The 97,139-nt window shown below is 61.9% G+C and carries 78 protein-coding genes; 41 read left to right on the top strand and 37 right to left on the bottom strand.

Translation table 11 applies throughout. The features are described from left to right. Positions 1-39 precede the first annotated feature (39 nt). The 8 genes from accB to J4E00_RS27615 all read right to left on the bottom strand — a co-directional run bounded on the left by accB (position 40) and on the right by J4E00_RS27615 (position 7,080). Positions 40-504, bottom strand: a complete 465-nt coding sequence (accB, locus tag J4E00_RS27650; RefSeq protein WP_208178598.1) for an acetyl-CoA carboxylase biotin carboxyl carrier protein — start codon at positions 502-504, stop codon at positions 40-42. A 117-nt stretch (positions 505-621) separates the two neighbouring features. Then, complete coding sequence (gene efp, locus J4E00_RS27645; protein ID WP_208178594.1) at positions 622-1,185, bottom strand: elongation factor P; 564 nt, start codon at positions 1,183-1,185, stop codon at positions 622-624. A gap of 106 nt (positions 1,186-1,291) precedes the next feature. Then, positions 1,292-2,293, bottom strand: coding sequence for a beta-ketoacyl-ACP synthase III (locus J4E00_RS27640; protein WP_208178593.1), 1,002 nt, complete (start codon positions 2,291-2,293; stop codon positions 1,292-1,294). A gap of 150 nt (positions 2,294-2,443) precedes the next feature. Further along, positions 2,444-3,385: a phosphate acyltransferase PlsX gene (gene plsX, locus J4E00_RS27635; RefSeq protein WP_208178592.1), complete on the bottom strand. Its 942-nt coding sequence runs from the start codon at positions 3,383-3,385 to the stop codon at positions 2,444-2,446. Between the two features lie 115 nt (positions 3,386-3,500). After that, positions 3,501-3,731 carry a 50S ribosomal protein L32 gene (rpmF, locus tag J4E00_RS27630; protein WP_208178591.1) on the bottom strand — a complete coding sequence of 77 codons (231 nt, stop codon included), beginning with the start codon at positions 3,729-3,731 and terminating at the stop codon, positions 3,501-3,503. 68 nt (positions 3,732-3,799) lie between these two features. Further along, complete coding sequence (locus tag J4E00_RS27625) at positions 3,800-4,333, bottom strand: YceD family protein (protein WP_208178590.1); 534 nt, start codon at positions 4,331-4,333, stop codon at positions 3,800-3,802. Between the two features lie 105 nt (positions 4,334-4,438). Further along, positions 4,439-5,473 carry a 4-hydroxythreonine-4-phosphate dehydrogenase PdxA gene (pdxA, locus tag J4E00_RS27620; protein WP_208178589.1) on the bottom strand — a complete coding sequence of 345 codons (1,035 nt, stop codon included), beginning with the start codon at positions 5,471-5,473 and terminating at the stop codon, positions 4,439-4,441. A gap of 149 nt (positions 5,474-5,622) precedes the next feature. After that, a complete protein-coding gene (locus J4E00_RS27615) occupies positions 5,623-7,080 on the bottom strand; it encodes a leucyl aminopeptidase family protein (protein ID WP_208178588.1) in 1,458 nt (485 codons plus the stop codon). 144 nt (positions 7,081-7,224) lie between these two features. On the opposite strand from J4E00_RS27615, the gene rsmA reads away from it, so the two are divergent. The 5 genes from rsmA to J4E00_RS27590 all read left to right on the top strand — a co-directional run bounded on the left by rsmA (position 7,225) and on the right by J4E00_RS27590 (position 11,534). Beyond that, positions 7,225-8,058, top strand: coding sequence for a 16S rRNA (adenine(1518)-N(6)/adenine(1519)-N(6))-dimethyltransferase RsmA (gene rsmA / locus J4E00_RS27610; RefSeq protein ID WP_208178587.1), 834 nt, complete (start codon positions 7,225-7,227; stop codon positions 8,056-8,058). 15 nt (positions 8,059-8,073) lie between these two features. Further along, complete coding sequence (locus J4E00_RS27605; RefSeq protein ID WP_317196684.1) at positions 8,074-9,039, top strand: NAD(P)-dependent oxidoreductase; 966 nt, start codon at positions 8,074-8,076, stop codon at positions 9,037-9,039. Between the two features lie 101 nt (positions 9,040-9,140). After that, positions 9,141-9,617 (top strand): transcription elongation factor GreA, encoded by a 477-nt coding sequence (gene greA / locus J4E00_RS27600; protein WP_208178586.1) that lies wholly within the window; start codon positions 9,141-9,143, stop codon positions 9,615-9,617. A gap of 158 nt (positions 9,618-9,775) precedes the next feature. Further along, positions 9,776-10,612, top strand: coding sequence for a nuclease A inhibitor family protein (locus tag J4E00_RS30145; RefSeq protein ID WP_208178585.1), 837 nt, complete (start codon positions 9,776-9,778; stop codon positions 10,610-10,612). 91 nt (positions 10,613-10,703) lie between these two features. Then, entirely contained in the window at positions 10,704-11,534 is an 831-nt protein-coding gene (locus tag J4E00_RS27590; RefSeq protein ID WP_208178584.1) for an alpha/beta hydrolase, read from the top strand. A gap of 21 nt (positions 11,535-11,555) precedes the next feature. Here J4E00_RS27590 and J4E00_RS27585 read toward each other — a convergent pair whose 3' ends face one another. From J4E00_RS27585 to J4E00_RS29735, 5 genes are all read right to left on the bottom strand, one after another. Next, complete coding sequence (locus J4E00_RS27585) at positions 11,556-11,951, bottom strand: hypothetical protein (RefSeq protein ID WP_208178583.1); 396 nt, start codon at positions 11,949-11,951, stop codon at positions 11,556-11,558. Continuing rightward, entirely contained in the window at positions 11,935-12,699 is a 765-nt protein-coding gene (locus J4E00_RS27580; protein ID WP_208178582.1) for a class I SAM-dependent methyltransferase, read from the bottom strand. Before J4E00_RS27580 ends, J4E00_RS27585 begins: the two co-directional genes overlap by 17 nt. After that, on the bottom strand, positions 12,687-13,427 hold the full coding sequence (locus tag J4E00_RS27575; protein ID WP_208178581.1) for a DUF2071 domain-containing protein: 741 nt from the start codon (positions 13,425-13,427) through the stop codon (positions 12,687-12,689). The genes J4E00_RS27580 and J4E00_RS27575 overlap by 13 nt, the downstream gene beginning before the upstream one ends. Before the next feature lie 10 nt (positions 13,428-13,437). Next, positions 13,438-13,806, bottom strand: coding sequence for a DoxX-like family protein (locus J4E00_RS27570; RefSeq protein ID WP_208178580.1), 369 nt, complete (start codon positions 13,804-13,806; stop codon positions 13,438-13,440). 74 nt (positions 13,807-13,880) lie between these two features. After that, entirely contained in the window at positions 13,881-15,344 is a 1,464-nt protein-coding gene (locus J4E00_RS29735) for a DNA/RNA non-specific endonuclease (protein WP_236050265.1), read from the bottom strand. A gap of 117 nt (positions 15,345-15,461) precedes the next feature. On the opposite strand from J4E00_RS29735, the gene J4E00_RS27560 reads away from it, so the two are divergent. Beyond that, entirely contained in the window at positions 15,462-16,187 is a 726-nt protein-coding gene (locus J4E00_RS27560) for a Bax inhibitor-1 family protein (RefSeq protein ID WP_208178579.1), read from the top strand. Positions 16,188-16,287: 100 nt separating this feature from the next. Here J4E00_RS27560 and J4E00_RS27555 read toward each other — a convergent pair whose 3' ends face one another. The 6 genes from J4E00_RS27555 to J4E00_RS27530 all read right to left on the bottom strand — a co-directional run bounded on the left by J4E00_RS27555 (position 16,288) and on the right by J4E00_RS27530 (position 22,856). After that, complete coding sequence (locus J4E00_RS27555) at positions 16,288-17,316, bottom strand: aldo/keto reductase (RefSeq protein WP_208178578.1); 1,029 nt, start codon at positions 17,314-17,316, stop codon at positions 16,288-16,290. 162 nt (positions 17,317-17,478) lie between these two features. Further along, entirely contained in the window at positions 17,479-19,086 is a 1,608-nt protein-coding gene (locus J4E00_RS27550; protein ID WP_208178577.1) for a protein adenylyltransferase SelO, read from the bottom strand. Positions 19,087-19,381: 295 nt separating this feature from the next. Beyond that, positions 19,382-20,404, bottom strand: coding sequence for an aldo/keto reductase (locus tag J4E00_RS27545; protein WP_208178576.1), 1,023 nt, complete (start codon positions 20,402-20,404; stop codon positions 19,382-19,384). A 137-nt stretch (positions 20,405-20,541) separates the two neighbouring features. Then, positions 20,542-21,282 (bottom strand): SDR family oxidoreductase, encoded by a 741-nt coding sequence (locus tag J4E00_RS27540; RefSeq protein ID WP_208178575.1) that lies wholly within the window; start codon positions 21,280-21,282, stop codon positions 20,542-20,544. Between the two features lie 104 nt (positions 21,283-21,386). Further along, positions 21,387-22,316, bottom strand: coding sequence for a helix-turn-helix domain-containing protein (locus J4E00_RS27535; protein ID WP_208178574.1), 930 nt, complete (start codon positions 22,314-22,316; stop codon positions 21,387-21,389). A gap of 66 nt (positions 22,317-22,382) precedes the next feature. Beyond that, positions 22,383-22,856 (bottom strand): hypothetical protein, encoded by a 474-nt coding sequence (locus J4E00_RS27530; RefSeq protein WP_208178573.1) that lies wholly within the window; start codon positions 22,854-22,856, stop codon positions 22,383-22,385. 163 nt (positions 22,857-23,019) lie between these two features. Between J4E00_RS27530 and J4E00_RS27525 the strand changes: the two genes are divergently transcribed. Both J4E00_RS27525 and J4E00_RS27520 read left to right on the top strand, forming a co-directional pair. Further along, entirely contained in the window at positions 23,020-23,295 is a 276-nt protein-coding gene (locus J4E00_RS27525) for a hypothetical protein (RefSeq protein WP_208178572.1), read from the top strand. Positions 23,296-23,399: 104 nt separating this feature from the next. Beyond that, positions 23,400-26,177 (top strand): YCF48-related protein, encoded by a 2,778-nt coding sequence (locus tag J4E00_RS27520; RefSeq protein WP_208178571.1) that lies wholly within the window; start codon positions 23,400-23,402, stop codon positions 26,175-26,177. A 114-nt stretch (positions 26,178-26,291) separates the two neighbouring features. Here the strand turns inward: J4E00_RS27520 and J4E00_RS27515 are convergent, their stop codons facing one another. The 3 genes from J4E00_RS27515 to aspA all read right to left on the bottom strand — a co-directional run bounded on the left by J4E00_RS27515 (position 26,292) and on the right by aspA (position 29,012). Further along, positions 26,292-26,537 (bottom strand): hypothetical protein, encoded by a 246-nt coding sequence (locus J4E00_RS27515; RefSeq protein ID WP_208178570.1) that lies wholly within the window; start codon positions 26,535-26,537, stop codon positions 26,292-26,294. Positions 26,538-26,603: 66 nt separating this feature from the next. Beyond that, the gene (locus J4E00_RS27510) at positions 26,604-27,479 is read right to left on the bottom strand and encodes an alpha/beta hydrolase (RefSeq protein WP_208178569.1); all 876 of its coding nucleotides are present in this window, start codon (positions 27,477-27,479) and stop codon (positions 26,604-26,606) included. A 126-nt stretch (positions 27,480-27,605) separates the two neighbouring features. Beyond that, entirely contained in the window at positions 27,606-29,012 is a 1,407-nt protein-coding gene (aspA, locus tag J4E00_RS27505; RefSeq protein WP_208178568.1) for an aspartate ammonia-lyase, read from the bottom strand. Positions 29,013-29,263: 251 nt separating this feature from the next. On the opposite strand from aspA, the gene J4E00_RS27500 reads away from it, so the two are divergent. The 3 genes from J4E00_RS27500 to J4E00_RS27490 are packed head-to-tail and all read left to right on the top strand — an operon-like array spanning position 29,264 to position 32,239. Then, on the top strand, positions 29,264-31,021 hold the full coding sequence (locus J4E00_RS27500) for a DUF885 domain-containing protein (RefSeq protein ID WP_208178567.1): 1,758 nt from the start codon (positions 29,264-29,266) through the stop codon (positions 31,019-31,021). A gap of 57 nt (positions 31,022-31,078) precedes the next feature. Beyond that, complete coding sequence (locus tag J4E00_RS27495) at positions 31,079-31,435, top strand: thioredoxin family protein (protein WP_208178566.1); 357 nt, start codon at positions 31,079-31,081, stop codon at positions 31,433-31,435. 39 nt (positions 31,436-31,474) lie between these two features. Next, positions 31,475-32,239, top strand: coding sequence for a YdcF family protein (locus J4E00_RS27490; protein WP_208178565.1), 765 nt, complete (start codon positions 31,475-31,477; stop codon positions 32,237-32,239). A 67-nt stretch (positions 32,240-32,306) separates the two neighbouring features. Here the strand turns inward: J4E00_RS27490 and J4E00_RS27485 are convergent, their stop codons facing one another. Further along, the gene (locus J4E00_RS27485) at positions 32,307-33,701 is read right to left on the bottom strand and encodes an NAD-dependent succinate-semialdehyde dehydrogenase (RefSeq protein WP_208178564.1); all 1,395 of its coding nucleotides are present in this window, start codon (positions 33,699-33,701) and stop codon (positions 32,307-32,309) included. Between the two features lie 259 nt (positions 33,702-33,960). On the opposite strand from J4E00_RS27485, the gene J4E00_RS27480 reads away from it, so the two are divergent. The 6 genes from J4E00_RS27480 to J4E00_RS27455 all read left to right on the top strand — a co-directional run bounded on the left by J4E00_RS27480 (position 33,961) and on the right by J4E00_RS27455 (position 38,288). Further along, positions 33,961-34,521: an RNA polymerase sigma factor gene (locus J4E00_RS27480; RefSeq protein WP_317196683.1), complete on the top strand. Its 561-nt coding sequence runs from the start codon at positions 33,961-33,963 to the stop codon at positions 34,519-34,521. 7 nt (positions 34,522-34,528) lie between these two features. Next, positions 34,529-35,407, top strand: a complete 879-nt coding sequence (locus tag J4E00_RS27475; protein WP_208178563.1) for an anti-sigma factor domain-containing protein — start codon at positions 34,529-34,531, stop codon at positions 35,405-35,407. Positions 35,408-35,549: 142 nt separating this feature from the next. Beyond that, a complete protein-coding gene (locus J4E00_RS27470; protein WP_208178562.1) occupies positions 35,550-36,089 on the top strand; it encodes a heme NO-binding domain-containing protein in 540 nt (179 codons plus the stop codon). Between the two features lie 24 nt (positions 36,090-36,113). Beyond that, a complete protein-coding gene (locus tag J4E00_RS27465) occupies positions 36,114-36,650 on the top strand; it encodes a rhodanese-like domain-containing protein (RefSeq protein ID WP_208178561.1) in 537 nt (178 codons plus the stop codon). Positions 36,651-36,693: 43 nt separating this feature from the next. Then, positions 36,694-37,347 carry a TIGR04282 family arsenosugar biosynthesis glycosyltransferase gene (locus tag J4E00_RS27460; RefSeq protein ID WP_208178560.1) on the top strand — a complete coding sequence of 218 codons (654 nt, stop codon included), beginning with the start codon at positions 36,694-36,696 and terminating at the stop codon, positions 37,345-37,347. Positions 37,348-37,385: 38 nt separating this feature from the next. Continuing rightward, the gene (locus tag J4E00_RS27455; protein WP_208178559.1) at positions 37,386-38,288 is read left to right on the top strand and encodes a hypothetical protein; all 903 of its coding nucleotides are present in this window, start codon (positions 37,386-37,388) and stop codon (positions 38,286-38,288) included. Here J4E00_RS27455 and J4E00_RS27450 read toward each other — a convergent pair. The 3 genes from J4E00_RS27450 to J4E00_RS27440 form a co-directional block, all read right to left on the bottom strand. Beyond that, positions 38,281-39,639, bottom strand: a complete 1,359-nt coding sequence (locus tag J4E00_RS27450; protein ID WP_208178558.1) for a hypothetical protein — start codon at positions 39,637-39,639, stop codon at positions 38,281-38,283. The genes J4E00_RS27455 and J4E00_RS27450 overlap by 8 nt on opposite strands. Positions 39,640-39,713: 74 nt before the next feature. After that, on the bottom strand, positions 39,714-41,177 hold the full coding sequence (locus J4E00_RS27445; RefSeq protein ID WP_208178557.1) for a cellulose synthase family protein: 1,464 nt from the start codon (positions 41,175-41,177) through the stop codon (positions 39,714-39,716). A gap of 77 nt (positions 41,178-41,254) precedes the next feature. After that, positions 41,255-41,953 (bottom strand): glycosyltransferase family 2 protein, encoded by a 699-nt coding sequence (locus tag J4E00_RS27440; RefSeq protein WP_208178556.1) that lies wholly within the window; start codon positions 41,951-41,953, stop codon positions 41,255-41,257. A 136-nt stretch (positions 41,954-42,089) separates the two neighbouring features. On the opposite strand from J4E00_RS27440, the gene J4E00_RS27435 reads away from it, so the two are divergent. The 5 genes from J4E00_RS27435 (at position 42,090) to J4E00_RS27415 (ending at position 48,319) form a co-directional block, all read left to right on the top strand. Further along, positions 42,090-45,092 carry a glycosyl hydrolase 115 family protein gene (locus tag J4E00_RS27435; protein WP_208178555.1) on the top strand — a complete coding sequence of 1,001 codons (3,003 nt, stop codon included), beginning with the start codon at positions 42,090-42,092 and terminating at the stop codon, positions 45,090-45,092. A gap of 150 nt (positions 45,093-45,242) precedes the next feature. Continuing rightward, positions 45,243-45,701, top strand: coding sequence for a peroxiredoxin (locus tag J4E00_RS27430; protein ID WP_208178554.1), 459 nt, complete (start codon positions 45,243-45,245; stop codon positions 45,699-45,701). Between the two features lie 11 nt (positions 45,702-45,712). After that, positions 45,713-46,174 carry an SRPBCC family protein gene (locus tag J4E00_RS27425; RefSeq protein WP_208178553.1) on the top strand — a complete coding sequence of 154 codons (462 nt, stop codon included), beginning with the start codon at positions 45,713-45,715 and terminating at the stop codon, positions 46,172-46,174. Between the two features lie 24 nt (positions 46,175-46,198). Next, complete coding sequence (locus J4E00_RS27420; RefSeq protein ID WP_208178552.1) at positions 46,199-47,182, top strand: class I SAM-dependent methyltransferase; 984 nt, start codon at positions 46,199-46,201, stop codon at positions 47,180-47,182. A gap of 132 nt (positions 47,183-47,314) precedes the next feature. Continuing rightward, on the top strand, positions 47,315-48,319 hold the full coding sequence (locus J4E00_RS27415; protein ID WP_208178551.1) for an alpha/beta fold hydrolase: 1,005 nt from the start codon (positions 47,315-47,317) through the stop codon (positions 48,317-48,319). Positions 48,320-48,321: 2 nt separating this feature from the next. Here the strand turns inward: J4E00_RS27415 and J4E00_RS27410 are convergent, their stop codons facing one another. From J4E00_RS27410 to J4E00_RS27395, 4 genes are all read right to left on the bottom strand, one after another. Further along, on the bottom strand, positions 48,322-49,293 hold the full coding sequence (locus J4E00_RS27410) for a formylglycine-generating enzyme family protein (protein ID WP_208178550.1): 972 nt from the start codon (positions 49,291-49,293) through the stop codon (positions 48,322-48,324). Positions 49,294-49,439: 146 nt separating this feature from the next. Then, positions 49,440-50,792: a 4Fe-4S binding protein gene (locus J4E00_RS27405; protein WP_208178549.1), complete on the bottom strand. Its 1,353-nt coding sequence runs from the start codon at positions 50,790-50,792 to the stop codon at positions 49,440-49,442. A gap of 57 nt (positions 50,793-50,849) precedes the next feature. After that, positions 50,850-51,080 carry a hypothetical protein gene (locus J4E00_RS27400; protein ID WP_208178548.1) on the bottom strand — a complete coding sequence of 77 codons (231 nt, stop codon included), beginning with the start codon at positions 51,078-51,080 and terminating at the stop codon, positions 50,850-50,852. Positions 51,081-51,185: 105 nt separating this feature from the next. Further along, entirely contained in the window at positions 51,186-52,520 is a 1,335-nt protein-coding gene (locus J4E00_RS27395; RefSeq protein ID WP_208178547.1) for an NAD(P)/FAD-dependent oxidoreductase, read from the bottom strand. Between the two features lie 430 nt (positions 52,521-52,950). Between J4E00_RS27395 and J4E00_RS27390 the strand changes: the two genes are divergently transcribed. The 3 genes from J4E00_RS27390 to J4E00_RS27380 all read left to right on the top strand — a co-directional run bounded on the left by J4E00_RS27390 (position 52,951) and on the right by J4E00_RS27380 (position 55,283). Next, positions 52,951-53,742 carry a DUF547 domain-containing protein gene (locus J4E00_RS27390; protein ID WP_208178546.1) on the top strand — a complete coding sequence of 264 codons (792 nt, stop codon included), beginning with the start codon at positions 52,951-52,953 and terminating at the stop codon, positions 53,740-53,742. A 72-nt stretch (positions 53,743-53,814) separates the two neighbouring features. Continuing rightward, a complete protein-coding gene (locus J4E00_RS27385) occupies positions 53,815-54,246 on the top strand; it encodes a hypothetical protein (protein WP_208178545.1) in 432 nt (143 codons plus the stop codon). Positions 54,247-54,548: 302 nt separating this feature from the next. Then, complete coding sequence (locus tag J4E00_RS27380; RefSeq protein ID WP_208178544.1) at positions 54,549-55,283, top strand: carboxypeptidase-like regulatory domain-containing protein; 735 nt, start codon at positions 54,549-54,551, stop codon at positions 55,281-55,283. A 186-nt stretch (positions 55,284-55,469) separates the two neighbouring features. Here J4E00_RS27380 and J4E00_RS27375 read toward each other — a convergent pair whose 3' ends face one another. After that, positions 55,470-56,936 carry an APC family permease gene (locus J4E00_RS27375; RefSeq protein WP_208178543.1) on the bottom strand — a complete coding sequence of 489 codons (1,467 nt, stop codon included), beginning with the start codon at positions 56,934-56,936 and terminating at the stop codon, positions 55,470-55,472. A 136-nt stretch (positions 56,937-57,072) separates the two neighbouring features. Between J4E00_RS27375 and J4E00_RS27370 the strand changes: the two genes are divergently transcribed. Next, positions 57,073-57,717: a hypothetical protein gene (locus J4E00_RS27370; protein ID WP_208178542.1), complete on the top strand. Its 645-nt coding sequence runs from the start codon at positions 57,073-57,075 to the stop codon at positions 57,715-57,717. Here J4E00_RS27370 and J4E00_RS27365 read toward each other — a convergent pair. Both J4E00_RS27365 and J4E00_RS27360 read right to left on the bottom strand, forming a co-directional pair. Further along, on the bottom strand, positions 57,714-58,253 hold the full coding sequence (locus J4E00_RS27365; protein ID WP_208178541.1) for a hypothetical protein: 540 nt from the start codon (positions 58,251-58,253) through the stop codon (positions 57,714-57,716). The genes J4E00_RS27370 and J4E00_RS27365 overlap by 4 nt on opposite strands. Before the next feature lie 212 nt (positions 58,254-58,465). Then, positions 58,466-59,032, bottom strand: coding sequence for a hypothetical protein (locus J4E00_RS27360; protein ID WP_208178540.1), 567 nt, complete (start codon positions 59,030-59,032; stop codon positions 58,466-58,468). Positions 59,033-59,167: 135 nt separating this feature from the next. On the opposite strand from J4E00_RS27360, the gene J4E00_RS27355 reads away from it, so the two are divergent. Both J4E00_RS27355 and J4E00_RS27350 read left to right on the top strand, forming a co-directional pair. After that, the gene (locus J4E00_RS27355) at positions 59,168-61,933 is read left to right on the top strand and encodes a hypothetical protein (protein WP_208178539.1); all 2,766 of its coding nucleotides are present in this window, start codon (positions 59,168-59,170) and stop codon (positions 61,931-61,933) included. Between the two features lie 80 nt (positions 61,934-62,013). Then, on the top strand, positions 62,014-63,051 hold the full coding sequence (locus tag J4E00_RS27350) for an AAA family ATPase (RefSeq protein WP_208178538.1): 1,038 nt from the start codon (positions 62,014-62,016) through the stop codon (positions 63,049-63,051). A 36-nt stretch (positions 63,052-63,087) separates the two neighbouring features. On the opposite strand, the gene J4E00_RS27345 is transcribed toward J4E00_RS27350, so the two are convergent. Together J4E00_RS27345 and corA are read right to left on the bottom strand one after the other, a co-directional pair. Further along, the gene (locus J4E00_RS27345) at positions 63,088-63,759 is read right to left on the bottom strand and encodes a helix-turn-helix transcriptional regulator (protein ID WP_208178537.1); all 672 of its coding nucleotides are present in this window, start codon (positions 63,757-63,759) and stop codon (positions 63,088-63,090) included. A gap of 541 nt (positions 63,760-64,300) precedes the next feature. Beyond that, complete coding sequence (gene corA, locus J4E00_RS27340; protein WP_208178536.1) at positions 64,301-65,494, bottom strand: magnesium/cobalt transporter CorA; 1,194 nt, start codon at positions 65,492-65,494, stop codon at positions 64,301-64,303. A gap of 156 nt (positions 65,495-65,650) precedes the next feature. On the opposite strand from corA, the gene J4E00_RS27335 reads away from it, so the two are divergent. The 7 genes from J4E00_RS27335 to J4E00_RS27305 all read left to right on the top strand — a co-directional run bounded on the left by J4E00_RS27335 (position 65,651) and on the right by J4E00_RS27305 (position 75,796). Further along, positions 65,651-66,673, top strand: a complete 1,023-nt coding sequence (locus J4E00_RS27335; protein WP_208178535.1) for a hypothetical protein — start codon at positions 65,651-65,653, stop codon at positions 66,671-66,673. Between the two features lie 33 nt (positions 66,674-66,706). Continuing rightward, the gene (locus J4E00_RS27330) at positions 66,707-67,432 is read left to right on the top strand and encodes a hypothetical protein (protein ID WP_208178534.1); all 726 of its coding nucleotides are present in this window, start codon (positions 66,707-66,709) and stop codon (positions 67,430-67,432) included. Positions 67,433-67,475: 43 nt separating this feature from the next. Continuing rightward, positions 67,476-68,756, top strand: a complete 1,281-nt coding sequence (locus J4E00_RS27325; RefSeq protein ID WP_208178533.1) for a hypothetical protein — start codon at positions 67,476-67,478, stop codon at positions 68,754-68,756. Positions 68,757-68,779: 23 nt separating this feature from the next. After that, positions 68,780-69,727 carry a glycosyltransferase family 2 protein gene (locus J4E00_RS27320; protein ID WP_208178532.1) on the top strand — a complete coding sequence of 316 codons (948 nt, stop codon included), beginning with the start codon at positions 68,780-68,782 and terminating at the stop codon, positions 69,725-69,727. Between the two features lie 169 nt (positions 69,728-69,896). Continuing rightward, on the top strand, positions 69,897-71,603 hold the full coding sequence (locus J4E00_RS27315; protein WP_208178531.1) for a hypothetical protein: 1,707 nt from the start codon (positions 69,897-69,899) through the stop codon (positions 71,601-71,603). A gap of 128 nt (positions 71,604-71,731) precedes the next feature. Then, positions 71,732-72,712, top strand: coding sequence for an acyl-ACP desaturase (locus J4E00_RS27310; RefSeq protein ID WP_208178530.1), 981 nt, complete (start codon positions 71,732-71,734; stop codon positions 72,710-72,712). 75 nt (positions 72,713-72,787) lie between these two features. Next, positions 72,788-75,796, top strand: a complete 3,009-nt coding sequence (locus J4E00_RS27305; RefSeq protein ID WP_208178529.1) for a sensor histidine kinase — start codon at positions 72,788-72,790, stop codon at positions 75,794-75,796. A 20-nt stretch (positions 75,797-75,816) separates the two neighbouring features. On the opposite strand, the gene J4E00_RS27300 is transcribed toward J4E00_RS27305, so the two are convergent. Beyond that, positions 75,817-76,461: a response regulator transcription factor gene (locus J4E00_RS27300; protein WP_208178528.1), complete on the bottom strand. Its 645-nt coding sequence runs from the start codon at positions 76,459-76,461 to the stop codon at positions 75,817-75,819. Between the two features lie 136 nt (positions 76,462-76,597). Between J4E00_RS27300 and J4E00_RS27295 the strand changes: the two genes are divergently transcribed. The 5 genes from J4E00_RS27295 to J4E00_RS27275 all read left to right on the top strand — a co-directional run bounded on the left by J4E00_RS27295 (position 76,598) and on the right by J4E00_RS27275 (position 90,931). Then, entirely contained in the window at positions 76,598-80,521 is a 3,924-nt protein-coding gene (locus J4E00_RS27295; RefSeq protein ID WP_208178527.1) for an FG-GAP-like repeat-containing protein, read from the top strand. A gap of 411 nt (positions 80,522-80,932) precedes the next feature. Then, positions 80,933-85,942 carry a beta strand repeat-containing protein gene (locus tag J4E00_RS27290; protein WP_208178526.1) on the top strand — a complete coding sequence of 1,670 codons (5,010 nt, stop codon included), beginning with the start codon at positions 80,933-80,935 and terminating at the stop codon, positions 85,940-85,942. Positions 85,943-86,084: 142 nt separating this feature from the next. After that, positions 86,085-88,106 carry a hypothetical protein gene (locus tag J4E00_RS27285; RefSeq protein ID WP_208178525.1) on the top strand — a complete coding sequence of 674 codons (2,022 nt, stop codon included), beginning with the start codon at positions 86,085-86,087 and terminating at the stop codon, positions 88,104-88,106. A gap of 21 nt (positions 88,107-88,127) precedes the next feature. Further along, positions 88,128-89,561: a T9SS type A sorting domain-containing protein gene (locus J4E00_RS27280; RefSeq protein WP_208178524.1), complete on the top strand. Its 1,434-nt coding sequence runs from the start codon at positions 88,128-88,130 to the stop codon at positions 89,559-89,561. Between the two features lie 104 nt (positions 89,562-89,665). Continuing rightward, entirely contained in the window at positions 89,666-90,931 is a 1,266-nt protein-coding gene (locus J4E00_RS27275) for a hypothetical protein (protein WP_208178523.1), read from the top strand. 52 nt (positions 90,932-90,983) lie between these two features. On the opposite strand, the gene J4E00_RS27270 is transcribed toward J4E00_RS27275, so the two are convergent. Next, complete coding sequence (locus J4E00_RS27270; RefSeq protein WP_208178522.1) at positions 90,984-91,823, bottom strand: methylated-DNA--[protein]-cysteine S-methyltransferase; 840 nt, start codon at positions 91,821-91,823, stop codon at positions 90,984-90,986. 296 nt (positions 91,824-92,119) lie between these two features. Here J4E00_RS27270 and J4E00_RS27265 point away from each other — a divergent pair, with 296 nt between their 5' ends. Continuing rightward, positions 92,120-96,997, top strand: a complete 4,878-nt coding sequence (locus J4E00_RS27265; RefSeq protein ID WP_208178521.1) for a M4 family metallopeptidase — start codon at positions 92,120-92,122, stop codon at positions 96,995-96,997. Positions 96,998-97,139: the final 142 nt, after the last annotated feature.

Genomic DNA, 97,139 nt, shown 5'->3' with positions numbered 1-97,139 from the left:
GGCGGGGACAAGCCCCGCCCCTACAAAGGTGCCGGTTAACTACTCAATCAAAAACAGCGGCTGGTCGTATTCTACCGGCGTAGCATTCTCCACCAGTGCCTTCACGATGCGGCCGCTTTCTTCGGCTTCAATCTCATTGAACAGCTTCATGGCCTCGATAATACAGATAACCTGGCCCTTTTCAACCATATCGCCCACCTGCACGAAAGCCGGCGCGTCGGGCCCGCTGCTGCGGTAGAAAGTGCCAATCATCGGAGCTTTCAGCGCCTTATTGCTGGCTGCCGAAGCTTCGGCGGCCGGCGCAACTGTCGGAGCCGTATGGGCAGGAGCAGCGGCGGCTACCGGTGCAGCTGCCGGGGCTGCTGGTGCAGCCGCGCTGAATACATGCTTGGTGTTGGGGTCACGCTGCACCGAGATTTTAAATTCTTCGGTTTCAATATTGACCTTGTTGAGGCCCGACTTGGCGATAAAATCGAGCAGCTCCTGGAGTTCTTTGGCTTTCATGGCAGCGTCCTTTTTGGGCGAGTTTGACATATATGTGGCTATTAGCTGTTGGCTGCTAGCTTCTAATTGACCGTCAGCGAATAGCTAACAGCTGTAAGCTAGCAGCTAATTGATGCTTTATTTCACGCGCTCAACGTAGCTATAGTCGCTGGTTTTAATGCGGATTTTGGTGTCCACATCAATGAACAGCGGCACCTGGATGCGGGCGCCCGTTTCCACCGTGGCGGGTTTCAGCGTATTGGTGGCAGTGTCGCCGCGCAAGCCGGGCTCGGTGTACGTCACCACCAGGTCCACGGTAGTGGGCAGTTCGGCAGTCAGGGGCTGCTCGGTTTCGGCATGCATGAGGATGGTCACTTCCTGGCCTTCCTTCATAATGTCGGCGAAGGGCACCATCGCCTCGGGCAGTACTACCTGCTCGAAGGTCGAATTGTCCATGAAATTGTAGCCGTAGTCGTCTTTGTAGAGGAACTGGTGAGGACGCTGCTCCACGCGAGCCGTTTCCACTTTCACACCCGCGTTGAAGGTGTTATCGATGGTACGGCCGGTTTTGATGTTGCGCATTTTGGTGCGCACAAAAGCGGGGCCTTTACCGGGCTTCACATGCTGAAACTCGGTGATGACGTGCAGCTCGTTGTTGTAGTTGAGAACGAGGCCGTTGCGGAAGTCGGCGGTTGATGCCATGAGGGAATTTTGAGTTTTAAGAGTTGAGGGTTGAATTATTGATTGCTGCCAGCAGATAGCCGCGCGTGGAAAATCCACTCAAAACTCAACACTCAAAGTTTAACATTTAGCGAAGCGACCCATCATACGCCCATTTCAGGTAGATGGAGCCCCAGGTGAAACCACCACCGAAAGCTGCCAGCACCAAGTTGTCGCCGCGGCGCAGCTGGCCTTCATAGTCGGCAAGGCACAGCGGGATGGTGGCGCTGGTGGTATTGCCATAGCGGTCAATGTTCAGCATCACTTTCTCCGGGCCCACGCCCATGCGGTTGGCGGTAGCGTCAATAATGCGCTTGTTGGCCTGGTGGGGCACCAGCCAAGCCACGTCGTCGTTGTTCAGGTGGTTGCGCTCCATCACTTGGGCGGCTACATCAGCCATGCTCTTCACGGCAAACTTGAATACCGTAGCGCCTTCCTGGTAGATGTAGTGCTCCTTGCGGTCGATGGTTTCGTACGTAGGCGGGCGGCGGCTGCCCCCGGCCTTCTGGTGCAGATAAGGCTCGCCGCTGCCATCGGTACGCAGCACCATATCCAGCACGCCGAAGCCGTCGGTGCTGGGTTCGAGTAGCACCGCCGCGGCGCCATCACCAAAAAGAATGCAGTTGGCGCGGTCTGTGTAATCCACGATGGCCGACATCTTATCGGCCCCCACAATAATCACCTTCTTGTAGGTGCCCGCCTGGATGAACTGCGCACCCGTAGCCAGCGCATACAGGAAGCTGGAGCAGGCCGCGTTCATGTCGTAGCTAAACGCATTGATGGCGCCCACGCCATTGGAAATAATGTTGCCGGTAGCCGGAAACAACATGTCGGGCGTCACAGTAGCACAGATAATCAGCTCAATATCTTTGGCATCAGTCCCGGTTTTATCCAGCAGGTTCTGCACCGCTTTGATGCCCATTACGGACGAGCCCTGGTCTTCACCTTTCAAAATGCGCCGCTCCCGGATACCGGTTCGGGACATAATCCACTCATCGGTGGTGTCTACTAGCTTTTCAAGCTCGGCATTAGTTAGTACGTATTCGGGCACATAGGCACCCACGCCGGTGATGGCAGCAGTAATCTTCATACGGGCAAAAGTAGGCGGGGCAGGCGAGAAATGGGAATTAGCACCGCAAATGACCCAAAGCAGGGCATCGTAGGCACCGGAAAATGAGCAGGCCAGCGTCTAAAAAAAATCCGGCCGGAGCCGGAAGTTTTCCGCCGCCGCTAGCAGCGTTTACGACTTAAAAGTAGCCTTTATTTGGTCAACAATACCGGAATCGGCCATGTTGTAGCCCTGGACCAGCATATTGCCGATGGCACGCGGAGTGCTGCGGCCGTGTCCGATAATGGCATTGTCGTTGATGCCCAGGATGGGCGAGCCGCCCACTGCCTCGTAGTTGAACTTGTCGAAGAACGGGTCGTGAATGGATTTTTCTTCCATCACATCGTAAATCGATTCAGCCATTTTCAGGATGACGTTGCCCGTGAAGCCGTCGCATACAATCACGTCGGCTTTATCATTAAACAGGTCGCGCCCTTCGATATTACCTACGAACTTAATGTGTGGGTTGACCTTCAGCAGCTGGTGCGCCGCTTGCGTGATGGGCGTGCCCTTGCCTTCTTCTTCCCCCAGATTCATTAGCCCTACCTGTGGGTTGGCAATGCCGAGCACGTGTTGCGCATACAGCGAACCCAGCTCGCCGAACTGCTCCAGCATCTCGGGCTTGCATTCAGCGTTGGCACCTACGTCGAGTAGGATACCGAAATTACTGCCCATCTTAGGCAGGAAGTTGGCAATAGCCGGGCGCATCACACCGGGCACAGCTTTCACCGTAAACATGGCGCCCACCAGCATGGCCCCGGTGTTGCCAGCCGAGCAAAACGCATCAACCTCACCGGCCAGCAGCATTTTGTAGCCCACAGCAATGCTCGAATCCGGCTTTTGCTGAAAGGCTTTAGCGGGGTGTTCGCCCATGTCGATAATCTGCGACGCAGGAACAAATTCGAGGGCCGCGCCGGCTGCACCAGCTGCTTGCAACAAGGGGCGCACGGCGTCTTCCAGGCCAATGAGGACGATGGTGGCCCGGCCAGCTAGTTGTTCAGCGGCTAGCAGGGCACCCGCCACGGCGGCTTGGGGGGCGAAATCGCCGCCCATTGCGTCGAGGGCTATTTTCATGAACGAGGTGTTTGGGAAGTCAGGAGAGAGTGTAGGAACCACAAGTCCGGCCCCGCTGGCTTAAAAAAGGAGCGAAGCCGGACCGTGTGGTACCGCGAAGTAACAACCTGACGCGCTATTCGTCGTCACCAGCCGCATCAGCGGCGGGCGCAGCACTCACTTTTGAGTAGTTTTTGATAGCCAGCTGGCCATTGTGATACAGGTCGCCGTCCACCACGTAGGCTTTGTGACGGAGGTGCAGCTCGCCCGTGTTGGGGCAGAGAGTCACCGCCTTAGGGGTCAGTTTGTAGTGGGTACGACGCTTGTCGCGGACGGCGGAAGAGGTGCGGCGCTTAGGATGAGCCATGGTTACGGTAAATTATGAGTTTTGAATTTTGAGTAATGAGTGGGGGAGCGACTCGGGGCGCTGACGGATTAATTCAGGTTGCGAAGCGCTGCCCAACGGGGGTCGGCTGGCTCGTCGTCATCGGGGGCATCATCGGCAGGACGGGTGCTGAAGATGAGCTTGGTGGGAGCATCAGGGTTGTCGTCGTCCTCATTCTGGAAGCGCGGGTGCAGCTTCTTCATGGGCAGGGCCAGGCCGATGTAGTCGTAGAGGTGCTGCGCCAGGGGCAAGTTCTGGGTCTCAGGCGTGATTTGCAGCACGTTGTCGTCCAGCTCCTTATTCTCGTCTCCAAAGCGCACCAGCAGTTGTTCTTCGATGTCAAGCGGCTGGTCGAACTCGTCGAGGCTGCGGTCGCAAATCAGGCGGACGGTGCCGGTGATGTGGAAGTTCAGGGTGAGCAGGCGCTCGGTTTTCAGCAACTCCACGTCGGCGTGGAGCTGGCCTTGTTCCACCAATGGTTGGTCGAACAAGGCAAAGAACTCGGGCCCCAGTTCAAACTCAAAATGGTGCGTTTTCAGCGCCAGCTTAGCTAGGTTGAGGTCGTATTTGCTTTCTTTTTTCACGGTCGGCTGGATAGCAGGGGGCAAAAGTAGTGAAATTTCGGCTTTTTGCCAAAAACAGTGGCCAACTTTCTCTGCGATAAGGCTCTCTAATAATTGTTCTAAACGCTATCGAGCCGAGCGCGGCTGCGCATTTTTCCAACGTTGTTTCCACACCTCACAAGCCAGGTAAACGGCTGCCCGAAACGACGATTCATCGGCCCGGTACTGGCCGGCGATGCCGTAGGCCGTGCCATGGTCGGGCGAGGTGCGCACCACTGGCAGGCCCGCTGTGAAGTTCACCCCCCGCTCGAAGGCCATGAGTTTAAATGGAATCAGACCCTGGTCGTGGTAAAGCGCCAGGGTGGCGTCGAACTGCCGAAACTGCTGGGTGCCGAAGTAGCCGTCGGCCGGGAAGGGGCCCAATACGAGGTGGCCGTCCTGCACGAACTGCTGGATAACGGGTGAAACCAGGTCGCCTTCCTCACTGCCCAGCAGGCCGTTTTCGCCGGCGTGGGGATTGAGGCCCAGCACGGCAATGCGCGGTTTCAGAATACCGAAATCCTGCTTCAGCGACTTGAGGAGAAGCGTAATTTTAGTGCGGAGCAACTCCCGCGTGAGGCGTGCGGGCACATCCTTTAGCGGTACATGGCCGGTGACGGTGGCAATGCGCAGCCCGGCATCCTCATCTACCAGAAACATTAGGCTCTCGGGGGCCTCGAAGAAGCTGGTGAGAAACTCGGTGTGGCCAGGGTAGCGGAAGTTGTCGGCCTGGGTATTGTCCTTGCTGATGGGCGCCGTGACGATGGCATCGAGCTTGCCGGCTTTGAGGTCGCGGGCGGCGCAGAGCAGGCTTTCGCGGGCGGCTGCGCCGGTGGCGGGGGAGGGCTGGCCGGGGGCTAGGGTAAAATCCTCCTCCCAGCAGGTTACGGCATTCAGGCGGCCAGGAGCAATGTCGGCCGCGTCGCGCAATTGGCGGAAGGTGAGGTGCTCGGCGTCGGGTGGCGTCGGGAAGTCATCGAATAGTGCGGTGGCGGTGCCGTAAACTACTGGCGTACAAATTTTCAGTAGGCGCTCATCGAGCAGGGTTTTATAAATGACTTCGGGGCCGATACCGGCGAGGTCGCCTACGGAAAAACCGAGTCGGGGGAGTTGGTGGGGCATTGTTATAGTTAAGAAACAGTCATGCTGAGCGGCGCGCAGCAAAGTCGAAGCATCTCTACCTCAATACTATATTCACTACTGATGGCAACGAAGTGGTAGAGATGCTCCGACTCCGCTACGCTCCGCACAGCATGACGTTCTTGAATTTACTAGGAAAGTTGTTTGGTCAGAAACTCATACAGCAGGCGCACGCCGGTGCCGGTTCCGCCTTTGCCACGGTAGCTTTCGGGGGCCGTGAGGAAGGCGGGACCGGCAATGTCGAGGTGAATCCAGGGGTAGCCGGTGGCGAAACGCTCCAGGAATTTACCAGCCGAGATGTGGCCGGCTTCGCCTTTGCCGAGGTTGTTGAGGTCGGCAATGTCGGACTTGATGTGCTCGGCGTACTCGTCCCAGAGCGGAAATTCTACGAGGCGCTCGTGCACAGCGTAGCCGGCTTTAGAGAGTTTCTGGAAGGTTTCCGGGGTGGCGGTGCCCATCGAGGCGCTGGCTTCGGTGCTGAGGGCACGCACGGCAGCACCGGTGAGGGTGGCGAGGTCGATAACCAGCTCAGGGTCGTACTTTTTGGCGAAGCTTAGTGCATCGGCCAAGAGCAGGCGACCTTCGGCGTCGGTGTTGCGCACTTCCACCGTTAGGCCGCTGTGCATGGTGAGGACATCGCCGGGGGCGAAGGCGAGGCCGCCGGGACGGTTGTCGGTGGCTGGCACGAGGCCGATGACGTGCAGCGGAACGTTGTTTTTGGCCAGCGCGAAGAGGGTGCCGGCTACGGCCGCGCCGCCGGCCATGTCGCACTTCATCATGTCCATGCTGTTGGGCGTGGGCTTGAGGCTGAGGCCGCCGGTATCAAACACTACCCCTTTGCCGACGAGGACATAAGGCTTCTCGTTTTTGGGATTGGCGGGCTTGTATTCGAGGATGCTGAAGGTGGGCGGCTCGGGCGAGCCGAGGTTGACGGCGAGCAGGCCGCCCATGCGTAGGGCTTCGATTTTGGCCAGGTCGAGGATGTCGGTTGTATAGCCGGCCTGGTCGCCAGCTTCGGCCATACGCTCAGCAAACTGCACGGCATTGAGCTTGTTAAGCGGGGCGTTTACCAAGTCGCGGGCCAGAAATACGCCTTCCAGCAGACCTTCGAGCTCCGTAATTTGGGCCACGGTAGCGCCTTTGCCTACTATGTAAACGTTGGTGAGCGAGGCGGCTTTGCGCGATTTCTCGTCGGTTTTGTAGCCTTCGAATTGGTAGGCGCTCAGGGCCAGCCCTTCGGTGAGGAGCAGGGTGGCATCAGGCATCGCGCTTTCATTCTGAATGAAAACGTCGCTCACTTTCTCGGCTTTCAGCAGGCCGTGCAGGGTATGGCCGCTACGGCGTAAGGCTTCGGCTACCTGCCCGGGCGTGGGCTTATCGGCCAGCACCACGAAGTAGTGGTGGTGGCTGAAGTGATTGAGGTGCACGAGCTTCTGGTCATCGGCCAGTGCGGACTCAACATAGTGTCGGGCGGCGGGCGTAAGGTCGCCGGCGGTAGCATCGGACAGGACGGTAGTACCGTGGGGCAGGATGAAAACCTGCGTGGACTGGGCCGGCGCGGCGGCCGCGTGAGCAAGAGCTAAAGACATGAGCGGGGATGAAGGCCGTAGATTTGAGGCCGCAAGGTAGAGGTGAGGTGATGAAATGGCGAGATGGTGAGTTTCCGGCTCCCCCGGCAAGGCCCTTTCATCAAGCTCACCACCTCACCATTTTATCACCTCACCGTACTGCTTGTGAATACTGTTCGCCCCAAAAAACACCTCGGCCAGCACTTTTTGGCCGACCCCAATATTGCCCGCAACATCGTAGGCGCCCTGCAACTGCCCGATGGCGTGCGCCAGGTGTTGGAAATCGGGCCGGGCATGGGCGTGCTCACGCAGTATTTGCTGCAAAACCCCGCGTATGAAACCAGCGTGGTGGAGATTGATACCGAGTCGGTAGCCTACCTGAAGGTGCATTACCCGGCGCTGGCCGACCGGATTTATGCCACCGATTTTCTGAAGCAGAACCTGGGCGTGATGTTTCCGGACCAGCCGCTGGCCATCATCGGCAACTTCCCCTACAACATCAGCAGCCAGATATTTTTTGCCGTGCTCAACAACCGGCAGCAGGTGCGCGAGGTGGTGGGCATGATTCAGAAAGAGGTGGCCCAGCGCCTGGCCGAGCCACCCGGCTCGAAAACCTACGGCATCCTGAGCGTGCTGCTTCAGGCCTTTTATACCATTGACTACCTGTTTACCGTGCCGCCGCACGTGTTTGTGCCGCCACCCAAGGTGGAGTCGGCCGTGGTACGCCTCACGCGCAATAGCACCCTGCAGCTGGACTGCGACGAGAAGCTGTTTTTCCGGGTGGTGAAGCAGGCCTTCCAGACGCGCCGCAAGACGCTGCGCAATGCTCTGAGGCCGTTTGGCATGCCCGCTGAGGCTACCACGGATGCCATTTTTGAAAAGCGCGCCGAGCAATTGGGCGTGGCCGAATTCGTGAAGCTGACGCGGCACGTGGGGCAGCACATGGCGGGTGGCAGCGCCAGCCTGCCGGATTTGGACGTGAGCGACATTGCCGAATAATTCAGCTTCTGAACAGTGAACACCTGCCTGATAATTGACGAAATGCACCCCTCGCTGCACGCCATGCTGGAACGCATCGGTGTAGTAGGCGACTATCAACCTACTCTTACTGCTGCCGAAGTACCCGCCGCACTGGCCGCCCAGCCCTACGAGGGCCTGATGGTGCGGAGCAAGCTGCGCGTGACGGCCGAACTGCTGGCCCAAGGCCCGCAATTACGCTACGTGGCCCGGGCCGGGGCCGGCGTCGACAACATTGACGAGGCCGCGATGGCGGCGGCCGGCGTCACGCTGCTCAATGCGCCGGAGGGCAACCGCGACGCGGTGGGGGAGTTTGCCGTGGGGCTGCTGCTGGCGCTGTTCCGCAACATTGTGCGGGCCGACGGCGAGGTACGTGAGGGCCAGTGGAAACGCGAGGCTAACCGCGGCGAAGAAATTGGGGGCAAGACCGTTGGGCTGCTGGGCTACGGGCACATGGGCCGGGCCTTTGCGCGGCGGTTGAGTGCCTTTGGCTGCACGGTGCTGGCGCACGACAGTGACCCGGCCGTATCGGCTGACGGCAACGCCAAGCTGGTGTCGCTGGCCGAATTGCAGGCCCGCGCCCAAGTGCTGAGCCTGCATATCCCGTATTCGGCCGCCAACCATCATTTCGTGAATGAGGCAGTGCTGGCGGGCTTTGCCCAACCGATTTGGGTGCTGAACACGGCCCGGGGCGAGGTGCTCAACCATACGGCGCTGGTGGCGAGCCTACGTAGCGACCATGTGCGCGGCGCGGCCCTCGATGTGCTCGACAATGAGAAATTGACGACCCTGACACCCGCCCAGCAGGCCAACTTCGATTTCCTGAAAGCGGCGCCCAACGTGGTGCTCACGCCGCACGTGGGCGGCTGGACGCACCAGAGTTACGTACGCATCAACGAAGTGCTGGCGGAGAAGATTCGGGCGTTTCGGGCCGGGGAGTTGAGCGGAATAGCGGGGAGCTAATTCGTTTTGCGTATCTTTGTAGCGAACCTAAGAAGGGAGAACGGTTGGCAGTGCCAGCCGTTCTCCTTGCTTTTTAGCCAAACCGTCAAGCATCTACTTTTATGGCCAGCACCATCAATTATTACACCGCCGAAGGCCTGCAAAAACTGAAGGACGAGCTCCAGGACCTCAAAATCCGGGGCCGGGCCAAAGCCGCCGAAGACCTGCGCGAAGCCCGCGACAAGGGCGACCTGAGCGAGAACGCCGAATACGACGCCGCCAAGGATGCACAGGGACTGCTCGAGTTGAAAATTTCCAAGCTCGAAGAGGTGATGGGCAATGCCCGCCTCATCGATGAAACCAATATGGACTTCAGCAAGGTCCTCATCATGAGCAAGGTGAAGCTGAAGAACCTGAAAAACAACATGGTGCTGAACTACACCCTGGTGGCCGAGGAGGAAGCCAACTTGGCCGCCGGTAAAATCTCGGTGAAATCGCCGATTGGCAAAGGCCTGCTGGGCAAATCGGCCGGCGATATGGCCGAAATCACAGTGCCCGCTGGCAAGCTGCAGTTCGAGATTCTGGAGATTTCGCGCTAGCTATTTGGTGCTTGGTGCTTAGTTGTTGGTGCCTGGCATTTTGCCTGAAGGGCAGTTCCGAAAGGGGCTGCCCTTTTTTGTGCTGCTTTCCGCGAAAGGCCGTTATTTGTGTCGCATGAAACCATGCACCAAGCACTAACATCCAAGCACCAACTCCCATGCCTTCGATTTTCTCGCGCATTGTTTCCGGCGAGCTGCCGGCCTATAAAGTGGCCGAAGACGGCCGCCACCTGGCATTTCTCGACATCACGCCGCTGGTGGAAGGCCACGTGCTGGTGATTCCCAAGAAGGAAATAGACTACATTTTCGACCTGCCGGCCGATGAACTGGCTGCGTTGCACGTGTTTGCGCAGCGTGTGGCCAAAGGTGTGAAAGCCGCCGTGCCATGCAAGCGCATCGGGGTGGCTGTCATTGGGCTAGAGGTGCCGCACGCGCATATTCACTTGCTGCCGTTGCAAACGGTGCAGGACATCAATTTCGCCAACCCCAAAATAAAAGTGCCCGAGGCGCGGATGCAGGAGCTGGCCGCTGCCATTGCTGCCAAAGTGGACGGCGGCAGCGGGCTGAGCGAAACCAAAGCCGGCGCGAAACCCGCCGCCTCTGGTGCTGCCGTGCCGCCGGAATTGAAGAAACAGGTAGAAGGCCTGCACTTCCTGAGCGAGTCGGATGCACCGCTGGAAGCTGTGGCCTACGCCGCACCGGGCGGCGAGCTAAGCAACGCCGCGCTGCTCAAGCTGCTGGGCGAGCCAGCCGATGCCAACGTGGAAACCGTGGAGCTGACCCAGTTCCTGCGCAACCACACCGCCGATGATGGCGTGCTTGGCGACGTGGCGCTCTCAAACCGCTACAAGGCCCTGCAAATGTTTATGAAGCAGGAGTTGGACGGCGTGCAGGTGTACCGCGTGGGCAAGGGCCCGCAAATCCACGCCTACGCCCTGGGCCGGATGCTGGACGGTACCCTGGCCGGCTTCAAAACGGTGCTGACGGAAACCTGAGCGCGCTAAACTTTTAGGGCAAGCTGCAACAGTGGCGGTAAAAGCGTGTCCGTAGGGGCATTCTTTTACCGCCATTTTACTTTCCGGATTCATGTATCGTGCGCTACTCATAAGCTGCTTTTTACTGCTCAGTACCTGGGCCTGGGCCCTCAAACCCAGCCGCGAGTGGGTAGCCACGCCCGATTCGCTGGGCCTGCGCTACCAGAGCACGTCCCTCACCACTCCCGACCAGGCCCAACTGGCCGGCTGGATAGTGGAGCCCGCCGCCAATGTGCCCGACCAGCACACCACCATGGTGATGGCCTACGGCGACATGAATAACATGTCGTATTTCATTTACCAGGCGCAGGCGCTGAGCAAAGGCGGCTACCGCGTATATATGTTCGACTACCGGGGATTTGGACACAGCAGCGACTTTGCCATCGACCGGCAGTGGCTTTATTACTCCGAATTCACAACTGACCTGCGCACGGTGCTGGCCGACGCCCGGCACCGCTATCCGGGCAGTCGCACGGGCATTATCGGCTTCTCGATGGGCACCATTATGGGCTCGGAGGTGGCGGCTTCGGGCAAGTGCGATTTCCTGGTTGCCGAAGGCTACGTGGCTAATCCGCAGCAGCTGGTGGCTACGCAATTCCAGCGCTTCCAGAAAACGGTGACGCTGCCCGCCGAAGCGGCCGACTACGCGCTGGTAGCACGCCGCGTGAATTGCCCCTGGCTGCTGGTGGGTGGCACATCCGACAAAAACACGCCCCTGGCTGATTCAGTGGTAGTGGCGCGGCAAGCCCGGCGACGCCAGCGGCGGCAGGTGCTTTGCTTCGAGGGCGGGCACCAGGAAGGCTTTTTCCGACTTAGTGAGGCCGAGTACGGCGACAAGTACGTGCGGGAGGTGAGCCACTTTTTGGCTAATAAACGCAGTTAGATTAGCTGGTTCAGGTGCCTTTCAGCCCAGCCCAATGAGCAGGAAAACGCCGCTTAGGTAGCTCCAGAGGCCGGTAAAAACGATGTGCACGAACGTCTCGAAGCGCTTGCCCCGCCACAGCTCGGTGGAGTAGCCAAAGAACTGGATGAGCAGGCGGGCCAGCCAGAAGATGCCGCAGCCCAGCGCTACGCGGCGGCCCAGGGCCGTGCCCACCAGTTCGGGCGCCGAGCTGAGGCAGAGCGCCCCCATGAGCAGCACCACGAAGGCCACGAAAAAGGTGTGCACGTACATCATCTGCCGGTTGATGAGGCTGACCACGGCAAATTCCTGACGCCAGTTGAAGTAGCGGGCAAACGCCCCGTGGAGCACCGCCAGAATGACCAGCAGAAAACCGATAAGCCTAAGCTGCGTGACCATCCGGGCGTATAAAAAACGTGGTAATGAGGGGCGTCGTCTTCACTTCCCGCTCCACGCGCAGCCCGGCGGCCCGGAAGGTGGCCAGCCAGGTGCGGCGCGAATGAAAATGCAGGAAGCCAATGGTGTAAGTCAGAAAATTGGCCGGGTCGCGCAGGTGCTCGGTTACGACCAGCGTGCCATCCGAAGCCAGCACCCGTTTCAGCTCCCGGAAAAAGGCGGCCCGTTCGGCCGCGTCGCGGATTTCGTGGGCTGCCAGAAAGGCTACGGCCAACTGGATGCTGCCAGCCGGCAGCGGCAAGGTGCTGCGGGTATCCACCGCCAGGGTGCCGGGAAAGGCCGGGTAGGCCCGGCGCGCCCGCTGAATGGACACCTCGGTGTGGCGGGCTGGGTCGTAGAAATCGACCGCCAGCAGGTGGGCCGGCGCGTACCGATGCGCCAGCGGCGCACTGATTTCGTCGAAGCCCGCGCTCAGGGTGAGGATGGACGCTTGGGGCGGCATGGTGGCGGGCAGCCAATCCAGGCGGTACAGGCCAGCAAAGTCGTAGACGTAAGCTGTGGCCGCCAGCGAGACCAGCATGGGGAGTAGCGTGAGGGCCAGCAATAGCAGGGCGTAGGGGCGCGCTGCCGGTGGGCCCGCCGCAGCCACACCGGCCAGCAGCAGCCCAGCCGCCAGGGCCCCGGCGTAGAAGTGCCAGTTGAACCGGACCACGTTCCACAAGCCTTGCAGCGGGGTTCTTAGTGGTGCCATTGCTCGGTGCGTCCTTTCTTCCAAGAATAGGGGATGTCTTGTACCATGAAGGCATTGGCCAGTTGCAATTGGCTAAAACCGAGCTGCTCGAAGAAGCCGACGTGGTAGCTGGCCACTGCTACCGGCTGGGGCTGCCAGTGTTCGCGCATGCCTTCCACAATGAGCACCTGTCCCGCCTCGGCATCGACGGAAAACGTGAAGGGAAGCGGCCCGGCAAAGCGGCGGGCCTCGGCCCAGGTGGCGAAGGGGGAGCCCGCCGGCAAGGCTACTTCGGCCGTCGGTGGGGCCAGCTCGACGTGAAAATTGCCCTGGCGCGACGCGATGCGGCGGGCGCCGTTGGCTTCGTGCTGCGCGATGTCGATGGTGTGGTAGCGGTAGTGGGTGAAGGCGTTGCCCAGGGCTGTCATGCGGCGCTGGTCGGTTTCAGAACGCAGGATGTAGAGGCCGCGTAGGCGCTTGCCCGCCGGGGAATGGTAGCGCACGAAGGCCCGGTAGCCGAGCAGGAAAAAGTCCTGCCCCAGCCAGGTCGGAAAGCCTTTGGGCCGCAGGTGTCGCGTTTGCACCAGCGCCACGGCCACAAACCCCCAGTCATCAGAAAAAGTATCGGGCACCAGAGGGGCGGGCAGCCGGGCCGCCAGCTCAGCCCGGGGTACTGCAAACGTGAGAACCAACGAATGCTCAAAAAAGGCTTCGACGGCGAAAGGATGGGTTTTAAGCCAGGCGAGCATGGGCCATGATTTAGCGGGCCGAAAGCCGGTTCGGCCGCAGGCTGTGGAAGTAGATGAGCACGCAGAACAGCACCGCAAAAAGGGCATTGGCACGGCCCCACAGCAATAAATCGGGGGCAAGCACGGCTTCAAGCGTATTCATGGAAAGGATGAGCCCAATTTGGACCAGCGCGCACCAGCGGCTCCGGATTTCGCTGGCTACCCACAGCGCAATGCCGATTTCGCCCAGCCCGATGAGCCGCGTGAGCACGCCCGCGTGCGCCGGCCCCAATATGCGGGCCACAATGGCTTCGTGGCGCGGTACCAAATGCAGCACCTTGCAAAGCAGGCCATTGGCGAGCCACACAAGGGCAATGAGGTAGCGAAGAAGCTGGTGCATGAGCAGTAGCGCGAACTTTTAGGCCGTGCGTAAGCAGAGGTGGTGGATTCGCAAACGAAAAGTTCGCACTACAGTTACTGAGCCTGTCCGCTATCCACCAGCTTTTGCAGGCGGGCCTGGACGGGGCGGGGCAGGGCGCTGAGCAGGTCCAGGCCGGTGGCGGCTTCGATTTTATCAACCGAAGTCAGGTATTTTTTCCAGTCCGGGTCGATGGTGTTGTTGTCGTTGGGCGTGTCGATGGCCAGCACGCGCACGCTGGGGTCGGTGGCGAGGCGCTGGAGGTCGTTGGTGCCGTCGGGCAGTAGCACCATGACTTTCCAGATGCGGGCCGGCACCGTTACGCGGCCTTGGTCGAGAGTGGTGGCGAAGCCGTTGGCGCCGGTGCCGCCCCGGCCGTAGCTGCCCATGATGACGTAGATTTCCTGGCCGCGCTGGACCTGACTGCGGCCGTATTCTTCGAGGTGGGCCCAGGTTTGCTGGTTGTTTTTGGGGGCCTGGGGCACCATGTTGGTCATCAGGAAGGTGTTGGCGTTGGCGTCGAGGTCGGAGGTACGGTCGCCGCTGGGGCAGTTGTGGCCTTTGTCGAAGCCGGAGCGGGCGTAGCTGGCGGGGGTCACCTGGTAGAACTGCCGGGGCAGGGCCGCATCGGGGCGGAAGTTGTTCTGGCGCGGGGCCTGGCCCAGGTCGGCTTTGTCGATGTGCCAGCTCACCCAGTTCGGAATGCCGCGCGTGGCGCTGTAACCGATGCTGAATTCGGGGTGAACGAGCAGGTAGTTGCCGGTATTGGCCGGGTCGGAGGTTGCGCCGCTGGGGTTGCCCAAGGCCATGTTGGCATCGTTGGGGTCCTGCGCCATGCCCGTTCCAGTGCCTGTAGCAGGCTGTTGGGAACGTGTAGTTTGCGCTGGCTGCGGCTGGTTGCGGTTCTCGAAGTAGCCGCCCGTTACGCCGGTATTGGTGGTTTTGGCAGCGCCAGCGGCGGTTTCCAATACAATGTCGTCGATGTCGAGCCGGTTTTTCGGGCCGCTGGTTTTTCGGATTTCCAGCCGTAGCGGCTCATTGGCTACGCCGGCAAAAACGTGCGGCGTCAATTGGGGCCCGCTGGTGGTGATGGGCGCGCCCGTGCGGGCGTAGGTGCGGCCGCCGTCGCGGCTCAGCCACAGCTCCCAGGTGCTGGGCCCGTCGGTGCCATAGGCCGCGGCCGAAATGGTGATGCGCCGCACGCCCGCTGCCGCGTCGAAACGCATGGCAATGCGGCCCAGGTTGCGCAGGCGCGCCGCGTGCTCCCCGTTCTTATGGTCCTGCGGACTGCTGCCGATGAGGGCATCCTGAAAGTGCCAGGCCCCGGTGGCCAGGGGCTCATCGGCTTCTTCGTAAGCGCCTTTCGAGCCAGTCTCGAAGGTTTCGGGGAAGGGGCTGCTGGCCGGTTGCTGCGAGGCAGTAGCCCGGGCTGCCGGCGGCGTTTGGGTTTCGGTAGGCTGTTGGGAGCAGGCGAGTAGGGCGAAAGCCGCAGCAAGCGGGAGGTAAGCGGAAGCGTGCATAGGGGCGAAGATATGCGGCTGGGAACGTGCCCCAAACGAAATCGCGTTGCAAAAGCCCAGCGGGTGCTTAGTTTAGCCCGTATAACGCCATTCACAACCCTTCATCTTGTTTCTGTCATGGAAGAAAATCAATTAACACCGCGCCAGCAGCCGGTGTACATCTCGGCTGAAGAAGCGGCCGAGGTTCAATCCCGCTTTTTTGCCCAGGTATACGGCTGGATGGCGGCTGGTCTGGGCCTGACGGCCGGCATCGCCATGTTTGCCTCCACTTCGGCCGAACTGATACACTTTGTGTTCGGCACGCCCTTCGTCTTTTTCGGGTTGATTATCGCCGAGCTGGTTATCGTCGGCTTCCTCTCGGCCCGCGTGTTCGACTGGAGCCTGGGCAAAGTGCAGAGCGCTTTCGTCGGCTACGCCGTGCTGAATGGCATCACCCTGAGCTGCGTGTTCCTGGCCTATACGTCGGCATCCATCGCGTCCACGTTTTTTGTTACGGCCGGCACATTCGGCGTCATGAGCCTTTTTGGCTACTTCACCAAAGCCGACCTCTCGGGCTGGGGCAAGCTGCTGAGCATGGCCGTTATCGGTCTGTTGCTGGCCATGGTGGTGAATATCTTCCTGAATAACTCAATTCTGGAAACCGTCACGTCCTTTATCGGCGTGCTCATCTTTGTGGCCCTCACTGCCTACGATACGCAGAAGCTGAAGCAAATGGCTTTGCTGGGTGTGACCGAAGGCGAGGAAATGAGCAATAAAGCCTCCATCATGGGTGCGCTCATCTTGTACCTCGATTTCGTGAACCTGTTCCTGTTCCTGCTGCGTCTGTTCGGCCGCCGGCGGTAGAGCGCTGCATATTGCATAGCAACAAAAAGCCCCGCTGGAATCTCCAGCGGGGCTTTTTGTTAATTGGTTTTGTCAGTCATCCTGAGCGGAGCATGCGGTTCTATAGTACCACCGAAGACTTCAGCATCGGGAAGTTGCGCTGGTGCCAATAGGGGTAGATGGGCGGCGTGGCGCTGGCTGCGTCGAGGCGGGCAACCTGCTCGGGCGTGAGGTTCCAGCCCACGGCGCCGAGGTTCTGGCGCAACTGCTCCTCGTTGCGCGCTCCGAAAACGAGGCTGGTAACGGTGGGGCGCTGCAACAGCCAGTTCAGCGCTACCTGGGGCACTGTTTTCTCGGTTTCGGCGGCTAGTTGGTCCAGCACATCCACGATGCCGTAGAGGAATTCGTCGGGCACATCGGGGCCCTGGCCGCCGCCTTGCTGCTGGCGGCTGTCGGGCGGGGCGGGCTGGCTGCGCCGGTAGCGGCCCCCGAGCCGGCCCCCGGCCAGCGGGCTCCAGATGATGGCACCCACGCCCTGGTCCTGGCCCAGCGGCATCAGCTCCCACTCGTACTCACGGTTGATGAGCGAATAATACACCTGGTGGCCCACGTAGCGCGCCCAGCCGTGCCGCTCCGACACGGACAATGACTTCATCAGGTGCCAGCCCGAGAAGTTGGAGCAGGCAATGTAGCGCACCTTGCCGCTGCTCACCAGGTCATCGAGTGCCCGCAGGGCTTCCTCAACCGGCGTGCGGGCATCGAAGCCGTGGAGGTGGTAGATGTCGATGTGGTCGGTGCCGAGGCGGCGCAGGCTGTCGTCGCAGGCCTTGAGCAGGTGCTGGCGTGACGACCCGAAGTCGTTCGGCCCATCGCTCATGGGGAAGGTGGCTTTGGTCGAAATCAGGACCTCATTGCGGCGGCCTTCCAAAGCTTTGCCGAGAATTTCTTCGGCCACGCCGCGCGAGTACACGTTGGCGGTGTCGAAGAGGTTGACGCCGGCTTCCAGGCAGATGTCGACGAGGCGGCGGGCTTCGGCCACATCGGTATTGCCCCAGGCTTTGAAGAATTCGTTGCCGCCCCCAAAAGTGGCCGTGCCAAAGCTGAGAACGGGGATTTGGAGGCCGGAAGCACCCAGTTGTCTGTATTCCATAGGTGGTGGATTGGGGAAAATAGTTGGGTAGGAACCGCGCCGTTAGGGGAATGTTGGGGCGGCAGCAGCGCGAAACTTTAGTTCGCATCCCCCAACGGAAACCTGCACAATGCCAGCGTGGCTTTGACGGCGCAGGGACGCGAACTAAACGTTCGCGCTACTTTATGAGCTGCACGAGAGCGTAGCACAACCCGGCATGTCCCAGGCCCAATCGGGGCGCTTAGCCGCGAATTCCTCGTGCTCAGGCTGCTCATCGTAGGGCGTTTTCAGCACCTGAAACAAGCGGTTTAGGTAGCTCAAATCGCCTTTCTCAGCCCCCTCGATGGCATTTTGAGCCAGGTAATTTCGCAGCACGTACTTCGGGTTGGCGGCCAGCATGCCCTGCCGGATGGCGTCCGGCCCGGCGGTTTCCTCTCGGAGGCGGTCCAGGTAGCGGGGCAGCCAGTTAAGTAAGGGCCCGTAGGCTGGATTAGGCAAGGGCGTGTAGGCCGCGGCCACCAGCAGCTCCTGGAACCGGGCTTCCTGGGTGGCTTCCGCATCGGGCGCAGCCAGCAGAGCCGGGGCAACGTGCGAGAGCTGACGGAAGAAAATAGTCATGTCGGCCCCGGCTTCGGTTAGGGCATCGAGCAGGTCGTTGAGCAAGTCCTGGTCGGCGGCGAGGTTGCGCGGGGTGAGGCCAAGCTTACGCAGCGTCATGTCGTAGCGGGTGGCGGCCAGGGTTTGGGTGTACTCGTCGAAGCCGGCGCGCAGGTCGTTGGGCTGGGGGATGAGGGGCGAGAGGGCTTCGGCCAAGCGCGCCAGGTTCCAGAGCGCAATTTGCGGCTGCTGCCCGAAGGCATACCGGCGGTGGCCGAAGTCAGTGGTGTTGGGCGTCCAGTCGGGGTCGTAGGGCTCCAGCCAGCCGTACGGACCGTAGTCAATGGTGAGGCCGAGGATGGACATGTTGTCGGTGTTCATCACGCCGTGCACGAAGCCCACGGCCATCCAGTGGGCCACCATCACGGCCGTGCGGCGGCATACTTCCTCGTACCAGCGCAGGTACACGTCCGGCGAGGGCTCGCCCAGCTCCGGGTAGTGGTGGCGGATGGTGTAGTCGGCCAGGGCGCGCAGGTTGTCCAGCTCATTGGTGGCGGCCATCATCTGAAAATTACCGAAGCGGATGAAGCTCGGCGCTGCTCGCGCCACAATAGCACCGGGCTCGGGCCGCTGGTTGCCATTATAAAACATGTCGCGCACCACCGCGTCGCCGGTTGCCACCAGGCTGAGGGCCCGCGTGGTGGGCACGCCCAGGTAGTGCATGGCCTCGCTGCACAAGAATTCGCGCAGCGACGAGCGCAGCACCGCCCGCCCATCGGCGCGGCGGGAGTAGGGCGTGGGGCCGGCCCCCTTCAACTGCAATTCCCAGGTGCGGCCGTCCGGGGCAGTTATTTCGCCCAGCGACATGGCCCGGCCATCGCCCAGCTGCCCGGCCCAGTTGCCGAACTGGTGGCCGGCATAGCGCGCCGCAAAGGGCTTCATGCTGCCCAGTACGAGGTTGCCGGCGAGGGTATCCACGGCGGGGCCACGCTCGGGTGGGTGGGCCAGGCCGAGGGTGGCGGCCAACTCGTCGGACCAGGCCAGCAGGTGCGGGTCGGCTACGGGCGTGGGGGCCACGCGGGAGTAGGCATAGCCCGGCACCTGACGCGAGCCCCGGTTGGGGTTGGTTTCGCCGCGCAGCTCGTCGGCGAAGGAATTGGTGAACGTGATTTCTTCTAAGGGGAGGGTGGCCATCGGGAGGGCAAATTGATTAGCTACTGGGAAACGCGAATCAGACCGGGGAGTTTGGAGGAGCTTATGTTTAAGATGACTGTTTCAGCTGATGGCGCGGGCCTGTGGCCCGTGCCGGCTATGTTAGCAGGCCTCTGGCCTGCGTCCGTTGAACGACAGCTAAACACATCGTTTGGATGGGGGCAGGCCAGAGGCCTGCTAAGCAGTCGGCACGGGCCGCAGGCCCGCGCCATCGCGCCTAAAAAAAAAGGGCCGCAACATGGTTGCGGCCCTTTTTAATCTTCCAGAATCGACCAAACTACACCTGCCGGTCGCCGCCGGTCATAGCCAGCATCCAGCCGGGGTATTCGGCGTTGAGCTTGCTTACCTCGTCCAGCTGCTTCAGCTCCTCGGGGGTAAACTGCACGTCGACGGCTTTGAGGTTGTCTTCGAGCTGCTCCATTTTCTTAGCCCCGATGATGACCGTGCTCACCACTTGCTGGTGCAGCAGCCAAGCCAGCGCCAGCGTGGCCACGGTGCTGCCTTTGGCCTCGGCCATCGGCTTGAGTTGGTCGATGATGTCGAATGCCAGCTCTTTATTGACGGGCGGAAAGTCAAAGCCGCCGCTGCGGCGGCCCTCGCCTTGCTGATTTTCGCGGGTGTACTTGCCGCTGAGGAAGCCACCGGCCAGAGGACTCCACACCATCAGGCCCAGCTGCTGGTCTTGAAGCAGGGGCACCAGCTCACGCTCCAGGTCGCGGCCCGCAATGGTATAGTAGGCTTGCAGCGACTGGTAGCGCTCCAGGTGCTGGCGCTCCGAAACGCCCAGCGCCTTCATCAGCTGCCAGGCGGCCACGTTGCTGGCCCCGATGTAGCGCACTTTGCCCTGGCGAACCAGGTCATCGAGGGCGCGCAGGGTCTCCTCAAAGGGTGTGAGCGGGTCGTAGGAGTGGGTTTGGTAAAGGTCGATGTAATCGGTTTTGAGGCGCTTGAGGCTGCCTTCGACCTGGGCCATGATGTGCTGGCGGGTGAGGCCTGCGTCGTTGGGCCCGTCGCCCATTTTGCCCCGCACTTTGGTGGCCAGAATGAGCGAATCGCGCCGCAAACCCAGGTTGTGGATGGCCTGGCCGGTGATTTCTTCCGACTGGCCTTCGGTGTAAATGTTGGCCGTGTCGATGAAGTTCACGCCCGCTTCCACGGCGCGCTTTAGCAGGGCATCGGCCCCGGCCTGGTCTACGCCGTTGATAGCGGCGAAGCGCCCGCCCACGCTGCCAAAGGTCATGGTGCCGAGGCAGAGCTCCGAAACTTTAAGGCCGGTCCGGCCCAGGAGGTTATATTTCATAAGGTGTCTGGAAAGGATGGTTTGTGCAGGCAAAACCGCGCCATCCGGGGATTGTTGAGCGATTTGTAGCGCGAGCTTTTAGTTCGCGTCCCCGCGCCGTCCGGGTAGCGTTCAGGGACGCGAACCAAAAGCTCGCGCTACCCCCGCTGACTGTTTAACGCCTGAAACAGGCCATCCAATTCGGCACGGCTGGCCTGGCTGGCTTTGGCCGAGAAGCCGTAGGCAATTTCCTGGTGCCCGGCGGCCAGCTGCTGCATCACGTCGTCGGCGTATTCAGCCAGCGGCACCCCGAAGGAATGGTCGGTGCCGCCCAGGTTGGTATGCACGGCTGGCGGAATCACCTCAATCACCTGCACCGAGGTGTCGGCCAGCTGCCAGCGGAGCGACTGCGTGAAGGAGTGCATGGCCGCCTTCGTCGCGCTATAGACGGGCACCCGCGCCAGCGCCACAAAGCCTAGCCCCGACGATACGTTGATGATGGCGGCTGCCGCCTGCTGCTGCAAATGCTGGCCAAACAGCGCCGTGAGGTGCATGGGCGCCTCCACGTTAATGGCAATTTCATTGGCCCGAACGGCCCAGGCCTCGGTGTTTTCCGTGAGCTTCACCTCGCGCTGAATGCCGGCGTTATTGAACAGCACGTTGAGCTGTGGGGCTTCGGCAATAGCCCACTCGAAGAGGCGCTGGCGCTCGGCGGGCTGGGCCACGTCGCACACAAAGGTGAGCAGGCCAGGCAGGCGCTCGGCAGCGGTTTGGAGCTTGGCCGCGTCGCGGCCACATATCAAAACTGTGTTGCCGGCGGCGTGGAAGCGCTCGGCGAGGGCCAGGCCGATGCCAGAGCCACCGCCAGTGAGAAGGATGGTATTTTGCTGAATATTCATGGCTTTATGAGGTTGAAAGAGTACCTCACAAAGGTCTGATGCAAGCCGCACGGGATAGTTGCGCCGGCCAATCCGTTTGTTGCGAAAATCAAATCAACCCTCCATCAGGCCCGGAAAGCGGCTGGTGAGAAGGAAGTGTGGCGCTTGAAAAAGTTGGAGAAGTGGGCTACTTCGGCAAAGCCGAGGCTGTGGGAGATTTCGGAAACGTTCCAGTTGGTTTGCTTGAGCAGGAGCTTAGCTTCTTGAATAACGCGGCTGCCGATGAGCTCGGTAGTGGTGCGGCCGGTGTTCTCCTTGAGCACCTTGTTGAGGTGGTTGACGTGGACGGCCAGCCGGTCGGCGTATTCTTTGGCGGTGCGCAGCTGAAGCTTTTGCTGCGGGGTTTCGATGGGAAACTGCCGCTCCAGCAGCTCACCAAACAGGGAGGTGACCCGGGCTGCCGCGCTATGCGCCGGGTAGAGCGCGGTGGCCGGCTGAAGCTTCTGCCCGGCGTGGATGAGCTCTAGCACGTAGTTGCGAATCAGGTCGTATTTGAAGGCGTAATTGGAGCTGATTTCGCGGGTCATCTTCTTGAAAATGCCATCTAGTTCCGCATATTCCTCATCGGATATCTCGAAGATGGGGAAGCCCCCGGCTTTAAAAATCGGCAGCTCATCCAGCACCACTCCGCTCTTCGCCGGCAGCAAAAATTCGTCGGTGAAAATGCAGAAGTGGCCCGCCTGCGTGGGCGATTGGGGCAGGTAGTGGTAGGGGATTTTGGGCGAGGCAAACAACAGGGCGTTGCGCTCGATGCTGATGACTTTGTCGGCGTACTCGAACCGCTTGTGCCCGCGGCTCAGGCTGATTTTATAGTAGGCGCGCCGGTCGTAAGGCATCGGGATTTTTTCCCGGCCCTTCGGTACCAAGTCGGCGATGTTGAAGATGTTGAAGTGGCCAATCTCGCGCTGGATGTCGGGCGGAAGCAGCGTGCTCAGCTCCACCTCGGTTGAAGTGGCAAAATGCTGATAGAATTCGTCGAGCGAGAGGGCTTTCATCGGCAGGGGTGGTTGCGAAATTCAAAGGTAAGGCGTCGTCTCTTCATCCAGTTACCCCGCTACTACTTACTGGGCCGCTGCTGCCATTAGCTGTCCCACTTGAGCGGCTTCGGATGCCAGGGCGGCTTGGCGCAGCCGCATCAAGGCCTGCGCCGTGCTTCCACTGCGTTGCAGCTCAGCCTTTGCTTCGGATTCGAAGTAGGCCAGCCATGATGGGAGTGGGGCTCCACCCGGGACCAGTACTGCCGTGAGAGTGGGCATGGCCGCCAGCCGGCGGCGGGCCCAGGCCGCCCGCTCGGGCAAGCCCGCCAACTCAAAGGCCAACTGGTCGGCCCGCAGTTGGCAGCGTTGCTGGTGCCGCCGCAACTCCCCCACATCCAGCGCTTCCGGAATCGGTTCAAGGTCGGTCTGGTGCTGGGCAAGGGTGAGCGCGGCCTGCGGGAGCGATGCTCCCAGCGGCAGGCCCCGCACGCCCCGCTCCACCTGCGATACCATCATTTTGCTCAGGCCCAGGCAGTGGCCCAGTCCAGTTTGGCTCAAGCCGAACCACGCGCGAAGCCGGGGCAGCAGCCTGAGAGAAGTTAGGGAGGCACGGGAGGGCATAATTAGTAGGGCAGCAATTTGCTTTACGTTTCTGAAGAACGTGAAAAAGGTAAAGCAAATTGCGGCCGGGTTTTGCTTTACCTTATTTGCGCTGCTCAAAATGGTAAAGCAGAATTCGGCAGAGAAGACGAGCTTTTCGAATAAGCTCTCCACTTGCGGCCTGCTCAATCGCTGGGACGGCGGGTTCGGCGACGTTTTTGGGTACGCTCCCGGTCGGTACTACCTGCCAGTGGGCGGCTGCCCATTATTGCCCTGCGACCCGCTGACCGGGCGTATCCGCGCGGCCGGTGCAACTGGTGCTGGTTGGGCTCTACCTCTTGTGCCTGCAAATCTGGGCCAGCCCGTTCAGGCAGTACGCGTGGTGGTGGAGCGGTAGGCGCGCCTTCCTCCAAAGCTTGCAAAGCCTGCTGCGTTGGGCAAGCCGGCACCGAACGGAATTGGGGTATTGCCCAGGCTTTTAACAATACCCATCTTTGCGTTATGCACACAACTCGACTACTCGCCTTTAGCCGTTTCATCGTTTTGCTCTTGGGATGGGTGAGCGCCGCGCTATCCAGCCGCGCCCAGACCCCGAACAACCTGCCCCCGCACTGGCAGTGGCAGAGCCCCCAGCCACAGGGCTTCGACCTGCTCGACCTGCAGGTGTTCAACGATACCACGGTGCTGGCGGTGGGCAACGGCGGTACGGTGGTGAAAACCGCCAACGCGGGCCGCACCTGGCAGGTGAACACGGCCGGCACCATCAATTACCTGGAAGCCGTTGGGTTCGGGACTGAGCAGGTGGGCTGGGCCGGCCATTACAGCGACCCCGCCGCCGTGCGCAAAACCCTGGACGGCGGCCTGACGTGGACCCTACAGAACCTGGGCACCACGCCCTACGCCGCCAGCATCCGGGCCATTCAGGCCCTGAGCGCCACGGAGTGCTACGTGCTGCATTACGTGGGCTTCACGGGCTCTACGGAGTTGAGCTACACCGCCGACGGCGGCCAAACCTGGACCCTGCGCAGCCGCCTGATTAGCGGCGACCCCAAACAAATGCAGTTTGTGTCGGCCACGGTGGGCTTTCTGACCGGTGGGCGGGGCGTCTTGCTAAAAACCACCGATGGGGGCCGCACCTGGCAGTCGGTGGCGCCGGTGGCCAGTCCCACCTATACGTCGCTGTCCTTCGTGGACGCCAACAATGGCTGGGTGCTGCGCAGCACCGGTCAGGTGTACCGCACCCAGAACGGGGGCCAGACCTGGCAGGCTCAGTCGGTGCCCATCCCAACGGGCCGCGTGGTGTTTGCCGACCTGCTGCACGGCATCGCCATTGGGTCGATTATTTACAGCACCAGCGACGGCGGCCAGACCTGGAGTTTTGCCTCGGTACCCAGCGTGTACACGGCCACGGCCATTCGGTTGCAGCCCTCCGGAGCCGGGTGGCTGGTGGGCCAAAAAGGCGAATGGTGGCGCACCGCCGACTACGGCGCCACCTGGCAGCCGGCCGACCGCCGCCCGGCCGGCAATGCCCAGCAAGCCCAGTTCTTAGACCCGACGCACGGCTGGGTAATTAAAGACCGAACCACGCTGGCCCGCACCGATGACCGGGGCACCACCTGGCAGGCCATCGACCTGAGCACCAAAACCCCCACGGCCCCGCTGGACTGGTCGCAAGGCCTCGTGCAGGCCATGCATTTCGTGGACCGCGATACGGGCTTTGTGGCCGTGCTGGACTACGGGCCGGGCAGCATCCCACGCCTGTTTAGCCTGGCCACCCACAACGGCGGCCAGACCTGGGCCGTGACCCAGCAGCCATCCCTGAACTTGTCCGCCGGCCAAGCATCTATTTATCTAGTGGGCGACCTGAAGTTTCAGTCAGCGCAACGCGGCCTGCTGGTGGGCCAGCGGGGCCTGCTGCGCCGTACCACCGACGGCGGCCAGACCTGGACCACTCCAGTAGTGCCCCCCAGCATCGGCCGGCGGCGCACACTGGGCACTGTGGCCTGGGTTGATGCCCAGACGGTGTACGTATTGGGCGACTCGCTCAGCCTGCTCCGTAGTATCGATGCCGGGGCCAGCTTCCAACTCATGCCGGGGCTTGCGGCGTTCAAAGCCAGCCTTTCCCAGCCGCGCGGCTGGGACTTCAATCGCCACGGCATTGCCTTCGTGACGCCCTCGGTCTGGGTGGCTGGGTTTGGTGATGAAATCGTGCGCACCACCGACGGCGGCGCCACCTGGGCCTTTGCCACGGTACCGCCCGACCAAAGCGTGGTGCGCAATAATTATCTTGGCTTTTCCTTCAGCAACGCCCGGGAAGGCTGGGCGCTGGGCTACGACAACATTGCCGCCACCACCGACGGCGGCCAGACTTGGACCCGCACCGCCATCTTTTCGCCCTACAGCTACGCCGTGAACAACGCCGGCGTGCGCCTCGACCGCTACAACGGCTGGGTGGCTTCCGGCAACGGCAACCTCATTCACTACTCCGAAAAATTCCTGACCACCGCCCCGCTGCCCCAAACCACGCTCTGCCTCGACGACGCCCTGAACGTAGCCTTCGCCCGCGAAGGCACTTTCGACGCCACTGAGCAGGCCGTGCGCGTGGAGCTGAGCAACGCCCGTGGCCGGTTTCGGCCGGGCGAAACCCACCTGCTGGGTCAGGGCAGCACTTCACCCGTCAGCGTGACGCTGCCGGCCGGCCTCGCGCCCAGTGCCTTGTACCGTATCCGCGTCATCCGGGCCGATAGCTCGGTGCTCGGCGCCGACAACGGCCAGGACCTGCGCCTGATTGCCCCGCCGCTGACTCCCGCGTTGGCCACGCTGCCCGGTTCGGTGCTGCAAGCCACGCTGCCGGCTGCCTCGCCCGCGGCCACAAGCTACGAGTGGGAGTTGGGTGGCACGCCCATAGCCGGTGCCACGGGCCCCCAACTCACAGCCCGGACCGCTGGCACCTACCGGGTGCGGGCCTGCTCGGCTACGTGCTGTGGGCCGTGGTCGGCGTCCAGTACGGTGGTGCTGAGTGTGACGGCCGCTACGGCGCAAGCGCTGCATCTGTACCCCAACCCGGCCCGTACCATGCTGTGGCTGGAACGGCCGGCGGGGGCAGCACCGGCTACTGTGCAGCTGCTCGACGTGACCGGGCGCGTGGTTTGGCGCGGCGCGGTGGGAGCAGGACCCGCTGCTGTACCTGTGCAACAGGTGCCGGCCGGACTCTACCTCTTACGCCTGCAAACCCCGACAGGGCCGCCCCAGGTGGTGCGCGTGGCAGTGGAGCACTAGCCGCATGCACTAAAGCGACTGTTGAAACTGCTTAGGAAGCAGGCTTCGTCGCTACGTAGTGTTATTACAGCGCGAGTGGTGACGAAAAATATGCCGACTCCACTCAAAACCTGGCTACCGCACGCCATGCGAGTGGCCATGCTGCCCCTGCGTGCCGCCGTTGCTGATGGCGTTGACCTCAGCCCCCTTGGGCATGCCTTTGGTATAATGGTCGGAGCGCCCGCTGTCGGCAGCGGTTTCTTCTCTGTGGCCGTGCGGATGCTTGGCGGGGTTCACGCCGTAGGTGGTGCCATCGGGCTTGTTGCCGCACCCGGCCAGCAGCGCCAGTAGTAGCAAGCGCGAGAAAAAGGTAGTGGACATAAGCCGTGGCCAGAAAGTGTGCTATCTGTACGGCGATGTCCGGCCCTGAGGTGCATTCAGGGGTGCTTACAATGCCACCGTGACCCCATTGGCCTGCAATACCTGCTGCAAAAACAGCACCTGATAGGGCAGGGCATTTTGCCAGTATTCCCAGTTGTGAGCGCCGGGGCGCTCGGTGTAATCGTGCGGGGTGTGGTTGTACACCAGCCGGCGGTGCATCTCGCGGTTGATTTCGATGAGGCCGTCGTCCACCCCGCAGTCGAAAATGAGGGGCAGGCCGTTGCGATGAATCTGGTCGACCAGGTTTATCACCGAGTTGGCGCTGAAAAACGTTGGGTTCTCGGCTTCCGAGCCCAGGATGGGCCGCATGTTATTGTTGCGCCACGCCAGCTCATCGGGGGTGAAGCTGCGGTTGACGCTGCTCAGCTCCAGGGCGCCGCTCATGCTGCCGGCGGCACAATACAGGTCGGGGTGGCGGGCCGAGAGGTACATCGCCCCAAAGCCGCCCATCGAAAGGCCCGTGATGACGCGGCCCTTGCGGTCGCGCACGGTGCGGTAGGCTTGGTCAATGGCCGGAATTACCTCCTTGGTCAGGTAGGTTTCAAACTTGCTGTCGGCCTTTACCGGGCTGTCGAGGTAGAAGCTGAAGGTTTCGCCCTCGGGGGTCACAATAATCAGGTTGTACTGGTCGGCCAGGCGGTGCAGAAGCTGCTTGTCGGGCGTCTTGCTCAGCCAATTGGAAAAGTGGCCCCAGGCCCCATGCAGCAGGTAAAGCACCGGGTAGCTGGCCTTCTTGTTTTTGGCGTAGGAAGCGGGTAGCACCACGGCCGCACGGTAAGTTTTCTGCATGGCCGCACTAGGAATGGCCAGAGTGTCGACTTTAGCGGCCCGGGCAGCGGTGGTGGCAAGAAGGAGAGCGACGAGGAGTAGGAGGGGGCGCATGGGTGGGAAAAAAAGAACGGGTACCGCGAAATTTCATTTCATCTCGCGTCGGTGCATCTCAGGAATTGCTTGCCAAAATACTAACCCTGACGCTAGGCGAAATGAAATTTCGCGGTACCCGTTCGGCTACTTCATAAACACCGGCCGAATCAGATTCTCAAACGTGAAAATCTCATCCCATTTTTCCTGCGTCAGCAGCCCGCGCTCGGTCACGGCGATGTCGTGCACCGACTTGCCGGTTTTCAGGGCTTCCTTGGCGATTTCGGCCGAGGCTTCGTAGCCGATAACCGGGTTGAGCTGCGTGACGATGCCGATGCTGTTACGCACCAGGTTTTCGGCGTGGGCCTTGTTGGCCGTGATGCCGATGACGCACTTGTCGCGCAGCGTGCGGCAGGCGTTGGTCATGTAGGAAATGGACGTGAACAGCGCAAAGCTGATGACCGGCTCCATCACGTTGAGCTGGAGCTGCCCGGCTTCGGCCGCCATGGTCACCGTGAGGTCGGCTCCGATGACGTAGAAGGCCGTCTGGTTCACCACTTCGGGCACCACGGGGTTCACCTTGCCGGGCATGATGCTGGACCCCGGCTGCAAGGGCGGCAGGTTGATTTCGTTGATGCCCGTGCGCGGCCCGGACGAAAGCAGTCGCAGGTCGTTGCAAATTTTGGACAGCTTCACGGCAGTGCGCTTCAGCACGCCCGAGAGCTGCACGTAGGCGCCCGTGTCGTAGGTGGCTTCGAACAAGTCGCCGGCCAGGCTCAGGTTGAGGCCCGTAATCTGGCGCAAGTGCTCGGTCACGGCTTCGGGGTAGCCGGTGGGCGCGTTGATGCGCGAGCCAATGGCCGTGGCGCCCATGTTGATTTCGTCAATCAGCCGGCGCGAGTCGTCGATGCGCAGCAGCTCCTCGCGCAGGTTGGTGGCGAAGGCCCGGAACTCGTCGCCCATGCTCATGGGCACGGCATCCTGCAGCTGGGTGCGGCCCATTTTGAGGATGTCGCGGAATTCTTCGCCCTTCTGGCCAAAAGCTTCGGCCAGCGCGTTCAGGGTTTCGCGGTAGCCCACCAGCTTGTTGTTGAGTGCAATGCGGAAGGCAGTGGGGTAGGCGTCGTTGGTGCTTTGCGAGCAGTTGACGTGGTTGTTGGGGTGGCAGTACTGGTAGTCGCCCTTGGCATGGCCCATCATTTCGAGCGCCACGTTGGCAATGACTTCGTTGGCGTTCATATTCACCGACGTGCCCGCGCCGCCCTGAATCATGTCGGTCAGAAACTGGTTGTCGAACTCGCCGGTGGCTACCCTGTCGCAGGCCGCCACAATGGCGTCGGCAATGTTGGCGGGCAATACGCCGAGGTCTTTATTGGCCAGGGCCGCGCCTTTTTTCACATAAGCCAGGGCCTGAACAAACAGTGGCTCGCTTTTGATTGGAATGCCGGTGATGGCAAAGTTTTCCAGCGCACGCAGCGTCTGAATGCCGTAGTAGGCGGTGTCGGGCAGGCTGCGTTCGCCCAGGAAATCGTGTTCGATGCGGGAGGTTGGCATGGGGAATTTTGGGATGGGAGTGATGAGCTTGTACGGAATAACGTAAACCCGGCACAAACCTACGGCAGCGCTTTGCAACGGGCCGGCTTTGGGCGTTCCTTTGGGTCACCTCACTTCCTCTCTGTTAGGAGAGGGAGCACCGACCTTGCGCCAGATGGAAATCGTCTGGCTCCTCCCTCTTGGGGAGAGGGTCCGGGATGAGTTTTCCACGCGCGCGATGCCCCTGCCTTTGTTCCAATATTCCCACGCCTATGAAACTCCGCTACCTTCCTTTGCTGGCCCTTGCGCTGGCCAGCTGCTCCCAAGCCGATAAATCCGGTACGGCCGCCACCACCGGCGCCGATGCCCGGTTCGATGCATTCAAAAGTCAGTTCATTGAGGCTTTTTGGAAGCAAAACCCGGACTACGCCTCCAGCCAGGGCTACCACAAGTACGACTCGCTGCTGGTGATTCCCGACGCCGCCCAGCGCCAGCGCGACGCTGCTTTCGCTCAGCAATACCTGGCCACTCTGGGCAAGTTTGCGCTCGACAGCCTCTCGCCCAACAATCAGATTGACCTGCGCCTGCTCCGCAACGAGCTGCGCGCCGAGCGCTGGTACGCCGACACGCTCAAAACCTGGCAGTGGAACCCGGCCAACTACAACCTCGGGGCCTCGGTGGGCGAGCTGCTGAACGGCCGGCACTTCCCGCTCGACCGCCGCCTGCGCAACATCTCCGATAAGCTAGCCGGGGCGCAGGCGTTCTACCAGGCTGCCCGGGCCAACATCAGCCAGCCAACATATGAGCACACGCAGCTGGCCATTAAGCAGAATGAGGGTGGCCTGTCGGTATTCGGTACGCTAGCCGATTCGGTGCGCCGCTCCGGTCTGCCCGAGGCCGAGAAGCAGGCACTGGCCCAGCGTATTGCCGGAGCCCGGACGGCCATTGATGGCTACATCGGGTTTTTACGGAAAAACCTGCCCGCTCACCGGCCTGAGTACCGCTCATTCCGCATCGGCAAAGCGTTGTTTGAGCAGAAGTTTGCCTACGAAATTCAGTCGCGCTTCACGGCCGCCGAAATTTACCAGCAGGCCCTGGCGCACAAAGCCGAGCTGCTGCACGACATGGGCCACCGCGCCGCCCGGCTCTATCCCAAGTACTTCCCCGGCCAGAAAGCCCCGGCCGATACCCTGGCTATGATAGCCACCGTTATCAACCAGCTGACGCTGAAACACGCCCCGCGCGAAGGATTCGTGGACGCCGTGAAGCGCCAGATTCCTACGCTGGTGAGCTTCGTCAACGACCACAAGCTGCTCACCCAGGACCCCACCAAGCCGCTAGTGGTGCGCGAAACCCCACTCTACATGCGCGGCAGCGGGGCGGGTGCCAGCGTATCGGCCCCCGGCCCCTACGACAAAGGCGCCAACACCTATTACAACGTGGAGCCGCTGCCCGCCGACTGGACGCCCGCCCAAGCCGAAAGCTACCTGCGTGAATACAACGACTACACCCTCCAGATTCTCAACATTCACGAAGCCATTCCCGGCCACTACACGCAGCTGGTGTACGCCAACCGCTCGCCTTCGCTCGTGAAAAGCATCTTCGGCAACGGGGCCATGGTGGAGGGCTGGGCCGTGTACGCCGAGCGCATGATGCTGGAAAACGGCTACGGCAACAACTCCGACGAAATGTGGCTGCTCTGGGACAAGTGGAACATGCGCTCGACTCTGAACGCCGTCATCGACCACGCCATTCAGGTGGATAATGTGAGCGAGAAAGACGTGGTGGCCATGCTGCGCCGCGAGGGCTTCCAGGAAAAAGCCGAGGCCGAGGGCAAGTGGCTGCGTGCCACCCTCAGCCAGGTGCAGCTCAGCAGCTACTTCACCGGCTATTCCGAGATTTATGCCCTGCGTGAAGAGCTGAAAAAGAAAGAAGCCCAGGATTTCAACCTGAAAGCCTTCCACGAGAACTTCCTCAGCTACGGCAGCGCCCCAGTGAAATACATCCGGGAGCTGATGCTGCGGAAGTAGCCGTCGAGCAACCCCAGGAAACAGGATTGAGTTTAAAGAGCTCAATCCTGTTTTTGTATGACCGAAGAAGAACGCAAGCACGTGCTGGATACCGACGACGAACACCTTCGCCGCCTCACCCACGAGCACATGAAAGTATTTGCCAAGTTCACGTCGGAAAACTGCGTCATCTGCCAGGCGCTGGCCCCACCATTCGCCAAATTTGTGGACGAGCCCGGCAACGAAAGCATCCTGTTTCTGCGCCTCAATTCCGATGAAAATCCGGTAGCCCGAAAGATGATGCAGCAGAAAGTAGCCCCCTTTTTTGTGAGCTACTGCCAGGGCCGCATGCTGGAGTGCGACAACCTAACCACGGAAGCCGAAGTGCGCGCCCAACTCGACCGCCTGCGGGTCTTCATGCCCCACACCGAATAGAGCCGGCGGCTGCCCGAAATCGCGCTGCTACTTTTGAGCATGTTTTTTCTGCTTTCTAAACTCCTGCTGGTTCTGTTTTCGCCGGGTGCCTGGCTGCTGGTGCTGCTCATCGCGGCCCTGGTGGCCCGGCCCCTGGGGCGCTGGCGTCGCCGCTGGCTGTGGGCCGCCGCCATCGTCCTGTTCCTGGGCGGCAACAACGGCCTGGTGAACCTTGCGCTACGGGCCTGGGAACTGCCCGCCGTGCCGCTGGCCACCGTAGCGCCCGCCAATGCGGCGGTGCTGCTCACCGGCATCACGGCCGACAACGCGCCCCACGACCGGGTGTACCTCAGCAACGGGGCCGACCGCTTTACCAACGCCCTGTGGCTGTACCGGGCCAAGCGCGTGCGGCGCATCATTATCTCGGGCGGTACCGGCTCGACCGACCCCCGCACCGTCACCGAAGCCGCCGAGCTAGCCACGCTGTTGCGCTTGTCCGGCGTGCCCCAGCGCGATTTGCTTCTGGAGGAGCGCAGCCGCAATACCCGCGAAAACGCGCTCTACACCAAAGCGCTGCTGGCTCAGCATCCCGATATCAAGACGCTGGTGCTGGTCACCTCGGCTTTTCACGAGCGGCGGGCGCTGGCTTGCTTTGCTAAGGTCGGCCTGCACCCCGCCGCCTTTCCCGCCGATTTTCGCAATACCGGCCTCAACGGCGGCCTCAGCTTCTGGCTGGTGCCCGATGTGGACGCCCTGAACCGTTGGAGCATCCTGCTGCACGAGATGGCCGGCTACGTTATCTACCGCGTGATGGGCTATTGCTGAGGGTTTGAACGCCTCAATCCATCATCCTTCGCACTGCTCAGGATGACGGATTTTTACAAGCAGCCAACTACTCTGTCTTGGCCACGGGGGCAACCTCTTTGCCGACCCAAATGGACTTCTGATTCACAAACTCACGGATGCCCAGATACGAAAGCTCGCGGCCGTAGCCCGACTTTTTTACACCGCCAAAAGGCAGTTCGGGCATCGATTTTACGAGGCCATTCACAAATACGGCGCCGCTCTCAATCTGCCGGGCCATGGCTTCCCCTTTCTTGGCGTCTGCCGTCCACACCGCCGCCCCGAGGCCGAAGCGGGAGTCGTTGGCCAGGCGCACGGCATCGTCGGCATTCTTTGCTTCGAGCACCAGGGCTACGGGGCCGAAGAATTCTTCGGTGTAAGCCCGCTGGCCGGGTTTGACATTGGATAGAATCATGGGGCGGAACAGGGCGGTGCCGGGCTTGGCCTGGCCGCCGTGCAGCTCTACTTTGGCGCCCTCAGCCACCGAGTCTTTCACCTGCTCGGTCAGCTCATCGGCCAAATCGGGCCGGGCCAGCGGGCCGTATTGCGTGGCCTCATCCAGCGGGTCGCCGGGGCGGAAGGCCAACAGGTGGGTTTTCAGGTGCGTGATGAATTCCTTGACCACGGCCTTCTCCACAATAAAGCGTTTGGCCGCGATGCAGCTCTGGCCCGCGTTTATCATGCGGCTTTGAGCGGCGGTTTTGGCAGCCAGGGCCAGGTCGGCGTCAGCCAGCACGATGAACGGGTCGGAACCGCCCAACTCCAACACGGTTTTCTTGATGTGGTGGCCGGCTGCAGCCGCCACGGCCGCGCCCGCGCCTTCTGAGCCGGTGAGGGTGATGGCGGCCAGCCGGTCGTCGGCGATGAGCTTTTCGACCAGGTCCGTCTCAATGAGCAGGGTACGAAAGCAGGCCGGCGGCAGGCCCGCGTCGTGAAAGATTTTTTCCAGTGCCAGCGCACACTGCGGCACGTTGGAAGCATGCTTGAGCAGGCCCACGTTGCCAGCCATCAGGGCCGGCGCAGCAAAGCGCACCACCTGCCAGAAAGGGAAGTTCCAAGGCATCACGGCCAGCACCACGCCCAGCGGCTGGTAGCTGATGAAGCTGCGCGCCGCATCGGTTTCAATCAGCTCATCGGCCAGAAAGCTTTCAGCGCGTTCGGCGTAAAAGTCGCAGCAGGTGGCGCATTTCAGGGCTTCGGCGCGGCCATCGGCAACGGGCTTGCCCATTTCCAGGGCCATGAGGCGGGCCAATTCGTCCTGCCGCTCGCGCAGTAGGGCCGCGGCGCGGCGCAGCACGCCGGCGCGGTGGAAAAATGTGGTAGCAGCCCAGGACGGTGCGGCCTTGTGTGCCTGGTTAAGAATTTTTTCGGTTTTGGGCCAGCCAAAGGCAGGGAAGCGTCGCAGCGTGCGCCCGGTGTGAGGATTAATTGATTCGATTGCCATAGCTCAGAAAAGGAAGAAAGATGGCTGAAAGGTACGGTTGTAGGGGGGTAAAAGCCGCTTTTGGAGCCCTCATTCCCCCAAAACCAGCGGGCTGTTTCTGCTCGGGCTGGCGCTGGTGCCCAACCGTCCAGCTTCGATGGACCGGGGCCGGCTATGGACGGGCTTGCGCCGTATACGGCCAAGTTCCGCGACGGCGCGTATTTTCGTGCACTTTGGATGGCGTCGTTTTCGGCTTCATTATTCACTTTCAGTCACTCCCGTGTCCGATACTTCACTCATTTCTCTGCCACCCGCCGCTGAGGCGGAGCTCGTCCGGCGCCTCCAGGCCCGCGACGAGTCGGCGATGACGCTGTTCTATGAACGGTACTCTGCGGCGCTCTACGGCGTCATCTTCCGCATCGTGAAAGCCGAGGATGAATCGGAGGACGTGCTGCAGGAGGCCCTGGTCAAAATCTGGCACGCCTTCGCCAGCTACGACCCCAGCAAAGGCCGGCTATTTACCTGGGTACTCAATATTTGCCGAAATCTGAGCATCGATAAAATCCGCTCGCGACAGCACCGCGTAGGTAGCCGCACCCAGGGGTTGGACGATAGTCTGACGGCGCAGCGCCAAGCCGCTCCGACTAGCTTCCGCCCTGAGCATATAGGTCTGCAGGAAATCACCAAGAAGTTGGTACCTGAGCAGCGCCAGATTATCGACCTTCTCTATTTCGAAGGCTTTACGCAAAGTGAAGTCGCCGAGGAACTCAACATCCCCCTGGGGACCGTGAAGACCCGTGCCCGCACGGCTATCAAAGTCCTAAGCAAACTTATACGCTGAACTGAACGTGGAAAATTTCCAAGATTATTTTGAATCGGGCATCCTGGAGCAGTACGCTCTTGGCGAGCTTTCCCCCGCCGAACAGGCGGAAGTGGAAGCGAAAGCCGCCGCCCACCCCGAAATCCGGGAGGAGTTGGCGCAGGTACAAGCTGCTTTGGGTTTTTATGCTGAAGCCCACGCCATTACTCCACCCGCCGGCATGAGTGAGCGGGTGCTAACCAACGTCCTGGCCCAGATTGCCGCTCCGGCTGCCAACACCAGCCTGCGCAACGAAGTAGATGCCGTGGCCGCCCAGGTAGCTCCTGTCGCCCCCGAGGCTGGCGTACGACCCATGTATGCTGCACCGGCCGAAGCACCAGCCAGCCGCTCGTGGGCCATTGCTGCGTCCGTGGCCTTGCTGCTGAGCCTGTTGGGTAATGCCTTGCTGTATACCAACTGGAAAAGCGCTAGCTCCGAGCTAGTGGCGCTGCAAAACGAAAATTCGCGCTTCGCCACCACCACCACGGTAGTAGAGAAGAAGCTGGACGACCTGCGCCAGGAAAACCAGGTGCTGCGCAACGATGAGTTCCACGCCGTGGCCCTGGCCGGTACCAAAGCCGCACCATCGGCCCATGCCCGGGTACTGTTCAACGCCGCCACCCACAAGGTGTATGTTGATGTGCGTAGCCTGCCCGCCCTGCCCGCCGGCAAGCAGTACCAGCTGTGGGCCCTTGATAAAGGCAAACCGATTGATGCCGGCGTACTTACCGTAGCCACGGCCACTGGCGAGGGCCTGCAGCACATGAAGGACATTGCCAGTGCCCAAACCTTCGCCATGACGGTGGAGCCCGCTGGCGGCAGCGTCAACCCAACACTAACTACCATGACGGTGGTGGGCAATATTTAAGAGTTGAATAGGCTGGCGCCTTCACCGGGTTCTATTTCGGCGCTACCTTTCGGAAAACAAGCAATTACCGCCTATTAGTCGCCACGCGGCTGGCAGGCGGTAATTGCTTGTTATACCACCTTGCTTGCTATCAGATATACCTATGCACGGCACTATTCTCACGTTGCTAAAGCGCTACGTGCAAACACAGTACGACCACAGCACCTGGATAAAGCTGATGGAGCTTTCGGGACTCGAAAAAGTAGAGTTTGACCACAAAACGGTGTACCCCGATGAGCATGTCTATGCCCTCATTGGGCACGCCGCCGAGATGACGGGTCTTTCTGCCGGCGAGCTGCACGAGAAATTTGGCGAATACCTGGTGCCCGACCTTATGTACATGTACCAGAAGCTGCTCCGGCCGGAGTGGAAGACCCTCGACATGCTGGAGCACACCGAGCTGACCATGCACAAAAAAGTGCGCCAGGAGCACGCCGAAAACGCGCCGCCTGTGCTCGATGTCCGCCGTCTTGGCCCGGATGAGCTGGTGATTGATTACGTGTCGCCGCGCCGCATGAGTGGGCTGGCCGTGGGCATTGTGCGGGGGCTGGCGGCTTATTACGACGAGGCCGAGCGCATCGACGTGCTGCCCACCACCGCTGATAACGGGGAGCGGGTTCGCATCCACGTCCGCCGCACCTGATTCTTTTTCCAATAGCTTGCCGCCATGGGCCTGAAAAGTGCCGTAATTGTGAGTGCCAGCAGTATTATGCTACTGCTCAGTGCTTGTGGGCCCGAAGCTACCGATAAAACTGCCCGCCCCGATATGCTTTACAAGCAGCTGCTGCGCACGCTTTACCGCCGCACCGTGCCCACGGTGGCACCCGCTGCCCTGGTGCAGGAGCTGGCCCAGCCAACGGCTCCGCTGTTGCTGGATGTTCGCACGCCGGCCGAATTTCGGGTGAGCCACCTGCAGGGGGCGCAGTTTGTGAACTATGATTCGCTGGCTCGCGAGCAGTTTGCCGATGTGCCACGCACCCGCCCGGTGGTGGTGTACTGCTCCGTAGGCGTGCGCAGCGAGCGACTGGGCGAGCACCTGCAGACATTGGGTTTTCGGGAGGTACGCAACCTTTACGGCGGTTTGTTCGAGTGGGTAAACGAGGGGTATCCAGTGTATAATACCAACGGCCTGACAACCAATGTACACCCTTATTCTGCCATGTGGAGCCCATGGCTGAAGCGTGGGCGCAAAGTGTATGAGTGAAGAAAAAAATAGTATAAGCGGGCCTCAACCGCCCGAAAATCACTTGCTGGTATTTGCCCGGGTGCCAGCTCTAGGGCGGGTAAAAAGCCGACTGGCAGCCGGAGTGGGCGAGCCCGCCGCACTGGCCATCTACCACGAGTTATTGGCCATCACGCACGCCGCCATTCAGGAGGCTGGTGTGCCTGCTACCATCTGGCTGGCCGATACGGCTGCCTCACACCCCAGTGCCGCAGAAGTGTGGCACTGGCCCAATCTGGCTGCTCGCTGCCAGCCGGCTGGCGACCTGGGCACGCGCATGGCAACGGCCTTCGCGGTGGCTTTTGCCGAAGGCGCCCAGCGTGTCGCCATCATCGGCACAGATTGTCCCGGCCTGCGGGCGGCCCACCTTGCTCAGGCTTTTGCCCTGCTCACGACTCACGATGTGGTGCTGGGGCCAGCCACCGATGGTGGGTATTACCTGTTGGGCCTGTGCCAGCCTCAGCCCGAGCTGTTTTACCACAAAGCCTGGAGCACTGATTCGGTACTGGCTGACACGTTGGCTGACGCCCGGCGCCTGGGGTTGCGCGTGGCCCTCCTGCCCGAATTGCGCGACGTGGATACGGCCGATGACCTGGCGGCGTGGCGTGCCGATGATACTTCTACCACCAGTGGACAGCCAGATATGTCCAAAGGGACGGGTGCACCCGTAAACCAGTAAGCATGCCGACTTTATTTACGATGACCCTCCGCTCTTCTATGCGCTATTCTATCCGTGCGGTGGTGTGGCCGTTGCTGGTGGGGCTGCTGGTGGCGAGCTGTGGCAACCCGGACGACCCAAAGGCGGGAGCCAAAGCCGGTGCCAAAGCGCCGGTTTCGGCGCAGGCGCTGCAAGCCGTGCTGCCGCAATTCAACCAGGCCTGGGCCATGAGCAAATACTGGGAAGATGGATTGGCCGAAGTGGCAGTGTACGATGCTGAACGCACGATTTACAAAAAGAAGCGCACGTTTGAGTACACTCAGATTACGGTGAAAGAGGAATTCAACCAGGAATTCAACGTCAAGACGGATGATTACAAGCGGAAAGATTTATTTCCCGTGATGAAAATCAACCAGTTTTGCAGCATCACCACCGACCAGTATCCCTACCACTACCTCACCTCGCTGTTTTTCCGGCGCGACCAGCCGGTGGCCTTGTACAAGATGACCAGCTCTTCGCAGGAGTGGTGCGGCAACACGTTCAAATCCATCATCGACGATGGAGTGAATTTCGAAATGTGGTACCACTCGTACTGGGATGGCGAGGGGACCAACAGCCGCGACCTGCGCCGCGACATCTTCCTGGAAGATGCCCTGTCTTACACGCTGCGCGCGCTGAAATTTGAGCAGCTGCCCACTTTTAAGCTGGTAGTACTCGACTTGCAGCAAACCAACCGGGCCAAGCCGCCCACGTACTATCAGGCCCGCCTCACAACCACCGAGGCCCCTGCTGCCGATACGCCTGAGCCCGCCTGGCGCGTAGCCGTGACCCTGGCTCCCGACCAGGAAAACGTGTACTGGTTTGCCAAATCCTACCCCAACGTGCTACTCCGCCAAACCACCTGGGACGGCCGTAACCTGCGGCTGAAATCGACGCGCCGCTACGCTTACTGGCCTAAGTAGGCTGGCTGCGGTTATTAGAATGAGAGCTCAGTTCCCACAGCATCACCCCGTATACGATTACGTATTCCAGTCCCACCAGCCACAGGTTTTCGGTGTAGGCGCTGGTGCGGTAGGCCGAATATGAAAGCGCCGCCATGCCACCCCACACCAGCGGGAACCGGAAGCGCGAGAGCGTGCCCAGCCCCACCAGCAGCGTGATGTACCACGGATGCACGGTGGTGGCCAGCCCATAGTAAGCGGTGAGCATGAGCAGGAACGTGGGGGGGAAGGCGGCCAAGGTGAGGTGCCGCTCGCGCCAGGCCAGCCCCAGGCCAATCAGGCCGGCCGTGAGCGCCAGCGCGGGCCCAATGATGGCAATCTGGTTATAGGTGGTAAGCCAATAGCCCACGGGGCGCAGCATGTAATAGATGCTGGCGTTGAACTCGAAGCTGCGGAAGTACAGCTTCAGGCTTCGGCCGATGTTCACAAACAAATCCACCGACAGAAAGGGGCTGAAGAGCACCAGCAAGGTTGCCGTCACCAGCAGGCCATACACCAGCGTCCGCCGCCAGCCCAGCCGGCGCACCAGCAGGGGCAGCACCAGCAGCGGCAGCAGCTTGGTGGCCACGCCCAGCCCCAGCGCCACCGCCGATTTCATGCCTTGCTGCCGGAGCAGCAGCCAGATAGCCAGCAGAACGAAACAAAGCACCCCTGCTTCAAAATGCAGGTTGCCCGTTAGCTCGATGATGACCAGCGGGTGCAATAGGTAGCGCAATGCCTGCCTGCGCACCCAGCCCAGCGCCGGAAGCAGGGCCAGCAGCAGCGCGGCCACTCCCGCTTCAAACACCAGAATAATCAGCCGCAGGCTCACCGCAAATCCGCGTTCAGAGGAAGGAAAAAACGTAGCCGAAACCCCAAATGCCAGTTGGCTCACGGGCGGATATACCGAGTAATAATGCGGCGAATTGAGCTTTCGGTACAGTTGCTGGAACTGTGGAAGGGTCTGGTTGCGTGCTTCCCCATTTGGCAAGGCAGCACGGGCGCCATCGGCAATAATTTCATCGGGCCGGTACCGGAAGGGGTTGGTGCCATTGGCCACCAGCAGCCCATCCCAGTGGAAGCGGTACACATCGTCGGAGAGGGCTGGCAGGGCCGGCAGCCACAGCAGCCGAAACAGCAGCGCCGCCGCCAGTCCCCAGCGTAGCGGCAGCTGGCTGTGCAGCAGCCACGCATACGCCACCAGCGCCACCCCAAACAAGCCCAGCAATTGCCCCAGCTCCGTGCGTGGCGTGGCATACGCCAGGCCCGCATAGGCCGCACCAGATAGCAGTAGCGCCGCAGCTTGCGAAAAGGAGGGAAGTTTGAGCGTCAAGGTTAGTTATTTGTTGTCTATGATACTAGTTGTCAGATGTTAGTAAGTCATGCGCTAATAGCTCACAATTAGCATTACCGATTATGCCGCACCGAATAATAGAAAATAGATGCAAAGCCAATGGTTAGCAGGGAGTGAAACGGGAGCAGGCCGAAGTCATCGAAATACACTCCTGCTGCCAGTCCGAACGCAAAGTAGAGGGCCAGCACACCTTCGAACAGCACCAGCGCGCCCACGCCGCCGGTGCGGTAGCGGCGGCGCCGGGCCGAGCCACCCGTTCCGGCCTTGGGGGTGCGCACGAAAGGCGTGCGGCGGCCCTGCCAGCCCAGCACCACCGCCCGGGCATTGTGCAGGGCCAGCCCCATCGAAATCGATAAAAACAGCAGAAAAAAGCCCGGGTAGCGCCACAGTGGCTTGTTAGGATGCGCCAGCCGCCAGGCCGTGTAGTAGTAGTAAATCAGCGGAGTGAAGCCCACCAGAAAAACGGACGCCAGCTGAAACACCACCTTATACTCGTGGTACTGCGCCCGCACAAACACCAGCGGCACGCTCAGCAGGGCCATGAGCATGATGACGACGTACACCGTGCTGTTGAGCAAGTGGAAGGTGGCCTGCAGTTTCACGGCCAGCGGCTGCTGCGAGCGCCACATGTTGCCAAGGTGCTTGTGGGCCGTTTCGGCAGCGCCCTTGGTCCAGCGGAACTGCTGCGATTTGAGCGCGTCCATCACGGCGGGCAATTCGGCGGGTGCCACAATGCCGGGCCGGTACACGAAGCGCCAGCCGCGCAGCTGCGCGCGGTAGCTCAGGTCCAGGTCTTCGGTGAGGGTGTCGGTGTGCCAGCCGCCGGCATCGTCGATGCAGGCCCGGCGCCACACGCCGCCCGTGCCGTTAAAGTTGATGAAAAAGCCCGCAAACGTGCGGCCCACCTGCTCGATGAGGAAGTGCGCGTTCAGCCCAAAGGCCTGCAGGCGCGTCAGCAACGACTCGTCCTCGTTGAGGTGCCCCCAGCGCGTTTGGACAACGCCCACTTGCGCATCCTGCAAAAAAAAGGGAATGGTGCGGCGCAGGAAATCCGTTTCGGGCACGAAGTCGGCATCGAAAATGGCTACGAACTCATCGGTATTTTCCAGCAGGCCGTGGCGGAGCGCTCCGGCCTTGTACCCCTCGCGGTTGGAGCGGCGCACGTGGCTAATGCTCAGGCCCTGACTTGCGTAGTGGGCCACGCGGGTAGCGGCCAGCCGCACGGTCGCATCGGTAGAGTCGTCGAGCACCTGAATGTGCAGTCGGTCGGAAGGGTAGTCGAGCGCGGCGGTGGCGTCGATGATGCGTTCGACCACATTTTGCTCATTATAGAGCGGCAGCTGCACCAGCACGCGGGGCCACTCGCCGGCAACAGGCGCGGGCGGCGGCAGTGGCGGCGGGCTGGCGTAGGCACGTAGCGCCAGCCGCGTGAGCTGCCACTGCCCCGCGCTGAAACCCAGAATAAACAGCAGGCACAAACCGTACACTACCACCAGCAAAACGGGCAGTGCCACCATCAGAAACGCAGAAAAAAAGCTAGAAACACGGCGGGATGGAGGCGAGGGGCAGGTGCAAATTTACCGGCGCGGTAACATTACCAATATTTGAAAATCGTCCACAAAATCTTGTAGCCGGCCCCGAGTGTGCCCCGTACCGTGCCCGACACCTTGCTCGTGCCAATGCGCTTGCGGTAGCGCACGGGCACTTCCACGGTGCGCAGGCCCAGCCGGGCCGCTTTCACCTGCATCTCCACCGTCCAGCCGTAGGTTTTGTCCTCCATGCCGATGCGGAGCAGGGCAGGAGCGAGGACAGCCCGAAACGGGCCCAGGTCGGTGGTGGTGGTGCCGTAGCGCAGGCGCAGCAGCCCGGCGGCCAGCCAATTGCCAAACCGCTGCTGGGGCAGCAGCGAGCCTTTTTCGCGCTCGCCCAGCGCCCGCGAGCCAATGACCATATCGGCTGTGCCATTTAGCAGCGGCGCCAGGAGCTCGGGCATTTGTTCGGGGAAATCAGAGTGGTCACCGTCGAGAAATACGACGATGTCGGGCTGCTCGGATTGCGGCCGGCCAAAGGCGTAATCCATGCCCGCCAGGCAGGCGTAGCCGTAGCCGGGGCGTGGCTCGCGAAGCACTGTGGCCCCACAACCCGCGGCGATACTGCCCGTAGCATCCGTCGAGTTATTATCCACGACGATAACTTCGTGGACTAGCTCCTTGGGAATTTCGGACAGCACCAGGGCAATAGCGCCGGCTTCATTGTGGGCCGGAATGATGACGCTGACAAGCGGTTGAGGCATGAGAGAAAAGGCTTACCAAGCCACAAAGATGCCCCCGCCGCCGGGAAGCCCCGCACTGCCGCTACCTTGCCGCTATTTTTCAACCCGAAGCTGGTCTGGCCACACAGACGCTGAGCTAAATAATATCGATAATTCGATGAAAAAGTTGGTTGCGTGTACCAACCTGTTGCTGCTCATCTTGTTGCACTGCCAGGCTGTTGCCCAGGCTATCAGCTCCGCGCCGGTGACCCTGGCTGCCGGCTATAGCCCAGACCTATTTCCGCTGGTGCATCAGCACCAACCCGCGCCGTTTTATGTGGATGACAAGGATGCAGAAGTCGTCCGCGTGGCCGCCGAAGCCCTGGCCAGGGACGTGGCCACGATTACCGGCGCGCAGCCCGCTTTGCAGCCTGCTACCGGCCAACTAGCGCAGTATCCGGTTCTGATTGGCACGCTGGGTCACTCCCGGTTAATCGACCAGCTGGCTGCTGGCGGAGCGAGCAATATTCAGCAATTGAAAGGGCAGTGGGAAACCTTCTGCATCAGCGTAGTCGACCGGCCGCTTGGGCAGCCCGGCAAGGCGCTGGTGGTAGCCGGCAGCGACCGGCGCGGCACCGCCTATGGCGTATTTGAACTGGCGCGGCGGCTGGGCGTGTCGCCGTGGGCGTGGTGGGCCGATGTGACCCCGCATCATCAGGACAACCTTTACCTCACGGCTGGCACCAGCCTCAGCCAGCCGCCCACGGTGAAATATCGCGGCATCTTTCTCAACGATGAAGACTGGGGCCTGCAGCCCTGGGCGGCGCGAAACATGGACACCGACATTAAAGACATCGGGCCGAATACCTACGCCCGCATTTTTGAGCTGCTGCTGCGCCTAAAAGCCAACCTCATCTGGCCGGCGATGCACTCCAGCACGCGGGCCTTCTTTCACTACCCTGGCAACCCGAAGATGGCCGAGCGCTACGCCATTCTGGTGGGTACTTCCCACGCCGAACCCATGCTGCGCAACAACGTGGACGAGTGGAACGAGAAAACAATGGGGCCGTTTGATTACGTTCGGAACAAGGCGGCCGTGCACCAGTACTGGGACCAGCGCGCCAAAGAGGCCGGGCCGCTGGAGGCCATCTACTCGCTGGGCATGCGCGGTGTGCACGACAGCGGCATGGAAGGCGCCAAAACCCCACAGGAAGCCGCCCGGATACTCACCAGCGTCATTGCCGACCAGCGCGACATGCTGCGCCGCCACGTGAATCCGGACGTGACCCAGGTGCCACAGGTATTCACGACTTACAAGGAAGTGCTGGAGGTGTACGACCAGGGCCTGAAACTACCCGATGACGTGACCCTGGTGTGGCCCGAAGACAACTACGGCTACATCAGCCGCCTCAGCAATGCCGATGAGCAGCGCCGTGTGGGCGGCTCGGGGGTGTACTACCACGCCTCGTACTGGGGCCGTCCGCATGATTATCTCTGGCTAGGCACCATACACCCGGGCTTGGTTTGGGAGGAAATGATGAAGGCGCACGCACTGAAAACCGACCGGCTGTGGGTGCTGAATGTGGGCGACATTAAGCCCTTGGAGTACAACGTGCAGCAGTTTCTGGACATGGCCTACGATGCGCGGCCCTTCGCGCAGAGCAACTACCTGCCCCAGCATTTGCAGCAATGGCTACAGGAGGCGTTCGGTGCGCCGCATGCGGCGGCTATCCGCGACATTTTGTGGGCGTATTACGACCTCGCCTTCGAGCGGCGGCCGGAGTTTATGGGCTGGAGCCAGACCGAGCCGACCACGCCTACCCACCGCACGCAGTACAACCACTTCTACTACGGCGACGAGGCCCAGCGGCGGCTCGACCGCTACGCTGCCCTGGTGCAGCAGGTGAAGCAGCTGCGGACCCAGGTGCCAAGTGACCGGGCCGATGCCTTTTATGAGCTGGTATATTACCCCGTCGTGTGCGCCGCGCTGATGAACCAGAAATTCCTGTACCTCGACAAAAGCTACCTGTACGCGAAGCAAAACCGCGCCAGCGCCGCCGATTATGCCCTGTGGGCGGAGCAGGCCTACGCTGGCATCGAGGCCGAAACCCAATACTACAACACCCAGCTGGCCGGTGGCAAGTGGCAGGGAATGATGTCGATGAAGCCCCGCAACCTGCCCGTTTTTCAGGCACCCACTGCCCTCAGGCCTTCACTCGATACCACCCAGGTGTGGGGTGTGGCCCCGGAAGGCTGGGCCGACACAACCATGACTGCCAAGGCCGACCAGGGCCTGCGCCTCCCCACGTGCTACCCCTGGGGCACAGCCAGCTACTTCGTGGATGTATTTCTGAGCCGGCGGCAGGCAGTGCACTGGAAGGCAACCGCCTCCGCCAAATGGCTGGTGCTTTCGGCCAAGCAAGGCACGCTAACGGCGGCCGTGGGCCAGCAGCAGCAGCGCCTGCAAGTACGTATTGATTGGAGCAGGCTGCCCAAACACGGCGAGCAAACTGCTTACCTGACCTTCGCTGGCGCGGGCAGGAAATTTCGGGTGGTCGTGCGGGCAATGGCCGCCCCAAGTCAGGAACTCGCCGACTACCCGGGCTATATCGAAACCAACGGCTACGTGGCCATGGCGGCGGCTGGCTACAGCCACAAGGCCGACCAACCAACCAGCCACTGGGGCCTGCTGGAGGGCGTGGGCCGGGCCGGGCGGGCCCTGCAGGCGCAGCCCCTGCAGGAAGGTCCATTGGCCGTGCCCGAAAAATTGCCCGCCCAGGCTGCCGCCGTTGAATACGATTTCTATAGCCTCACCCAGGCTGCGCCCGTGGTCACGGTGGCTACGCTGCCCACGCACCCCATCACGCGCCTCACCAGCATGCGCTACGGTGTGGCGCTGGACGATGGCCCCGTGCAGGTGGTGGATTTTAAAACCGTGGGCCGCTCGGAAGAGTGGAAGCAGAACGTGCTGCGCAACAGTGCGCTGCGCCAGGTAAAGGGCCCGGTGCTAGCGCCGGGCCGGCATACGCTCAAGCTCTACCTCATCGACCCCGGCGTGGTGCTCGACCGCATTACCATTGACCTGGGCGGCCTGCAGCCAGCCTACGGCAGCATTCCCGAAACCCGCAAGCCGCTGGTTGAGGCGCCGGATGCTTTGCCGGCGAAAGTTGGCAAATATTAACGTGTTTAGAGCCATGCTTATTTTAACTCCTGAGCCAAGCAAAACGGCCTGAATTGAACAGCCGGCCTATTTTAGGCGCTCAATTCAAAGCAACAATTCGTAGGGTGCCGGGCTTGTGGGTACGAAAAGTTGATTTAGCCCCAATACTCGATGCTTAAAATAGGAGACCAAGCCCCTGATTTTTCCCTGAAATCAACCAACGGAAGCACTTTCAGCCTCTCGAAGCAGAAAGGGCAAAAGGCGATTGTCCTTTATTTCTACCCCAAAGACGATACCCCCGGCTGCACTGCCGAGGCTTGCTCGTTTCGGGACCAGTACGAAGATTTCAAGGACCTTGGGGCCGAAGTCATTGGCATCAGCTCCGACAGCGAAGCCTCGCACCAGAAATTCACCCAGAAGCACCGCCTGCCCTTCGAGCTACTGGCCGACACCGACGGGAAAGTGCGCAAGCTCTACGAAGTGCCCCGCGCGCTGCTGGGGTTGCTGCCGGGCCGGGTCACGTTCGTGATTGACAAAGAGGGCGTGATTCAATACATCTTCAATTCGCTGAGCGGCGCTACCGACCACGTTAGCAACGCCAAGAAGATGCTTCAGGGCTTGCCGAAGTAAACCATCCGGCAATGGCGCGTATTGAGTTGGAAATGGTGGTAAAAGCCTCCCCGGCAGCCTGCTACGCCCTGGCTATGAACACGCAGGCGCACGTAGACTCAACGCGGCAAACCGGCGAACGGGTAATTGACGGACCCTCGAGTGGGCAGTTGGCGTTCGGCGATGTGGTGACCTGGGAGGCCCGGCACCTTGGCATCCGGCAGCAGCTGACGGTGCGCATCACGGCCGCTTCGCCGCCGCATTATTTCCGGGATGAGCTGGTGCGTGGGGCTTTCAAGACCCTGCGGCATGACCATTATTTTGAGGCTGTGGCCGGTGGCACCCGCGTGCGGGATGTGTTCGAGTTCAGCAGCCCATTTGGGGTTATCGGGTATTGGTTCGACAGGCTTTTTCTGAAAAATTACTTGGCTCGGTTTCTACAGGTGCGCAATGCGGCACTCAAATATCAGCTGGAAGCCGGAGCTGCCGCGTAAGTTTAGGGCTCGAATTCTGCCCTCATGCCGCTTATTACCTCCGACGACTTTCTCGAAACCCTGGCCAAGCTGCGCCAGCGCGGGCTGCCGTTTCTGCTCTCCAAGCTGCGGCCCGATGCCCTGGCCCGCACCCGCTCGGCGTTCGACGACCCCACGCTGCGAGCGGCCAACTGGTGGCAGGTGCCCGCCGTGCGCCGCCGCTGGAATACGCGCATGACCGGCCACCCCGACCAGGCCTACGAAGCCTACGTGGCCGAAAAATACCTGGCTGGCCGGCATGGGCTGCGGCTGCTTTCGCTGGGCAGCGGCGCGGCATCGCACGAGTTGGCCTTTGCCCGCCTGCCGCAATTTGGCGAGGTGCGCTGCGTGGATATTGCGGGGCGCCTACTGGCGCAGGCGGCCGAAATAGCGGAAAAAGAGAGCTTGACTAACTTCCGCACCGAAGTGGCCGACGTGAATGCGCTTGACCTGCCGGCGGCCAGCTACGACGTCGTGCTGTTTCACTCCGCGCTGCACCATTTCCAGGATGTGAACGGAATTCTGGCGCGGGTGCGCCGCACGCTGCGCCCCGATGGCCTGCTGGTGCTCAACGACTTTGTGGGCCCCTCTCGCCTGCAATGGACCGCTGCCCAGCTAGCCGAAACCAACCGCATTCTGCGCGAAGTGGTGCCGCTCCGTTTCCGGGTGCGCTACCTCTCCCGGGCGCGCAAAACCAGCGTCAGTGGCCCTGGCCTCCTGCGCATGCGTCTCGCCGACCCCTCAGAAGCGGCCGAGTCGGACCGCATCATGCCCGGCCTGCGCCAGTACTTCGAGCCGCTGGAAGAAGCCGCGCTCGGCGGCAATATTCTGACGTTGGTGCTCAAGGATATTGCCCACCATTTCATGCGCGAGGACGACGCCGAAACCCAGGCGCTGTTAGCCGAGCTGTTTCGGCTGGAGGATGCCTTTTTGGCCACGCATCCCAGCGATTTGCTGTTCGGCGTGTACCAGCCCCGGCCGCTGCAATAGCCAGCGTATTAGCTCCCGAAACCGGGCTTTGTTCCGCGTGAACAAAAGATTGTTTTAGTGAACCAAGTCCTGGGTTGGAAGACAAATTCAGGGTATGATGAGCAGCAGGGGCTATTTCTGCGTAAGAAGGCCATGACTAATTTTGCTTCTGTCTTCCGTTTCCTGCTGTTTCTGCTGCTGCCTTTGCTCGCTACCGTTGCCGCGGCCCAGCAAGCGCCGCTCAATGCCACGCTCGATGGCTACGAATACCCGTTTCCCGTCAAACTGCTGCCGTTGAAGCTGGAAGGGCAGGCCCTGCGCATGGCTTATATGGATGTGCCGCCCGCCGGCAAGGCCAACGGCCGCACGGTGGTGCTGCTCCACGGTAAAAACTTCTTCGGGGCCTACTGGCGTGAAACCATCAAAACGCTGACGGCGGCAGGTTTCCGGGTAGTGGTGCCCGACCAGGTTGGCTTTGGCAAGTCCGACAAAGCCGATATTCATTACTCCTTCCACCAATTGGCTCGCAATACCCGGCACTTGCTCGATACGCTAGGCGTGAAAAAAGCCGTCATCGTGGGCCACAGCATGGGCGGGATGCTAGCCACCCGTTTCGCGTTGCTCTACCCCGAAACCACCGAAAAGCTGGTGCTCGAAAATCCCATCGGCCTGGAGGACTACCGCGTGGGCGTACCCTTCCAATCGGTGGACCAGGCGGAGGCTACGGAGCTAAAGAGTACCGAAGCCAGCATTCGTAAATACCATGCAACCTATTACCCCAATGGCTACCCGGCGGCCCACGACCAGTGGCTGCTGCCCCTGGCTGCCCAAACCCGTAGCCCCGACTTTGCCAAAGTAGCCCGCGCCAATGCCCTAACGTTCGACATGATTTATCAGCAGCCCGTGAGCTACGAGTTCGGTCGCCTTGCCGTGCCCACGCTGCTCATCATCGGCCAGGCCGACCGCACGGTGGTGGGCAAGGCGCTGATAAAAGACCCCAAAACCCTGGCCCAAATGGGCCAATACCCCGCGCTGGGCCGCCGCACCGCCGACCAGATTAAGGGTGCAAAGCGGGTGGAAATTCCAAACGTCGGCCACATTCCGCATCTGGAGGTGCCAGCGCAGTTCTATAAGGCGTTGCTGGCGTTTTTGGGATGAGGCTATTTGCGGTTGGGTTGGGTAGCCCGGATAATGCACCGGAAGCCAACCGTGGGCGCCGGGCCGGTGTACTGGCTGCGGGAAGTCACGGTGCAGGCCGTTATCGGGTCACGGTAGCTCCCGCCCTTGGCAATGCCACGCTCCTGAATCATCTCGGCTACATTGCCCAGTAAGTTGTACAGGTGATAGTCGTTGGTAGCGCCGCCATACACATAAGCGGGAGTTGCCAGCCGTAAGAAATATGGCTCAGACTGGTCATAGTTGATGGTTGAGCGGACTGGCCGGCCTTGGTTATAGGCCTTGATATCTGCAAAAATCTGGCTTACCACCACTGTGCTGCCCGAGCGTTGCTTGAGATATGCTGCCGCTTTGGGGTCTATTACGACGGGTAATTCGGTGCATTTGCTGCCGTAGGGCAAACCTCGTTTGACCAGCGCGGCCTGTTCCCATTCAGCTTCGGTCGGGAGTCGGCTTTCTACCACAATGTGCTCGGTCGCTAAGCTATCCGGCGCGCCGGGTTTGCCCCGGTTTATCATCTTCGAGATGACCCGGCTCCGCCATTTGCAGAATGCCAGCACCTGCTCATAGCTAACCCCAACAACTGGGTAATAGTCGTAGAAAGGGTTGGTGAAATAATCTGATACAGGCAGGGCCGCACCTGTTGGCTGGGTATTGTCGATGTCGGTGCCCGAAGCCGCTAGCCGCTGTTGGTAGCGCTTCCACTCAATATTCGGTACCTCGGCTTCGTCTATGGCCCAACCGTCTTTGGTAAGCAAAATGCTGCCCGGCATCCCAAGAGGCAACACTTGCGGCACAGCTTTTAGCGCAGCCCAGTCCATGCGCATCACAAACGAAGTATCGTTGCTACAGCCAGGCGAGGGAACAAACTTGATGGCCTTATAATCATCGAATAATGGCTGGCTAATACCAAATTCGTTGGTCAGATTCCGTAGGCCCGTTGTGGTGCTGTACAACCCCGGTAACTTCGCCGAAGGCGGCCGGGCGCTATAGCAACCTGTAAGAACCAAAGCAGAAATGGCGCCTAGCAAAAAGGCCTGCTTTGAAAGTCGTCTTGCGGCGCGGGAGGACCAGAAGTACATGGAGTAGAAATAGTGGAAGGCTAGCTCAAAATCCGCAGCGAATCGGCATGAATCAGTTGCGACGCTTGGAGCCGTCCCTCACGCGGGCCGTTTTCCAGGTTGAGCACACCACGGGGGCAGGCCGTGCTACACAGCCCGCAGCCCACGCACGCAGCCCGCACCACTGGCGCGCCGCGCTGGGCATATTGCTGCACGTCGATGCCCATTTCGCACACGTTGGAGCAATTGCCGCACGAAATGCACTGCCCGCCGTTGGTGCTGATGCGGAAACGGGAAAAATGCTTCTGCAACAAGCCCAGATACGCCGCCATGGGGCAGCCGAAGCGGCACCACACCCGCGCCCCCATCAGCGGGTAGAACCCCACGCCGATAACGCCCGAAAACACCGAGCCAATGGCGAAGCCGTACCACTTGGCTGCCACATTGCCGGCGTCGCCCAGTAGCGTGCCACCGGTAGCAAAATGTGCCCACAGCAGCGCCGTAATCAGGATTATCAAACCCAGGATGGGGTAGATGAGACGGACTTCCCAGCGCCAGGCCGCCCGGCTTTTGTCGGCAAGGTGGCGGTAGGGGTCGCCGGCAGTTTCGGCCAGGCCACCGCAGCCGCACACCCACGAGCAGTACCAGCGCTTACCAAAATAATAGGTAAGCACGGGCGTCGCCACCAACGACATCACAGCTCCCCAAAACACCATGAATACCCCCACACCGCCATTGTGCAGCAATGAAGTAACCGTGCCGGGAAACAGGTAGTCGTACTTCAGCGGCCAGAAATACGTGAAGTAAAACTCCGGCTGCTGGAAAAACTGAAGCAGCCCCGGCAGCAAAAAAGCAAATCCCAGCTGAAAGAACATCACTGAAGCCGTGCGAATGAGCTGGTAGCGCGAATGCCGGTACTTCCACAGGGCGCGGGCTCCCATCAGCAGCACCGCCAGTGTATAGAACGTGCCGTAGAGAAACCATTGGTCGGCAGGCCGGGCGCGCAGGCTGTGGCTGAAGCCATCGAGCGCGTGCACCAGGTTATTGAGCAGCCCAAAATGACCTAAGCCATCGTTGTCGCTAAACCAGTACAGCACTACATAAAATCCGGTGAGCGCCAAGCCCGTAGCCCAGGCTACAGCGCCCCGCGCGGTGCTGGCCCGCCGCCACAGGTTATCCTGCTGCACCCCGGCCGGGTGCCCGCCAAATTTCAGCCAGCTCCAGGCCAGCGTGCCGCTGCTTACCAAGCCCAGCGCCGCATAAAACCACAGCTGCCGCCGGCCGGGGTCCGCATCGGTCAGGGCCAGGAGCAGGGCCAGCAGCCCGCCCGCTACGCCGGCCAGCGTCAGCTTTTCGGTGGGTGGCGTGGCGGGAAGTGGCGGCGAGACAAACATGCGAAAGTGGCTGAGAATGAAGGATGAATAGGCTGCCAATAAAGCCAGCTACCCGGCTTAATGGTGGTGATGATGGTGCGGCTCGTCCGGCTTGCCAAATAGGTTGATGAGCGTGCCGACGAGGTAGAAGCCCGTCCAGCACACGTACAGCCAGTTGAAGCCAGCCGGGGTTCTGCCCACGAAGAAGTGCAGGATAAGGTGCGCCCCAGCGCTCATCAGCAGGCCCGTGAGGGCAATGAACTGGAAGCTGTTGAGGGCCGAGGGCCGGTAAAGTTTGGAGAAATCCACGGGGAGGAAAGTTAGCGCGAGGTCTCGCTAGGTAAAGCGAGGTTTCGCAAGGTTGACGTTCAATAAAGGCTTCGCATGAGTCCAACTCGCTTTGTTGAAATGATATTAGCGAAACCGCGCAAACAGGCCTTTACGTTGCTTGAGCAACACGGGCTGCTCCGGAAACTGCCGGTTGAAAGCAGCTACTATCGCCAGTTCGTGCTGAGGAAAAAACTCGGGGTCAAAATTAGCCGCGCCCAGCTGCGCCATCACCGTAGCAATGGGCGTACGCGCCTGAATCCACTGCTCACAAACGACTTGGCGCAGGCGTAGACCCATAGCATTGAAGCCCACTACCACATGCGGCGCCTCCGCCCGAAAATAAACGCGGAGCGCCTGTCGACCGGATTCATGCTCCCAATAAAACTGCTGCAGGCCCGCTGTGGCCACTGCCGGGGCCTGCCCATAGGTTTGGTACTCAAGGTTGAAGAACTTGGCCGAGTTGAACCATACCCCACGGCGGTAGGGTGTGGGCTGCCCGCAGATGGTGTGGCCCACGGTTTCGCCCTGCATGCGGCCTGTGTACCACAGTTGTTCAATAGGGACTTCACCCGCAGCGGGCTGCCGGTGCTGGGCACAATCGCCGGCCGCGTACACATTGGGCAGGTTGGTACGCAACAGCTCATCTACCAGGATGCCTTGGTCGGTTTCAATGCCAGCCGCCGTTGCCAGTGCGATGTTGGGCCGTACGCCGGTGGCCAGCCCCACCCACTGGCAGGCAATTTCGTCGCCAGCGGTAGTGCGCACAGCGCGCACGCGGCCCTGCGCATCGCCCAGTATTTCCTGTAGCTCGGTGTTGTAGCGCACCGGCACCTGGTTTTCCTGGAATTGACGGTCGACCAAATGAGCTTCGGCAGGGGGCAGCACTGAGGCCCAGTAATGGCCATCGCGCACCAGCACCACCGGTTCGATGCGGCGGCTGTGCAGCATCTCAGCCAGTTCCACCCCAATGAGGCCGCCGCCCACTACTACGCCCCGGCTTATGCCGTGGGTATCACGCGCCATTGCCTCCAAGTCGGGCAGGCTGTAGAGGCTCTGCACGCCCGCCAGGTGCTGGCCAGGCCAGCCGTAGCGCTTGCTTTTCGAGCCAGTGGCTAGCAGCAGTTGGTCGTAGGGGAGGGCCGTCCCATCGTTCAGAAACAGAAGCTGCTCATCGGGGTTGAGAGCGGTGGCCGTGGCGTGCACTAAACTCAGCCGCTGCTCAGGCCAAAACCAGTCTTCATAAGGCTTGATGTCCTGTAGGCGCAAATGGCCCATGTATACATACATCAGCGCAGTACGGGAGTAATGGTGAGCACTTTCGTCCGATACCAGCGTGATGCGCGCTTCCGGGTGCAGCCGCCGCACTGTCAGGGCACACGTCACGCCCGTAATTCCGTTGCCGACGATGACCAGGTGCATAGTTGCGGGAGCTGAAAGAGTAGACCTCAAATGTAGCCCGAATTGAAGACGTGTGCTGAGTGAGTTCACCCACTAGATGGGCTGACGTGCGAACTACCATCAAGCTTACACAGATAAGCTTATTAATACCGCAAGCTGCTTACGGGAAGTACTCTGTTTTATTTATAAAGTCCTATTAAATAAAATTGATTTCAGTGATGAACCCGTATATTTAAACCATGAACGCCTGCTAATTCAGGTTCGATGACTATTGGTTCAAACTATTTTTGGGAAATATAAAAAGCGAAACATTAAATAATTGTTAAAAATGCATAATCCCCACTGTGGAGGTTGTTTCAATTTGGGAAAGTTGAAAAAGTCTAAATCCGGCTCGGCGCACTCGTAGTAAGTTTAGCTACCGAATTCCCCATCCAACTTCATTAAACTTATTATGAAATCTCTCTACACTCTTGGAAAATTCTGGGCTGTGTTGCTGCTATGCCTAGCTATTGGAAATACGGTGCTGGCTGCCGGACCTACGCCCATTACAGCGGCCAGTATCACGGCACAGACTACGGTCTTTCTGCAAAAGTTTGTGAACAAGGACGGCAAGGTTAACTACGCTGCTATTCAGCGTAGCCCGCAGCTGCTGGATGCCCTCATGAGCGACATCGCCGAGTTTGATGTGAAGAAAGCGGAGATGGCCGACCAGTACGCTTTCTATTTGAATGCCTACAACATCCTGGTTATCGGCGAGATTGTGCGGAACTACCCGCTCACGTCGGTGCAGAGCATGCCGGGCTTCTTCAACCGCACCCGCATGCGGGTAGGCGGCGAACAGTTGACCCTCGACCAGATTGAAACCGACAAGCTGCGCAAAATCTACGACGACCCGCGCCTGCATTTTGCCTTGGTATGCGGCACCACCAGCTGCCCCCGTCTCAACCGCGCCGCTTACGTGGGCAAAGACCTGTTTGTGCAGCTGAACAACCAGACCAAGTTTGCCCTCCTCGACCCGAACTACGTGAAAGTGGACGATGCCACTAAAATGGTGCGTTTGCCGGAAATATTCCAGTGGTACGAAGGCGATTTCAACGCCAGCGGCAAAAGTGGGGTAATGTATGTAAACCAGTTTCGGAAGGAGCACCGTGTGCCCACTTGGTACGCTGTAGAATATTATTCCTACAACTGGACCCTGAACGACCAGAAACTGTCCGACGCGGAAACGGTGGCCAGCAAATAGTGCCGGCGGGCGTAACGGAATGCGAGTGGCTGCGTAAATCAGCTACTTCCCATTTCTTGAGCCCCCTACGATATGATTCCCGATAATATTTCCGGCGACGGCACCGACCCCAACGAAGGCGAGCACGCCGACATCACTGAGAATAAGCACTTCGCCAAAAACGAAGAGCTGGAAAAGCAGAAAGAATACCTGCAAGACCAGAGCAACAACAAAGCCAGCGGCGACCCCACTGCCGCACGCTACACCGGGGCCAACGGCTACACACAGCGCAGCGACCAGAAAGACCAGCTGGAAAACCTGCACATCGGCGGTTCTGATATTACGCCCGGTGGTGGAAATGACCACACTGGTGCTGGCGAGCAAGCCCAGGGCCCGGGCTTCGAGGCCGAAGGCAGCATTGAGCTGGACCACAACCTGCGTACCCGCGACCAGCCATTTGGCGAAAAAGCAGCCACTGGCACCCCTATGCCAGCTGGTAAAAACGAAACCATCAGCGACGAATAGAGGAATTCTGCTGCTGCTAAGTGCACCCCCGCAACGGGGCCGCAATCGCTCGTGGCGCATAGCCCGGTGGTGGCGGCCCCGTGGCTGCGTTGTGGCAGACTCAGGATACCACTGGATTTCGCGGGGATGGAGTATTATCGAACTGATTTGAGCGAAAAAGATTTTGGATTAAAAAAGGAAACTCGGCGGTGGATAACAAAACAAAGAATGTAACTTGCGCAGCCTATTTGGAAAGCTGGCTTTTTAAGAGAAAGCAATTTCAACTAAGCTAAAACGCTCCTTTCATTTTTAAACACCCACATATGAAGTCAGAAAATTTACCCAAAGTCGAAGCCGAACAGTACGACCCAAACCTTGATGCCCAGGACGAAGACGTGTTGTCCGGCGGCAACAACCGCCTAACCTATATTCTGGTAGGGCTAATATTGGCCTTAGTGATAGGCTACGTAGCGCTGCCCAAGGGACAGGGCAGCGGCCTGGCCTCGGTCACGCCCACCTTTATGCTTGATGATGCTGCTGTAACCGCCACCGTTCCCACTGCCGCCGACAGCATGGCAGCTGGTCTCAAAGGTGCCCCGGCTGCAACGGATGCCGACGATGAGCCGGATTCCAAATCAACCAAAAGGATGTCAGTTGCCAAAGCGTCGGGTCAGGCTACTGCCAGCGCAGCCGCTCCTAGTGCTGAGGCCGGGGCAGCCGCTCCGGTTGCCACGGTTGCTGCCGAGCCGGTTGCCGCCGCGCCAGCCCCTGCTGCCGCCCCCGAACCCGCCGCCCCCGCCAACACCACGTTGACTGGTAAAATTGAGGACGAAAACGGACATCCCCTGGTGGGCGCCACCGTGTTGCTGAAAGGCAGCAGCAAAGGCACCAGCACCGACGCCAACGGTAATTACTCCCTGGAGGTACCGGCTGGCGGCGACAATACCCTGATTTACGGCTACGGCGGCTACGATGACGAGGTGCAGCGTGCCCGCGGTAACCAGCCCCTGAACGTGACCCTCACGCCCCGGGCCAAAACGAGCAAGCGGCGTCGCTAATACGTAGTCGGCCGCCAAAAACGTTGCCGGAACGTACGGTGTTGATATAACAAGAAAGGGCCTCCCGTTGCGGGAGGCCCTTTCTTGTGTTAAGGCCAGTGGCAAGCACAGCAGAATAAGCAGCAAAGCCCGGTTGCGGAGTAGTCCCAGCGGAGGCATTCCGCAACCGGGGTTTACAAATTGCTGCTAGCCCTGAAACCTTCGGCCGAATAGGAAGTACACCGGCAGTCCCAGCGCCACCAGGCCCAGGCCCCGGCGTGAAAACTCGGCCGTATCGGGCGCGATGAGCAGGATGAGGCAGAACGCACTGGCCAACACCACGTAGAGGCCTGGCAGCACCGGGTAGCCCCAGGCCCGATAAGGGCGGGGCGCTTCGGGGCGGGTGCGACGCAGCACGAAAATGCCGATGATGGTGACAACGTAGAACAGAATCACGGCAAACATTACGTAATCGAGCAATTGGCCGTAAGAGCCGCTCAGGCAGAGGAGGCAGGCCCACAGGCACTGGGCCCATAAGGCGCGGGCGGGCACACCAGCCCCGTTCAGACTAGCTAGACTGGGGAAGAAAAGCCCGTCCTTGGCCATCGCGAAATAGGCGCGAGCGCCGCTGAGAATGATGCCGTTATTTGCCCCAAACGTGCTGAGCATAATGAGTACGGCCATAACGTAGGCCCCAGCTTTGCCAAGTACCGATTCGGCGACGGCGGTGGCCACCCGGTCGTCGGTGGCGTACTGGATGCCGCGGCCGGCCAGGGTAGTAGCCTCAGGCGAGCCGTGCAGGGGCAGCACCAGCAGGTATACCACGTTGATGAGGATGTAGAGCACCGTGACAATGGCCGTGCCAATGGCCATGCTGCGCACCAACGTACGCTCGGGGTTCTGGATTTCTTCGCCTGCAAAGCCGATGTTGTTCCAGGAGTCGGATGAGAATAGTGAGCCGGACATGGCCATGCCAATGGCAATGAGCAGGGCGCTGCCGCTGATGGGCACGGTGCTGCCGGTTTCACCCGGCGCGGCCGACCGGGTAGCCGACCACAAATCGTGAAAATTGGCGGCAATGGCCTCGTGGTTTATGCCCAAGGCCACTCCAAATAGGATGAGTAGAGCCAGCGCAATAAGCTTGGTACTGCCCAGCACGTTCTGAATAAGCTTGCCAGTGCGCACACCCTGGGCATTGAGGGCAGTAATGCCGATGATGAGGAAAATGGCCAGCAGCTGCACGCTGCTAAACGTAAAACCCCCAATCTGAAACAGTACATGCTTCACGCTGAAGAACGGCAGCAGCACGCCCGTAAATTTGGCAAACGCCACCGCTACGGCGGCAATTACCCCGGTCTGGATGACGAGAAAGAGCGTCCAGCCGTAGAGAAACGCGGTGAGCCGACCAAAGGCCTCGCGCAGGTACACGTACTGCCCGCCCACTTTGGGAAACATGCTGGCCAGCTCGCCGTAGCTGATGGCCCCGGCCATGGTGATGAAGCCGGTGAGCAGCCATACCACCAACAGCCAGCCCGCGCTGCCCACTTGCCGGGCAATATTGGCCGAGACAATGAATATGCCTGAGCCAATCATGCTGCCCGTGACCAACATGATGGCGTCGAAGAGATTGATGGCGCGCTTAAAATGCGGCTGGTCGGATTGGGGTTCGGTCATAAAATCAAAAGGCACGGGGTTGGAAACTCCCCCAAAGAAAAGCGGAAAGACCGCACCAGCCATTTTTGTAGCTTTGCAGTAGCTGGTATAGCGGCGGCAAAGCGCATTTAGGTTGCCACTTTATTACTTTGAGCTAATGCGCAGCTTATTGCTGGTTTTGTTCGGCTGCTGGGGAAGCATTGCGACGCTTCGGGCGCAAGCAGTTGTTTCTATGGATAGTAGTATGTTCCGCTGCGTAGTAAGAACTTCACAAACTGACTACTACTACCGCGAACCGATAGCATTCGACGTCCAGTTAATCAACGATTTCAAGCAGCCTGTGCTGATAGTTGATGGCGAAGTGAGCTCCGGAATGTGGAGTTATTTCCCGGAGCCCGAGTTGCAAGTGTACCGCTTACGTAAGCATCGTCCCAAAGAAAAGATGAGACTAATGTTTCGTAGTACCTGTTTACGGTTCTGGTCTATGAGCGAAGCCCAGAAAGGGTTTGTACTCCTGCCGCCTAATCAGACTCATACCCTGGATTTTGCGCGTGATGCCGGAGTGCCATCGCTATTGTGTTTTTCAAAATCCCACGAACGATTAAGGCCGGGAAACTACGAGGTGCGTTACGTTTATTCAACCTTAACCCACAAGAGTCAAATTCGGGAATTGATTTATTCGCTGGCTGGCCCAGATACGGTGAAACAGGCCAACATAGCGACTTTGCTCAGTCAATTGCCGGCTCTAAATTGGGCTAATACACCAGTTTTCTTAACTATTCGACGCTCAAAATCGGATTAAAACTCGCTGCGGTCGTACCAGCTGCGCATGCGCCACGGGTCGTTGCGGTTTTTGCGCACCAGCACCAGCCGGGCCGTGCCGGAGCCGCTAAACCGCTCGGCGTCGCGCTGCTCAATGGTGAGCAGGAAGGAACGCTCCACATTGGCCAGCGTGTCCGACGAAAGGGTATCGGAAGCGGGTAGGTACTGCGTCCACTGCAAATTGATGGAGCGGGACGCCCGGAAAAGGCGGTAGGTGGTGTTGGCGTCCACATCGCGGGTCCAGGAACGGTCGAGGTTGGCGGCGAAATCGCGGTAGGTGAACCGGAAGCTGGGCGCCAGCAACTGACCATACAGCGTGGAGTCGCGCAGCTGGTACGAGGCGCGGAAGCGGTCGAAGAAGCCCCGCACGTAAATGGGGTTGCCCAGCAGCTCGTTCTGGTCGGCGGGCACCTCGTCGAGGGCCGGCGCGAAGGGATTGCAGGCAGGCACTGTGAGAACCAGCCCAATGCCCGCAAGCAACAATACCGGAAACGACGGGCGCGGGGGCAGGTTCATAATGCGAAATATACGAAGGCCTTTGGCTTAATGAAGATTAAGGAATGGAGAATTGGCGCGTCGTCAGTCGTCCTGAGTACCGCGAATGACCTTGCGATAGCAGAACAATTGGCATTAACTCAACCGGCGCATTTGTAAGAAGGTACTTCGCAAGCTCCGGATGACAGACGATGCGCCAATTCCTTCTTCTTCATGCAGCTACAAGGATGTCCTTAGTGTGAGCTGAAATATTTCTTCAAATCTGTCCAGCACAGACCTGAGCTGGTGCGCTGGTCGCGCCAGGCAACGATGCGCCACTCGTTATTGCGGCGGCGCAGAACCAGGCGGATGTTGCCCTGAAGCAAGCCGGCGTGGAAGGCTGTGTCCTGCTGCGTTACCCGCAGCTGGTACAGGGCCGATACTTCGGCCGAATCGGTGGTGTAAAGCTGGTCGCGGCGGTCGCTGAGGGTGAGGGAGTTGGTGACGCCACCGGCTGTGCGCCGGCGCAGGCTGCTGAAATAGGTGGTTTCTTCCGGCACGCTCCAGTTGGCGAAGAGGGCCGGGGAGGAGCCGGCGCTGGTGGGGTCGGGCACGAAGCGGTAGTCGGGGCCGCTGAGGCTGCGCTCATAATTGGCCACGTTCACGTTCTGCACAGCGGTAGTGAAGTTGGTCAATAAAATATCAATCTGGGTGGGCTGAATCCACTCGCTGGCGGCCACTGAGGGTTCCGGCTCGCGCAGCTGAAAGCAGGCCGGCACGGCTAGCAGCGCCAGCCAAGGGAGGCCGCGGAGGGATTTCAATCCTGTTTTTTCAGACCAGAAATTCATTGCACGGCAGGGGAGGCGTATTCAGCAGAAAGATACGTGGCAAAGGCGACAAGCGGACTTGTCGGGCCTACTGCCGTACTTTCGTCGCCCGTCATCCGCTACCCCCGCATGTCCCGAAAGCTTTTGGCGTTGCTCACGGCGCTTTTGCTGCTGCTCACGCTGGCCACGTACGTCTATTACCGGCGCACCCTGGCGGCCGTGCCCGTAGACCCCTACGCCCTAGTGCCCGACGATGCCGTGCTGGTGCTCAGCACCCACGACCACCCCAACCTGGTGCGCCACCTCCAGGAAACCGACCTTTGGGACAACCTCACCACGGTGCGCTACTTCCAGCAAGCGGCTGGCCACCTGGCTTTGGCCGACAGCCTGGCCGGTGGCAATGCCCGGCGACGCAACAACCTGCTGCGCCTGCTAGGCAAAAAGCTGGTCATCACATCGGTACACGTGACCGGGCCGGGCGAGTTTGATGTGCTCTACCAAGTGCCGCTGGCCCACGTGAGCGAGTACCGGCAGGTGCGCAGCCTGCTCGAAACCCTGGGCCGCGACCCGCGCTACCGCCTCAGCACCCGCGACTATGAAGACCAGGAGCTGACCGTGCTCACCGAGCTGCGCGGCGAAACCAGCATCACCGTGCTTAATTACCGCAACCACCTCCTCATCAGTGCCAACCCGGCGCTGGTGGAAGCGGTGGTGCGCCGCTTGGCCCACCCCGAAACGCCTACCGTGCTGGCTGCTTTCGGCTCCACGGATTTACTTAAGCTGCGCGGACTGGATGCCACCCTGCTTATAAACTACCGCCGCCTGCCGCAGTTTCTCGACGTGCTTTTTCGGCCCGATGTGCACGGGCAGTTCGACCAGCTCACCGGCTTGGTATCGCAGGGCCTGCTGGGCGTGAAGCTGGCCGGTAGCCGGGCCCAGCTGCAAGGCTTTTCGAACCCTGAAACGGCGCACGGTACGCTGCAGCAGCGCCTGCGCGGCCAACTGGCCCAGCCGCTGGCGATGGCCGAAATCCTGAGCACCCGCACCGCGCTGCTGATGCACCTGGCCGCCGCACCCGCCCGTACCTGGCCCCGACCGGACCGCGTCCTAACCGATTCGCTGGGCCACGAAGCTGCACTGGATAGCTTGCGGGCCTCGTTTGGCAGTGAAATGGCCGTGGCGTACCTGGCTGCCACTACGCCGGGGGCCCGCCCCGGCCGGCTGGCGCTGGTGCGCTGCCCGGCCCCGGTCCGCACGGCCCAGTGGCTGGCGCGCCTGCGCCGTTTGGAAGGCAACTCGCCTGCCTTCACCAAAACCGGGCCCTATGAAGTGCACCCGGTGGGCTTCCCGGAGGCGGTGGTGTTGGGACCGCTTTTGGCACCCGCACAGCCGCAGGCCGTGGGGGTGCTGGCGCAGGCGGGCGTGCTGGTGGGCAATTACCTGGTATTGGCCGACGAGCTGACCCTCAACAGCTACCTGGCTGATGTGGTAGCCGGCCACACCTGGGCTAAAACGCCTGCACAGGTATCCTTTTTGCAAGAAACCCTGCCGCGTGCCCGTTTGAGCGTGATTGTGGACACGCGTAATAGCTGGAACGCGCTGCTTGGTGTGCTCACCGAAGACCGTCGGGCCGGGCTCCTCCGCAATGAAGCCCTGTTCAAGCGCTTCTCGCAGCTGGCATTCCAGCTGGCACCGGCCGACAATGAGGTCAGCCCAGACGCCCAGTATTTCACCCAGTTGCTGCTGCGGCATCCCAACCTGGGCCCCGCCACTGCGCAGGCCGGCGGAGCTGCTTCCAACGGCCGGGTGCTGGCCTTTAAGCACACCTTGCTGGGAATGCCCACGCTGGTGCCGGCGCTGGGTACCCGCGTGCCGGCCGTGGTGGTGCAGGACTCGGGCCAGGTGCTGCACTACGTGTCGTCCGACAACGCGGTGCTGTGGTCCGATACGCTGGCGGGGCCGGCGGTGGACGTCAACCTGCTGCCGGCTGGGGGCGGCGTGGCCGGGGGCCTGCTGTTAGGGGCTGGCCACCGTCTGCATTTGTTGGGCAATGAGGGCCAGCCCCTGCTACCTTTTCCCCTCAACCTGCCCGATACCGTGCGGGTGGCGGCCTTGCTTACTGCAGCTGCTGGTGCAGATGCGCCCGCCCGCCTGCTGGCCCTCACGGCCGGCAACGACCTGCTGCTGCTTGACACCAAAGGCCATCTTTATCCGGGTTGGCAGCCCAAGCGACTGGATTTTCCGTTGGCGGGCCGTCCGGCAATTCTCAGCGTGAGTGGGCGGGATGTGGTGCTGGCTCCCTTGCAAAACGGCTACGTCTATGCCTTCGATGGGCAAGGCAACCTGTTTCCTGGGTTCCCCTTGAGCATGGGCGCCCGGCTGGCCGGTGATGTGCTGGCGCAGGCCGGCAGTACCTTGGGCCGTAGCCGTCTCACGCTCATCAACCAACACGGCGAGCTGATTACCTTCAACCTGGCCGGCGAAATCCTCAGCCGCAAGCGCATCACCACCTGGAGCCGCACTGCCCGTTTCCGCCTCGTGCCCGACCAACGGGGCCGCAGCTACGTCCTGACCCGCGAAGACGGTAGCCAACTCGACATCTACAAGCCTGACCAGGCGACGCCGCTGCTCACCCAACGCTTCGTGACGTCGGGGGAGAAGCCGGTTCAATTCTTCGATTTCGGCAAAAACCATCAGGTGGTGGCCGTTACTGAACTGGGGCCGGCGCAGGTATTCATCTACGACAACAAAGGCCAGCTGCAAGGAGCGGCGGCACTGCCCAGCACCGGCAGCGGCATCGGGCTCAACTACGATGCTACCACCGATAGCTACCAACTGGTGCGCATTGTGGGCCGCGAGCTGCGCCGCACCGAACTGAAGCTGATGCAGCCGTAGGAGCCTGATATGGACTTGAAGAACATGGTGACCATGCAAAGCGCTGCGAAGGGCCATTCAACTTTATTAACATCCAAGCAATGACCCCAGTCTACTCCACCGGCCTCGTTGTGGGCAAGTTCTGGTCGCCACATCGCGGCCACCAGCTCCTGCTTGAAACTGCTGCGGCCCAGGTAGCCGAATTAGTGGTATTGGTGTACGCCAACCCGGATTCGGCTACCCAACCGGCGGCTGTGCGGGCGCAGTGGTTACGCGAGCTGTACCGCGGCGACGAGCTGACTGATGGCGCGCGCATTGGCCGCACGCTGCTCCGCGTATTCGCGCTCTCAGCGGATGAAGTGCCGCCCGACGCCGCTGATGACTACACACAACGCGCATTTGTGCGGCAGTGGCTGGCGCGGCAGCACATAAAACCCGATGTAGTTTTCAGCAGCGAAGCCTACGGGCCCGGCTTTGCCGAGCACCTGGGAACAGACCACGTCGCAGTGGATGTAGCCCGCCTAACGGTGCCGGTTTCCGGCACGCTGGTGCGCGCCGACCCCGCCGCATATGCCGAATTTCTGCACCCACTGGTGGCGGCGCAGCTGGGCGTGGTGCCACCGGCCGCCGTGCCCTACGTAGTGTTTCTTGGGGCCGAAAGCAGCGGGAAATCAACGCTGTGCGCGGCCTTGGCAGAAGCCTGCGGCACCGAATGGGTCCCCGAATACGGCCGCACCCTGCACGAGCAGAAAAACGGCAACCTGGATTTTGAAGACCTGCTTTACATTGCCCGCCGCCACGCCGAGCTGGAGGATGAAGCCGCCGCCCGAGCCCACAACGTGCTGTTTTGCGACACCAACGCCGCGACTACGGCGCTATATTCCTACTACTATTTCCACCGCTGCGACCCGGCTTTGCGGGCCATGGCGGCGGTGGGTGGGCAGCGCTATGCGCACACCTTCGTGTGCGCACCCACCGTGCCCTTCGAGCAGGACGGCTGGCGCGGACCAGAGGCACTCCGTAGCTTCCAGCACGGCACCATCCTGATGCAGCTCGAGTTTTACGGCATCCCCTATACCCTGGTGGAGGGCACGGTAGCCGAGCGGGTGGCGCAGGTGCGGGCAGCGCTGCAGGTGTAGCTACGGAGCCAGCGGGCTAAAACAGTAGTAGAGGTGTCAAATCAAATTGAATGCTCGTGCGTACAGGCCCAGGTCGAAGCTGCTGGCAGCGCCTAGCTTCTGGCGGATATTGCGGCGGTGGGTATCGGCCGTTTGAGCCGAAATATGGAAGGCCGCCGCGATTTCGTGTGAGCTGTGCCCCAGGGCCAGGCAGCCCAGCACCTCCCGCTCGCGGGTGGTGAGGCTTGCGAAGGTGGCCGAATGCTGGCGCAGAAAGGTGTTCTCATCGAGCAGCCGCTGCACTTTGGTGGTAATGTGGCTTTTGGGGTCGATGGGAGTCGAGAAACAGATAACCAACAGGGGGCGGCCAGCGGCATCCTGCGCCAGGACTCGCGCGGTGGTCATGTGCCAGGCAAAATCGAGGTGTGGCCCGGTGCGTACTTGCTGGAAGAGCGTGACGGCATAGGCTAAGTCGTTGCGCTCAAGCAGGCCAATTACCTGCGGTACGTATTCGTGAGCTTCTTCGGGGTTGAAGTAGCGCGCATAGTATTCAGGTCCCATGGCCGTAAGCTCTTCCATGGTGACGCCGCCAAGGTCGCGCCGGCCCCGCGACGACATGTAGAGAACCCGGCTGGCATCTCCGCTAAGAATGATAACTGCACCGGGGTATTCATCAGCAAAAGAGGCAATCTCGGCTATTCTATTGGCAATTAATTGTTCATCAGTCATGCTGAAGTCAGAGGAAATTTTATAGATGAGATGCCTAGTAGAACAATTTGGATATAGTTGGAAAGGTTGGCTGGAAAGATAATGTGTGTTTTATGAATTTGGCCAAAAAAACGCTGAACAGCCCAATCTGCCGCACAGACGTTTCGTGACGCAGGTGTATGCTATCCCAAGCTCTTGGCCAAAAAAGCCCCATTGTGATAGGAGCGCTGTGAAGAGCCTGGTCAGCACTATGTGAGTTTAATCCTGTTTTGCTGGTGCGGCTGATTTACGGCCTTTGCCTTCAAATTAAAAAGTCCCGACTGCATAGCCGGGACTTTTTAATTTGAAGGAAGCGTAGTGGAGCTGGCAACGGCTAAGGAAAGCGTCACTTGCTATTTATAAGAAATAGCGTTGCGATTCTACTCTTCGCAAAGTAGGAATTGAAAACTGGCTGGTAGCTGTAGAGGCGCGACTCCTCGTGTCTCAGCCTTGAACGACGCCCACGAAAGAAGACGCGAAGGGCCGCGTCCATAATCGTTCTCGCCGAGGGTAACCGACCGCTTCAGCGGTTTGTGAGCCAGCCTTTGCGGTAGAAATAGTAGAGCTGCATTGCCACCACCATGCCCATAATGAGGATGACTGTGGGGTAGCCCCAGGGGCTGTAGAGCTCGGGCATGTTGAGCGGCAGGTAGTGGCCGTGGCCGTCGTCGCGCTGAAAATTCATGCCATAGAGCCCTACCACGAAGCTCAGGGGGATGAAAATGGTGCTGATGATGGTCAGCACTTTCATCACCTCGTTCATGCGGTTGCCCTGGTCCGACATGTAGAGGTCGGTGAGGGAGGAAATGTTGTCGCGGTAGCTTTCGGCCAAGTCCAGGGCCTGAATGGCGTGGTCGTAGGCGTCGCGGTAGAAGATTTTCAGGCTCTCAGGCACAATTTCCTCGGGCAGGCGCAGGATTTCCGCAATTTTGTCGCGCTCCGGATACACCAGGCGGCGGAAGCGCACCACGTCCTTCTTGATGCGCAGGATGCGGTTGAGGAGGCGGCGGGGCCGGTGTTCGGCAAAAATGGCTTCCTCCAACTCTTCAATGTAGTCGCCGATGGCGGCCATGGTGGGATAGTAGTGGTCGAGCACCACATCGGTGAGGGCGTAGGCGAGGTAGAGCACCGGCTGACGGCGCAAGGTGCTGAAGTTGCTACGGATGCGCATCCGTAGCGGGTCGAGGCAGTCGCTGTAATCGTCCTGAAAAGATAGAACGTAGTTGGGGCCGGTGAAGAGGGAGAGCTGGTCGTCGTCGATTTCGAGCAGCGCCGTGAAGTCCGTCATGCGCGACACCATGAACAAGCGGCTGTCGTCGAATACTTCGACCTTGGCCCGCTGATAGTCGTTGAGCACATCCTCCATTTGAAGCGGATGCAGCCCAAATTCTTGCATGATTTGCTCCATCAGGTGCAGGTCGCCGTAGCCGCGCACGTCAACCCAGTGCTTGAGTTCCGGGTGGGCGTTGAGGTAGGCAACAAGCTCGTCGTAACGGTCGGTGTACTCGTCTTCCTGCAACACCGTGTCGTTGTAGGACATCAGAAACAGGCGCGGCTTAAGGGCATCTTTGCGGATGTTGAGGGTGCCGGGGCGCTGGCCTACTTCCAGCTCGCGGGCCTGACGGGTAGCATCACGGTCGGTGATGCTGAAGCCAGGAGATTCCGTTTCGGCCAAGGCGGGCGAACGGTTGGGAGAGGACGGTCGAAGCGGATTCATGCGATGGGAGAGGGCAAAAGCAGAAGCGTAATTTCGGCGCTTACGGATGGCGGCTTGATGAAGATGCCCGCTCCACCAGCCACAACCTACCGCCAAACGTAGCTGCGGGCCGGCATTCCGTGCCGTACTTTGCCAAATTGAGCCACGATAGCTAGCGTGAAAAGTACGGATTCTTTGGAGGTGATGACCACGGCGGGGCCCGGCGCGACGCCCGCGTATGCGGTGTATGCGGCACCCGGCGGGGCTGCCGGCCCAGCGCTGCCCCGGCTGCCGCTGGCCTTCGAATCGTTTCTGTACCTGCGGCCCGAGCACCAGGCCCTGCAGCCGACGGGAGATACCGTGTTCAGCTTTTACCTTGAAGACCCGGCCGCTGGCCGCACCGTGGCCCAGTTGCACGTAGCGCTGGCCCCCAGCTCGGAACTGGCCCGGAGCCCCGCCCAGGCGCCTTTTGGGGCGGTGCAGCTAGCTACGGGCCTACCTGCGGTGGCCCTGCACCAGCTGCTGGACGAAGCCGAGCGCACCTTAGCCGGGCAAGGCATCCGGCGGCTGGCGTTGCGTGGCTACCCCTTCGCCTACGACCCTATCGGGGCCGCTACGCTGGCCGAAACCCTGCGGCGGCGCGGCTACCGCGTGACGCTGGCCGAGCAGAACTACCACCTCGACCCCGGCCACGACTACGAGGCGCACCTGCACCCTTCGGAGCGGCGTCGGCTACACAAATGCCTGCGCCACGGCCTGCACTTCGAGCAGGAACCGCCTTTTTTGCTGCCGGCGGCTTATGCATTTATTCAGGCCTGTCGGCAGGAGCGGGGTATGGAGTTGTCGTTGCCGCTGGAACGGGTGCAGGAGCTGTTTCGGCGCTTTCCCCGGGAGCACTTCCTGTTCTCGGTACGCCAGCCCGATGGTGAGTGGGCCGCCCTCACGGTAGCCATTCAGGTGAGCGAGCGGGTGCTGTACAACTTCTACCCAGCCAGTCCCTTGCGCTGCAATTCGCTGAGCCCGGTGGTGCTGCTCAATGCCGGCTTGCACGCCTTCGCCCAAGCCAGCGGCCTCGCCGTGCTCGACCTTGGTACCTCCACGCTCGATAGCGGCCCCAATACGTCTCTGCTGCGCTTCAAGCGGCATTTGGGTGGCGTGGCCGGCCTGCGCCTGAGCTGGGAAAAGGAACTAGGCGGCTGAGCGAAGGAGCGGGAGGCCGTAGTTTAGTCGTCTATGACCGTTTTGCTTATTCGCCTGACCCTGCTGCATTTTGGATTACTCCTGCCTGTTGCGGTTTGCCAGGGGCAGCCGGCAGCTAAAAATAACGGGTCGTCTGTCGTCCTTTCCGGGCCATCCGAATCCTCGTCCCAGCGGCAGTATGCGGCCGAAGACCAGATGGCCCTTCGGGGCGTTGTCCGGCGGGCACCCGGTGAAGCAGACACGGCCTTTCTGAGACGACTATTTCCATTATCATTTTCTGCTGAGGACCTCGTTTCCTATGCCTGGCGGCCGAGTGCTTTGGGTAAGCAGCTGTTTTTTCCACGCCGCGAAGTAAACGAATACCGTCAGGAAGGGGAGGATGCCGCGCTCTTCGTGCTCGACCCCTTTCAGCCTAATACTTATGCCGTGCAGAAGCTGCTGCTGCCGTCAATTGGTGATGTTACCAACTTGTCGGCCTTTTTCTTTGCTGATGTGGACCGGGACGGGCAGAAAGAGCTACTGACCTTGGTTTATGCCGAAGTGCAAGAATTGGGGACCTTAGAACACGACGACGGAACGAAGGAAAGAGCGTATGCCCGCATGACGCAGCGGCACACGTACGTATTCCGGTATGCTGGCCTCAATAGCACCGGGCATCCCCGGTACCGGGCCGATACCACGCCCCGGCCCTACCTCAACGGGCTGGCCACGGCCGCGGCGGTGCGGCGGGCACTGGCGCGGCATCAGGCCCGGCCATAAGCGCGCGGAGGAATGGGCAGGTCCAGCCGTTCTTTGTAGTCGCATGCCCATCACGCCCGCCGCCACGCCGTCCGCTGCTTCGCCCATTCGACAGTTTGTGCGGGGCTCGCTGGGCACGGGCGTGGCGGTGGCGGCGCGGGCCGCCGGCTCGCTGATTGTCAATAAGCTATTTGCGACCTACGCACCGGCTGGCGGCCTCACGCTGCTGGCCCAGTTTCAGAACCTGATGGCCCTGCTCACCACGTTGCCCTACGATGGCGTGCAGGTGGGCCTGGTGAAATACCTGGCCCCGCTACGGCCGGGCAGCCCGCGCTACCGCGCCTGGCTGGGGGCGGCCACGGCGCTAAATATGGTTGCACTGCTGGCTGGGGCCGGGGTGCTGGCGGTGCGGGGCCTGCTGGGCTGGCACTGGAGCAGCCTGCTGGTGTTTGTGCTGGGTATTGGCCTCATCACGGGGCAGGCGCTGCTGGGCAGTGCGCTGCTGGCGGCCGGGCGTCTGCGGGCCTACATCGGGCTGTCGGTAACGCTGGCGGTGTTGGGCACGGTGGCGGTGGCGGCCACCCTGCTGAGCGGCTATGCGCTGCCGGTGGTGCTGCTGGCCTACCTGCTGGCCCAGGGGCTTACGCTGTTGCCGGCGCTAGGGCTGGCGGCCCGGGCGGGCCTACTGCGCGGCCTGCGCCCGGCTGCGCCCCTGAGCCGGTTAGCCCTGCGCCGCCTCAGCCAGTTCCTGTTGATGGCCGTGAGTACGCTGCTTTTTGGCAAGGCTGTGGACTATGTGCTGCGTGACTACCTGCTGGGGGCCTTTGGACCGGGCCGCACCGATTTGTGGCAGGCGGTGGCCAAGCTGTCGGATAACTACACGATGGTGTTTGGGGCGGTGATGAGCAGCGTGTTCTATCCCCGGCTAGCGGCGCTGACGGGGCGGCCGGGGGAGGCGCGGCGCTATTTGCTGGGCGTGCTGGGGCTGCTAGCCCCGGTGCTGGGCGTGGGGCTGGGGCTGATTTATGCGTGCCGAAGCTGGCTGCTGCCATTGCTGTTTGCGCCCAAGCTGCTGGCGGCCCAAGAGTTTCTGGCCCCGCAATTGGTGGGCGACTGGGCCAAATTCCTCAGCTGGCTGTTCATCTTCCAGCTCACGGCCCAGGCCCGGACGGGCGCCTACGTGGTGGTGCAGGCGGCTTCGGCGGCGGTTTTTGCCGGGCTGCTGGTGCTGCTGCTGCCGCGCTACGGGCTGGATGGGGCGGTGTGGGCTCATGCCGCCCGCTACGGGCTGTTGTTGCTGGCGTGCGGAGCCTGGCGCTTACGCTTGATGAGGAATGAGGAATAGTTTTCTTTGTGCCTATCTGAGCCATGCCCAATTCTGCATCCTTCATTCCTCATCCCCCGTTAAGCGGAAGTGTTGTCATTGTGGCGCTGTGCCACAACCACGCCCCTTTCCTGCGCGAGGCGCTGGATTCCATTCTGGCTCAAACCTACCCGCACCTGGAAGTCTGGCTCGTGGACGACGCCAGCACCGACGGCAGCCCGGAAATCCTGCGCGAATACGCCGCTCGAAACCCCACCTGGCGCCTGCTGCTGCTGCCCGAAAACGTAGGCAACTGCCGCGCCTTCAACCAGGCTTTCCGCCAGAGTGCGGGTGAATTCGTGATTGACTTTGCTACTGATGACGTGTTGCTGTCGGCGCGGGTGGCGCAGCAGGTAGCGCAGTTTCTGGCCGCTAGCCCGGAGGTGGGCGTGGTGTATTCCAACTGCGAACTGATTGACGAAGCCAGCCGTCCGCTGGGCCTGCACCACCGGCCCGACAGCCGCGGCGGCCTCACGCCCGTCCCCGCCAGCGGCTGGGTATTTGGGGACGTGCTGCGGCGCTACTTCATCAGTACACCCACCATGATGATGCGCCGCGCCTGCCTGGAAAGCCTGGGCGGCTACGACGAAACCCTCACGTATGAGGACTTCGATTTCTGGGTGCGCGCCAGCCGCAACTGGCAGTTTCAGTACCTTGACGAGGTGACGACCCGCAAGCGCAAGCACCCGCGCAGCATGAGTGCCAAAGCCTACCGCCGCCACGACCCCTACCTGGCGTCCACCATTCGCGTCTGCGACAAGGCTCTGGACCTGAGTCGCAACGCCCCCGAGCGCGAAGCCCTGGCCACCCGCCTGCGCTGGGAGCTGCAAAAAGCCCTACGCCACCGCCACGCCGCCCAGGCCCGCGAGCTATACGCGCTGCTGTGTCAAACCGGCCACCGACGCCTGCCCGACCAGCTGCTGGGGCTATTGGCGCGCCTGCCGTTGGGCTGAGCAGGTTTCAAGTAGTGGGAGCATCTGTCATCCTGAGCACAGCGAAGGGCTTTATGAGGAGAAAATGGTTTGTAGTAATCCAACTCACTGCGAATGTGGTGAGGTCCTTTGCTGCGTTCAGGATGACAGCCTTGCCTAACACCCAGGCCAACCTCCCGTTCTTGCGGCTATGAACTGGCTTTCGTCCTCTCGCCTGCGCACAATGCTGTTGCCGCTGCTGCTTAGCGCGGCTACGGTGCTGGGGCTTGGCAGCTATACCGAAACCAGTGATGACCAGACGCTGGCCTGGCTGTTTTCGGGTGTGCTGGCGCTGAAGCCCGTGCCTTCGGTGCCGCTGTATTTGCACGGCTACGGGCACCTGCTGGCGGCAGCCTATGCAGCCGTGCCTGCCGGGCCATGGCTGGGCTTGCTGCTGGGGACGCTGCTGGCGGGCGCCACCGCCATGTTTTTTGCGGTGCTTGACCAGCTGCTACGGCCTCATTTACGGCCCGGGCCGTTGGCGTTGGTGCTGATGCTGTTTTTCTGGCTGGCGTGGCTGGAGCACTGGCTGTGGTTCAGCCACGGGCGGGTGGCGCTGTTGCTGGCGGGGGCGGGCATGCTGTTTGCGGCCCAGCGGGCCGGCAGGCGTAGGGCGTTGCTGCTCGGCTTGCTGGCGTTGGGCGCGGCCTGGCTGGTGCGGCCCGGCCTGGCGGTGCTGGGCGCCACTGCGGTTGTACCTGCCGCGCTGCTGCTGGCTGGCAGTTGGAAGCGGGCAGGGCCGGTGCTGGGCAGCGCGGCGCTGGGGCTGGCGCTAGCCACCGGCATCCTGCACTGGCAGCAGACGCCTGTCGAGGCCGCCACTCAGCAACGCGACGCGACGTTCTCCCGCATCCTCGATTTCGACCAGTTCCATCCGCAGCCACGAACCCCGGTCGACAGCCTCGGCACCGCTGCCGTCGGCTTGTGGCTATTTGGCGACTCCACTGTGGTCAATGAAGGGCTTTTTCGCCGCGCCTACCGCTTCGATGCCGCCCAATTCTTCGGCCGGGAAGTACCGGCCAAACTGCGGTTGCGACTGGGCCTGCTCGGGCGCGACTACTTCCCGCTGCTGCTGGCGCTGGTCGTAATATCGGGGCAAGTGCGGCGCCGTCGGGGCCGGATAGCCGGATTTTGGCTGGTGCAGGCGGCGTTTGTTGGCGGGCTGATTTTATTGGCGGGCCTCCTTAAGCTGCCGCCGCGGCTGGCGCTGGCGCTGCTGGATTTCTGGTTGCTGACGAACGTAATTTTCTGGTTGAAAGCCCGTGAAAATGACGAAACAGGGGAGGGGTCAGCGGAAAATGGCTATCGGGCTCGGGGGACGATTTCGCCGCTGGCGCGTGGGGTGGGTGTGGCGGCTGTGCTGGCGGTTATCGGTCTTTACGGGGCCAAAACCTGGCACCGCCATCAGGTGCTGAGCCAAGAGCAGCAGCGACATGAGAAGACACTGGATGACATTGCCTACCACCGCGATGCCCGGCGCGTTCGCATTCTGGCGGGCACCAACGACTTGCTGAAAAGCCTGTCGCCTTTTCGCTCTTACAACTTTATGCGCCAACCCGTGCTGCTGCTCACGGGCTGGTCGTCGCACGATGCTTCGCAGGTAGCTTTGCGGCGAGCCCTCAGCGGCACGACCGACCAAACGGAATGCCTACGCCGACTGGCCCAGCTCGAAACCTATGGTTCTGAAGCCGAGGTGCTGTGGGTGCTTACGCCCGAAACGGCCCGTTGGCTCAGCCGTCGATTTCGCTCAGGGGGGGTGCGCCTGCACTTGGTGCCTACTGCTCCTCCGCTCCCTGGTACCCTCACTTCGGGAGTGCGGGTGTACCGCACGGATAACCGTGATTTTGGGACGATATGAGCCTGTTCTCTGGCATTAGCGCCCTCCAATGCCATAATCTTATACCCGGCCCCCTACGGTTGGCGCAGACCTTTGTTGCACGAAAAGCGTTTCTTTCATCACCCCTTCACGTCTTTTCGCCCCACCCCATGCAAACCTCCATATCGACAACCCGCGCCGAAGTTCTGCAACAGATGGAAGGCTTCGTGAAATCGAACATGAGCACCTTCCTTAAAAGTGTGGAAGACAGCTGGCAGCCCGCCGATTACTTGCCCGACTCGCGCCGCGATACCTTTTTTGACGAAGTAAAAGAGCTGCGCGAAAAAGCCGGCAGCCTCAGCTACGACCTGCTGGCCGTACTCATTGGCGACACCATTACCGAAGAAGCCCTGCCCAACTACGAAGCCTGGTTCCACGAGCTCGACAACATCAACCGTGACCGCAACAACGGCTGGGCCGAGTGGATTCGGGGCTGGACCGCCGAGGAAAACCGCCACGGCGACCTGCTGAACCGCTACCTCTACCTCAGCGGGCGGGTGAACATGCGCGAGTTTGAAGTGAGCACCCAATACCTCATCAACGACGCTTTCGACCTGGGCACCGCCAACGACCCGTACCGCGCCTTCGTGTACACGAGCTACCAGGAGCAGGCCACCAACATCTCGCACCGCCGCGTGGGCCAGCTGGCCCGCACCGCCGGCGACGACCAGCTTTCCAAAATCTGCGGCATGATTGCGGGCGATGAAAACCGCCACGCCCGCGTCTACAAGGCATTTGTGACCGAGATTTTCAAGTACGACCCCTCGGAAATGATGCTGGCTTTCGAGGACATGATGCGCAAGAAAATTGTGATGCCGGCCCATTACATGCGCGAAATGGGCGTGGAAATGGGTAAAACTTTCGGCCACTTCACCGACGCCGCCCAGCGCCTGGGTGTGTATACCAGCAACGACTACACCGACATCCTGGACTCGCTCATCACCGACTGGGACATTGAGCACCTCAAAGGCCTCACCGGCGAAGCCGAGAAAGCCCGCGACTACGTGATGGCCCTGCCTAACCGCCTGCGCCGCGTGTCCGACCGTATGCCCGTGCCCAAGCTGGAGTATAAGTTTAAGTGGATTTCGTAGGATATAGGTATATTTAATACAGTGGAAACGGGGTTCTAAAATCCGAAAGCAGTTGCGGAGCCGTAATTTGCCGCCATGAGAAGGTGGCGGTTACTGCTTGGCCTGTGGGGAATTCTGCTGTCAGCTGGGGCCTTGGCGCAGCCGGGAGCCTCTACCGGCTGGCTCCCCGACAATGCGCTGAGTGGCCTGATGCTGCGCACATTGGTGCCCACCTCCGACGGCTTGCTGTGGGTGGGTACCGACGACGGTGTGTACCGCTACGATGGCACCCACCTCGTCTCCATCAATGCGTTGCGGCGGGGCGGGGCGGCACTGCCGGCCGTGCCCTGCAACTTTTTGCTGCCCTTGCCCGACGGCCAGTTATGGCTAGGCACCGAGGCCGGCCTCTACCGCTTTGGGCCTACGGGTGTGTTGCAGGCATTGCCCCTGCCATCACCCGGCGGTAGTAGCAGCATCATCGAATCGCTGGCCCTGGGAGCTGGGGAGCGTATTTGGGTATCGCAAAGTCATGGCGGCTTGCAGGCCTACACGTTTACGGGCCAGAAAACCGGGCCTTTGCTGAACGCCGACAAGCTCGTAGAAGCCTGGTCTGCGCCGGATGGAAGCTTATGGTTGGTAAACGACGGCGATACTCGCCAACTGAGCGCTACCGGCCAGGTGTTGGGCGAATGGCATTTGGCGCCTTTGGCCAACCTGCGCCCCGTGTACGACCCCCGCGGCCGGCCGTGGCTGCTCAGTAGCGGAGCCGCCTACCGGCCTTATGCCAACGGCCGGCTGGTTAAGCAATGGTGTTGGGATAACCAGGCAACGGAAGAAGCCTTGCAGCTGCTGCGCAGTGCTACCGGCCCCACCGTGCTCTTACCCAGGCAGGCGCTGCAGCTGGAATGGACTACTGGGGCCGACCCGCGTCTGCGCCTTCGCTTCGGCTTGCCGCTGCCGCCCTGGCCCACCGCCGTGTGGCACGGCCAGCTGCGGGCCGACGGCGTAGGCCATTGGTGGGTATTCGATACGGGCACCCGCGGGTGCTGGCATCGGGAGGCGGCTCCCGTGTTTATTCATGCGCTGCCAGGGCCGGGAGGCAATCCCTACAGCGTGCGCACCAGTGTGCGTCTGCCCAATGGCCGCCTGCTGGTGAGCAGCTACGAAGCGGGCTTGCTGACCCAGGCCGCCGACTCACCGCTGGCGCCTCTGCGGCGCTGGGCCGCGGCTACGCTACCCGCTGGCAACGCTCCCGTACTGATGGGCGTGGTGCCGGCCCCGCTGGGCCCGGGCGGCGACTGGCTAGTAGCCGGGGCTTATCCGCTGCTTCGCTTTAATACGCATTCGGGTAAGTTCAACCACCTGCCCATCAGCGGGCAAGCCCTGAACGAGCCGGGCGTGCGGTCGCTGGTGCGGGACTCGACCACGGGCGTGGTGTGGGCAGGCACGCAGCAGGGGCTGTTGTATTATGATGCCGCTGCCCAGGTCTACCGTTCCTACACAGTGCCCGGCCAGTCTGCCAATACCCGGCCCCCGCTGGCCGGGCAAACCATTGAAGCCGTGTGCCCCGATGGCCGCGGCCGCCTATGGCTGGCCACCCCGGAAGGCGTGATGCGGCTAACCCTGGCCACGGGCCAGCGGGAGGAGTTTGGCCCCAATGAGCCCGCGCCCCACCGCGTGGCCGTCGATGGGGCCCGCTGCCTCTACCTGGCCCCCGATGGCAACCTGTGGGTGGGCACCCGCGCCCACGGCCTGGCCGTGATAGACCCCGCCGGCCGGGCCCGCGAAGCGCTGTCGTTGGGGCAGGGTTTGCCCAATGCCTCGGTGGCCACCATCCTGCCCAGCGCGGGCGGCTATCTGTGGCTGGGCACTTACCAGGGGCTGGTGCGCTACCAGCCTGCCAGCGGCCAATTGGCGGTGTTTACCACGGCGCAGGGGCTGCTTTCGGATGAGTGTAATGCAGTAGCGGCCTACACTGACCCGCGCGACAGCTCCCTGCTTGTGGGGGGAGTGGCCGGTCTGCACCGCATCTACCCCAACCAAGTGCCCGCGGCCAGCACGGTGGCCCCGCGCCTGTTGCTCACCAGCTACACAGCCCTGGGTACGGCGGCCGAAGCCAGCCACACCCGCTACCTACTGGCAACTGACCAACTGCCCGCCCTGCGCCTGGGCCCCAACATGCCCCTGGTCGACCTGCACCTGGCCCTCACCAACAGCCTTGACCCCAGCCGGGCCCGCTACGCGTACCGGGTGCGGGGCTGGCTGGCCGACCGCTGGCTGGGCCTGGGCACCACGCCGCAACTCCGCTTGCAAGGGCTGCCTCCGGGCCAGTACACCGTTGAAATCCGGGGGGAAAGCAGCGAGGGCGTGCCCACCGCCAACGTGGTACGCCTACCCCTGACCGTGACGGCCGAGTGGTGGAACCGCCCCCTGACCTGGGTGCTGGCCGCCCTGGCCGCCAGCGCAGGGGTGTACGGGTGGCAGCGCAGCCGGCTGCGCCAGCTGCGGCGCGAAAATGAACTGCGCGCCCGTTTGGCGGCCGATTTGCACGATGAAGTGGGCTCGCTGCTTACCCGCGTCACCATGCAGGCCGAGCTGCTGCGCGAGCTGCACCAGGGCCCGCCCGCCCGGCTCGCCACGCTGGTCGACGACAGCCGGGCAGCGGCCAGCACCGTGCGCGACATCATCTGGAGCGTGGATGCCGGGGCCGATACCCTGGGGGCACTGGTCGACCGTATCCGCGACCACCTCGATGCCACGGCCCGCGCCACGGGCCGCGACCTGCTGTTTCACGACGAGGACCTGCCGCTAATGCAGGACCAGCCGCTTCCTCCCACAGTGCGGCAGCACACATACCTCATTTTTAAGGAAGCGGTAAACAATGCCCTGAAATACGCGGAGCCGGGCGCACCCATTTGGGTGAGCCTGGGCTATACGCCGCTGCTGGAACTCACCATCAACAGCACGGGCGGGGTGGAGGGAGTGCCCGGGCGGGCGGGGCAGGGGCTGCGCAACATGCGCCAGCGGGCCGCCCTGCTGCGAGCCGAGCTAGTGGTGGGGCCCGTGCCCGGGGGGTGGCAGGTGCGGCTGCGTCAGCTGCCGTAGTCCGGTTGCAGTACCAGCAGCTACAAGTCGCCCTTGGCAGCGCGGCTCAGGAGCTCGCTGCGGGAGCGTACTTTCAGCTTGTCGTAGAGGCGCTTGACGTAGGTGTGTACGGTGTCGGGGGAGAGGGCGAGGCGGGCGGCTACCTGCTTTTCGCTTAGGCCTTCGGTGAGAGCCTGCAGCACTTCCTGCTCGCGGGCCGAAAGTAGCTCCGGCTGCTGGGTGGGCCGGGGCTGGAAGTGCTGCAGCGCCTTGCGCGCCACCGAGGGCGAGAGGGCCGCGCCGCCGCTGAGCACATCCAGAATGGCCTGCTTGTACTGGGGCAGGCTGGTGGCGTTTTTGATGACATAGCCCGTGGCCCCGGCCCGTAGCGCCTGGAAGATGCGCTCGGGGTCGTCGTGCATGGTTTGCAGGATGATGTCGGAGTCGGGCAGGCGTTTTTTGAGTTCGGGCAGGGCCTGAATGCCGGTTTGACCGGGCAGGCTCACGTCGAGCAGGATGACGCGTGGCACGAGGCTGAGGCCCAGCTCTTCCCAGAGCGCCTCAATGGAATCGACTACAATGATGCAGGTGAACTCGGGCTGGTGGCCGAGGTACTCGCACAGCAGTTCGCGCACGCGGGCATCGTCTTCCACGATGGCCAGGCGGATGGGAAAAGAGGTTGTCATAACGAATCGCAAAGGTGGGGCCTGATAGGGGCAACTCACCGGACTGGCTTGTACCCTAAACAGGGTACAAGCCAGTCCGGTGAGCTGTGCAAGAATGTTGCAGTGGTTTTGTATTTGAATATTCTGACATTTCATTATGAAACTTACTTTACTGCTCACAACTGTTCTGTCGGCCCGGCGCACGGTTGGCTTGTTACTTCTTTGGTGTCTGCTGGCGGCCTCGGCGGCCTGGGCGCAGGTACCCACTATCAGTAGCCTGTCGCCCACCAGCGGGCCGGCGGGCACCAGCGTCACCATCACCGGCACCAATCTGACCAACACCAGGTCGGTGGTGCTGCGGGGCATTCCGTGCAACTTCACGCCCATTTCGGCCACGCAGGTGTCGTTTGTGGTGCCGGCGCAGGCCAGCACCGGGGCTGTGCGCCTAACCACCGCGGGCGGCAATGTGCTTAGCGGGAGCACCTTTACCGTGACGAGGGCTTCGTCGACCCTGAACTATAAGCAGCTTAGCTCCGACCTGACTAATACCACTGGCAATCAGTTGATAGCCGGCGTGGCCGTCACGGACCTGGACAAAGACGGCCTGGTGGACCTGTTGCAAGGCAACGACAACGGCACCATTGCCCACTACGAGCAATCGGCGGCCAACGCCACCACCTTCGTGTTGCGGACGGCAACGCTGGCCGGTGTTGGGGCGGGCTCCTATCCCCACCACGTCGTGACGGACCTGGACGGTGACGGCCTGCTCGACCTGCTGGTCGGCAATCAGGTCGGCAATGTGCACCACTACGAGCAAACCACCGCCAACGGCTCGGCTTTTACTTTGGTCACCAACTCATTTGCGGGCATTGCGGTGAGCGGCATAGCCGCGCCCACCATCACGGACCTGGACGGCGACGGGCTGCTGGATTTGCTGGTTGGCAGCAACCCGGGGGCTATTGCGCATTACGAGCAGAACGTGGCCAATAGCACCAGTTTCACGCTCCGTACGGCGCAGTTCGGTAGCTTTAATTTTACTCCGTATACAATCAACGGGTCAGTAAACTCGACGCCGCACGTCACCGACCTGGACGGCGACGGGCTACTGGACCTGGTGGTGGGTACCTTCTTTTCCTCGATGCTGCGCGCCGAGCAAACGGCGGCCAACAGCACCAGCTTCGGCCCGCTGACGACGCTCCTGCCCCTCGGTGACGGCTACGACTCGCCCTTCAGCGCCGACCTGGACGGCGACGGCCTGCTCGACCTGCTTATCGGCAGCACGAACGGCGACATCCGCTACCTGGAGCAGTATCCGACCCCAACCATTACCAGCTTCACGCCCCCTAGCGGCCCGGTGGGCACCAGTGTGACCATCACCGGCACGAACCTCAATGAGGTGACGGTCGCGACGGTAAATGGCGTAGCTGGCACCATTACGGGTACGCCCACCGCTACCAGCCTCACCTTTACGGTGGGCGCGGGCAGCGCCACCGGCGCAGTGAGCGTGACCTCGCCCGGCGGCACAGCCACGGGCAGTAGCTTCACAGTGATACAGCAACCGGTGGTTACCAGCGTAGCCGTACCAGCCAATGCCACCTATGGCATTGGGCAAAACCTGAATTTTACCGTCAATTTCGACCAGGCCGTGACGGTAACTGGTACACCCACTCTGGCCCTGACGGTGGGCGCTGCGGCCCGCACGGCCAGCTACGTGAGCGGCAGCGGCAGCACCGCCCTCGTCTTCCGCTACACCGTGCCCAGCGGTGATGCCGACACCAACGGCGTGGCTTTGGGCAGCGCCATCAGCCTCAACGGTGGCACTATTCGCAACGCCAGCAGCCTCAATGCTATTCTCACGCTTAATAGTGTGGGCAGCACCACGGGGGTGCTCGTCGATGGCGTGGCCCCCCTCGCTATCATCAATAGTTCGGTTGGGGCCTCAGGCAGCAGCACCACCAGTTCGCCCATTCCGTTTTCGGTGACCTTTTCCGAATCGGTATCCGGCTTCGGAATAAGCAGCATCACCGTCACCAACGGGACGAAAAGCGGCCTGACTGGCAGCGGCGGATTCTACACCTTCAATGTGACGCCCACTGCCGCCGGCATCGTAAGGGTGGATGTGGCCGCCGGCGTGGCCGCCGATGCGACCGGCAATGGTAACATTCCTGCCACCCAGTTCAGCATCACCTACGCCCCGGTTACCACGGTCGCTCCCGTTTTGAACAACCCCGTCAACGCAAGCAGCAGTACCGATACCACGCCCACCTATAGCGGCACGGCCCCCGCCGGCAGTACGGTCACGGTCTACGTCGATGGCGTCAGCATCGGGACGGTAAATGCTAACCCCGGCAACGGCAACTGGAGCAAGACCCAGAGCCCGGCCCTGGCCGATGGCACCTACACCGTGTACGCCACGGCCCAGACCACCGGGCAGCTGGTAAGTGCCAACAGCAACACCAATACGTTCACCATTGATAACGCCGACCCGACGGTGAGCATCAGCTCCTCAGCCGGGGCCAATGGCAGCACCACCAGCACCAACCCCATTCCCTTCACCGTCACCTTCTCAGAGGACGTGACTGGCCTGGTCATCGGCGACATTGTGGTGACGGGCGGCACCAAAAGCGCCCTCACCATGGTCAGCGCCAGCCAGTACACCTTTACCATGACGCCCAGCGGTGCGGGCCCTATCACTGTCAACATTGCCACCAGCCGGGCCACCGACGCCGCCGGCAACGGCAACACCGCTGCTGCTCAGTTCAGTATTACCTATGCTCCGGCTCCCACACTCAGCAATGTTAGCCCCAGCGCCGAGCTGCCGGGCATGCCAGTGGTAATTACGGGCACGGGCTTCACGGCTGCCAGCACCGTCAGCTTCGGCGGGGTGGCGGCCAGCAGCGTTACTTATACTTCGGCTACCTCCCTCACGGCTACCGTGCCGGCCAGCGCCGCCGTGAGCAGCAGCACCGTAGTGGTAACCACTGGTGGCGCACCCAGTACCGGCAGTCCGGCTTTCAGCGTGCTCAAAGTATACGATGCAGTGGCCAGCTGTTTGACCACCACTTCTTACACTGCTACCGGCGATGGGGCCTGGCACTACCTGTTGGCTGGGAATGGCCAGGTAGTGGCCGCCCTGCAGGATACCCGCGCCGCCCTGGGTTCCGTCAGCGTGCAGTTCCTCATTACCGGCTCGGCCAGCGCCGTGCGCCAGGATGCCAAAGCCCACCGCTACCTCGACCGCAACTGGCACCTGATAGCCACCAACCCCACCTTCACCGGTAGCAGCCTCAACGTGCGCTTCTACGGGCTCACCTCTGAGTTCGGCCGCCTTGTGGCTGCCGATGCCAGCGTCACGTACGCCAACCTCAAAGCCACCCAGTACAGCGGAGCCAATGAAGATTGCCAGCTCGGCAACAACCTCGCTGCCGGTCAGCACCGCACCCTGAGCCTGAGCGCCAGCACGCCAGGCAACGGGGTGGTCTGGTTTGTAGCCCAAGCTAGCGTGCCCGACCATTTCTCCGAGTTCTACCTCACCGGCAGCACTGCCCCGCTGCCCGTCGAGCTCACCAGCTTCACGGCCGAGCAGCAGGGCACAGCCGTGCGCCTGGCCTGGGCCACGGCTTCGGAGAAGAACAGCGCATATTTCGATATCGAGCGCAGCACTGATGGCCGCGAGTTCGCCAAAATCGGCCGGCTGGCCGCGCAGGGCAGCAAAACAAGCCCAAGCGACTATGCCTACCTGGATGATAAACTCGCCAGCTCGCCCACTCGCACTCACATCTACTACCGCCTGCGCCAGGTAGACCAGAACGGCAGCTCCACCTACTCGCCGGTGCGCGATGTGGTAGTAGGAGGGAAGGGCCAACTGGCTCTGTTTCCGAACCCGACGGCTGGTGGTGCTACTCTTATCGGTACCGTCCTGGGCACGCGGGTGCGCGTGTTCGACAGCCTGGGCCGGGAGGTGAGCACTGCCACGGCCGATGCGGCTGGCACAGCTACGCTGCCCTTGTCCGCCGGGCTGCCGGCGGGCGTCTATGTGGTGCGCGCCGGGGCGAGGGCCATTCGCCTCGTGCGGGAGTAAGCATACTTACTCTGGCCCGCGGTCAAAGCTGCTCAGCTTAGGAACGAACGGCCTGAATGGGCCGGAACGCTGGTCATGGCAGGATAGCAAGAGAATAATTGGTAGTGTATCGGGGCCCGGGATGGTGTTACAGCCATTATTCCGGGCCTTTTGCTGTACTTGGGGTAAGGCGGTTGGTTTGGGTCCGACTTTAGGATGCATGGTGGGCTGGACTGGAGTTGCTGTGATTACCGCTGCACTGCTGCGTTAAAACCCAGCTTACTTTTTATGCCTGATACACCTGGCGACGGGCAGCGCTATTGTGAGCAGCAAGAAAAGAAAGCTTGTACCCTGTTTAGGGTACAAGCCCGATGCAGACCGCAAGCCCAAAACATAAGAGTTTTGCAGCCGCCAACCCCTATGCTCCTCTTTATGCAAACTTTTACTCGTACTCCTTTCCCGCGCCGGCCGTGGCCGGCCACGCTACTCTTGTTACTCTTGCTGCTGAGCAGCGCGGCGGCTTGGGCCCAGCCTACCATTACGGGCTTTTCGCCCGCGAGTGGGGCATCGGGCAGCAATGTTGTCATCACGGGTAGCGGCTTCACGGGTACCACCAGCGTGCGGTTTGGGGAGCTGTCGGCGGTGTTCACCGTTAATTCCAGCACGCAGATTACGGCCGTGGTGCCCCGGGCGGCCTCCACGCAGCTCATCAACGCGACCACCGGCGCGGGCTTTGCTTTCTCGCCTTCCACCTTTGCGGCGACGCGGGCCAGCAGCGTGAGCTACACGCTGGTGGCCAACAACTTTGCTGGCGTGAGCGGCGGCGCCAACGCCGCGCCGGCCGTGGCTGACCTCGACGGCGACGGCCGCCTCGACTTGCTGGTGGGCCGGGCCGACGGCACCATTGCCCGCTACGAGCAAACGGCCGCCAACGGCACGACTTTTACCAGCCTGGGCCTGCTGAGCACGGGCTCGGCCAACCTCGACATGGGCACCGAGGCCACGGTGGCCATCGTGGACCTGGAAGGCAACGGGCGCTTCAACCTGGTGCTGGGGCGCGGCGACGGCACCGTGAGCGAGTACGAGCAGACGGGCGTGGGCGCCGCCACCTTTGCGCTGGTGGTGAACAACTTATCTGGCATATCGACCACCAGCAACACCGTGCCCAGCATGACCGACCTCGACGGCGACGGCCGGCTGGAGTTGCTAGTGGGCAAGGGCGACGGCATCACCAGCCACTCCCAGCAGAGCTTCGAGAACACCGACCAGTTTTACCGCATCGACACCAACTTCAACAGCCTGCTGCTGCCGGGCAACGCCGCGCCCTTTTGCACGGACCTGGACGGCGACGGCCTGATTGACATTCTGTTCGGCGTGAGCGGCGGCAACATCTACCGCTACGAGCAGATTGCGGCGGGCAGCTACACCATCAGCCAGCAGTCGAGCACCTTCAACAGCATCTCGGCGGGTACCAACGCCAAGCCCTGCGTGACGGACATCGACGGCGACGGGCTGCTGGACCTGCTGGTGGGCCGGGCCGACGGCACCATTGACCGCTACGAGCAGACGGTCGCCGCGCCCGCGCCCACCATCAGCGGCTTCTCGCCCCCGAGCGGGCCGGTGGGCACCACCGTGACCGTGACGGGCACCAACCTGGCCGGCGTGACCGCCGCCTCGGTGAACAACGTGGCCGGCACCATTACTGGCACGCCCACGGCCACCAGCTTCACCTTCACGGTGGGCAGCGGCAGCACCACCGGCCTGGTGCGCGCCACCACGCCCAGCGGCACGGCCAGCAGCGGCAGCAACTTCACGGTGACGGTGCCCAACGCCGCCCCCACCGACCTCAGCCTGAGCAACGCCAGCGTGGCCGAAAACCAGCCCTTGAACACGTCGGTGGGCACTTTCAGCAGCACCGACCCGAACGCGGGCAACACCTTCACCTACACCTTCGCGGTGGGTGGGGCCGACAACGGCTCGTTCAACATCATCGGCAGCACGCTCACAACAAACGGGTCTTTCGACTACGAAACCAGGAACAGCTACAGCGTCAAAATCCGCACCACCGACCAAGGCGGGCTTTTCTACGAGGAAACCTTCACCATCGGCGTGACTGATGTGGCCGAAGTACCCACCGTGACGAGCTTCACGCCCACCACTGGGCCGGTAGGCACCAGTGTAGCCATCACCGGCACCCACTTCAACGACGCGGGCGCGGCCACGGTGAAGTTCAACGGCACCACAGCCACCACGGTCACCGTGAACAGCAACAGCCAGATAACCGCCTCGGTGCCGGCGGGGGCCACCACGGGCACTATTTCGGTGACGAATGCCGACGGCACCGGCACCAGCACCAACTCTTTCACTGTAAGCACAGTGAATGACCTGTCGGTGACGCTGAGCGCGACGCCCAACCCCGTGAACGAGGACGCCACCCTGACCTACACGCTCACCGTGAGCAACGCCGGGCCCAGCAGCGCCAGCGGTATCACGGCCACGCTGGCGCTGCCGGCCGGGGCGGTGTTTTTGAGCGCCGCGGGCACGGGCTGGGCGGCGTCGCAGTCCGGCGGCACCGCGACGGCCACCCGCAGCACGCTGGCGGTGGGCACGGCGCCCGTACTCACGGTGCAGATTCAGGCCCCCGGCGAGGGCGGCACCATCTCGGCTATGGCCACGGTGAGCAGCACTACTTTCGACCCCACCGCGGCCAACAACACGGCCACGGCCACCACCACCGTTACCGGCGTGAATGATGCCCCAGTAGCCTCCGTACCCGCCACCCAAACCACCGCCGAGGACACGCCTAAAACCTTCAATACTGCCGGAAATAACGTAATTAGCGTAAGCGACGCGGATGCGGGCTCGGGCAACGTGGAAATCACTCTGACAGCGGCTAACGGCACGTTCACCCTCAGCCGCACCACGGGGCTGACGTTCACGGTGGGCGACGGCGCGGCCGACGCCGCGATGACGTTTCGGGGCACGCTCGCCAGCATCAACGCGGCCCTCAACGGGCTGGTGTTCACGCCCACGCTCAACTTCAACGGCACGGCCTCGCTGACGCTGGCTGCCAACGACTTGGGCAACACCGGCACCGGCGGCGCTAAATCGGATTCGGACATCGTGAACATCACCGTGGGCTCGACCAACGACGCGCCCGTGCTAACCGCCACCACCGGCAGCACCGCCTGGACGCAGGGCGCCGGCCCCGTGGCTGTGGACGCCGGCCTCACCGTGACCGATACGGACAACGCCACCCTGGCCTCGGCCTCGGTGCGCCTGACCACCGGTTTTCTGAGCACCCAGGACGTGCTGGCCTTCTCGAACACGAGCATCACCATCTTCGGCAACATCGGCGCCAGCTACGCCGCTGGCACGGGCATTCTCTCGCTGACTTCGGCTGGGGCCACGGCCACCAAAGCCCAGTGGCAGACCGCGCTGCGGGCCATTACCTACAACAACACCGCTGGCACGCCCAGCACGGCCACCCGCACCGTGAGCTTCGTGGCCAACGACGGCAGCGCGGCCAGCGCCGCCGTCACCAAAGCCGTTACCCTGACGCTCCGCACCGCCACCCCGCAGGTTGACACGCCCGCCGACGGCAGCAGTACCAGCGACAACACGCCCACTTACACTGGCTCGGCCCCGGCCGGCAGCACCGTCACGGTGTACGTGGACGGCGTGAGCATTGGCACCGTGACGGCCAACAATGGCAACGGCAACTGGAGCAAAACCCAGACCACCGCCCTGAGCGAGGGTTCGCATACGGTGTACGCCACCGCCCAAACCACCGGCCAGCCCGTGAGCCTGAACAGCGCCACCAACACGTTCACGGTGGATACGGTGGCGCCCACGGTGGTTATCAGCAGTTCGGTCGGGCCGTCGGGCAGCAGCACCAGTACCAGTCCCGTGCCCTTCACCATCACCTTCTCGGAAGGCGTGTCGAACTTCGCCATCGGCGATGTAACGGTGACGGGCGGCACCAAAAGCGCCCTGACCGTGGTCAGCGCCAGCCAATACACCTTCACCGTGACGCCGAGCAGTGCCCCGTCGACCATTACAGTCAACATCGCCGCCAGCCGTGCCCAGGACGACGCCGGCAACAACAACTCGGCCGCTGCGCAATTCACCATCATCTACGCGCTGCCGCCCACCATCACGGCCCTGAGCGCCAGCGCCGAGCTGCCGGGTATGCCCGTTACTATCACGGGTACGCGCTTCGTGAGCGGCAGCACTGTGAGCTTCGGCGGGGTGGCGGCCAGCAGCGTGACGTATAACTCGGCTACCTCGCTCACGGCCACGGTGCCGGTGGGCGCCGCCGTGGGCAGCAGCGCGGTGGTGGTGACATCGAACGGCGTGAGCAGCACCAGCGGCCCGGCTTTCTCGGTGCTGAAAGTGTACGACGCCGTGGCCAGCTGCCTGACAACGACCGGCTACACCGCCACTGGCGACGGCAACTGGCACTACCTGCTGGCCAGCAACGGTCAGGTGGTGGCTGCCCTGCAGGACACGCGCGCCGCGCTGGGCACAGTGAGCGTGCAGTTCCTCGTCGCCGGCACGGCCAGCGCCGTGCGCCAGGACGGCCGGGCTCACAAGTACCTCGACCGAAACTGGCGCCTTACCGCCACCAACTCCACTTTCACCGGCAGCAGCGTCAACGTGCGCTTCTATGGCCTGACCACCGAGTTTTCCCGCCTGCAGGCTGCTGACGCGGCCGTGACTTATGCCAACCTAAAAAGCACGCAGTACAGCGGCCCGAATGAGGATTGCAACCTGAGCAACAACGCCGCCACCGGCGAGTCGCGCACCCTGAACCTGACCGCCAGCACCCCCGGCAACGGCGTGGTCTGGTTTGTGGCTCAAGCCACTGTGGCCGACCATTTTTCGGAGTTCTACCTAACCGGCAGCACCACGCCGCTGCCCGTCGAACTCACCGCCTTTACGGCCGAAGCTGAGGGCGCGGCGGCCCGGCTGGCCTGGCGCACGGCCTCCGAGAAAAACAGCGCCCGGTTCGAAATCGAGCGCAGCCTGGACGGCAAAACCTTCGCTCGCATTGGCGAAGTGGCGGCGCAAGGCAGCAAGGCCGGCGCGACGGACTATGCCTTCCGCGACGCCCAGACGCCCAAGTCGCTGACCCTCGTCTACTACCGCCTGCGGCAGGTGGATGCGGATGGCACCTTTGCCTACTCGCCCATGCGCGCCGTGACGGTGGGCGGCTCGGGCCTGCTCACGCTCTATCCTAACCCCGCCCGCTCGGCCGTGGCCGTGACCGGTCTGGTGGCTGGCAACGAGGTTGAAGTGCTTGACGCCCTGGGCAGCGCAGTGGCCCAGGCCACGGCCGACGCTGCCGGCACCGCCCGCCTCACCCTGCCAGCCGGGCTGGCGGCTGGGGTGTACGTGGTGCGCAGCGGCGGCCAAGCCCGCCGCCTGGTGGTGGAATAAGCCGGCGACGGCTTCGGGGCTAGGAGTTGGGCGGCCTTGTACCCTGTTTAGGGTACAAGGCCGCTTTGGTATCAGCGAGCCTGCCGTGAAATTTTGCAGCCACTGACTGAATCCTTCTTTTTTTCTCCTTCAAGTACTTCCCATGAGACTTTGCTTACCCGTATTGGCCGCAGCGGTGGCCGCCCTGCCGCTGGCTGCGCAGGCCCAGAACATTGGCATCGGCACCACCACGCCCAATGCCAAAGCCGCGCTCGACATCACGGCGGCCGACAAGGGCCTGCTCATCCCACGCCTGACCCAGGCCCAGCGCCTGGCCATCACGAGCCCGCCCCAGGGCCTGATGGTGTACCAGACCGATGGCACCACCAGCGGCGGCACCCAGACGGGTTTCTGGTACTACGCCGGCAGCCCAGCCACTTGGGTGTACCTGAACCCAACCCCGCTTGCCGTGGCGGCCGGCCCGGGCCTGAGCGCCAGCACCAGCGGCTCCACCACCACCGTAAGCCTGGGTGGCACCGCCCTCACGGCAGATACCAACGTGCCGCTGGGCACCAACGACCTCACTTTTTCCGGCACCGGCAATGTGGGCATCGGCAGCACTACGGCCAACTTACCGCTCACGGTGCAGGGCAATACCACCAACGACGCCGTGCAGCTGCGCAACAACACGGGCACTAATCGCTGGCACCTGGGCCTGACCACCAGCGGCACCAGCAACGGGCTGAACGTCGCGGAAAGCGGTGTGGCCGACTACCGCTTGTTTCTGAAGCCCGGCGGCAACGTGGGCGTCGGCACCAACGACCCTCTGGCTAAATTCGACGTGAACGGCAGCACCCGGCTGCGCGGCCTGGCCGGCACCGGCAGCCGCATGGTGGTGGCCGACGCCAATGGTGACCTGAGCACCCAGGCCATTCCGAGCGGCGGGGGCGCCCCCAGCGGCACGGCCGGCGGCGACCTGACCGGCTCGTACCCGAACCCGACGGTCAACACCGGCGCCATCGGCACCGCCAAGCTGGCCGACAACGCCGTGACCAGCGCCAAGCTGGCCGACGACGCGGTGACCATCCCGAAGCTGGCCGCCACGGGCACGGCCAGCAGCAGCACCTACCTGCGCGGCGACAACACCTGGGCCACCATCCCCGGCAGCAGCGGCTGGAGCCTGACGGGCAACGCAACGAACGGCAACGAGTTTGTGGGCACCACCAACAACCAGGACCTCATTTTCAAGCGCAATGGCGACGAGGCCTTCCGGGTGTACGGCAACGGCCGGGTAAACCTGGGCAACAACACGCCCGGCTCACTGTCGGTGCTGCTGGGCTTCAATGCCGGCGTGGCGGTGACTACTGCAATGCAAAACGTCTTCGTGGGGGCCAAGGCCGGGGAAAGCAGCAACGCCGGCTCAAATACGTTCCTCGGCTACCGGGCCGGCCAACAGGCGACGGATGCCGGCAATACTCTGCTGGGCAATGATGCCGGGTTGAACATGACCGGGGGCGGCAACAACGTGTTCGTCGGCAATTCCGCCGGCAGTCAGGGCTCGGGCCGGGCCCTGGGCAACGCCAACATCATTCTCGGGGGCGCTTCCGGCAGCAACCTGAACGGCAGCAGCAGCAACAACATCCTCATCGGCGGCAGCGTGCAGGCCAGCCCGGGCTTGTACGACGCCTACATCATCGGCAACAACGCCACGGTCACCCAAAGCCAATCGTTGGTGCTGGGGGCCTTGCCCGGCAACAACGACGCCATTCGGGTGGGGGTTGGCGTGTCGGCGCCCCACAGTAGCCTGCAGGTAAACGGCACCTTTGCCGTGGGCGTGCAGACGGGCTACAGCGGCGGTGGCAGCGCCCTCTCGGGCGCTAACGGCCTGGACCAGGGCGCACCCAATATAACGGACCTGGGGGCCGGCTACTACGGCCTGGCGCCCAGCGGCACCAGCACCCAGCACTATCTGCTGCCCGGGGCCAGCACCTGCAAGGGGCGCATCTACTACCTGCGCAACGGTGGCAGCGTCGCGGCCAAGCTCTCCAGCAACAGCTCCATTCTTGACGGCTCAGCCACCATCACCGCCGGCAACACCTTCGACATGAACACCACGGGCTCGTCCAAAGTCGTCACCGCCATCTCCGACGGCACGAGCTGGATTATCATCCGCACCGGCATTTAAGCGCTGGCTTTTCAAAGGCTCATGCGAAAACTCCTAATCCTGCTGGCCGGCACGCTGTTGCCAGCCGCGCCCGCCCTCGCCCAGGACCTCCTCAACAACGGCGCCACCCTAACCCTCACGGGCGGGGCCGTGCTGTCAGTCGGCGGCTCGCTCAGCAACAGCAGCGGCACGCTCGACCTGAGCAGTGGCGCCAATCAGCTCTACGTGGGTAGCAATCTGCTGAACGCCAGCGGCGCCACCCTCACGCCCGGCAGCGCCAGCACCGTCACCCTCAATGGCACCGCCGCCCAGCAGCTCGACCTGAAGGGGGCTGGGCTGGCCAACCTCACGGTGAACAACACCAGCGGCGGCGTGACCCTGCCCGCCAACAGCAACGCCGACGTAGCCGGAGTGCTCACGCTCACCAGCGGCACGGTCACCACCCACGCTTCGGCTACCCTGCGGCTGCTGAACGGTGCCACGCTCACCGGCGAGAGCAGCACCCGCTACGTGGCCGGCAACCTGGCCGCCGTGAAAACTTCCGTGCCGGCCGCCGCGGCCACCACTTTTCCCAACGGCCTCGCCATCACCCCGGCCGCGGCCCTCGCCAACCTGACCGTGACCCGCACGGCCGGCCTCAACACCGCCCAGCTCAGCTACGGCACCAACGCCAGTAGCACTCACGCGGGCATCGACCAAATCTGGCGCACTTCGGCCCCGCTCACCAACGCCGCGGTGCAGCTCACCTGGCTGTCGGCCAACGACCGGGGCCTCACCACCTTCGCCGGTACTCAGGTGTGGGCGCGCGCGGCCGCTCCGGTGGCGGGTGCCGGGTGGGCCCGCATCAGTGCTTCGCAGAACGCGGCTGCCACCCGCACCGCCACTGGCACGGTGCCGGCCACTACCAGCTTCTCCTTCTTCACCGTCGGCACTGCTGATGCGCCGCTGCCCGTGACGCTGGTGGATTTTACGGCCCAGGCCGAGGGCCCGGCCGCCGTGCGCCTGCGCTGGGCCACCGCCACAGAGCTTAACAACGCCAGTTTCACCGTCGAGCGCAGCCTGGATGGCCGCACGTTTGCGGGCATCGGTACAGTGGCGGGCGCCGGAAGCGCCACTACCCATCATGATTATACCCTGTTGGACATGAAACTGCCGGCCGACGCGCCCGTGCTTTACTACCGCCTGCGTCAGGTGGACCTGGATGGTACGTTCGGCTACTCGCCGGTGCGGGTGGTGACGCTGGGCGGACCTGCCACATTGGTCCTGTTTCCCAACCCGACCCACGGCGGCCCGGCTACGCTTACGGGTGCAATACCTGGCACGGTGGTGCGAGTATTCGACGCCCTGGGCCGCGTGGTAATCCAGGCCACTGCCGAGGCCGATGGTACGGCCCGCCTAGCCTTGCCTGTGGGCGTGGCCACTGGTGTGTACGCAGTGCGTGGTGGCAACCAGACCCTTCGCCTGGTGGTGGAATAGAGGAGGGGCGCAGGTTTCTGGTCTCTACTCAAGTTTAATAACAGCCGCCTGGCAATGGCCAGGCGGCTGTTCGTGTTTTATTGCAGCTGATTTTCCAGCTCCGCATGAAATCTCCGAAATGTTTCCTGCTCGTTCTGAGCCTGTTTCTGCTATTAACAGCCTGTGAAACGCGCCGCGCTTCGCACCCGGCCGAACAGCCGGATTCGGCGCAACCACCCACACTGCCCGCCGCAGCTCCAAATGTGCTGCCAACGGCCGACACTGCCGACCTGACCCGTGCCTACAATCGTGAGCCCGGCCCGCGCGACTCGCTCATTTTGGTTGGCTCCCGGCACTACCGACTCTCAGTGCGCGTCGAAACCGATTCAACCAAGCCGATTGATTTCGCTCCAGCCGGCAGTGTGGGTGGTGCCTTCGCCGTACCCAGCGACTCGGCCCGGCGTGCGGGCGTGGTGCGGGGCTATGCCGAAACCTACACGTTTACGCTACGCGACTCGGTGGGGCGAAAGACGATTTTTCGAAGGCAACTGCACAAGCCGGATTTCTATAAGGCCGCGCCCCGCGATATCGTGACAGTAACGAACATGCCACCACCCAGCTACCTGGGCTATAGCACCGCCCTCGATGCATTGGTGTTCGGATGTTACATCGGCATCCCGTTTAGCGACGTGGGCCACCAAGCCACCCTGCTGCTCGACCGGCAGGGCCGGGTGCAGGGCATCTCGCCGGGCGGCCCAGCGTATTCGGATGCACCCGATTGCGACCCGCGCATCTCACCCTCCGGCCGGGCAGTGCTCACCTGCACCGAGGTGTTGCGCGCCAGTCAGCCGCCGCTTTCGCTCCTCAAACCCCATGCACAGCTGCGGGCGGCCCGCTTTCTCAACGACACTACACTGCTGGTGGTGCATGAGTATGGCGACTACGTAGAACGCTCCACTACGCCGGGTTCGCTGGATGCCGCCGAGGACGGCCCCGACGTGACGGCTCCGATGTCGGATTACGACTTCGTGACCACCCCTGCCCAGCGCCGCCTGCCCACGGCCCAGATACTGAGCACCAGCGGCCGCGTGCTGCGCCAGTTCCGCTTCGTGCCCGACTACGAGCTGGCGAGTGACCTGGCCCGCGCCTGGGCGCGGGCCGCCGGCGTATACCTCTTCGTGGAAGCTGGCCACAAACTCGTGGTAGTGCCCAAAGCCCACCCGGAGGCCCTGTTCGAGCTGCCGCTCAAGCGGCTGCCGAAGTTCCGGTTGCCGCAGCGCCCGCACGAACAGCCTTATTCGGTCATCAGCGGCTTCACCCGCCTGCGCTTCTACGTCGACACGCTAAACCCGCGAGCGGTGCGGATGCAGGCGCTGCCTCCGGCGGATTGATTTCGATGAGAAATGTCCAAAATCTGCGGGGGCATTGCTTGCCAGCGGGCGGTTACCACGCAGGCTGCGGCTGTTCCGTACGGGCGGCTTCCCAGCCCAGCAGCGCGGCCTTGCGCTGGGCGCCCCAGCGGTACTGCCCAAATTCGCCGGTCTGGCGGATAACGCGGTGGCAGGGAATGAGGTAGCCCACCGGGTTGGCTCCGATGGCGGTGCCGGCCGCTCGCACCGCTGCGCCGTTTTCAGCCGCTGCGGCCAGCTGCGAGTAGGTGCGCAGTTCGCCCTCTGGAATGCGCAGCAGCGACTCCCATATTTTGAGTTGAAACGCGGTGCCTTTCAGATGCAGGTGCAGCCGGTCGGTGGGGGAGAAGTCGCGGGCAAAAAAGCGTGCTACCTGGCCATGAACCGCATTTTCGCTGGCCGTGAAGGTGGCGTTGGGCCATTCCTGGCGCAGCTCGGCCAAGGCCTGCGCCTCCTCTTCCACAAACACCAGCTTGCAGATTCCTTTGGCGGTGGAAGCCACCAGGTAGGGCCCGAAGGGGCTATGGCCAAAGCTATAGTCAATGACCAGCGCGGCCCCGCCGTGCCGGTACTCGCCGGGCGTCATGGCTTCCAGGGTTACGAATAAATCGTGCAGGCGGCTGGTGCCGGAGAGGCCCGCTTCATCCGCTGCTTCGGCCACCGAGGCGTGCTGGCGCAGCCGCTGCTTGGCATGGTCCAGGCTGAGGAACTGCAGAAACTTCTTGGGCGACACCCCGGCCCATTCCTGGAACTTGCGCTGGAAGTGGAACGGGCTCCAGTGGGCCTGGGCCGCCATTTCTTCCAGGTTTGGCTGGGCCTGAAAATGTGTGCTCGCGTAAGTGAGGGCCGCTGCAATGCGTTGGTAGTCAGTCATGGTCTTGTTTGTTATTGAGATGCAAATCTCGGGCTTGCCGGGCCGGCTCGACACCCGATTCTTGCGCACTTCAGTGCCTGTTTTGCCCATGCCGAGCGGAAAGCAAGGAAGTATTGATAATATAGGTTAATTTGAATTTTATTTTGAGTTAGGTTTATTTATTCGGTGCTTTGATATTGCTGGTCTTTTAGAATGGCCGTGGCTTGTTAAGTCGGTAAAAAATAATTGTTCAGCCCAACTGCCTACGTCCATTAAAGCGCCGCCACTTTTTCTGCAAACAAATAACCGTTCACTTTATGACATTACTCTACCAGGCAATTTTCGCTGCATTTCGCAAAGCCCGGGAAGCTGGTCGCCGCGCCCTGTTCTTGCCTTTGCTGATGGGAGGCCTGGGCTTGCCCGTGGCGCATGCCCAGGTGCAGGTGGCAGCCCGGGCCCAGCCGCTGGCCGGCACCACTTTGCTCCAGGCCCTGCCCGACCGGCCCGCCCTCAGCCAGGCCCAACCGGTGCTGCGCCGCGAGCTAGCCCTGACCACCGCCGACGACCTGCGCCTGCTTCGCACCGAAACCGACGCAGAAGGTGGCGTGCACGAGCGGTTTCAGCAGTACTACCAGGGCGTGAAAGTAGAACACGGCGTGGTGAGCCTGCATGCCCGCGCCGGCCGCATTGAGGTGCTGAGCGGGGAGTTGGAGCGGGCGGCCGCCATGCCCCCCGTGCAGCCAGCCCTTACCGAAGCCGCTGCGTTGCAGCATGCACTGCAAGCCGTGGGAGCCCGCGTGTACCAGTGGCAGCTGCCCGCCGAGGAGCGGGCCCTCAAAGCCCTTACTGCTAATCCACTGGCCACCTACCAGCCCAAAGGAGAGCTGGTGGTGGTGGGCGACTTTCGCCAGCCCGAAGTCGCCCGGCCGCTGGTACTGGCCTGGAAGTTCAACATCTACGCCCACGCGCCCCTGAGCCGCGAGCTGGTTTACGTAGATGCCCGTTCCGGGCAGGTGGTGCTACGCGATGCCGTCATCAAGCACCTGAACGTGACCGGCACGGGCACCACGCGCTACCTGGGCCAACGCCCCATCTTTGCCGACCAGACCGGCAGCGGCTTCCGCCTGCGCGAATCCGTGCACGGCAAGGGCGTGGTGACGCTTAACGCGCTGAAATCGGACAACTACGGAGCGGCCGTTGATTTTGTCGATAACGACAACAACTGGACGGCGGCCGAATACAACAACGCAAATTTTGATAATGCGGCCCTTGATGCTCACATTGGCGCGCAGGCCACGCAGGACTACTGGACCACCGTGCACGGCCGCGATTCCTTCGACGACAAGGGCACCATCCTCACGAGCTACGTGCATTTCGACGACACGCCGGGCGACGGTGTGGGCCTGGAAAACGCTTTCTGGAATGGCGCGGTGATGTCGTACGGCGACGGTGCCTCGCATTTTCGACCCCTCACGGCGGTGGATGTGTGCGGCCACGAAATCGGCCATGCCGTGTGCAGCAGCACTGCCAACCTATTGTACAACAGCGAGTCGGGGGCACTCAATGAGGGGCTGTCCGATATCTGGGGCGCCTGCGTCGAAAACCATCTCGACCCGACCAAGCAGATTTGGCTCATCGGGGAAGATATTGACAAGCTGCACGCGGCGTTGCGCTCCATGAGCAACCCCAATGCCTTCGGCCAGCCCGATACCTATAAAGGAACCAGCTGGTACAACGGTACCGCCGACAACGGCGGGGTCCACACAAACTCTGGCGTGCTGAACTACTGGTTTTACCTGCTGAGCGTGGGCGGCTCGGGCACCAACGACAACAACAAAGCCTACAACGTGACAGGCATTACCATTGGCAGCGCGGCCCGCATTGTGTACCGGGCTGAGCGGTTTTACCTCACCGCCAATTCGAATTACTCGGCCGCTCGTCAGGCCACCCTGCAAGCCGCCGTCGATTTGTTTGGCCTCGGCTCGACCCAGGTGGAAGCCGTGGCCAAAGCCTGGCGGGCAGTAGGAGTGGAGCAAACCGAAAATGCACCCACCATCAGCAACTTCTCGCCGGCCAATGGCCTGGTAGGGGCCAACGTTGTGATTACGGGTACCAACCTGGGCAGCACCTATCGGGTGCAGTTCAACGGCACCGATGCCGTGGCGGCCACTTACACATCCCTCACCAGCGTGACGGTGAAAGTGCCCGCCGGGGCCACTACCGGCACCATCACACTCACCACGGCCACCGGTAGCGTCACCACGGCCGGCAATTTTACCGTGCTCACGCCCGGGCCGGCTCCCACCATCACCAGCTTCGCGCCGGCGGGTGGCGCGGTGCAGGGCGGGGCCGTTACGCTCACAGGAACCAACTTTACGGGGGCTACCGCACTGTCTTTTAATGGTGCCGCCGCCGTGTTTACCGTGCTGAATGCCACCACCATTACCACGTTTGTGCCGGTAGGGGCTGGGTCGGGCGCGCTCACCGTGACCACGCCCAACGGCTCGGCCAGCATCACGTTCACGGTGCTGCCGGCCATCACATCATTCACTCCCCTCAATGGTCCGGGAGGAACCACGGTCACCATCACCGGCACTACCTTAGGCGCGGCCCTGAACGTGAAGTTCAACGGCCTGTATGCCACCTCTTACACGGTACTGAATGCCACCACCGTCACGGCGCAGGTGCCGCTGGGGGCTACCACGGGCCCTCTCACGGTGCGCACGCCGGATGGCACGGCCACCGGGCCCGTCGATTTTACCGTTACCGCTGCCCTGGCCTTTAATTCTTTCACGCCCACGCAGGGACCAATCGGTACGGTGGTTACCATCTACGGGCAGGGCTTCACGGGCACCACGGGCGTGGCCTTTAATGGCACGGCAGCCTCGTTTACAGTTGCTTCTAGCACTGAAATCTGGGCTACGGTGCCAGCAGGGGCCGGTTCAGGGTTTATTACGCTCACTACACCACTGGGCCCGGCCACTTCCCCGCGCATGTTTGGGGTGACGGGGATTCCCGGCGGCCCCAGCATCACCTCCTTCACGCCCGCCAATGGCCCGGTGGGGGCCTCCATTACCATCACGGGCACCAACTTCAGCGGGGCAACCGGGGTCGGCTTTAACGGGACGCCGGCCACCACATTCAACGTGGTCAGCGCCACCAGTATTACGGCCACCGTGCCGGCAGGGGCCACTTCCGGTCCCATCACCGTGACCACACCCGTAACTACCTGCCTGAGCCTCACGGACTTTTTTGTTTCCCCGCCCAATGACTTCTGTGCCAATGCCATCACGGTGACCTGTGGCAGCTCCGTAACCGGCAGCACCCTGGGTGCTACCAATACCGGCGACCCAAGCGCCACTTGTGGCGGGGCTCCGTTTACCAGCAGCACGGTTGGCGTGTTCTATCGGTTTGTGGGAGTGGGCGGCAATGTGACGGTAAATACCTGTACCAATGCTAGCTACGATGGACTGATGGCTGTGTACACGGGTACTTGCGGGGCCTACACCTGCGTGAGCGGCAACGACGACGGCTGTGGCCCGGGAAGCGCCAGCATTGTCACCTTTCCTTCGGTACTGGGCACGGTTTACTACATCTACGTTTCGGGTTACCTGGCCGCTGACGTTGGCAATTTCACGCTCAGCGTGAGCTGTGCCAACGGGCCCGCCATCACCAGTTTCACGCCGGGCAGCGGGCCAGTGGGTACCGCGGTCAGCCTGGTGGGCACTAACTTCACGGGGGCTACGGCAGTGAAATTCAACGGCACCGCGGCGGCGTTTACACTCAACTCCGCTACCAGCATCAGCACGACGGTGCCGGTTGGGGCCAGCACGGGCTATATCACGGTGGCAACGCCAGTGGGCACGGGTACTTCGCCTACGGCCTTTTCCGTGCTGCCGTCCTTGCCGACCATTGTTGCCTTCACGCCCGGTATAGGGCTGGCGGGCACAGCGGTAGTGCTCACGGGCACGGGCTTCACGGGCGCCACCGCTGTGCGTTTCAACGGCACCACCGCGGCCAGCTTTACCGTCAACTCCGCTACGAGCATTACGGCCACCGTGCCCGGCACAGCTACCACCGGCTTCATTGCCGTGGATACGCCCAGTGGTACAGGTACCTCCGCTACTGCCTTCGACGTGCTGAGTGTGTTCACGGGCACCGCAAACCAGTGCCTGAGCACTACGCCCATCAGCAGCACGGGTGCGGGCACCTGGCAGTGGCTGCGGGCCGCCAATGGCCAGGTGGTAGCCGCCATCAACGACCAGGGTTTTGCCCTGGGGCAGGTCACGGCTGAGTTTACGCTGAACCAGGGGCCCGTGCGGGTTGATGCCCGGGGCCGCGAATACCTGGACCGCAACTGGCACCTGCTGGCCCAAAACGCGTTTGTGGGCCGCACGGTATTGGTGCGCTTCTATGGCACAAACTCCGAATTTGCCACCTTCGTAGCGGCCAACGACGGCGACGTCAACGACGTAACCGCCCTCACCCAGCTGCGCCTGACGCAGTATAGCGGCACCAACGAGGACTGCCAGCTAGCCAACAATTCCGGCACGTCGCGTTTGCTCACGCCCGCCGCACCCATCACGCTCACCGGAGCCCCATGGTTTGGCCTGGAAGCCAGCGTGCCCGACCATTTCTCTGAATTCTACCTCGGTGGCGGTGCGGCCTCGCTGCCCGTCGAGCTGGCAGCCTTCACCGCCCAGCGCCAGGGCCAGAGCGTACTAGCTCAGTGGAACACGGCTCAGGAAGTGAACAACAAGGGCTTCGTGGTGGAGCGCTCCGCCAATGGCCAGCAGTTCACGGCGGTGTCCGGGCTGCTGCCGGGCACGGGTTCCACTACCACACCGCAGGCCTACGCCTTCACCGATGCGCAGGCCCCTCTGGAGCGCACCTACTACCGCCTGCGTCAGGTCGATGCCAGTGGTGTGGGCATGTACTCGCCCGTCGTGTCCGTAGCTGCTGCTATCCCTGCCCCGAAGCTCAGCTGCTACCCCCAGCCAGCCCATTCCGGCGCCTTCGTGACCGGGGCCACGCCCGATGCAGCCGTTACCTTATTCGATGCGCTGGGCCGCACCGTGGCAACTGCCCAAGCCGGGGCCACCGGCCAGGCTGAGCTGCATTTGCCCGTCGGCCTGGCCGCCGGGGTGTATGTGGTGCGTAGCGGCGCCCAGGCCACCCGCCTCACCGTGGAGTAAGGGGACGGGAACAAGCGTATCCAATTGGCTCATAACGAGAAGCCGCGTAGCGGTAGCAGCGAGCTTTGGGTGCTGCTACCGCTTCGTGGCTTCTCGCTGTTTTGGGACCCGCTGCTTCTAGTGGCTTGTCGCCTTTCGGCGG

It is taken from the genome of Hymenobacter negativus, from assembly GCF_017571495.1.
GTDB classification, from domain to species: Bacteria; Bacteroidota; Bacteroidia; order Cytophagales; family Hymenobacteraceae; genus Hymenobacter; species Hymenobacter negativus.
This window is presented reverse-complemented; position numbering and strand designations above follow the sequence as displayed.

Bases quoted from the DNA above. Each gene is read 5' to 3' on its own strand.
- accB (WP_208178598.1), bottom strand. From the start codon at position 504: ATGAAAGCCAAAGAACTCCAGGAGCTGCTCGATTTTATCGCCAAGTCG.
- efp (WP_208178594.1), bottom strand. From the start codon at position 1,185: ATGGCATCAACCGCCGACTTCCGCAACGGCCTCGTTCTCAACTACAAC.
- J4E00_RS27640 (WP_208178593.1), bottom strand. From the start codon at position 2,293: ATGAAGATTACTGCTGCCATCACCGGCGTGGGTGCCTATGTGCCCGAA.
- plsX (WP_208178592.1), bottom strand. From the start codon at position 3,385: ATGAAAATAGCCCTCGACGCAATGGGCGGCGATTTCGCCCCCCAAGCC.
- rpmF (WP_208178591.1), bottom strand. From the start codon at position 3,731: ATGGCTCATCCTAAGCGCCGCACCTCTTCCGCCGTCCGCGACAAGCGT.
- pdxA (WP_208178589.1), bottom strand. From the start codon at position 5,473: ATGCCCCACCAACTCCCCCGACTCGGTTTTTCCGTAGGCGACCTCGCC.
- J4E00_RS27615 (WP_208178588.1), bottom strand. From the start codon at position 7,080: ATGTCTTTAGCTCTTGCTCACGCGGCCGCCGCGCCGGCCCAGTCCACG.
- greA (WP_208178586.1), top strand. From the start codon at position 9,141: ATGGCCAGCACCATCAATTATTACACCGCCGAAGGCCTGCAAAAACTG.
- J4E00_RS30145 (WP_208178585.1), top strand. From the start codon at position 9,776: ATGCCTTCGATTTTCTCGCGCATTGTTTCCGGCGAGCTGCCGGCCTAT.
- J4E00_RS27590 (WP_208178584.1), top strand. From the start codon at position 10,704: ATGTATCGTGCGCTACTCATAAGCTGCTTTTTACTGCTCAGTACCTGG.
- J4E00_RS27585 (WP_208178583.1), bottom strand. From the start codon at position 11,951: ATGGTCACGCAGCTTAGGCTTATCGGTTTTCTGCTGGTCATTCTGGCG.
- J4E00_RS27580 (WP_208178582.1), bottom strand. From the start codon at position 12,699: ATGGCACCACTAAGAACCCCGCTGCAAGGCTTGTGGAACGTGGTCCGG.
- J4E00_RS27575 (WP_208178581.1), bottom strand. From the start codon at position 13,427: ATGCTCGCCTGGCTTAAAACCCATCCTTTCGCCGTCGAAGCCTTTTTT.
- J4E00_RS27570 (WP_208178580.1), bottom strand. From the start codon at position 13,806: ATGCACCAGCTTCTTCGCTACCTCATTGCCCTTGTGTGGCTCGCCAAT.
- J4E00_RS29735 (WP_236050265.1), bottom strand. From the start codon at position 15,344: ATGCACGCTTCCGCTTACCTCCCGCTTGCTGCGGCTTTCGCCCTACTC.
- J4E00_RS27560 (WP_208178579.1), top strand. From the start codon at position 15,462: ATGGAAGAAAATCAATTAACACCGCGCCAGCAGCCGGTGTACATCTCG.
- J4E00_RS27555 (WP_208178578.1), bottom strand. From the start codon at position 17,316: ATGGAATACAGACAACTGGGTGCTTCCGGCCTCCAAATCCCCGTTCTC.
- J4E00_RS27550 (WP_208178577.1), bottom strand. From the start codon at position 19,086: ATGGCCACCCTCCCCTTAGAAGAAATCACGTTCACCAATTCCTTCGCC.
- J4E00_RS27545 (WP_208178576.1), bottom strand. From the start codon at position 20,404: ATGAAATATAACCTCCTGGGCCGGACCGGCCTTAAAGTTTCGGAGCTC.
- J4E00_RS27540 (WP_208178575.1), bottom strand. From the start codon at position 21,282: ATGAATATTCAGCAAAATACCATCCTTCTCACTGGCGGTGGCTCTGGC.
- J4E00_RS27535 (WP_208178574.1), bottom strand. From the start codon at position 22,316: ATGAAAGCCCTCTCGCTCGACGAATTCTATCAGCATTTTGCCACTTCA.
- J4E00_RS27525 (WP_208178572.1), top strand. From the start codon at position 23,020: ATGGTAAAGCAGAATTCGGCAGAGAAGACGAGCTTTTCGAATAAGCTC.
- J4E00_RS27520 (WP_208178571.1), top strand. From the start codon at position 23,400: ATGCACACAACTCGACTACTCGCCTTTAGCCGTTTCATCGTTTTGCTC.
- J4E00_RS27515 (WP_208178570.1), bottom strand. From the start codon at position 26,537: ATGTCCACTACCTTTTTCTCGCGCTTGCTACTACTGGCGCTGCTGGCC.
- J4E00_RS27510 (WP_208178569.1), bottom strand. From the start codon at position 27,479: ATGCGCCCCCTCCTACTCCTCGTCGCTCTCCTTCTTGCCACCACCGCT.
- aspA (WP_208178568.1), bottom strand. From the start codon at position 29,012: ATGCCAACCTCCCGCATCGAACACGATTTCCTGGGCGAACGCAGCCTG.
- J4E00_RS27500 (WP_208178567.1), top strand. From the start codon at position 29,264: ATGAAACTCCGCTACCTTCCTTTGCTGGCCCTTGCGCTGGCCAGCTGC.
- J4E00_RS27495 (WP_208178566.1), top strand. From the start codon at position 31,079: ATGACCGAAGAAGAACGCAAGCACGTGCTGGATACCGACGACGAACAC.
- J4E00_RS27490 (WP_208178565.1), top strand. From the start codon at position 31,475: ATGTTTTTTCTGCTTTCTAAACTCCTGCTGGTTCTGTTTTCGCCGGGT.
- J4E00_RS27485 (WP_208178564.1), bottom strand. From the start codon at position 33,701: ATGGCAATCGAATCAATTAATCCTCACACCGGGCGCACGCTGCGACGC.
- J4E00_RS27470 (WP_208178562.1), top strand. From the start codon at position 35,550: ATGCACGGCACTATTCTCACGTTGCTAAAGCGCTACGTGCAAACACAG.
- J4E00_RS27465 (WP_208178561.1), top strand. From the start codon at position 36,114: ATGGGCCTGAAAAGTGCCGTAATTGTGAGTGCCAGCAGTATTATGCTA.
- J4E00_RS27455 (WP_208178559.1), top strand. From the start codon at position 37,386: ATGCGCTATTCTATCCGTGCGGTGGTGTGGCCGTTGCTGGTGGGGCTG.
- J4E00_RS27445 (WP_208178557.1), bottom strand. From the start codon at position 41,177: ATGGTGGCACTGCCCGTTTTGCTGGTGGTAGTGTACGGTTTGTGCCTG.
- J4E00_RS27440 (WP_208178556.1), bottom strand. From the start codon at position 41,953: ATGCCTCAACCGCTTGTCAGCGTCATCATTCCGGCCCACAATGAAGCC.
- J4E00_RS27435 (WP_208178555.1), top strand. From the start codon at position 42,090: ATGAAAAAGTTGGTTGCGTGTACCAACCTGTTGCTGCTCATCTTGTTG.
- J4E00_RS27430 (WP_208178554.1), top strand. From the start codon at position 45,243: ATGCTTAAAATAGGAGACCAAGCCCCTGATTTTTCCCTGAAATCAACC.
- J4E00_RS27425 (WP_208178553.1), top strand. From the start codon at position 45,713: ATGGCGCGTATTGAGTTGGAAATGGTGGTAAAAGCCTCCCCGGCAGCC.
- J4E00_RS27420 (WP_208178552.1), top strand. From the start codon at position 46,199: ATGCCGCTTATTACCTCCGACGACTTTCTCGAAACCCTGGCCAAGCTG.
- J4E00_RS27415 (WP_208178551.1), top strand. From the start codon at position 47,315: ATGACTAATTTTGCTTCTGTCTTCCGTTTCCTGCTGTTTCTGCTGCTG.
- J4E00_RS27405 (WP_208178549.1), bottom strand. From the start codon at position 50,792: ATGTTTGTCTCGCCGCCACTTCCCGCCACGCCACCCACCGAAAAGCTG.
- J4E00_RS27395 (WP_208178547.1), bottom strand. From the start codon at position 52,520: ATGCACCTGGTCATCGTCGGCAACGGAATTACGGGCGTGACGTGTGCC.
- J4E00_RS27390 (WP_208178546.1), top strand. From the start codon at position 52,951: ATGAAATCTCTCTACACTCTTGGAAAATTCTGGGCTGTGTTGCTGCTA.
- J4E00_RS27385 (WP_208178545.1), top strand. From the start codon at position 53,815: ATGATTCCCGATAATATTTCCGGCGACGGCACCGACCCCAACGAAGGC.
- J4E00_RS27380 (WP_208178544.1), top strand. From the start codon at position 54,549: ATGAAGTCAGAAAATTTACCCAAAGTCGAAGCCGAACAGTACGACCCA.
- J4E00_RS27375 (WP_208178543.1), bottom strand. From the start codon at position 56,936: ATGACCGAACCCCAATCCGACCAGCCGCATTTTAAGCGCGCCATCAAT.
- J4E00_RS27370 (WP_208178542.1), top strand. From the start codon at position 57,073: ATGCGCAGCTTATTGCTGGTTTTGTTCGGCTGCTGGGGAAGCATTGCG.
- J4E00_RS27365 (WP_208178541.1), bottom strand. From the start codon at position 58,253: ATGAACCTGCCCCCGCGCCCGTCGTTTCCGGTATTGTTGCTTGCGGGC.
- J4E00_RS27355 (WP_208178539.1), top strand. From the start codon at position 59,168: ATGTCCCGAAAGCTTTTGGCGTTGCTCACGGCGCTTTTGCTGCTGCTC.
- J4E00_RS27350 (WP_208178538.1), top strand. From the start codon at position 62,014: ATGACCCCAGTCTACTCCACCGGCCTCGTTGTGGGCAAGTTCTGGTCG.
- J4E00_RS27345 (WP_208178537.1), bottom strand. From the start codon at position 63,759: ATGACTGATGAACAATTAATTGCCAATAGAATAGCCGAGATTGCCTCT.
- corA (WP_208178536.1), bottom strand. From the start codon at position 65,494: ATGAATCCGCTTCGACCGTCCTCTCCCAACCGTTCGCCCGCCTTGGCC.
- J4E00_RS27330 (WP_208178534.1), top strand. From the start codon at position 66,707: ATGACCGTTTTGCTTATTCGCCTGACCCTGCTGCATTTTGGATTACTC.
- J4E00_RS27325 (WP_208178533.1), top strand. From the start codon at position 67,476: ATGCCCATCACGCCCGCCGCCACGCCGTCCGCTGCTTCGCCCATTCGA.
- J4E00_RS27320 (WP_208178532.1), top strand. From the start codon at position 68,780: ATGCCCAATTCTGCATCCTTCATTCCTCATCCCCCGTTAAGCGGAAGT.
- J4E00_RS27315 (WP_208178531.1), top strand. From the start codon at position 69,897: ATGAACTGGCTTTCGTCCTCTCGCCTGCGCACAATGCTGTTGCCGCTG.
- J4E00_RS27310 (WP_208178530.1), top strand. From the start codon at position 71,732: ATGCAAACCTCCATATCGACAACCCGCGCCGAAGTTCTGCAACAGATG.
- J4E00_RS27305 (WP_208178529.1), top strand. From the start codon at position 72,788: ATGAGAAGGTGGCGGTTACTGCTTGGCCTGTGGGGAATTCTGCTGTCA.
- J4E00_RS27300 (WP_208178528.1), bottom strand. From the start codon at position 76,461: ATGACAACCTCTTTTCCCATCCGCCTGGCCATCGTGGAAGACGATGCC.
- J4E00_RS27295 (WP_208178527.1), top strand. From the start codon at position 76,598: ATGAAACTTACTTTACTGCTCACAACTGTTCTGTCGGCCCGGCGCACG.
- J4E00_RS27290 (WP_208178526.1), top strand. From the start codon at position 80,933: ATGCAAACTTTTACTCGTACTCCTTTCCCGCGCCGGCCGTGGCCGGCC.
- J4E00_RS27285 (WP_208178525.1), top strand. From the start codon at position 86,085: ATGAGACTTTGCTTACCCGTATTGGCCGCAGCGGTGGCCGCCCTGCCG.
- J4E00_RS27280 (WP_208178524.1), top strand. From the start codon at position 88,128: ATGCGAAAACTCCTAATCCTGCTGGCCGGCACGCTGTTGCCAGCCGCG.
- J4E00_RS27275 (WP_208178523.1), top strand. From the start codon at position 89,666: ATGAAATCTCCGAAATGTTTCCTGCTCGTTCTGAGCCTGTTTCTGCTA.
- J4E00_RS27270 (WP_208178522.1), bottom strand. From the start codon at position 91,823: ATGACTGACTACCAACGCATTGCAGCGGCCCTCACTTACGCGAGCACA.
- J4E00_RS27265 (WP_208178521.1), top strand. From the start codon at position 92,120: ATGACATTACTCTACCAGGCAATTTTCGCTGCATTTCGCAAAGCCCGG.